Below are 115,343 nucleotides of genomic sequence, written 5' to 3' on the forward strand. Positions count from 1 at the left end.
TAAAACAATCTAATACTGTTTCATTTATTAGAATGAGTTGCAATTATTTGTTCGAGAACATAACTGGCTTTTGACAAGGGGGAAATCTCACTTTTTCACTATGAATATTCCATAGATTTCACAGAATAAAATGTCAAAGCACTTCAACAAGAAGAAGCAACAGATTGTATATCTGTAGCTTCTTCTTGTATGATTTCGCCTATTGCTATTAATGGTTAATTCTTCATTATTTTAAATTCTTTTTTGTCTTTTGCAGTACTTCTCATTCTAATGCATCAGCTTAAATTTCATTTGATGAACAGTATAATTTACCATGTATTTTCTTAATCGTTACTCTTCCTTGCTTGCTGCCATATTCATGCTTGCTTCGACATTCTCCTGGCTGATGGTGAGAAATAAAAGAATCTATATATGGTATATGGATTATTCATTAAACCCAAGTGTTTCTGGGAGAAATAAAATCGATTTCTATTTCTTTCCTAGCTACACTATAGAGTCTTTTTTTCAAGAGCACAGAATTTGGTATTTTAAGTATATAAACATCCTCAATTGTAATTTCTTCTAGAAAATCATCTTTATTGATTAACAAATAATTCAGCAACCTGGCCTTAGGTTCTGTACTGAGGTTTGTTAATCAACGGGGAGCGTGTGTTTGAATTTAGACTTTTTATGAGGTAAATAAGGAAAGGCTTAAGGATTCGACTTCACCTTAAGCCTTTTCTTGCCCTATTTTAAAAACCCATCGATATATATTTTTCTTCTAAATATTCTTCAAGGCCTTGATGGCCGCCTTCCCTCCCCATGCCGCTTTCTTTCATGCCGCCAAATGGGGCTTGTGCAACGGTGGGAATGGCGTCGTTGTAGCCGATGATGCCGAACTCCAGAGCTTCGGATACCCTGACTCCCCTGCTTATATTCTGTGTGTAAAAATAAGCGGCCAGCCCGTACTCTGTATTGTTGGCAAGTTCGATCACCTCTTCTTCTGTATCAAACGGGATGATTGGTGCGACTGGTCCAAATGTTTCCTGGTATGTGATGAGCATATCCTTGTTCACTCCACCCAGTACGGTCGGTTCATAGAATAATCCATCAGCCAATTCCCCTTCAACTCTTTGTCCGCCACAAAGAAGTCTGGCACCTTTTTCCAAGGCATCTTGTACATGTTCCTCTACCTTTTCCAGGCCATCACTGCTGACAAGCGGCCCGACTTCAACGGTTGGATCGATGCTATTTCCGACTTTTAGAGCTTTTACTTTTTCAACAAAAAGTAAAGAGAATTCATCGATGACAGAACGGTGGACATAAATTCGATTTGCGCATACGCACGTTTGTCCGGTGTTCCTGAATTTGCTTGCAACGGCACCAGCTGCTGCAGCTTCCAAATCAGCATCCTCAAAAACGATGAAGGGCGCGTGTCCTCCAAGCTCTAGGGAAAGTCTCTTGAGCTGCGGGGCTGACTTGGTAACCAGCAATTTGCCTACTTCAGTAGATCCGGTAAAAGATATTTTCCTTACTACCGGGTTTTCAAAAATTTCATCCGAGATAGGTCCGGCACTCCCTGTCACGATACTGACCACTCCGGCAGGCACTCCCGCCATTTCTACCAATTTACCAAACGCTAACGCACTAATAGGAGATTGTTTTGCAGGTTTGACAATGACTGTACATCCAGCGGCCATGGCAGGTCCTACTTTCCGCGTCATCATGGCCAACGGGAAGTTCCAAGGGGTAATGGAAGCAACCACTCCAATCGGCTGGCGAATCACCGATAGCCTTTTATTTACGGCAGAAGCAGGGATCGTTTCCCCATAAATCCGGCGGCCCTCTTCAGCAAACCATTCCAAGTAGCTTGCAGCAAAATCCACTTCACCCCGGGCTTCCGTAAAGGGCTTGCCCATTTCCATACTCATGATTTCTGCTAATTCATCTTTATATTCATGCATAAGGTCATGCAATTTCTTTAGATATTTACTGCGTTCCTGTGCTGTCAGTTTTGACCAGGTTTTAAACGCTTCCTCAGCAGCTGTTATTGCCGCATTCGTTTCTTGGCGTCCTCCATTTGGAATCCTTGCCACCACTTTCCCTGTTGATGGATTTGTTACTGGTAAAGTTTCTCCGTTATGTACTGCAGTCCATTCACCGTTTACATACATTTTCAGTTCAGTTAAATTTACCAATCCACTAGTTTTCAGCATAAATATATGTCTCCTTTTTTCGTTGGATTTGCAAAGCCCTTCATTATATACACAAAAAGATTAAAGTCCTGAAACTTTAGTTCCCCCGTCAATGTCCGTGTTAATTGAAATCCTTTCATTTTTAAGAACGAATGTATACCCCACAGCAGCAATTAGGCAAATGACTACAGGTATGATCAGGGCTATATTGAAATTATTGAACTTCGCTATTAAGATCCCTGTTGCTACTGGGGCAATCCAGCCAGCGAGGTTCCCCACGAAGTTTTGCAGCCCTGCAAGCTTTCCTTCCGCACCCTTTGGAGCAACATCAGAAACAGTGGCCCAGAGAATACCCGCAGCCAATCCTTCACCGCCGATTGCTATTGAGATATACGTAAGTGCCATTATGGCACTGTCTGTATAGATAGTCGGTATTATGGCTAATGGAAAAAGCATGCCGATGGCTAAAACAGTTTTTCTTGCTTTGATGGAATTCCAGCCTCTTTTAATTAAGAAATCCGACAACACCCCTCCTAAAATATTTCCCAGAAAGGACATGATCCAAGGTAGCATCGTAAAAAAACCGGCTTTTAAAAGAGTCATTTCCCTTTCGACTACAAGATAAGTGGGAAGCCAAGTCATCATTAAATACGTAAGATAGTTATGGGCGAACAAGCCGTATAACATAGGGTAAACACTTCTGAATTTAAAGAATTTAAATGGTGAGAAGTTTAGTGTCTTCGCTTTTTCGGTTTGAGTTTGCTCCTCTTTGATATAGGCTACTTCGGCCTCGTTTGCAATCTTACTTTGCTCTGGATGGTTTTTGAAAAAGAATAACCAGAATGCCAGCCATACAAAACCGATGGATCCAATTACCACAAAGGATGCTTGCCATCCCCAAGTCTGGATGATCCATGCTAAAATGGGTGTTGTTATGCCAATTCCGATAGCTGTACCAGAATTAAATATCCCGTTTGCAATGCCCCTTTCGTGTGACGGCAGCCAGTCTGAAATAACGCGCGTATTGGTTGGAAACGCTGGAGCCTCTCCGATTCCCATTAAAACGCGGATACCGATCAGTCCTCCAAGCGAACGCCCCATTCCAGTAAACACCGTACAGAGCGACCACCAAACGATGGCAATCGAATACGTTAAGCGTGCCCCCAATTTATCAACGATTACCCCGACCGGGATCTGCATTAGGGCATACGACCAAAAGAACGCTGACCCCAATATCCCGAATTCTACTGCCGAAAGCGAAAGATCCTTCATCATCGAGGGTCCTGCAATACCAAGAATTGCCCTATCCATATAATTGATTGTTGTTGCGACGAAAAGGAGTACCACTACAAGCCATCTTCCATTGGTCTTTTTCATACGTCACCTCATTAGATAATTATATTCAGGTAGAAAAAATGCTGCGGGAAATCCATATGTCCGAAAAAAATCGGGAAGGGAAACTGATTCATATCCCCTAAAATTTCAGGTGATTTTCAAAGGTTTTATACATTCACGGCCGTTTCTGAACTTTTGGCTCTGATTGTATTTCGATTACCATAATTAAAACCTTCAAAGTCCCCCTCATAAGCCTTCTCTATAATCAGTTGGATATCCGATGCCTTCGTCAGCCTTGGATTAACGACCACGTTACCGCTTCGCATGGAATCTTCCACTAATTTCGGCAAAACGTCTATTGAAACTCCAAGCTCTTTAATGTTAAGAGGAATATTCATGCTCCGATTCATTTCGATGATGGTTTCGATTGCTTTCTCGGCTGCTTGCGCATTGGATAAACCGCTTACATCCCTTCCTAAAGCTATTGCAATTTCTCTATACTGATCCTCGCATGCCGGCAGGTTGAATCTCATGACGAATGGCAATAGTGCTGCATTTGCGATACCATGCGGGATATTAAAGACTCCTCCAAATGTATGGGAAATGGCGTGTACATTCCCCAGGCGGGATTGTGAAAAGGCTGCACCAGCTAACAGGGAGGCTACAAGCATATTTTCCCTGCTTTCCATGTCCGTTCCCACAAAGTACGATCGTGTTAAATTTTCACCGATCATCCTAATGGCCTGCATCGCGAAAGCCTTGCTGACAGGGTTGGCAGATTTGGAGGTGTAAGATTCAATAGCATGAGTCAGAGCATCCATACCAGTAGCTGCAGTAATCTCTTGAGGCAAATTTAATGTAAGGGCCGGGTCCAATATAGCTAGCTTCGGAAACAGAAGTGAACTAAGTACACCTAATTTAAAAGAAGTTTCCTTATTCGTTACCACTGTCGAATTAGTAGCTTCACTGCCAGTTCCAGCCGTAGTCGGGATTGCTATGATCGGGAGCGGAGGAATGGAAATCTTTCCAACTCCTTCATAATCCAGGATATGGCCGGGGTTAGTAGCCATTGCCGCAATGCCCTTGGCTGTGTCAATGCTGCTTCCTCCACCTACAGCCAGAACCGCCTCCATCTTTTGTTGCTTAAGATAAACTGTCCCTTGTTGGATTGTTTGAGCTGATGGATTAGGCTCTACCTCATCGTAAATCTCAAAAAAAAGGTTTGCAGAAGCAAGGGATTGTTCAATGCCTTGTAAGAGACCGGCTCCTCTAACCCCTTTATCTGTTACGATCAGCACACTCGATACACCTAAATCCTTAATTAGCTCCCCTGTTTTTCCTGATATTCCGTTACCGCACTCCACCCGTGTCGGCATACTATATGTAAAAGGCATAAGAGACATTTTCATCTTCCTCTCCATTTATATTCTATTAGATGGTGAAAACCTTTCCGCCCCGGTCTGCAGATCCATCATGAATGGTTATGATGCTTAACCTTCCAGGGACACCATTCCTTTACAAGCAATCTATAAAGCTTTTCTAAGTAATTCTTCTAAACTGTGCTGGGTAGGCATTCTTGGGTTATTCCGAATCAGGCGATCGATTTGGAGGGTCTTCTCAGCAATTTCGGGAATATCCTCTTCTTTGATCCCAATCTCCGTCAGCTTTGTAGGCAGTCCAATTTCCCCAAGCAGGGTAAGCACAGCTTTTGAAGCAGCCAAAGCGGCTTCCTTATCGGAGAGGCCATCCGAGTTAACATTGAATGCCTGGGAAATCCTCACCATTTTTTCTGTTTCTACAACTTCATTATATTCCATGACATATGGAAGCAAGAGCCCGGTCACCTCTCCATGCGGCGACTTCACAAGCCCTCCAATTGGGTAAGCCAATGCATGGGCTGCTGCTGTACCTGCATTTGAAAAGGACATTCCAGCAAGCAGGCTGCCCATTAGCATATTGGAACGTGCCTCGAGATTGCTCCCTTGCTGCACCGCAATCGGCAGGTTTTTTGCAATCAATTCAATAGCTCTGTAGGCGAGTGCATCGCTTATGGGGATTGAACCTTGGAATAATATGTTTCCTTCTGCCTGGATATATGCAGAAGGTTTGGCTGTGTATGCCTCTATCGCATGTGACAGAGCATCAATTCCGGAACAAGCTGTTACATAAGCGGGAAGCCCTAACGTTAATTCTGGATCAAGTAGAGCAACGGTTGGCCTTAAGTAGTTATCCGAGATACCAACTTTCAGGTTATTTTCCACATCGGTCAATACCGCCACTGATGTCACTTCTGAACCGGTTCCAGCCGTCGTCGGAATCGCTACAAGAGGGGCGATTGGTCCAGGAACCTGGTTTTCTCCGCCATAATAGTCCAAGGGATGTCCGCCATGGGCGACCAACAAAGCAACAATCTTCGCCATATCAATGCTGCTTCCTCCACCAAGGCCAATTACTGCATCAATATCCATTTGAGATTTAGCAAACTCATAACAGTCTATCGCCGAATCTACCGGAGGCTCCGGTACGACCTGGTCATAGATAACTGTTTCGTAATTTGCATGTTCCAACAACGTTGAAATTCTGTCTACGATTCCTGCATTTTTGATCCCTGGGTCAGTAACGAGCAAGATGTTTTTCGCCTTTAACCTTTGCAGGATTGAATCCAATTGCCCGATCGCCCCGTTTCCAAATACGATTCTTTCGGTAGAATAAAAATCCCATGTATTTCTCATATCCCTTACCTCCGAAGTCTATAGATTGATGACGACAAGTTTTTCGTCTGTCATCTCTTGCATGGCATAATGCGGTCCTTCTTTGCCAATTCCGCTGTCCTTTACGCCGCCATACGGCATGATGTCGGCACGGTATGTAGAAACATCATTGATGATCACACCGCCAAAATGAAGTTCCTGTGTTGCCCGCATGGCTAAAGTGATATCGGATGTAAATAAACCAACTTGTAAGCCGAACTTCGTATCATTTGCCTGACAAAAAGCCTCCTCGATGTTATCGAAAGGAATGATGCTGATCACCGGCGCGAACACTTCCTGGCAGACTACCTTCATTTCCGGTTTCACATCTATTAATATAGTAGGTTCTAGAATCGAATCCCTCCTTTTCCCTCCATATAGCACTTTGGCACCTAGACGCTCAGCCTCCTGAATCCATTCTTCCGCACGCCTTGCTTCCTTCTCGGAAATCATAGGACCAATGTCCGTGGAAGAATCTGCAGGATTTCCGACCTTCAAGCCCTGTGCCACCATGACTGCCTTCTCCACAAACACATCGCAGATATCTCTATGAACGTAGATGCGCTGCACAGAGATGCAGGCTTGCCCTGCATTCACATACCCCCGCGTGACACAGAGCTCAACTGCCCTGTCTAAATCAGGGACATCCTTGTGAATGATATTTGGGGAGTTATTCCCTAATTCCAAGGTAACCTTACGAATTCCCGTACTGCTCTTAATGTGCCGTCCTACGCTGGGACTCCCTGTAAAAGTGAACATCGCAATTCGTTCATCCTCCAAAAGATATTGACCTGTTTCCTGCCCAAACCCGTTGACCACATTCAGAAAACCTGCGGGCAATCCAGCTTCGGAAAAGATTTCTGCTATCTTACATGCAATGAGCGGCGTCATCTCAGCCGGCTTCAACACGATTGTATTTCCCGCTGCCAACGCGGGAGCCACCTTGTGGATGGTGAGATTGAACGGGAAGTTAAACGGGGTGATCGCACCGATAACTCCAACAGGAACCCGGATGGTGAAAGCCATCTTATTGTCGTTTCCAGACTGCCCCAAAGGAACGCCTGTACCGGCAATCCGTTTTGCTTCTTCAGCTGATGCTATCATCGTTTGAATTCCTCTATCGATTTCCCCCCTGGCATCCTTCAATACTTTACCGACTTCCTGAACCAGAATCATCGCCAGCTCTTCTTTTCTTTCTTTCGCGATATCCGCTGCACGCATTAAAATCTCGTAGCGTTGATCGAAATCTAGCTTTCTCGTATTAAAGGTTTCCAATGCATTGGTCACCGCATCAGAAACAATTTCGCGGGATGCCCTGCCAATCCGGGCAATTTCTTCTTTGTCATATTTGTTCATAACAGCGATTGTATGTTGATCGGATATCCATTGCCCATTTATGAAATGGCCATAAAATGCATTTTTTCTACTAAGCGATGTGCTCATTGAAGATTCCTCCTTTGAAAAATAACGATCACATTTTTTCACTTCACAGTTATTTTTGCTAATTCAATAAATTTCAATCAAGAAAACGGCAAGCATAAAGCGCTTCCATTTTAAACGTAAGATTTTGCCTGTCCATCCATACTCTTTAATTGTTGTTTATAGAATCCTGATCAAAAATAGTATGTAATCACTTCCGAAAATATATCATATAATATATTATTTTGTAAATATTTAAAATTAAAAAGATTCTGTTTTCTTGAATAAAACCTTATAAGTAAAGGGTTTGTACCTTTAAATAATATCGACAGATAAAATAATTCATATTAATTTGAATAATTTTATATATTATTTTTACAAAACTTACGAATATAATATATAATTATCAGTAATGAGAATATTTTTTGTAGCTATCCAGCAAACTATAGGTCCCCTTATAAACTCTCTATTCTTGATATCAATATGATTTCGCCTTATCTTATTGATAGAGGCAACAAGAAGAAAGCTACTTCAGTAATAATTTAAGGTGTAACATCTATATGAAATAACACTCGTTCTCATAGAAATTTTTTTAAGTTAGGGGCATTTCGATGATAAAGGAAAAAGAACGCGGGGAGACAACGGAATATGTCTACAATTTATTAAAAGAAAAGATTTTTGAATGGGATTTATCGCCGGGACAAAAAATCAATATCAGTCATTTAACCCGGGAAATCAACATTAGCGCCATACCTCTCAGAGAAGCATTATCTCGTCTGAACTCTGAGAACTTAGTCATCTTAGAACCAAATAAGGGGTATCGGGTCAGTGACATATTAGATACTGAAAATATGGCGAAAATGTTGGAGGCCCGGATATTACTGGAGACGCATGCGGTCCGGAATATTATCCGCTTAAATAATGTAAGCGTGACGGAAGAAATGGCCGCGCTTACAGATGAAATGTTTTCCACAAACACAGGTGCTTCCAACAAAAAAATACTAGATTTTACTCATTTAGATCAACAATTTCATCATGCCATCATGAACGCTGGAGGAAACCCGTTTTTATTTGAAGCATATAAAGGCATGCACTGTCATCTTCATATAGGCCGGTTTTATCACGTCAAAGGTGAGATCGACCAAAAAGACGCCCCATCGGAACATATGGAAATCATTGAGGCCATCCGGACAAGGGATGTATACAGAGCCGAGATTGCGATCTCCAGCCACATACAGGATTCCATAGATCGTTTATTGGAGAGGACAAAAAGATAATACTTGGAAGCTATTGAGGATAATCTTCTTCGGATATCAGTCATCGTAATCGCTTTGATCAAATTTCCGCAATATGCAAGTGGATTTAAACAGACATTACCATCTCAAATGCTTAAAGAAAGTGACAGAAAAACATGTGAAAGATTTATGCACCAAGAAGAAAACAAGTTAATCAAAGGGATGAAACCAAAGGCAAAAGAAAAAAATAACAAAAACCCTATAACTAATTTGTTCCTTATTTGTAGGTCGTGGGTTTTACTTAATGAAAAAACGTCTTTCAAAAAAAGATAGCATAGAGCACCAAAAAAAACGATTTTCCCTTAACGTGGGCAAAATCGTCTTTTCTGGTGCTTAATTTGAATAAGGTAAATGTAGCTCCCAAGACAGGGTGTTCACTTTTCTTAATTCTTCTTCTATGCGTATTTCATCCAGAAGTAAAAAATTACTCCAAAAAGTTAAAAAAGGATTTGATATCTTCCCTTCTTACTCATAGTCCATATCCATAGTTGTAAAATCTATTTTTCCAAATGAAAACAGCCATCTTTATGGCTTAAGGACCACTTTAATACATCCATCTGTCCTTGTATCAAATACTTCATACCCATGCTTTGCTTGGTCAATTGGAAGTACATGGGTTACTACATCGCCAGGATCTACTTTTCCTTCTGATATTAGTTTATAAAGGTAGGGCATATAAGGAATAACAGGAGCCTGTCCGGTTTTTATATCCACGTTTCTTTGGAAAATATCTCCTAGAGGGAATCCATTATAACGGCCGCCATAAACACCTGTTATTTGTATGGTTCCCGCCTTACGCACTGCTTGGGACGCAATTACAATCCCTCCCATGGCTCCCCCGTGTAATTTAAGACCCGAAGCAAGATATTCCATCGGAGTCATTTTGCCACTCATCCCGGAACAGTCAATAACGATATCTGCACCACCTTTAGTGATTTCTTTAAGGTATTCGCCAGTGTTTTCATATTGTGCAAAATTTACGGTTTCGACTTTATTCGTCCTTTTTGCATGCTCTAAACGATAATCGAGATGGTCGACAGCAATCACTCTTTTCGCCCCTTTAAACCAAGCGAATTTTTGAGTAAGCAGACCTACAGGACCACAGCCTAAAACGATAACCGTATCGCCAGATTTAACACCTGCGTGATCTACACTCCAGAATGCTGTGGATGCTGCATCAGCGAGCAACACCAATTTTTCATCTTCTACCTCGCAGTCTTCAGGGATTTTGAAAGGGGTGAAGTTTCCATAAGGAACACGCATATATTCAGCTTGCCCTCCCGCATACCCACCAGTTGTTTCAGAGTATCCAAAAAAACCACCCATTTCCCCATGAGGATTTGAATTATCGCACTGACTTGTAAGGTCGTGGTCGCAATACCAGCAGCTCCCGCAGCTAACGTTAAAGGGGATAATGACCCGGTCTCCCTTCTTTACCTTAGTTACCCCTGGTCCAACTTCCTCAACAACCCCCATCGGCTCATGACCAATCACATAATCTGTAGGCATATTGGGAATTAATTGATGAATCAAGTGCAAATCGGAGCCGCAAATCGCTGAAGTAGTGACTTTTACAATAATATCATCCGAATTTTTGATGTTAGGGTCTTTAACTTCTTTAACCTGTACATTTTTATTGCCCTGGTAAGTTACGGCTTTCATGATGCTTTTCCTCCTTTATTTATTCGGCGTTGCGAACATTCCGAGTCTGTCAGTATCATTCGGGAAAAGATTCATTCCAGCGATACTAACAGCCATATCGGCTGATTTCAAATCTAATTCCACCTGTTTACCTACATCGTTCGGATAAAGCCAGCCCTTCCTGATCATTAAATCGGATAACTCACCATGTAAGTCAATGGATTGCTCCATTTGCTGGTACAATGCTTTTCTCAATGCGGGATTCGCTGTTTCAGATAATGCAATACCATAAGTATGAATCCCACTTTTGATCGAAAGTAGAAAATCTAGCGCGAAAGAGGAATCAGCCATTTCCGGCATATGTTCAGCACCTTGTGGATCTAAAAAATCCATTTCCATTTAAATTTCACCTCATTTTTCATAGTTTGTCCGGGCTTCTGTATAAAAACCCTTTAGCTCGTTTATAGCAGCTATGGATTGTTGTACGTCTTTTTCCATTAATGCTTTTAAGTCATTGTCAAAGCAAATACCTTGCATTAATTTTGATCTCATTAAACCTATTGTTTTTAAATTCAAAATTTCATGCGTTTCCATGGTTTCATGAAATGCCAAGCTTTCATTTTCCATACGCTCACCTCCCTAATCTTTATAACAAAAATACCTTTCCCGATTCATTTGTTTGTTATACGGAATATTGACCGATAGGTAGTTTATTTCCCAAAATACACATTATCTTTGCAAATGATGATGTATAAAAACTTTTGTATTACGAAAGATATTGAAGTGAATTCCCAAAGAAATGGAGTGAAAAAATCATGACAAAAAATTTAGGACTGCATGAGACTTTAGAGGCGCACGAAATTTTAACTTTCAAGAGTCTTTGTCTAACAAAGTCCTCTACAATGAGCAGTTTAGTGCAGGATACAGAACTACAAAATATTCTATTAAAAGACACGAGGACCGGGACACAAGATATTCAAACACTGCAGGAAATTCTGACGAATCGAGGGGAACAGTAATGACAAATTTTTTGCAAAACATGGCAGGTATGGGTGGCATGACTGATCAGGTGATTGCAACGGACTTCTTAATTTCCGCAAAATCTGGAATTAGAAATCTTGCTTTTGCCATTACAGAAACAAAAACACCTGAATTGAAAGCAGCCCTAAGAGAACAGCTTCGTGTCGCTGTAGAAAGACACGGAGAGATAAGTAACTATATGATTTCAAAAGGTTACTATCATCCACATGATTTAAGTGAACAATTACAAGTTGATATAAATACAGCAAATACAGCCCTAAACCTTCCTCAACAATAAAGTCAGATCACACAGGGGTCCGGGCGAATGGAAAAAAGCAATGAATTTCTCGAACTTGAGAAACATTGCTTTTTTTAGGGGTATATTATAGGAAGTGCTTAGCAAAACAAGCTAATAGTGGTAATGTAGAAGATCCAATCTAGATGCTGTTGTTTTAACGAATTTTACTTCTTTCTTACTAGGGTTAAATCGATCGATTTCTTCATGCCACACTCTCTGCATTTACGAATATATATTTAACCGAACTTTCAAACTAAGTTTTACCGCAATTGTCATAGCGACCACTAACGTCAGGATAATCTTCGTGGTCATAAATAATTACCTTCTGGATTTTCAGACAAAGTAAAATCACCTTCACTATTTTATTTGATTATATAAGACAGGAATGCGGAGCAAGCCTGCCTTTGTATAATTTCTAAACTATACCTTGCACATAATCTTTAAACTCTATTATGCCAGCTGGCTTTATTCAATTATTTTCTTCAATCCCTAGAAGCAAACCAAATTCATCTTTTCACAATCCAGTTATCAATATACCGATGCAGTAATAAATAGATAACCTTGAGCCCTGCAATCGTTTACCAATCTGATATTTTGAATTTACTTTTTTGACAATACCTTCCAGTCTTCACTATGTGTTCAAACTAAGCTTTTTCAACTAAACACCTCTCTTGTTCAATAAGAAAAAGGCTGCCTCAGCAACCTCCCTTATTGAAGTAAAGCACCCTATCGTTTAAGTAAAAAAGGATGGAACCAATGCAATCCCATCCTAAAAATCTTTATTGTTGGTGTTTCTTATCCTCTTGTTGTTTATGCTTCTCTTCCTTTTGTTTGTGTTTCTTTTCCTCTTGTTGTTTATGCTTCCCTTCCTTTTGTTTGTGTTTCTTTTCCTCTTGCTGTTTATGATTCTCTTCCTCTTGTTTATGTTTTTTATCCTCTTTATTTTCACCAATTTCAAATGGTTTATCTTTATTATTTTTTGTAACTGGTGGACCTTCTTCAGGATTTGCACCTTTAATGAACAGTTCATTATTCACCTGGTATACATCACTAGGCTGCTGGAATCTGCTTTGGTCTGTTCCAAACGCTTCCAGCATGACCTTAAACATTTGGTGCGAGATTTTAGTTGTATTTCCATCCATATAATTACCTGGACCATTTTTAGTATATCCAGTCCAAACTGCCATAGTGTATTGTGGTGTATAACCAGCGAACCAACTATCATTTACCGAACCGGTTGGATATCCATATTGTGCTCTGGTTTTACTGTCAAAATTGGTTGTGCCAGTTTTTCCAGCCACATCTTGTCCAAGAACATTTGCAGTTTTTCCTGTACCAGATTTTACGACTGTCCGTAACATATCCGTCACCAAATAAGCTGTGTAATCATGCATAACACGTTTTGGCTTTGGAGTAAAATTAACAACTCTGCCATCAGGATAGACAACTTTACGAACAAAATGTGGTGTATTGTATTCACCGTTATTTCCAAAAGCACTATATGCCCCTGCCAACTCTAATGGATTAACCGTATTACTTCCAATCGCATATGATTCGTACACCTTATTATTATTAAAAGTAATACCCAGATTTTCTGCAAAGTTTTGTGCCTTATCCATTCCTACTTCTTGAAGGGTAAGGAGTGCTGGAATATTGTATGACCATTGAAGTGCTGTTCTAATAGACAACATTCCGTGATATTGATGATCCCAGTTAGAAATAGATTGACCATTTGAGTAGGTTATCTCATGATCATTAATTTGGTGTGCTGTAGACCATTTTGAATTTTCAATAGCAGGACCATAATCAAAGACTGGCTTGAAAGTAGATCCTGGTTGACGTTTAATATCAACCGCAAAGTTGTTGCCTCGGAAGGAAGCTTTATATTGGTTTCGACCGCTTCCAATAGCTCGAACTTCTCCTGTTTTTGTATCTAAAAATACGAAGGCTCCTTGAAAATTGTCATTTGGATAAGAAATAATCGTATCGGTGTTCATTATTTTATCCGCAAAGGTCTGAGCTTTTGGATCTAGCGTCGTATAAATAGATAATCCATCCGAACTGATATCAACATTTTTCTGCTTTTTTTCAACTTCTTTTACAACAGCGTCCAAAAACGCCTCGTACGGCATTCCTTGTTGTTTCTTTTTTGGAACAAGTCCTGATGTAACTGGAACCTTCTTTGCATCCTCCAATTGCTTGTTCGTAATATACCCTTGTTTATACATAGCTTTTAAAACATTATTACGACGATTTGTTGCAGCTTTCACATGTTCCGGTTCAGTGGGATCGTAATAACTTGGACTCTGTGGGAGCCCCGCTAACATAGCGGCCTCCGGAAGCGTTAATTTATTTAGATCATCGGCATCGATTCCGTAGTAATTTTTGGCGGCAGCTGCTACACCATATGCCCCGTCTCCAAGGTAGATCTTATTTAAATACATCATTAAGATTTGATGTTTAGAATACTTTTGCTCAAGCTGATAGGACAAGCTCCATTCCTGTACCTTTCGCTTTATTGTTTTCTGAGGTGACAAAAAGGAGTTCTTGATGACCTGCTGTGTAATCGTACTTCCGCCTTGAGATCCGAAATCCCCTTTTAGGTTCTTGAAGATTGCTCTCGAAGTTCCTTTTATATCAATGCCATTGTGTTCATAAAAATGTGCATCCTCCGTGGCAAGGAAAGCATGTTCCAACATTTTTGGAACTTGAGAATACTTAATTTTTGTCCGCTTTTCTTTACCATATTCGTAAAGGAACTTACCGTTTTTATCGTATAATTTGGTAGAAAGCGGATCGACAAGTTTTGAAGCATCTATTTTAGGTGCATCCTTAATCATTGCTGCAACCGTAACTGTCCCTATTCCAATTGAAATAACCCATAAAAGTAAACACCAAAGTAGAACTTTTTTCAAGAAAGACCTTCTTTTAGGGGAGTTTTTACCTTTTGTTTGATCTTGTTTTGTTTTTTCCACTTGTTTTCGTTCCTGTCGTGAACGATACGTTTCTGACATTAATCTTCTCTCCCATATTCAAGTTAATCAACAAAATTGAAGTAAACTATGAAAATAACCTTTTATTTAGTCACTAGTCATTAATATTCAGTATGGTATTAAAAACAGTGCATTTCACTCAAAACCTGAATATAACGTATTAAGGAAGAATTTATCCTATACTCTCCTTGGTCGGTTTTCGCAATAAAGTAATTACTTCGTACTATCTTATCTAATACATCTTTAAGAACGTCTTCCTTCTTTACATCTGGCCCTTTTATTATTTTTTCTCGTTTAATATCATTATCCAAGGTATAACAAACAATAAATTTCTTCAAATTAAATCCCCCTTTCGAGAACAACTTGTGATTTGTCTTAAGTAGGGAAACACGTCTACTTATTTGAAGCGAATAGTCTTAAAATTATCCTGAAAAGAATGCTATTATCGACCAGCTTTGTCTTAAAGACGTTATACATGAAACAAATGCCCCTGTTGATAAAATGATGGATGGCATTCCTACTATTTTCGAAAAATACCTTTGTGTACCAACTATAAATATTTCATGAATACCATAGATACCGCCTAAAAGAAGCAAAGCGTGTATAGAAAATTTCATTTTTTTCAGTCCATTACACAGACCATTTATATTAATTCGAAAGGAATCTTAGTATTAAGGGGGCAAAAATATTTAATCCTCGATTCCCCCCCTCTATATAAAGACCAAATCTGCACTATATTCAATAAAAAAGACACCAATTATGACAGCTGGATTTTGTTCCCGTTTATAAGCCCTTTCTCTTTTTCTATATATTATGTTTGTTTTACGTAATAACCCGGATAACTTACCTATCTATAGACCATAACAAGAATGATCCAAGAGACACCCTAAGGTTCATGGTGTTTGTATGATTCCATCCTTGAAGCTTTTCAGGGATGGATTTTTATTTTTTACTTTTCTTAGCTGAATAATATGTCACAAGAGCGCCTTAAAAGAGAGCTGGATTTTCGACCCGTCTTATTGCATTAACCTGCCCCGTTTGTTCCATAAGAAAAAGCCGCCTTAAAGACAGCTCCGATCTTCAGCTAACGCACCCGTTAGCCAACCATGAAAGCGCAAAAATCAGCGCTTCACCACAGAGAATGAAAATGGTTCAGAACGGTCAATACTGATTCTACGGCTGGGAGAGGAAGGTCGAGGAACTATGGTGCGTTAGAGCCCATCCGTTAGTCTGACTCCAACGACCAAGGTGCACCACTGACTGTCGCTCCCTTACGGGAAGCACACATGGTAGATTAATCCTATTCTGGTTTTTGCACCAGCCTCCAATTGTATTGAGAGCCGTAGAAAGGATGTTTTCAATGGAAGTAGTCATTGAAAGAGCATGTGGTATGGATGTCCATAAGAACAATATTACTGCATGTATTATGACACCAGAAGGAAAGGAGATTCAAACGTTTTCAACAAAAACTGTTTTTCTAATACAGTTAGTGGATTGGATTAAAAAGAATAACTGTACTCATATTGCCATGGAGAGTACCAGTGTATATTGGAAACCTATTGTTAATTTATTAGAAGCTGAAGAGATTGAGTTTTTAGTTGTGAATGCTCAACATATGAAAGCAGTGCCAGGGCGTAAAACAGATGTTAAAGATGCAGAATGGATTGCCAAACTTCTTCGTCATGGACTCCTAAAAGCTAGTTACATACCAGATCGAAATCAACGGGAACTACGTGAACTAGTTCGGTACCGTAGAAGTATCATTGAAGAACGTGCTAGACAACATAATCGAATCCAAAAAGTGTTAGAAGGCGCAAATATTAAGCTAGGCTCTGTCGTTTCAGACGTTATGGGTGTTTCGGCTCGAGACATGCTTAACGCAATTGCCGAAGGTGAAGAAGATCCTGAAAAACTAGCAAACTTTGCTCGACGCACAATGAAAAAGAAGAAAGATGAACTAGAACTCGCCCTTAAAGGTTATATCAATTCGCATCAACGCCTCATGTTAAAAACCATTTTAAAGCATATTGATTTTTTAACAGAACAAATCGAGATGCTCGACCAAGAGGTCGAGGAAAGAGTAAGCTCCTATCAAGAAGATGTGGAACGATTAGACTCTATTCCTGGTATAGCTACAAGAATGGCTGAGCAAATTTTATCTGAAATTGGGACTGATATTAAGAAACAGTTTCCAAGTGCAGCTCATATGTGTTCTTGGGCAGGACTAGTTCCTGGGCATAACGAAAGTGCGGGAAAAAGAAAATCGGCTAAAACAAAAAAAGGAAACAAGTATTTGAGATCAGCATTAACAGAAGCAGCTCATTCTGTAAGAGGATCTAAAAACTACCTCGGTGCACTGTATAGGCGTACAGCATCACGAAAAGGTAAGAAACGAGCAGGAATAGTAGTCGCTCATGCCATGTTACGTATCTCCTATTATCTCTTAACTCGAAAAGAAATGTATGTAGACTTAGGCGAAGACTACTTTGATAAACAGAGACAACAATCAATTTTTCGGCATTCACTAAGAAGACTTGAAAGTTTAGGATACACAGTTACATTACAAGAACCTGAAGCATCTTAATCCAGTCCACTTACCTACAATAAATCAGTAAATTAGGCGCTCTCCCCTTTTAAAAAAAACAATGAGCAGCGTCTTCTTAAGTATTGCCTTTTCCCCTAAATTCCAGAAGTCTATTTTCATGGTAGTTCAACAAGATTTTTTTATTTATGTTCTTTAATTGGCATAAAATTAGAAGGGGTTAATTCTTCAGACTCAATTACAATTGCAGTTAGTCCAGTGGCAGTTGCTGTTTCGTGTCCTTCGCCTTTTTCCCAAAAGACCACATCGTTAGCTTTTATATTTACTTTTAATTCATCATCACCGAACCCATCCTTCCCCATCTACAACAATGAGTAATTGTGGAATAACAGCTTGATGGAAACCTACAATTCCGTTAGCTTCTAAATGGATACAACCAATTCTTGTGGGTTTTTCTGTTTTTACAATTCGAGATATAATGAAATTTGAATTAAAATGAGAAATATTTTTTCCTACTTCCTTGGCAAATCTATAAAATTCCAAAAAGATCCCCCCTTCTTTTTACATTCTACTTTGTAAATACTACGTACTTAATCAATAGTCCGGTTTAAAATTTATTCTTTCACTTACCTGCCCTTTTAGCTGCATAAGAAAAAGCTGCCTTAATGACAGCTCCGATTTTCAGCCTGTTAGTTCTATAAGAAAAGCGAACCTTATTCAAGAATCGCGCCCGAGAACGAATATAAAAACTTGGTGGGCAGGTTTTCCCGAATTTATACATGTCTACTTCTGTGGGCGCAATGCACTGTCACTTTTTATTAATAAAGAAGGTTTCATCTCCATTTGGTGGTTAGAAGTTTCTCGTCTCTATTAAGGAAATTGGGTGATTATCGTGGAATTTCTAAAAGTAATGTTGAAAGGGATTGTTTCCAGGCAATCTCATATCTCTTTCTCAGCAAAGAAAACCACCCCGCGTAGGAAACAAAAGGGTGGTTCCCGATCAATCTTTCTTCACCAAACATGTATCCTATTTTGCATTCTCATCAGCTTGATGAATTCCGAATATATTCCCTTCGGTATCAATATAGTATCCCTTTCCACGCCATTCCAGGCAGTGCATATTTGGACAATGCGACCTTGCCGTCATTTTCAAGAATTTTGGCTTCCGCTTCGTAATAATTATCGACACCCATTGTACAAGCATACTCATTAAGAGCTTGGCCTGCTTCCGGCGGAGGACTTTGACGCTGCATCAAAGCCCCATTAATCCCAGGTTCATTCTCATCGCCATTCACCGCTCCCAAGTAAGGCATTCCTGCGAAATCACTTCAATCTTGAAATGACCATCCAAATACTTCACCATAAAATTTCTTTGCCCGTTCCATGTCATCCACATGAATTTCGAAGTGAACTAATCTTCCCCTTATTACCTCCTGGTTTTGTTCAAAATTTTTCCTCTTACCGTAAGTTGATACTTATGTAGCTTCGTGCCTATGGTGCTTTATTTATACTTTTAAATCTAGGATGAAGCAGGCTTTTCAATTTGAGTTAAGTCACTTCTTTATCATAAGACAGTTGCGGGAATATCTGACAAAAAAGGCAGCTCCCTGATGGGGGATAGCTACCTTCGTTTACGATTACTATGAAAAGGTAGGGGCAGGGAATTCATCAATTCTCATACGAAGTAAACTATATGGTTTTTCCCGGAGGTCTCTTCCATAATGAAATCTCGCCTGCCGATGTAATTGATTCACAATGACATATAAGTATTGATCGGGGCCAATCGAAAAAGTATCCGGCCATAAAATTCTCGGGTCATGTGCGATGGTTTCCATTGCGCCATTCGGCAATATCTTCCGGATACTATTGTTTTCATAGTCTCCCGCATAAATGATTCCTTTTGCGCTGGTGATCATTCCATCAGACGCACCTTTTTCCCCCAAATACTGCACATATTGGGATAAATTCAGATCCTGTATCCTTCTGTCTCTTAGGGCCTCTGTTGAGATCGAGAACAGCTGACGGCTGGTTAGCGGAGCATAAAATAAAACCTTTCCATCAGGAGAAATCGCTAAACTATCGGAAGCCAATCTAAATGGGAAAGTCGAGCCGTCCGGGTTTCGATTCATCAAAATTTCACCTTCTACTTTCGGTAAAAAATAGGGATCAGGTGAAGTTGATATTGCCCCATTTAACCGTCTAAACGCGTTCCCATTTTCTAAATCTACGACGATAATAGCCCCTGGCCCTCTGGAAGAAGAATCCGTTATATATGCATAGCCTGCTCTTCCAACCCGAAAATCCAAACGGACATCATTCAGATAAGTTGTTGGCAAGACAACATCTTCTGTAAAGGTATATACTCTCCTTATTGTATTCGTGCTTAAATCAACAGCAACTAATTTTGCTCCCCCTTGAATAGGTTCAGAAAAATTTGGTGCCCCTGTATCTAGTACCCAAAGTGTTCCTCTTCCATCAGCAACGATACTTTGGACACTGATGAAAGACATCGTAATATTCCCAGTATTAACTAAATTGGTTTCTACACTGGGATAAGGCTGCAATTCACCCTCAACAATTTCTGCCACAGTAAATTGAACGTCGTCTCCCCATTTCGGAAAGCATACAAAAATACGACCAGTTTCGGAAACGCTGACACCTGTAGGCATAGCCCCATAAAAAGCATGCACCAGTTCAAACTGCCCAAAATATTTTTCCATAGGTAACATAGGTTGCATGATATCCTCCTCATCAAATCCGAACGGATATCACCTATATATGATGAAATTTTTTTGTAGTGCCTGGTTCTTGATAAATTTTCGTGATGGATGCTGTTGGTTTATTAGTCCAGGAGAAACCTCCAGCAGCCTGATTAGAAAATAAATCTGTCTCATATAAAGGGGAGTATTTTTAAGTTTAGTGTAACTTTTTCATCCTGAGCATAAGTAAGAATTTTTAGAAGCCTATAAAGTGGGCGGATATTCATTTAATATAGATTATTTAAGAACCTCATTTACTTATGATACGGTTCCCCGTAACGAATCTAAATGAGGTTATAAAACCATGAATATATTTTATTTTCATTTAAAGATCTACTTTACCACTGTCAAAACTAATACCTGTTTCATTTTATTTGCCATTTTTCAACGTTGAAGTCTTTTACTTTTGAGTAAATATTTTGGTGTCTAAAAAAGTTTTAAAAATTCTTTTGCTGCTTTTGATAAATAACTATTCTTCCTCCAAATTACTTTGGGTTCAGATATTAAGGTCAGATCCTTTAGCTGAATGACTCTCAATCCTCCCAATGAATGGAGGGATAATAACGAGAGCGGTAAGATCGTTGCACCAACCCCGATGAAACGAGACCAAGTAACATAATTAAATCCTGACATTCGCACAGTATATTTGGTTCTAAATCTAACCATTGAAATTCATTGACAATTTGTCCATACGCACCTAAACCATAGTTTGGTCGCAGAAGAATCAATGGCAAATCGATGATTTCCTCTAACCTGCATTGTTCTGATCCACTCCACGTCCATTTTTCAGGCAAAACAAGCATATATGGGTCACTTTCCAATGTCATTTGAGAGATACTTTTTTCTGTTATTGGACTATTTGTTATCGCAATCTCAATCTGACGTTTAAATAACATTTTTATGAGATGAATCATTTCACCTTCCCATACTTTGAAAGTAAGACCAGGATTTTTCTCACGAATATCTACCACCTTGGAAAGAATTAAAGATGCACAATAAAGATTGGATCCAACAGATAAAATCCCACGGGCGTCTTTCTTCAATTCTTGAACTTCTACCATTGATTCATCAAGTTTATTTAAAAGTTCTTTTGCTCGAAGAAGTAATCTTACCCCCTCCAAGGTTAAATTAAGACTTTTGTTATCTCAATCAAATAAAATGACGCCTAGCTCTTCTTCCATTTGTTTGAGTTGTCCGCTCAAAGGGGGTTGAGCAATATTTAATTTCTTTGCAGCTGTCGTGACCTTACCTTCTTCTGCTATAGTGACAAAGTATTTTAACTGTCGAATATCCAAGATGAAACCTCCATCATACCTAAAAGATATAGAAAAAAGATAAAACAGATATTTTAAGTATGGTAAGCTTGATTTGTGTTAGAACATCAGTGTGACAAATCCCGACGGAATAAGGCGAACTAAAACCTAACTTCTGTAATTTGGAATGGTTCACCTTCCCAAATGTAACTGCTGACCTTTTCTGTTAAATCCTCACAAAACGATTTGCCCAGATTGTATTATAAGTTAATAGAAGCTTTCTATCCTACTTATTTATTTTATGCTTAATATGAATGTACAAAAAGAGAAAAGGGATATATAAATACACAAAGAAAAAAGCAATATTTGAATACATTTCATTCAATTGCTCTATTTGACTCCTCTCTTTGAGCACATTAGCTATAATAAAGAATAGGACCAGTACAATCAACAGACTTATACGTTGTTTCACATTTATTACTTTCTTAATAGCACGACAACCTGCCCATATTTTCACACTGATATTGGGCAATATGAGAAGTAACCAAAATGAAACAACGATAAATTCGACTCTTTCTATTAGAGGGAATTTCGCAATTTTCATTTGAGTTAATGTTGGCCATATTGTATGGTTTAATTGTCCTTCACTAAAGAAAACAAATGTGATGAGTGCTACTATTAGATAAAGTAAGCTTGAGAACAAAAGTCCAAAATGGGCCCATTTTTGTGATCTGTTTGGATTTTTTATGAATGGGTAGAACATGAATAAGGTCTCAAAGCCAACATACTGAAACAACATAGCTTTAGAGGATGATACGATTTCCTTCAGAGAGTGGTTAAAGACGGGTAATAAATTGTGAAAATTGGCAAATTCCAACGAAAAAAAATTAAGGGGAAACAGGATAAAAAAAGGTATGATAGTTCCCCAGAAACACATTCCAGTAATCACGCGGAATCCACCGGATACAACGTAATAAATGAGGACTAGAAGAATGAGGCTTATTTGCCAGGTCTTCATTAAGGGAAACAGCCAAACTTGAACAACTTCAATATAAACACGGAAAACAATTAGCGCTAATATAAGAAAGTAGAAAATCAAGAAAATGTTGAACAGTCCGCCAATCCATTTTCCAAAGCAAAATTTGTGAACATGTATGACATCATTTTTAGCAATTCCAAGAATACGATAGATCATCCAAACTAGTACATGAATGCTTATACTTGATAAAATGATGGATATCCATGCATCATAACCTGCGTCCTTCGTTATATCTCGTTGAAAACTCATGATTCCTATGCCAATAATATTCGTGTAAATCAGAAAGAAAACGTAAAAGGAAGATACTAAATGTCGTTCGTCTAGTAATGATTTCACGTGGCTCCTCCTCTTATCATGCAGACTTACTCTTCAATACCTGTATTTAGGATGTCAATATTTGTGTGTACAGTGGTTTTCACTTCTGGGTATATGTCCATAAACCGTTGATAGTCCCAATTTCTTGTGTTGGCTCTAACCTTTTCTCCCAACCCAATGGGATCTACATTGTATCCTTGTGCCAGTGAAATTAAATGTTGGACCTCTTCCTTAAAGTGTTCTTTTAAATTTCGTTCCAATTTTACAATATCTTTTTCTTTTTTCAAATCAAACCAGGATGATGCTTTTTCAATCTCTGCATGGATGGTTAAATCGATGAATATACTCGGAATGCCTTCGCTTTTCTCAACCGTATATGTAGTTTTTGCATCCAGGTTTTTCAAGAGAATAAAACCTTCCTTTTTATTTTGCGTGATTTTGGTTTTATATTGTCCATTTTGAGACCCACCAATTAATGTTTTTAGAATTAAGGACTGTCTTAAATTAATATGATTTATGTACTTCCCGTTTTTTAATAAAGCTAACCCGTCAATTTTAATTTGATTTTCCTCTAGGATAAGGTAAGGTAAAATTTGATCCCTCCCTTCTTGATGAAAATTGTTCAAAAACATGTGCAGATTCATTTTTGGAATATTACCCCTTTCAATGTTTTGATTGATTTTTTCACTTAAATGGAATGAAAGATTCACATGTTTACTGGATTGAAGTATATCTTCGGCTGTGTTTTCAGCAATGCCCAACTGCATTCGACTCGCCGTATTTGGATTTCGGGCAAAATTAGTGACAACATCTTCGATCCCTTGTGTGGCATATTCCTTGCCGAACAATATAAAATCTAATTTTCCTGTCTCAATAGGATAGGCTGATTTTGCATTCATTCTCGGGAGTATGTCTTCATATGAATCAGACACCGTTTTATAAATCTTCAATTTGACATTTCCCTGCTCTGCGAAAGTAGGATAAATAGCAATTCCTTTAACTTTGCCTTCTTCCCGATCATATCCTAGAGCTTCAATTATCTGAACTTCATCAATGATCCTCTCATGTATACCACACCCTGATAAAAAGAAAGTTAAGCTAAAAGTTAACAGAAAACATAATTTCATTTAATTCACCTTTATTATCCTTTCCTGATTATTCATCAAAATCACTTTTCTTTTTTTTGTGATTATGTGGGTGGTATCTCCAAATTGATTTAGGACGTAAATAATTTGGCCTTTTGGATGTTTTACTATAAGAGGAACGGATCAGGCTGTCCGTTAAATCCTCAGGCCTAAAAGGATAAAATGGAACGGTATAGGGTGTTCCTAAAGATTCTAACCGTGTAAGGTGAATGAGTAAAAAGGCAATCCCGATAACGATACCTAATCCCCCCCAAATAGATGCGAAGAGAATTAAAGGAAAACGTAAAAAACGTATAGTGTTCGACATTTTATAAATTGGGGTAGTAAACGAAGCTAAGGCAGATAAGGCGACTATAATGAGTAAGACATTACTTGTAAGGGACGCCTCAACTGACGCTTGGCCGATAACAATACCGCCCACTATTCCTAATGTTTGTCCTACCTTTGTAGGTAACCGGACTCCCGCTTCACGTAATAGTTCAATCGTGAATTCCAGAAAAATCACCTCTAATACCGGCGGAAACGGGACATTATAACGAGAAATACTAAGTGAACCAAATAAATCGTTTGGAATCATCTCGTAATGGTAAGTGATAACGGCTATATAAATAGATGTTCCAAAAATGGAGAAAAGGACACTGCATACCCGTATTAAACGAAAAAAAGATCCAAGAATCCATGGGAGAAAGTAATCTTCAGGTGAACTAAAATAATCAATGATCGTAGAAGGACCTGTAATGACATATGGCGACCCACTACTTAAAACAGCTACTTGTCCGTTAATAAGAGCTTGAACCGTCCTATCCACACGTTCAGTTGGAAGAAGCAAAGGAAACGGTGTAAGGGAATTATCTTCTATAAATTGATGCAGCTGAGAAGTATCAAAAATGACATCAAAATCAATATCCTGAAGCCGTTGGGTCATGGTATTAACGTGCTGCTCACTCGTAATCCCATCAATATGAGCAATAATAACTCGAGTATTTGAAGTAGAACCAATGTTTACTTCCTTCGTAATTAGATCAGTTGTATTTATTTGTTGTCTTAATAAATGTATATTTACATCAATATTCTCAAGAAACCCAATTTGTGGCCCCACCACACTAAACTCATTTTCAACATTATTTTGTTCACGCAATCCAGCTTTATCATTAGATAAGAGAATTAAAGCAACCCTTTGATCACTTTCCTTCATTTGAAGTATCGCATACCCTTTAAGTAACTTGGATTCAGCTTCGTTCCGATTATCCGTTATTACAATATCTTCTATTGCGATGATTTTCTTTATGTCATCAATTTTCTCTAGCCTGTCTAGTTCAAAAGGGGTCTCTCGGAAAATCATTAAAATTTTCAGTTGGAGTTGTTGTTGATCGACCAGTGTATTGTAGTAAGAAATGATTAAATGTCCCGATTCATCTGTAAGTGGAAATTGTTTAAAATCACTGGATTTTTTAACCTTAGCAAACAGCTGGCAAATATCTTGTGAATTCTCAGTCACGACCTGTTTGTCTTTATTATTTCTAATCTTTCGTTTTTTGAAGAACATCTAATCACCTCCCTATTACAAAGGAATTCATATCCTTCTATATTATGTAAAGTCATCCCCATATTTATGTAAATCCGTTTTATAATAAGTGAAAACTTTATCCTCCCCAGTTTACATAATATAAATATAGCTTAGAGTAAGCAATGGACCATGATCCTAATAGAAATAAAACCTGTAGGGGTAGGGTATGACAGCAAACACAAATTTACAAAGTTAAAACTTTTTCAAAATAAAAAGAGCCAAAAGGCTCTCTTAAATCATCGAATGGAGTTTAAACTCTAATGCTCCCCTCAATTTTATACCTAATTAGGATACTCATTTAAACCGGTCAGGGAGCTTGACTGCGAGACCTACAAGTCGAGCAGGGACGAAAGTCGGGTTTAGTGATCCGGTGGTTCCGCATGGAAGGGCCATCGCTCAACGGATAAAAGCTACCCCGGGGATAACTGTGTATAGAAGTCTTTTTGTCTGTTATTTGTTTAGATTATTGGATAATTCAGCTCGTAACTTGGATAGCAATAGTATGGTGGTCTAAGTGCTATTTTAGACATTGGCCAAGAATCCTCCATATAGACCATCTTTACTTTTTCATTTGAATGGTTTACTAGCAATAGCTTTACTTCTGGATTAAATTCATATCTCAAAATGGTAACCCCCTTCCATTAGGAATGTGTAGATTCTCCCCCATCAACATGAAGAACTTGACCAGTAACAAAACGAGAATCATCAGAAGCAAGATAGACAAAGGTTGGTGCGAGTTCAAATGGATGGGCAACTCGTTCCATTGGATTAAATGCTCCATATACAGCAACTTGGTCTGACGAGAAACTTGCTGAAATAAGTGGGGTCCAAATTCGGCCGGGAGCGACGGCATTTACTCGGATCCCTTGTTTCACGACATTTTTAGCCAATGCACGTGTCCAACCAACTATTGCACCTTTTGTGGCCGTATAATCAATCATTTGCTGCTCACCTACATACGTCACCACTGAAGAAGTGCCAATGATTGAGCTGCCTGGTTTTAAATGAGGAAGCGCTGCTCTTGTTGTGTAAAAATGAGAGTATATATTAACTTTGAAGGTGTCATCGAATTGCTCATCTGTAATGTCAAGCAGACTTAGTTGTTGGAATTGGATACCAACGTGGTTACAAAGAATATCGAGACGTCCAAACGTATTTACTGTTTGTTCTACAATGGAGATACACTGTTGTTTGTCTCGCAAGTCACCAGGCATTAGAAAACAACGTTGTCCGAGTTGTTCAATCCTCGTTTTTGTTCTATTTGCATCCTCATGTTCATCTAAGTATGAAATAGCAACATCTGCACCTTCTTTAGCAAACGCAATTGCTACTGCTGCACCAATACCACTGTCACCCCCTGTAATAAGTGCTACTTTTCCTGTTAACTTTCCACTCCCTTTATAGTTCGGGTTTTCGATAATTGGAAGGGGTACCATAAATTTTTCCACTCCGGGATGGCGCAGCTGGCGCTGTTCAGGTAAACTTATCGGAATTTCTTCGTAACGTGTGATTTTCCCATAGTTAGGGTACATGGGATAAGGTTGAGTTTTCATGTTCGCTTTAAACATTTGTTGCATTTGCTTTATTTGGTCTAATTGACGACTTTGATCCTTTTGATCCTTTTGATCCATGGAAACCTCCTATAGAAATAATTTTCTTCTATAGAATGTTTATGTTGTTCCCTACAAATAAAGTAAAAAAAGTGTGAAAAAAGTTGTTTACTTTCAACACAGAAGCGTATTCTTCCTCAAAGGAGATTTACTCAACATTCTACCCCTTTAACGGATCAACTTATTTTCACTTAACATTTCTTTAATCCCGGCTACCTCAAGAATAGTACCTAAAAAAACAGGTCAACCAGAAAAAAACGGCTAACCACATAATACGATTTGGCCCTATTTGCTGAATAACAAAAAATACGTTTTGTTGTTCCACAAATTCTTAATATCATGAAGTAATTCTGTAGAGATGTTCAGTTTCATTAACCAATCTCGGCGAGCAACGAGAGTTCTTAAATGTGAGATACTCCTTTTTGACGAGTTTCTTCTATATCTTTCTATATTCATCTCTAATGTTAGTAAAGAAGTCTTATTAGAATCCTCACTATTAATGATAACAGTTAGCTTATATCCCATTGAATCGGTTAGTAAAAAAAATGAATAAACTTTTTCAATTATCCATCATTCTGAGTATAGTTAGAGCAGTAATAATACTGTTTCACCTTTATTAGAATGAGTTGCAATTATTTTTTCAAGAATAGCAACTGGCTTTTGACAAGGGTGAAATCACGCTTTTCCACTATGAATATTCCATAGATTTCACAGAATAAATGTCAAAGCACTTCAACAAAAAGAAGCAACAGATTGTATATCTGTTGCTTCTTCTTGTATGATTTCGCCTATTGCTATTAATGGTTAATTCTTCAATATTTTTGTTATTTAAATTCTTTTTGTTATCTGCAATACTTCTTATTCTAATGCATAAGTTTAAATTTCATTTGATGAACAGTATAATTTACCATGTATTTTCTTAATCGTTACTCTTCCGTGCTTGCTGCCATATTCATGCTCGCTTCGACATTCTCCTGGCTGATGGTGGTGTAATCTTTTTCTTCTTATTGGCGGAGGCTGCCTGCTCTACCGCATAACGGTCGGCATCGGCCTTTTTCTTCACTTCTGAATCATATTGCTTTTCACGGCGAAGGATTTCTTTTTCCTCCAGCTCAATTTGCTTCTGCCGTTCGATGATCCTGATTTGCATTTCCTGTTCGGTTACATCCTGTTTAGACCTGGCCGTTTCAAGATCGTAAGCTTGGTCAGCCCGTGCCTTCGCAATATCCTGCTCACGACGGAATTCCGCAACCTTTAGCTTGTTGATTTTTTCGGCTTCGGCTATTTCAGTTGCCCTTTCAAGTTCGGCTCGCTTGATTCGCGTTTCTTTCTCTGCATCCGCGGTAGCTATATCGGCATCCCTCTTCACCTGTGCAATCCTTGGCTTTCCAAGCGACTCAAGATATCCATTTTTGTCAAATTTAGTTTACCATTTTTTGTACACGATTGTTGTCTACTAAATAACTTTTTTATACCTTATGTACGCGATATATACAATGTGTATTTGAAAAAATACTTTTCAGCGACTGAGAATCGTCCAAGATTTTATTATAGGCTTTGTTAAAAATAAATCCCAATACTCCCTACTCTAGTTCTTTAATAGGCTATTAAAGTTTGAACAAACACAGCATTATATGGAATAAATTATAAAATAGCAACAAAAAAGCCAGCAATCGCTGACTTAGTAACCCTTATGAATAATAAAACGTAAATAGAATCAATACCCTTACCATAATCTCTTCTGCACTACCCTTAAATATCATATCCCTACTTATATTATGAGGAATTCTTATATGTTTATATATAATGTCTTATACAATTTTGTTATTTTCTATTCCTATTTGAAGTGCTTTTTTTGTTAACTCAGATATAGATTCAAAAAACAAGGCTTTACTTATAGAGTCCAACTGAGCATAATCTTTTGGATAATCCTCATCATCCCCTAAATTTAGTTGATATTCAGGAGACTCAGTGAAAGTTCCTATAATTGCTAATTCTAATCTTATGGAATCTAACAGTTCATTGAACTCACTGATACACAAAGTATCTTTAGAGAAGTTCTTCGGAGTCAAATGAATGATACTATAATCCAATAATGATTTAATATCTTCAACAGAAAATTTTATATTTATATTTAATATTTCCTCCAATACTCTATACTCTTCTGATTTTACAATTCTTAATTCTTCTATTAGTTCGCTTAATTGCTTACTTATTATAATATGATAATCAACTAACTTTACAAAACTTTTTAAATTCATAAAAGTATTATGAGCAACTTCGCATCTTATTTGATACAAATCCTTCCATATTGCAACGAAATTGCTTACTGTAATATGCTGTTCAAAAAACTTTTTCCAATTACCTAATAAATCATTTCTAATACTTTGATGCTTTTTTTTAAACTTTTCTTCATTTTCAGTAAAACCCGCCAAAATATCAATTGCTTCTAATAATTTATGAGGGTCTAATTTTGCTTTTCCATCAATTAATTCTGTCAAATCTATGAAGTCAATGCTATACAATTGCATATCTAGCATCCCACTAAAAGTTCTCTCTCTCTCTTTTATTTTAGTTTCTAATTGTGGAGTCTTACTGGTCTCCCACCATTTAGAGCCGAACTTTTTTGTGAAGAATCTTAGAAGATAATCTCTTAAGCCATTTTCTAAGTTTCTAACCATTGGATATGCTACAACACTTATTTCATCTGAAATTTCGTCTTGAACACAATACTTCTTCTTAAATCTCTGGTCGCTCATTAAAGACTTAAGAAATTCAGTTCTGAAATTCTCTATAATAAGGAATTTTCCTTCAAATTGAATTTCCCATATCAAGTTATTATTATCTGAGTATTCGTATTTTATTTTCACCCTAATTTCGCTATTATTCCAATGGACTCTGAAATTATTTTTATCTAAGATTTCAGGGACTGTTTGAAGTTCAATTGAATCAAATATCTTTAAAATTAATTTATTAATAAGATTATTTTCTTCTCCCCTCTCAGTTACAATAATATAAGTAACCTTAAAATCTTTTTCTAAAATTCCTCCAAAGTATTTATCAATCACAGGGTTACCTTTTGTTTTATTTGGGGTAGGAATTTGTTCTTCTTCTGTATCTATATAATTCATACCCATTTTACACACCAATAGCCATTAGTTTATTTTTTTCTAATTCAAGCATTTCTTCACTAAGTTTCATTTTATTTTCAAATGCTATTTCTACGGAATCATCAATACAATCTTCTCTAGTTGCAACTGAAATTATTAAATCTTCATTAATTTTGAAATCCATTTCTAAAGTATCTCCGGTAAACATAAATGGATGAGAATAATTGATAGTTTGTAACAATACATCAATTTCTTTACCTTCTTGATTATAATACTTTTGAACTATATCGATTGGAGCTTTTGTATCTAGGGAAAATGGAATCTCATAGTTAATATTTCTTTGTTTAATATTACTGCCTTTTCTAAAAATTTCATAATAGTTATTATCGTTTTTCAAATAGAAATCATGAGGTACAACAGTTTCATAATTTTGAACAAGGCTATTTACTCCACTAAGTATAGAGGAATATATAGCAGCTCCTCTTGAGACAGAAATGTATACATCGTGACTTACTATTGGTTCAAGCCTAAATGTATCAGTACAAAATTCCTTAATATATGGAATATTTGTAGACCCCCCCACTAATAATACACCAAGTAAATCAGACCACCCCTTAAAGGTATTATTATTACTAGTTGCTTGTGTTAAAACTTCATTTATATTTTCTTGAATTTTTCCCATATACGGTTTTAATAATAATTCAAATTCCTTCCTGCTTATTTCAACTTTAAAAGCCCTTCTCTCATGAGAAAAAAATGTTACAGTTCTTTTATTATTTTGACTAAGGTATTCTTTACAGGCTTCGCAATCTCTAATAAGTTGAGCCATACAATTTTTTAATTCCTCATTACTTTGGTATTTTTCACTATTTTCGTTATATTTTAACATTAAAGATAATTGTTCTGTTTCTTTTGGATATATCTTAATCGCCTTTTTTAAAACATAAACCATCAAATCATTATCAAAATTTATTCCGCCTATATACTTATTTCCTGATGATGTAACTACACTTGTATCAATCTTACCATCTGAATCTATTTTAATGGTTGATAAAGATAAATCAAATGTTCCTCCGCCCAAGTCAAAGACTAGCATATATTTTTCTTCATCTGAAAAGTATTCACTCAGTTCATCTTTTTCATATGTTTGATTTATATAATTTAATATTGCAGCATTTGGTTCAGAAATGAGATGTACCTCAGTAAATCCGGCTATTTTAGCTGCGTCAATAGTAGCTTGTTTTGCAGATGTATCAAAATCAGCGGGAACCGTAATAACTACATTACTAATAGATTCTTCTAAACTAGCCTTCTCTGCAAAGTATTTTAATTCTTTTAAAATACATGCTGAAATAGATTGAGGAGAAAACACTTTTCCACACAAATTAAATTTTTTGTCAGACCCCATATGTCTTTTTACCCATCTAACTGTATTACTTGGGTCAGTTTTAAAATTATCCAAAGCATATCTTCCTACTAAAGGCTTTTCTCCTTCCTCAAAATAAACTACAGAAGGAGTTACAATCTCTCCTAGGGAATTAGTAGGGGTTACTAATTTAAAAAAGTCTTTCGAAGCAATTTCAAGACCATATGAGACAACTGAATTAGTAGTTCCGAGGTCGATTCCCAAATACATAATTTACTCCCCTTTGCTTTCGATAATATTATATTTGATAAAATCTTCTCTTATATCTAACAAAGATTGAACTTTAGAATCAAAATTATCAGACAAAATTTCAACTTTATTATTTAGATTTTCATTTTTATGAATTCTTTTAATAGTTTCTTCATCAATATTTAATTCCGTTAACACATCATCAAATATTGAAAATATGCTTTCCTTTAATGGTATTATTTCATCAAGGTCGATATGCTTTTGTAGGGATATTTTAGACAATCTCAAGTCTTTTTTGAGTTGATTCTTTGCAATCAACACCGCTTTTATCCTTTCATTATCTAAAATTTCTCTATCATGGATTAGTTTTTCTATATCATCGTTTAATTCCTTAATAGTTTCTTTTTGTTTATCTATTATTTGAATATTTTTCTCGTTTTCATCATTTCTATTTAAAGATTTATTTATGAACAATAATTTATTATTAAATTCACGATACATATCATTAATTAAATGATTATTTTTATTTATTGCGTTTAATAACTCTTGATTTTCAATATGGTGAAACAATCCTTTCGGCAATTTTATATTAGTTTCAATATATTCTTCACTATTATGTACTCCGGAGTTTTGAATAGTAATATTACTATTACTATTGATATACTGAAAATTTTCTTCTTCTTTCACAATATTATTAATAGGAAAAGTTGACTTTTTTTCGTAAACTCTCACGTTAGACATTATAAAAATTACTTTCTTATTTATATCTTTTATATCTTTTTCAACAAATGTGATTATTAACCCACCAAATCTTTTTAACATATCAAGCTCTTTATCTCTTGTATAACTTGAAGTAAATTTGTATTTCAATTCACCCAAATTATTATTCGATTTATATAGGTATTCAATTCCACCAACCTCCCTAAGCACTATTGATGAATAAGGTTCTATTATCAAAATGTTTATATCTTCACTAGATGATGTAAGAAAGCCATCATTTTTTTTAGCAAGTAAGTTTTGTAAGTGTTTAATTTCTAGCTGTGGATGTGATTTTTTTTCTTGCCACCGTATGGCTCCTGTGTATGTATCTAAAACCAACGTTTTGTTTATTTCTTGATAAATACTATAAATCATTCATCTCGCCTCATCTCTTTTTTATTAATAGACAGAACACCAGATAATACAGCCACTGAGCTCATATAAGTACCGGGGTAAAATTCTACTAATAAATAAGTATTGTTGTTTTCCATATAATCAATCCATTTATCTTTTTTCTCATCAAATAGTTCTCCTCTATTTAGTATTACGTCCCTCCAATAAGATTTGAAGCGCATATCTTTAACAGCAACACCATCGGCAGCCTTATACTTCCATTTATACATCTCCTCATCATGGAATATTAGACGGCATTCCCAAAAAAACGTTTGATTTATATCATAAAAAGGATTTTCTTCATTTCTTTTATAGAATAATAAATCTTCAATTGTAGGATTTTTTAGAATTCCAACCCACTCGGAATTATTTTGCAATTCTAGAATACTATTACTCGAAATTTTTTCTAGAATTTCAGTTTTCCTCTTATTTGACTTTAAAGGAGGTTCTATCATATAAGGTAAGTAATTTTCTTTGTTCACCTCATAAACGTTATCTCTATTTCCTATTTTCCTTACAATATCTGCTTCAGTTACCGCAAAAATATCCCATGCATATTCATTTTCAATCTTAAATAGCTCTTTAGGTAAAGTAGGTATAATAACCCAAGTATTATTTTCAAGGTTTCTAGCAATAACTGCATAACCTCTATCTTTATCCCTAGTTGTTTCAGCTAAAGATAATACCAATAATTTCGCCAAAATATATCCCCCACATTAAATAACGTTATTTTCAAATAAATTTTTTCATAATATACGAGTGACTTAAAATGTGACTTTTCAAAACTAGCATATCTTACCTTAATTGTAACAATTTCTAAAACATTTCGATAGATATTTCAAAAAATCATTAAATTATTTATTTTAATCTAATCACATAAATAGAAACTATCTACCAAATAGTAATGGGGTGTATGATAATGATAAGTGCATCAACTTTGTTTGACCCTTAGTTCCTGTTACATTAGCCGTGCTTTCTATTTGTGACTTAGAGTATATTTTCTTTTATCTAATTCTTTTTTACTACAGTTAAATGACTTTGAATCTTATATTATAGAAATAATTTTTCTGGGTGTTATATGGTTGCTATCATGGGGGTAATAGCCAAGAGAAAGTAATTCAACTAAAGGCTTCTAAAAAAATCATCTATTGCAACTTAAGCGACAAGGAGAATTTTTCTGAACAATTCAGAGCTGGTAATATGTTTAGTGAATAAGTAAGTATGCAGATAACATACAGGTAAATTACATTAGAGCACAAGATGTTTTAAGGATAAATTTCAATAAGATTCAAGCAATACTAGGTAATGTTGAATTTTTTCAAAGGAGTGTTTATAGCATTGAATATTGAAGCAAAAATGCATTCTCAATTTATTGAAAAAAGGTTACAAGGATTGTCTGGTTTTAGTTTTGAAGAACACGCCAGATTTTTACTAAAACTTATTTATAGACGCTTTATATTTACCAGGCTACGTGGGGATGGTGGTATAGATGGATATTTAAGGACGAACATGGAAGAAAAAAATAGCAAAGTAAAGGTCATTGAAATTTTTTCTACATATGCTAAAGAACCTTCATCTAAACCCGATAAGAAAAAGATTTCAACAGACCTAATACAAGCTACGAAATATGCAGAAGAACGAGGGTTTCAATTTAAAAAGTGGAATCTTGTAATAAACTTTATTTTAGACACTGATTTTCGCTCATCACTTGAAGATATATGTCAAGAACAAGGTATTGAGTTTGAAGAAATAAACCCTACTGTACTTGTAGGAAAAATAAAAGGCAAAGAAAAAATTTTTGAAGCGGCTTGTTACTTTGATGCTATAATTGCACCGAAATCGCCTTATTCGAACTATTCCTACCATGAATTAGCTAAAAAGGCACTTATAGATATATCCAATAGTATGAGCAACTCAACAGATGAAAAGTATCATTTATTAAAGGATATAGTTTCAACAATACTTAAATTCTCTTTTATCGACAAAAAAACTGACTTACCACTTTCTAATTTTTATCTAATTAACACGAACACGAGGATACATCAAGACTTTATTTTTTATTACAAATTTACAGAAGGATTTTTTCTCCCAACAGAACAGAATAAGGCTAGTATAGTTGGTCACTTTACCAAAGATGAAAATGGACATTATATAGTGAATATTCAAAATCTATATCCCATTTATCTTTTATGTACTGTGTTACTAAAACAATTAGATAAGTCAGGGACTTTTCATTTACCAGAAGCATTACAATTTTGCTTTAAACGTGAAAGACTGATAATAAAAAAGGCTACTGGGTCTTAAATCAAACTCAATTAAACGAATTACAAGAATTCACCATCACTCTTGATGGTATGGCTCTAGTTTAGGCTATTCTTTAATATCAAGTGTCTTACTTCTATTAGTGAGGGTTGCTGCGGAATCATATTTCTTACTGAACAAACAGGAACTATAAAAAAATATAGATAGTTGAATAAATGAACTTGGAGATACATTTCCAAGTTCATTTTTTTGTAAAATCCATTGGTGAATTTTTGTAATTCCTATTAGAGAAATTCACCAATTTAAAACGGCTTTGTTCGTACGCCATAATGTATATTTGTTTCCGAGTTCTTTATTTCCAAATGATAAATTAGTCCTTTTAGACTAAACCTAACCGTTTGTATAACTGCTCCGCTTATATTACTTACTTCATGGAATTGGAATAATTAACAAGTCTTTTATTAATTATTCCTGCCGGAAAGAGATATGGCGCTGCTTGTATAAATAATCGTTCAGCCTCCCTTAACAGTTGTTGATTGGCATGGGGAACTAGTGCTAACACTATTACTCCTAAAAAGTCCTTGTCGAAAGCATGCTGAAGTTCTTCACTATAATGCCTACAACTTAATAGAAGGCTTCTATGAGATGCAATTCTTGCCCTCACATTTCGAGTACAACCAATATATACTTTACCATTCTTCTGATTCACTAAAATATAAACACCAGCTTTTTTTGGAAATTCTCCATCATGTGAATATTTTAAAAGTTTACCTTTCATTTTCATTCCATTACACTTCCTTTGCGCTTTTGGAAATTTTACCAAATTGATTTTAGTTAAACAAATTTCTTATAGAAAAAAGAACAAACTTTTATTACAAAAAAAACAAACAAATCAAGTCTCATAAGCATTTACCTACATAAAATATTTTGTGTTAACTGTCTTCAATTAACTGTCATTTTTAATTTAAAGTTAAATTAAATAAAATTCACCTTTTACGGAAATTTAGTTTAAAATTATAAAAATTTATGAGGTGAATGGTAGTGAAAAAAAAATCTAAAAACTTCTCTGTTAAGATAATTCGAGGGTTTGCCTATATTTACTCATGGACTTATAGGAAAAAAAGTTACCGGTCTAGCACTGTTTCACAACGTTATCAATGGAAGTATCGTGGAAGATACGGGTCAAAACGTGTCCAGGATTTTATTAGACAGTTAAATCAAGATGAGCAGGAGGAGTTACGTAAACAGGTGAAAAAAAAAATTAAAGTATACGAAGAAACGCAACTGCAAATAGATATGCTAATTGAACAAGAACCTTTTAAATCAAGATACAATAAGGTAATAAATATTAAAAATAGAGAAGTACGAGAAGATAGCTTAAGGAAATTACGCCGAGAATTAAACCTTATAATTAAAAATAAAAAAAGCATTAAATAAAAAACAGACATTAATAGAAAAAATCATTAAAAGAGAAATATATATCCAAAGAAAAATGAACCTTTAAATTTTTTAAAGGTTCATTTCAATGCGTATTGGAAAATACTAAACGTTACACTCAGTGGATTATATATGCTTTATATCCTCTTTACCCTATAGTATTCTTCTTACTTCTGGGTTTTAAAGATGTTTGCTGCAATAAATAAGTATTAATTTGAATTTTTTGTGAGGTGGTATTTATGACAAAACAAGAAATAAAAGAAGTTATAAATGATACTGGGAACAAAGAAAATCGACATAAAAAGGTATAATTCTTTCGGGGTTATTCCCCAAAAAACAACCTGTAAAAACGAATAACAGAGCTTATCTTCGTGATTCTCGGAACTAAAGAAGTCGCAGAGACACTAAGACTTAGAATTACTGCCTTCTCCTTCTAAGTGAAAGAAGTTAAAGGTGATGGATAGGAATCTAAAGGCGTCAGGAGCAGTATCGAGGAATTAAAAAAGCCAAAGAAAATAGTATAATGGAGTTTTTTATAAATCTATAAAAGAATCCATCCTATGTATAGATGGATTCTTTATTTCTACCTTCTTATAGAATTTAACAACCTGTTTCTTCTAAAACCAAGTTTATCAATAACCAACTCTGTTTCTTCATTTGACAACAAATTATCTTTTATTGCTTGTTCAAATTCCTTTTCCATATGAAATGCTTTTGCGACTTCTAATACTTTTTCTTTTGCCTCCATGTTGATATTTCTAAATGTAGGGACAATTTGAGCTGATACGTGTTTCTTTTCATGAGCAAATCTAAAGGTGCTGTATTCTTTTAGAAGGACCACGCATATTTCTGCTATATAGTCATCATCACTTTCTCTCAAAACATCAACAATTAAATTCGTCAAATGACCTTTATCCAACGCTTGATGATGTTGTCCGCATAGTTTCAATAGCTCCCCTTTATAGTTCTTATTTTTTTCTACATCAGATTTTATTGCCCCGTCAAGCAGGGAAGCAGCACTGCTTTTTTCTAATGACATTAACAGAATTCTGTTAATATCCTTCGCCTCCATTTGCTCCTGGAGTAATTGATGAAGAACATGAAGTTTATCTTTCTCTTTACCAAGTGCTGAGAAAAACTTTCCTGTAGTCATTTGAATTGTGCTTAAATTAAATTGTAGTTTTTCTTCTTCTAAATTAACTGCATTTGTTATTAACTTTATCACTTTATCTACACTAATTGTTCTAAACATTGAATAAAGTTCATTTAAGAAATTCTCCACTTTAAGAGGGAAGTTGTCTAATAAAAAAGTGATATAGGGATTTAGGTTATTATTTTCTTTTGTAATATGTTGGTTACATGATTTCAAAAATTCAAGTGCATCCATTTTAGAGGAGTCTGAATTTGTATGAGTTAATACATAATTAATACATTCTAAAACCCTTGATGTTGGCACATGCTCACCAATATACATAAGCCCCTTAATGGCAAGCTTCGAATGACTATAACTTGTGACTTGATTTAGTAATGTATCGATATAGTTAATTAGGTCCGATTCATCAATTTTGTCGGCAGTCACTGAAAATAATTTCACAAAATCATTCGCCCATGTTAGATAAGATAACCACGAATTATTCATAAATAATGTAATCCCCTGTTGCATAACTTGTTGAATAGATAAATCATTTACTTTATCTTCTCCGAGAATCGCATACAAAGTGTAAATTCTTTCAGATAAATATGCATTATAGGAATTAGCTAGAGCAGGACTATTTATTGTAGAAAATAAAGCAGACCTTTGAGAATCAGTAAACGTTTTATTAAATCTCCTTATCAGCTCATCATAAATAGATGTGTCCAACACATTTCTTAATACATAATTAAATACTTGGTCAAATTGACCAAAATCAACGTTTACTTCCTGCAATACATACTCAATTACATTCATTACTTCTTCCATTGATTCATTCTTCTCTTCAGGAAGATGATTTAAAATAAATTTATCAAGTCGCTCAGCGAAATCATCATTATCTTTCACGTCGAAGCTAATTTGTTGAATAATTTTCATCACTTCGTTAATACTTTCTGGTTCTTTAAAAACATAAGCAGTAAGAGCATCCACAATCTTTACACCAGATTTTTCATTAACACTATTGACGATAGGTAATACCAGTTTTACAACGTCCAACACTTTGTTCTTTGTAGAATAAGTGATTACCGATGGTACTGACAAAATAAATTCGATTGCATATCTTTTTCTAATCATCGGTGCAATAGTAAAGAATGTCTCAAAGTCTTCCTCCAACACTTTGCCCTCGGCATTTTCTATATCGTTTACTAATTGATTGAAAAACGGCAAATTAAAGTAATCCCAAAATAAGCCACTATGTGTATTATAAAGAGATTGAATGTTCTCAAAAGGGAAGAACAGATAATCTTCATCTTCAGCTGCCAGAAATGCTCTTACTTTCTCTCTAACACTGATGGGTAAGTTTTCATGGTCATACAATAAGTTATTCAAAAGTTTAGATATTTGAATAACGAAAGCTTCATTCGTCATTTCTTTCCCTTGTGGATTTTTCCACTTTTCGCTTTTGAAAAAGAGTTCGTCCATTACAAACAAAAGTGCATTCTCAATACCTATTTTGTTTTCAGCTGAATGGTATACATTCAGAATGTATTGGTGCTCTATTTGCCAGAAACGAGTTGTAGCCGCCTCATCAGTTGTTAATTTATAGGAAATTGTATTAGCAAGTTCTTTTTTCCCTTCAGAAACGTGACTGATTAAAGGAATAGCCGCTTTCATCACAGAAGGCAAGTCTTTTCTCGATGAATGCTTTACTTCTTCTATTATGGCAAAAGCAAGATTCCCTGGATTTGTATCTTCATTCATCAAATTGATTATGCCTTTTTCATTGCCACTTAGTAAATTTTTACGAATCGAACGTTGTTTTTCATCTCCAGCTATTAATCCAATAGCATCTTGTGCTAAGTAGATGAATGGAGATAAGTTATCTACAGTAATATGCTGGTTCCTCGAAAGAAAATTTATTAACCCTTCATATTGTTGTTTGATTTTATAGGTAGCGTCCTTATAAATAAAAAGCATCTTAATGGAAGGTTTTATGTCCACAGTTTCTTCATTCTCTGTCTGATAAAATTCCAACAATTCTTCCAAATAAGTAAAATCTTTCGAAAGTTCCATATAGATGTCGTTATAATCTGATTGGATAACAGAAAGTTTTGCCAAAAATAATATACCTTTCTCTCCCGTTAATAATTGCTGTTCCAACTTTCTGCTTTCAGCTTCCCTTGAATTAGCAATGAGCAAATTATTGGCAAATGTGTTCAACAACTTCTTTACTTGTCTAGGTGTACTTACTTCGGCATGTATTAATATGTCAATAATTTTTTCAAAATGACCATTACATAATTTAACAAGACCTTGAGCTTCTTGTTTTGCTATACGTATCGCAAAATCGCTCATATCATTTTCAATGATGGGAGGCAACGATATTCTAAAATGAAATAACTTATCCAGGAACAGCTCACCATCTATATCGTCAGTTTTGTTCAACTTTTCTTTTTCTATCGCGTTTATTAAAATATTTTCATCACAGGTTACGATAAAAATGCATTCATTTATCTCGACAAATGCTTTTATTGCATCAAGAGCAGCTACAACCTTTTTCGTACTTAGTCTGTCTAGGTCGTCCACAATTACCACTAACTTTTTGAATTTGGGATGTGCAGCTTTATATTTGTCAATTTCATCCTTAAATAATTGTTCGTATTCGTCTGCCGTTTCAACAGGTTTAACCAACTTTACATCTGCCATTTTCGTTTGCATAGAAGATTTCAAAAAGTCTTGCAACATTTTGTAAAGTGGTGCAATGATTATAGCTACCCAGATATTCTCTTTGAATGATTTGAATGTATCCTTTGTATTTTCAATAAAAGTGTTTTTAGAAAACAACGCATGAATACCATCCCAAATATACAAGAGGGCAAGAACACCTGCGGAAGATAACAAAAATAGCGATACTAGAACCATCATAAGCGGAATAATAGCTTTAATCGTTTGCCAGGTTGTTAGAGGTTTATCTTTCATAGTAGCTAACATAGTAGTTTCCCTAAAACTATCCGCATAAAGCTTCCATATACTAACATCATCATCTTTATTAAAGGTTTGCCACAAGTTTTTTAGAAAAGCTTTCTTTAACGAATCATTTTCATATTTCCATGCATTTATTTCATGAGTAACTACCTCCTTTTTCCCATGTAATTCTTTCTTAAGTAAATTGATTATAGAGGATTTACCTACACCCCATTTTCCAATTAACGCTATGTTAAAAGGCGGCTCGTGTTCCTCAATGATTTTTTTTAGGTTTTTTACATAGTCTTCATGATGAAAAGCATCATTTGATTTATCCATCAAAGCTGTATCTTTTAAAAAGTAACCATTGTTCAATTTTTCTACCTCCTATGTCAATATATAAAAAAAACGATTCGCTCATTTTTTCAAGGATTAAAAAAGCTAAAATAAGCTTAATGTTTATATCTTAGGTATCCTGATTGCAATAAAAATAGGGGTACCACAAAATGAGTGTAGCGAATATATTAGCAGTTATTATAGCCTTAAACGATAAAGACAAAGAATACATATCAGGTATCTTAAACTATTATTTCAGAATTACTTCTTCTCACCTAGGGACATTAATCACTGATTTTAGAGAGTGAATTTTCCTAATACATGACAAACTATCCTGTTTTATATCAAAAATTTTCATAGAAATGGTAGATTGGAAACTCCATAATCGTTTCTTTTTCTTCATCACTAAGAGAATTAAATATTCTCTGGGCTTTTCCCTTACTTTGTAATAAGACTTCACATGCAAAGCGTAACCTTTGGTTTTTGCCACTCTCTGCTCTTTCTTGTATATCCAAAACATCATCTTTTTCTGCATCGGATAGTTCATAATGTTGCTTGAGTTTAATAAGATAAATATTAACCTTTACGATATCATCTTTTGGAAACTTAGCTGAGTATCGTTGATTTAGGTCAAGAGCAAGTTCTAGATATTTTTCATCATCGAATTTATCATAATAACTTATATATTTTAATGAAACATTAATCGTCAGGTCAGCTTGTATATCATGGTATTCATCGGTAAAAGATAACTTTAATATCTCGAAATCAAAGTTAGTATCTCCCACCATTTCTTCAATTTTTTGAGATGAGTAGATACTTACTTTCTGGTAATAATCCTCCCAATTATCAGGTAACACAACGGGCATATCAGTGTCTGGTCCGAGGTTATTGGCTATATCTGTTTTCGGTATTAGACCACCAATTGTTGTACATGCTTCTTCACTATAAAAATTAATAAACTTCTCATCTGCATACACTAACCTTAGTTTCACATACTCAGAAAGCTCGATATCGAAAATCTTTGTATCTTCCAGTCTTCCTTGATGAATGTTGAGTAAACCATATTGTTTATTTTTGAAAATATCAATTATAGCATTGAAAAGAGAAGGTAAGTCCTCTTCATCATTAAATACATAATTTTCACTTATCCCAATTTGACAGCAAACGTCTATCAGCTCTTTGTACGATTTAATCTCCTCTTCAATTTCTCCAAAATTACCTTTTTCTTCCAACTTACCCCCTAACTGTAAAGAGTGAAATGGGAGCTTATTGTGTTCCATGTAATAATTAATTAATCGCAAACATTTTAGATATGAACCAAGGGTTCTTACTTTCCCTAAATGAAAATTACCAGATTTCTTTGTTTTATCCACATCAAAAGTTAAAGTATTTTCTATAATGAATTTGTATTTTTTTTCTGTCTCAGTTATCTGGTATGTAATATTAATTTCCTCACCGTTCAGACAAACAACTTCAGTTTTTCCCATCCTAAGCTCCTCTACTTTAGCTGCTTCTAAAGGCATCTCAGTATTGTCGGATAAACCATAAATATAGGCTGTTTCTTCAAACAAATTAAAAGAGTCTTTTTTTACGTCAATGAAATTCAATTTGTAATGTGTAAATTCCTTTTCTTTCGACGCTTCGATAAAATGTTTTGGCTGTTTTTCAACCACTTCGATAAATATTTTACACAGGGTCTCTAAATAGCCCTTTTCCAACTTTTTAAAAGGCAAAGAAATAGAATCCTTTCCTCTCGCATCAAGTTGAGATAAGAGACCTTTCAATTCTAATGGTGCTAATATCCGATAATATGCTTGCCTAACGTATGTAATTGGATTAACTGTTACCACAAAATACAATACTCCCTGACCGTATTTGTAATAAACTTCTAAATCTTTCTTTTGTACCTGGTGACTTATTTTATCTTTCCGAAGAATTGTTTTTTGAATAGTAGTTCCTTTAACTTGTATTGGAACCTTATTGATAAAATTTGTTTTCTCTATCTTTTGATGACTATAAACCTCGATGCCACCATCAAAAGAAATACCTTTATCTTTCCATTGGACATCACTAACTAAATGGAATGGTGGTTGAAGTATTATATTGTTTATTTCTAAACACGCTAACTGTTCAATAATTGTTGTATCTATTACAGTAACCTTTTTTGTAACCTTTTTTGTAACCTTTTTTCTCCCCATTAAATTCTCTCCTTATTCATAATTAATATTAAAATTCACAAAAACTCAATCGTATGTAGTATAGCAATAACAAAAAAGTATTCGCATAAAAAAACAATTAAACATTGTTACTACTTTAAACCACTTCTTATTCAACTAAACTGCCTCATTAGTTGAATAAGAGAAACAACAACATTGTTTATAGTGTCCACAATAAAAAACCCGCATGGGCGTACCCACTCCGGGAGGATGCTCTAATTAAGTTAACTGGTCGCCTATGTTTTTCCAAAGAGCCTATACCTCTTTTACCATTAGGCTTAGGACTTAGCAGAAACTCAACTTCGGCGCGAAACACTTTTGATATTTTACATCTAGACTAAAGTATAAAATGGTCACAGACACAAAATGTAGCCTATAGCCCCCCACCACCCCTGTTCCTGTTCCGAAATACCTATATTAATTATACTCAATAGAGGAAAAATTAACCACTATTAAACATCCTGAATTTTTCTTTCCAATCGAGTTATTTGATAAAATCAAACATTAAATGTAGATATTCACTTAAACTAAGCTGCATTGATAGTTCACATTAAAAACATGTTGAGGTTTGAATAAAAAAGTCAGACACAAAATTTTATTGTCTGACTTTTTAAATAGAATATTATCTAAATAATTTTAAGTTTTTATTTTATCTATTTTTCGTTGAGTTAAATATCCTACCACTGTAAATAGCAACATTAGCCATAACGCAAACTCAATCCATCTCCCCTGTAAGTCATTTATTATTGCCCATCCGTTATTAACAACAAACCGTGAGCCCATAAAACCTAATCCCAAAAGAACAAAAACCGAAGTGATAATTGCTACTAATTTCTTTGGAATCCTAAGTGAAAATAGTGTCTTCTCTAATAGCTCTTTTGCAATATGACCTCCGTCCAACGGAGAAATCGGTAACAAATTTAAAACAAATAACAAAAGGTTAACTATGGCAAAACCAATCCAAAATTCGGAAAAAAAGTCAGACATTTTTAGCAACCCCTCGACTTGCCCTTCAAAACTTAGTTCAGGAGAATATATGATTTCTATATTAAAAGACTCTGCTATCTTTAAAACAGTGGTCCAGAGTAGGATAAAAGCGGTTTTAATACCAAATAAAACAGAATGCCCCTTTCCTATTGCTATCATTACTACACCTAAAACATAAAAAAGGTAATTTACTATGAGCCCCCCAGAGAAAAATAACATTTTTTGTCTTCTTTTTAATTGAATAAATTCCTCTTTATCCGCAGGTTTTACATATCCTAAAAAAGGAATTAACTTTAGGGTAAATGTGGTTTCTTTTATTTTTTTCTTAAAGAGTGTTGTTCCCATACCAACAGTAAAGGCTTCTATTTTTAACCCATATCTTTTTCCAAAATAATAATGACCAAATTCATGCATACAGATAATAAAGTTCATGGTAAGATAAGCAATCATTAAATTTAGGATTAGTTGTTTGTTTATTACATTCAAGTAAAAAAAATTAATACAACCACTAATGATAAAAATGTTGATTAAATGATTAAAAATTTTTGTTTGATAATTATCCATCTCTTTAAACCGATTCTCATCATCTTTTACCTTCTTCTTCATGGTTACTGTCAAATCCACCGATGATTTAATTAAACTTAAAAATGTCCACAAAAATAACAATGTTAATAAGACAAGTACAATACTGTTAGCCATATCTTTCACCCCTAGAGACTCTTTTTATTTCCCAGTATATGTACATGTCCGAATATATAGAGATGGATTTATACAAAAAAAAGACAGACCACCAAAAAGCAATTTGGTGGTCTGTCTTTCCAACTTTTTTAAAGTTGATTAAACTTCTTGTAAGTTCACATACGAGCTACTTTAATCCAAAGTAAAACGGGTCAAAAAACATTCAAATGAGCTCTTACATACTTAAAGCAATTATCGTCTTGCATTTATTTCATTGTCTAGCCTTTGAAGTTCAGCTAATAACTTTTGATTCTTTCTTTGTGCATCCTGAAGGTCCATTTCTCTCACTTCTGTTCGTTTCTTTTCTTTTTCTAAAGTTTTTTCTAAGATTTTATTCTTTTTTTGAAACTTATATATTGTTTCGTTTAATTCTTTAATTTGCTTGTGTAGTACATCTAAATCCTTTGAATATTTAGTTTCTAATTTCTTCTCGACTCTAGATTTTTCTACATAGCGCTCTTCCCATAACTTGTAGTTCCAGATTTTCACTGCATGCTCCTTATAAAGAGCAGAGCGTGAGAGCTTTGTTTGTTCCTGAAGCTTCTTAACTGTTATATCTGCATTTTCACCTTCAAAATCTTTAATGCCCTGAATAGCGTCTTTAATAAGTTTAATAGTCTCTTCACGCAATTTTTTTTGGTGTTCTATTAACTTTTCATTATATCTAGCCATTTTTTACATCTCCCCAGACATAACCTTTGTCTCAAGCTCCTTTTTGTATTTTCCTATTCCGCTTTCACAGATTTTAACAATTCTTTCTAGACAATTAACATTCCGCATCGCGTTCTCAAATGTTGCTGCTCGATTTAGTTGTCCTGCCGTTTCCCTTACTATACCCTCCCAGTATTCAAGTTCCTTTTTATAATCTTCGTAATATTCTCCTTTAGGTACGAACCAATTGCATTCATAACATTCAAAATGTATTGAGGTGCCGTCTGGCTTACAACCAGAAATCATACTGCATAACCCAACACCTTTTTTACTATTTGCCTCCCATGTTAAATACATTCTTGGGTCCTTAGAAAGCCGTTCAATAATCTTTTTGTCATCAAGGTTAAAGATACGTGCTTGAAACGAAACTGGTGCATCACTAGGACTAATTAACCCAGTTGATTCCATCCACATCTTTTTATGCATTTCTTTTTGTTGATGAACATATGTGTTTGGCATCGTTGTACCCTTGTCGTTCCTCAATGTCATCAATTGTGCCATTGAAAATCCTCCAATGTATAACCTATCGGTTGATGCATTGTGCCTAAATTGATGGCTTGTAAATTTATATATCTTTCCCTTATCATCCGTGATTTTACACAATAGTGCTATACGGTTTAATATGCTGTTAAATCTATTACCTGTAATAGAAAGGAGAGTGCTGTAAGCATCAGACAATCCTTCGTTTAATCTCCGGGAAATCAAACTAATCCCCATACTATAGCCTGCTTTAGTTAATTCCTTAGATAATTGTTCAAGTGTATGATTAGGAAACATATTCCGTAATTCTAGTAGCTTGCGGGATGCTTCAGAAGGATTGTGTGAGACAATCTTACCGTTTTCAATGTTGAGTATTATTTTGGGACAAAGCATTAGAAAATTTTTATTTATCTTATCTACAGGATAAAGCTCCAGCGACTTCTTAGTCTGCTTTTGAACCCTCTTTATTAAATCGACAATGTACTTGCCATGACCTGAGTTTAGAACAGGTATGGTTTTTATTTCTTCGGTTATATATCCACCATTCTGCTTTGTGGTTGGAATATGAATTACCCACATATTATACAGTGGTTTCAGGCAATCAATCGGCATAGAAGTAACTTCTGTAATTCTATTTGGAAAGGAACGTTGCATCCAATAAGCAAGCCTTAATGAATTAGGAATTGCGTGAGTTTCATCTTTCATAACCTTATCAAATTGTTTCACAACTTCAGTAGGAATGTATTTTGCCGAATTGTCCGCTACCTTAAAAGGGAAGGGGTTTATATTTTTGGTTGGGATATCAGGAGGGAATTCCGGAAACATGCTCATTATCTTTAAAAAGGTTTTTAATGCCCCGTAGCGTTTATTCTTTTCGACATTCGATACAGAAACATTTTCTCTAAGAAAAGCTTCATATTGGGTTACGATTTTACGATTTATCTTTGATAGTGATATGTCAGGAAAGTTACCTCTAAAGAATTCAAAAAAACAATTCACTTGATAAACATTTCTTTTAATGGTCTTAACATTTTTATTCTCCATTAGAGCGTAGTATTTTAATGGTTCTTTAAATTCTTGAGAATACTTGCAGAACTTAATAGTAAACTCGCTTTTTTGTGAAGCCGTCCTATGATAGTTTTTATAATACCATTCATCATTTTCAAACTTAAAATCACCATATTGATGCACTTTTAGCCGCAGCTGTTGTTTAAATGTTTCGATATCAGCAGTAATTGGGGAGAACACTCCTACGTTTTTCATGACATTACTGTCTATACTGCTCAATGGAAATCCCCCTTTGCTTAGCAAAATTCTCTATCTTCTCAATGGTCCTCTTATACACATTGAGCAAGTGAAATTCAGCCTGATAAGAACGATGTTCTATATATTTTTCTTCTCCATTCGCTTTATATTCTTCTTCCACTTCTTTGAGGTATTGCTGCTGCTCATCATATAATTGATACCATTTTGGGAGTTTTTGCGGTCCTGTCACAAGCATCCTACAACCCGCACACTTCTTTTTATGACAGGGTCCGAAGGACACATGCTTTACACAGGTTCCATGACCTTCAGGTGTTTCTCTCGCTCCAAGTTTAACCTCTTTAATTAAAGCCTTTTTCTCTTCATTGCTGTATTGCCCTTTAACTTGTTCATCTAGGGTTTCTTCAAATAATTGCTCAAACATTTCTTTATCCAATTCCGCTAGTTTTTTCATCTGAACCGCTCTATAATGACGTGCCGAAGTTTCTTCGGAGTGTCCTATAAGGTCTGCAACTTTTTTCAAAGAAAGTCCTTGAGACAATAAATCAACAATCACTGTCTTACGACATTGATGATTAGTGTAGTGATAAATTTCATTATTATCGTCTCTGATGTCATGTTTTTGTATTATTTTGTTAATATTCATCGATAAAGTTTTTCCATCTAAAGGAACAACAGCTGAATCGTTCCAAACTATAAACAATTTTTTTGTACTTCCTATGACCCTTAAATTAGCTGTTAACTTCTTTTGCCTTTCCACAGCATCAATTAGCACTTCTGAAGCAGGGATTATGTGGTATTTAGAATTTCCACTTCTTATGCTTTGTTTTTGCACCTTTTGATTTATATACTTTAAAACGGATATTTCTTCGCTTTCGTCCTGGGTTATGCAATCAGATTCAAGCCCTTGAATATCTGAAAAACGCATGCCACTGTTCATCATGATTTCCCAAGCATTTATATATATTTCCGGTAGTTCTTCAAGGAATTGTTCTAACTGTTGCACGACAGTCTCAGGGATAAAATTGGTGGGGTCCTTATATGCCTTTAAATTATGGAAAGAAACAATGCTAAATATATTATCAAATTGCCAATCATACTTTTCTATTATCCAATCTATAAATAATTTGACGTGAAAATATTTCAAGCTAATAGAGTTTAATTGATAATATTGTTTGCCATTTTCATCACGTAATTGTTGGAGATAATCAAGTAGGTGTCGAATATGATGAATATTCATATAGAAAATAGAGTTAACGTCTTTATAAGGTAATTCCATAAATCTAGTATAGATAATTTTAATGCTGTTCAACCGTGACCAAGCATCATGTATAGAAGCACCAGTTTTCGTTAGAGATTCATGAATATACGCTTTTACAAATGGTTTATCTTCTTCTGACAAGAGTGAAAAGTCCAAAATAAGGCTAGTAAAACCTTGTACATTTTTTTCTCGGACTTTCCAAACATCATCCAATATATTATAAGAATTAGGTTTTTTAGCTATAGATTGGTATACATATGTTACTACTTCTTGGATGATTTTTAGTTCCTTAAATGTAGAAAACCTTTGGTCTCTCTTATGTTCCGGTTTAGAAGTCCCCGTTAAGATATACCGAACCAACTCCGACTTAGATAATGCTTTTTCTTCCTCAATCAAAGTTTCGCCGACTCTTCTTATAAAACTTTCAAAATAATTTATGTATTTCTCATTTGCATAAATCTTGTTTAATAATGGAATCTCCCCGAGAGGAGGGAACAGCTTCCTTACAGATTCCATATCATCGTGCTTACAAGCTAATATGAACTCTTCGGACTTGAAATAAAGATATTGTTCAATTGCTCTTCGTGGTATGCCTGTGTCTTCTGAATGATATTGTCCATCCCGAATTTTGTTGTTAAAAGCTATATCTATATTATTGGTAAACATGAATTTAAAAATATTACTCTGGTATATTTTATATCGCTTTAATTCGTCGATAAAATACCAGCAAAGATGTAGGCAATATTGTTCAAACTCTGACGAAAGTAATGTGTCCATACAACGGTATAAACAACCGTTAACGTCTTGACCTTTGTACCTCAACAAAATTGAGCTAATACCTTTGGTATCATTTTGAAGGAGGCACTGCCTTAAATCCCGAAGTATCTCAGGAAGTTCTTCTACTATGAAGCCAACATTCTTATGTATATTAAAATAATGTCCATTAATATTTACTTTCTTGGTTTGGTTATTCATAGTACCTTCTAAAATTTTAACTACAAACATCGGAAGGCTCCTTATTCATCTTTAGTTGATTTCCTGATTTTTCTCTTAGTAATATATTTTGCTGTTTCTTTTCTTTTTCTAGCATCGTAAGACTTAATATACTTATCAAGCGAATCGATACTGCTCCAGCCCATTTCCTCTTTGATGAATCCGTCTGTCACAATTCCTTCTTCCCTCTGCTCCAAAAGAAGCTGAGCCTTCGTACTTCTACCAGCATGAGTGATAATCTCTTTTGGGTCAAATCCAGCTCTTTCAGCAGCTTTTTTGAGTATTTTTAAAAAGTTTCTTTGTTCTAAGGGTGTTCCTGTTGTAGTACCCTGATGATTTAAGAAAAGATAATCAGAGGCATCTACGTCCGCTTCAAACCTGTCTGCTCTTATATAATCAAGAAGGTCACTGTTTAAGGATTCGCTTATATACAGGTCACGTTCTTTCGTTTTAACGGTGGCTTTATTTTCCACGTTCGGACTCTTTATTACTCGAAGGGTACCTTCGTGAAAATCATGATGATTAATATGGAGCCCTAAGCATTCCCCAATTCTCATACCCGTCTCTACCAAAATCCTGTATACTAGTTTGTCTCTTCTAGTCCGAAGCGAAGCAAGGATTTTTTCAACTTGAGCATCACTATACCACCTTAAATGACTTCGTTTTTCCTGGTATTTGAGACTACTTGTGATATTATCAGTATTTATTTCGAAATCATAAATTTGTCCATAAAGAAATTTTTTCTTTAAATGTTGCTTACCTTTTTTTTTATTTATCTTAACACCATAACCAATTGGGTTTCGAATTTGCTCCTCGTTTTCTAACCATTCATAAAAATTCTTTAAAACACTAACATATCCTTGAATAGAGTTTAACGAACGATTCCCCTCTAGTTTCACCATGACCTTATCACCGTAAAGTAAATATTTAATGAAATCTCTAATGATTTCATTGTTTTCAACTTCCCTGTAATGTGTATGGTACTTTACTTTCAGGAACCTTAAGTAAATTAAAAACTTATTAGCATAGCTACCTCCAGTCTTATAACTGTTTACACTAACATCCTCTATCCATCTATTAACTTCATAAAGTGGGATGTCATCCTCAGTAATATAATATTGGATTACTTCTTCCCCAAGATTAGGAATGTATTTAAGCCCTTGTTCAACTTTCAAACCATATTTCTCTCGGTTTTTCCTACCAGCCATTTAGGTTAACTCCCTTTTTTTTAGAAGGTTCTTTTCATGATGATAATATCTTATGTAGGTAAGTAGGTCCTTTATGTATGGTCCTCGAACTATCGTTCTGCGGAAACGCCTCCCGCTGTGGGCTACGTCCTCTTTTAAATACAATTATTATAAATTAATCCTATAAATTCCATTTATTACATAATGGTATATTATCAAATTATCTATTTTTTGTAAAGTGTACACCTCTTAAACTTGTACACTCATCGTATACTGCTAAGATAATAAAAATACCCTATGTACACTATTGTAAGTAGCGTGCACATAAGGTATAAAAAAGTCACGAACATCTTTAATCGTGAAACGATACGATAATGAGTCCCATTTTAACTAAGTCCTGCGAGGCAACCCTCTGTACTTCCTGGGAAAACTTTTCACGGTTTTTATAAATTTCCTCGACGGTCATCGAACCAAGGATGGAACGAAGATGCCCCTCCATGAAAAAACACCATTTAAAAGTCGTTTGACAAACTTGCGACTTTTAAATGGTGTTTTTCTTATTTTTATCAACTCATATTGATCTCATATTGACTCTAAATAAAGATATTTGCTTTGCAATCTTACTTAAGGAATCATCCAGGATAACACCCCATTCTGCAAATATGTCATGATTCCAACAATAATCACCAGTATAATACTATGCTTTATAGTGAATCGAAACAAATCAGATTCTTTCCCTGCTAGGCCTACTGCAGCGCAAGCTACTGCAATTGATTGAGGCGAAATCATCTTTCCGGTAACTCCGCCTGAAGAGTTCGCTGCCACTGCGAGCACCGGATCCATGCCTATTGAAGTAGCTGTAACTTTTTGCATGTTACCGAATAGTAAGTTGGCTGAAGTATCAGAACCAGTAATGAACACTCCTAGCCAGCCTAGTATAGGAGAGAAGAAAGGGAATAAAAATCCTGTTTTCGCCAATACCATCCCCATAGATGTGCTCATTCCTGAAGAGTTTGTTACATAAGCGTATCCTACAACAGAAGCGATTGTGATAATGGGAAATTTAAGTTCGTTTAGTGTTTCACCGAATGTAACTATCCAACCCTTCCAAGAAATTTTTACAATATATTTCGTAATGATTGCTGCAATCAGAACCGCTGTACCAGCAGCACCTAGCAATTCCAGCTTGTAAAAGGCAGGTATCGCTTCTCCCGCAGCGTTTATAATCTTATTATTTAATAATGGAACGTTAGGTATAAACGAAAATGCATGCCCTATAGAATTAATCATTGATAAAACAACATTTGTTCCTTCATAGTGTCCTGTTAGTGCCTGCTTTATGGTTGGAATTCCCCAAAGGGAGATTACTCCCGTTAAAACCAGGAATGGTGACCACGCTTTAAAAATTTGTCCGCCGGTATAAGTTAGCTTGTGTCCAGAAGGTTCATTTACAGCAAGTGTTGCAGCCATTTCTTGTTCGGCTGAAAAACGGAAGATGGTTTTCGGTTTCCAAAATTTAAGGAAAACTGCTAAAGCAAGTAATGAAACAAGAGCCGATAAAATATCCGGAAGTTCTGGTCCAAGGAAGTTAGAGCTTAAGAATTGTGTTACAGCAAAAGTAATACCAGTTACTAAAATTGCAGGCATGACTTCGAAGGCTTTTTTAAAGCCTGCCATAATCACGATTAAATAAAATGGTATGACTACAGATAAAAACGGTAATTGGCGACCAACCATTTTTGAAATCTCCATCGCAGAAATTCCGGTAGGTCCCTCAAGCGCAATAATTGGTGCTCCTATTGCACCAAATGCAACCGGTGCTGTATTGGCAATTAAACACAAGCCAGCTGCATATAAAGGATTGAATCCAAGACCAACAAGAAGTGCAGCAGAAATGGCAACAGGCGCACCGAAACCAGCGGCTCCTTCAAGAAATGCCCCAAATGAGAACGCTACCAATAGTGCCTGAAGTCGACGGTCTTCCGTAAGTGAAACAACTGAATTACGAATAATATCAAATTGTCCTGTTTTTACGGTTAATTTATAAAGGAAAACTGAACTGATAATGATCCAACCAATAGGCAAAACCCCGTATACTGCCCCGTGTGTAGCAGACATAATCGCCATTTGTGTTGGCATTCCAAATGCAATAACCGCCAACATCAAAGCAATTAATAGCGTCGTGAGCCCTGCCAGATACCCTTTCATTCTCTTCACTGCCAATGCCCAGAAGAAATAAAGTATTGGAATTACTGCCACGATAGCGGATAAAGCGAGGCTATCTCCTACCACTGTAAAGTTTTGTGTATATGTCATATTGTACCCTCCAATTTATAGTCCCTAAAAGTAACCGCTTACATATTTTTATTAAAATATGCTACCATTTCTTCTGCTCTAATTTACAAGAAAGTGAAAAAAATTTGAATCCACTGAAAATATTCAATTTTTTCGTGTTGTAAAGTCCGGATGTTTGTGATTTTATCTGGTTGCGTAATGATAAAATCATAATAGTGCTTGTCCGGTAAAGGGACTATAAAGTACTTTAAACCTTTAGTTACTAAAGGTTTATTGCGACTAAGGTGAGATATACAAAAAGAAATACGCTAGCAAATCTGCTGTCTTCTCTACATAATATTTCCCTTAACACTTTCTATCGGCATGATAACACTCTATAAGACAATTCCTCCTTTCTGTTTCGTATTAAGAAACAATGTTTCTGTAAGTTTGCGAAAAAACACTATTGTTTAATAACTATATAAGTAGTTGTTATATAACAAACACTAATCCTATTTTAATTATACAAATTATTGGTAAAATTTTAAAACCAATATCAAAATTTGCCCGATTATTTTGAAAAAAAGATATATCGGGCAAATTTTCTTTGAAAAAAAATTCTAAAAATATATTGGAAAGTAATTCCACTTTAAAATCCAAGCCTTGTTGGACCAGATATGATGACAGCAGCAATGACTTTCCCCGAATAAACGAAAATAGGAACGGCAATACAAGTAATTCCATATTCATTTTCTTCTAGATCCAATGCATAGCCTTTAATTCTAACCTGAATGAGTTCTTGAAGGAAATCATCTTTATTCGTAATCGTTTTGTCAGTATGCATTGGCATTCCCTTTTGCTCAAGAATGTTAAGCACGACATTAGATGGCAAATAAGCAAGAATTGCTTTGCCGACTGAAGTACAATGCATGGGTTCTCGTTTTCCAACTTTAGAGTGCATTCGCAGAGTTTCGTTTCCTTCTAGCTTTTCAATATACACCACTTCACCTTGGTCATAAACAACTAGATGGATAACCTTATTTGTGGTATTCTCCAGTTCTTGCAAGTATCGCCTTGCTTCCGATCTCAAATCAATTGATTCCAGCAATTTGGAACTAACCTCTAAAAATTTTTAACCGTACCTAATACGCTCTTGCACCTTCTTTAGCCGTAACAAATGTATTTCGAAGATTTCCAATTTCCTTTATTTCACATTCTATAACGTCGCCTGCGCCGACCAATTCTGCTCCAACAGGACTACCTGTTAAAATTACATCTCCCGGTTTAAGTGTCATAACTTTTGTCAGATAGGAAACCATTCTGCGAATTGGAATAATCATCAGTTCAGTTGCACTGTTTTGTTTTTCAACATCGTTCAGTTTTGCTTTGACCTTTACATTAAAAGGATCAAGTACGGTTTCAATAACAGGACCTAATGGAGTGAACGTGTCAAATGATTTACCAATTGTCCAGTGGCCATCCTGGTGGAAAAACTGAGGTGCTGTTACGTCATTTCCAACTGTGTATCCAAAAACATAATCCAGTACGTCGGATTCAGGCACATTTTTTGCCTCTTTACCAATGACAATCGCTAATTCGGATTCAAACTTTACTTCCTTGATCCCCTCTGGAATGATAATTTCATCCTCAGGTCCAATCACTGATGAAGTTGGCTTAAAGAAGAATACTGGAATTTCCGGGAGCTGTTCCGGAAGATCATCCACATTTGAAACGAAGTTTGCACCGATTCCAATGATTTGATTTGGTTCTAGGGGTGCAATAGACTTAACTTCACCCTGAGAAAATGTTTGGCCTGTATACTCCCAAGCACCAAAAATATCGCCCTTAATTACTCTTATTATACCTTTTTCTTTAACACCTGTATGAATGGAAGAATTAGCTATAAACCTAGTAAACTTCATTGTTTTATTGCTCCTCTCAGACTTCTATTTCGTTTTTTTTCTCGCAACACCAGACTGTATTGCTGCCTCTGCTACAGCATTGGCGACAGATTCTACTACTCGGTTGTCGAAAGCATTTGGTATTACATAATCATGTGTCAGTTCTTGCGGCTGAATTAAGTTTGCAATTGCATAAACCGCTGCCACTTTCATTTACTCATTAATTTCAGAAGCGAACACCTGAAGTGCCCCTTTAAAAATCCCTGGAAATTTCTACAGCTACTTTACATTTACATTTATTTTCCCTTTAGTACTCATATGAAGGTCTAGTGCTTTTTCCCGAAGGTCTTTCATAGCTTCAACTCCCCCAATCTGTTATCACTATTTAATAATGAAAGTTAGTTGTTGAAACTGCAGTACTTCAATTAAATTAGCAATATACTCTTTACATTGTAAATCGTGACGTTGTAAAAAATAGAATGTCCCCTAGTTGTTTATTGTTTTATAGCAAACTTTGCTTTAGCTTCAATGCGGCGACGATGCAATATTGGCTCAGTGTAGCCACTTGGCTGATTATAACCTTCAAAAATCAGGTCACATGCAGCTTGAAATGCCACCGAATCGTCAAAATTCGCAGACATTGAGCGATATGCAGCGTCTCCAGCATTTTGTTCGTCTACTACTTTAGCCATACGCTGAAGCGTCTCTAGCACTTGTTCCTTTGTTATGATACCGTGGTGTAGCCAGTTCGCCATGTGTTGGCTGGATATACGTAAGGTCGCACGATCTTCCATTAGTCCCACGTCGTTGATATCAGGTACTTTCGAGCAACCAACTCCCTGGTCCACCCAGCGAACAACATAACCTAGCATAGTTTGAGCATTGTTATCAATCTCTTCCTGTATTTCCTCCGGGCTCCAATTAGAATGTTTCGCAACTGGGAATTGTAAAATTTCATCCCTCAAGTCTCTAGATTCACTGATCTTTTCATTTTGGACCTTCGTTACATCAACTTGATGGTAGTGCAGTGCATGCAATGTAGCTGCAGTAGGTGATGGAACCCACGCCGTAGTTGCACCTGTTTTTACATGTCCAATCTTTTGTTTTAACATTTCATCCATCAAGTCCGGCATAGCCCACATACCCTTTCCAATCTGGGCACGCCCCTGGAAGCCGCTTACAAGGCCTGTATTAACATTCGATTTTTCATAGGCTTGCAACCAAGTGGATGATTTCATTTCACTTTTTCGAATCATTGCTCCCGCTTCCATAGAGGTATGGATTTCATCACCAGTACGGTCTAAAAATCCGGTATTTATGAATACTACCCGTTCCTTAACTTCGCTTATGCAAGCTTTTAAGTTTAAAGATGTGCGGCGCTCCTCATCCATAACACCAATTTTTAGAGTATTCCGTTTTAGACCGAGCAATTCCTCTACTTGATCAAATAGATGGTTGGCAAAAGCGACCTCTTTTGATCCATGCATTTTAGGTTTAACGATGTAAATGGATCCTTCGGATGTGTTTTGGTATGGGCCGTTTCCTAAAAGAGTATGTTTTCCAAGAAGACTAGTGATGATTGCATCTAAAATTCCCTCTTGGATTTCCTCCCCATTTTGATCTAAGATTGCATTATTCGTCATTAAATGACCTACATTACGAACAAACAAAAGTGAACGACCTGACAAAGACAATTCTTCTCCCGTCGGGGTCAAATAAATGCGATTAGGATTAAGAGTTCTTGTCGTTGATTTATTGCCTTTTATGAAGGTAGCAGATAAATCTCCTTTCATTAATCCTAACCAGTTACGGTAAATTAGAACTTTATCCTCGGCATCTACCGCAGTTACTGAATCTTCACAGTCCATAATCGTCGTTACTGCTGCTTCTAATAGAATATCTTTAACGCCAGCCTCGTCAGTTTTTCCGATTGGATGACTGAAATTGAATTGAATTTCAAAGTGCAGGCCATTATTTTTCAAAAGTACAGCACTTGGATTTTGTGGTTGTCCTTGATAGCCAGTTAATTTCGATTCGTCCTCAAGTCCTGTCGTTTCTCCATTTCGGAGTGCAACATTCAGCTTTCCAGACTCAATTGTGTATTTTACAGCATCTTTATGAGAAGCTTCCCTTAATGGAGCTGCTTGGTCAAGAAACTCTCTTCCAAACTCAATAACCTTCGCACCACGAACTGGGTTGTAGCCACCTTCTCGATGTGCACCATCTTCTTCACTGATTGCATCTGTACCATAAAGTGCGTCATAAAGGCTTCCCCAGCGGGCGTTGGCGGCATTGATTGCATAACGAGCATTATTAACTGGAACAACCAGTTGCGGTCCAGCTTGGATAGCTACTTCGGCATCCACACCTTCAGTGGTGATCTTGAAGTCTTCAGCCTCTGGTTCAAGATATCCAATTTCTTTTAAAAATGATTTATACTCTTCAAAATCAAAATCATTATTATTTTTTCGATACCAAGCATTTATTTGATTTTGAATCTCTTCACGATGTGCCAATAATTCCTTATTTTTAGGAGTTAATTCATTTATCAAATTTTCTAAACCAGACCAAAACTGATCACGATCCACTTCACTACCTGGTAGAGCTTCTGAATTAATAAATTCAAATAATTCCGTTGCAACTTGAAGATTCCCTGATTTAATATATTTTGTCACTATGAGTTCCTCCTTGTAAATCAAGATTTTATTTTAGATAATTCTTCTCTGGAAAAAAGTAATTTGTTCACTCTAGGATGTAATTATCCTAATTGCTCTGTTTGTTTGTTATTACAAAACCATGTTTCTTTATCTGTGTATAAAAACGATGGCACGATACCTGATATGGATTCGAATATTTCATAATATTATAATAATTTATATTTATCTCTAAACTTTAGCAAAAGGACTTTGCCACGAAATGAATTGGCTTCATCCGTTTTATGGACTGCGCCTTACTAGACAAACATATTTAAGATATAGCAGCTGCTTCTTTTTCTTTTAAATCTCTTTTTATCTCAACACAGCGTCCCGGCATCGGGAATAATTTCCCTGCATTTAAAAGGTTATGAGGATTGAATACTTCTCGAATATCTGTTTGTGCAATAATCTCTTCGTCAGAAAAGACGAAACGCATTTCCTCTATTTTTTCAATCCCCACTCCGTGTTCACCTGTAATCGTCCCCCCAACATCAGCACATGCTTTTAAGCAGGCACTACCAGCTGCCAGGGCCTTTTCGCTTTCCCCAGGGATTCTGGCATCGAAAAGAACAAGTGGATGTAAATTCCCATCACCCGCGTGGAAAATATTAGCGATTCGCAAACCATATTCTTCGCTGATTCGATTGATTTTGTTTAATACCTCGGGCAATTTGCTTCGTGGAATAACACCGTCCTGTACTAAATAGTCCGGTGAAATGGCTCCCATGGCACCAAATCCTGTTTTACGATTGGCCCACCATCTACCTCTTTCGAGTTCATCCTGTGCTACCTTCACTTCAAGTACATTTCTGTACTTACACACTTCCAAAATGTGATTAATTTGCTCTTCAATACCTACTGAGATTCCATCCACTTCAATGAGTAGGACAGCCTCAATATCACTTGGATGACCTACTGGAAAAGCAGCCGCCTCCACTCCTTCAATGGCTGTTTTATCCATCATTTCAAGGGCTGCCGGTACGATTCCTGCTGAAATTATATCAGATACGGCCTGACTTCCGTCCTCCACTTTATCAAAATAAGCAAGAACAGTTTGTTTCGCTTCCGGATTTTTCAATATACGAACAGTGATTTTCGTTACAATGCCTAATGTTCCTTCAGACCCTGTCAACAGACCGAGCAAATCATATCCAGGAGAATCAGGAATTCCATTTCCACCCATTTCTATAATTTCCCCGTTAGGAAGTACTACTTCCAGCCCTAGAATGTGATTCGTGGTTACTCCATACTTAAGACAGTGAGCCCCTCCAGCATTCTCTGCGACATTTCCGCCAATTGTACAACAATATTGGCTAGAAGGATCCGGAGCATAGTAATATCCTTTATCAGAGATAGAGTTCGTGAGTTTAAGATTGATAAAACCAGGCTGTACAACAGCACGCCTATTTTCGAGATCAACGCTTAATAGCTTCTTCATCCTGACCAGACTGATAATGACTTCTTCATTTAAAGGTATAGCACCGCCGCTTAATCCAGTTCCAGCGCCACGGGCTAGGAACGGCAGTTTATTTTCGGAACAATATTTAACTAGTTTGGCTACTTCCTGAGTATCTTTTGGAAACACAACCGCTTTAGGTAAGTGTCTATGAAGCGTAAATCCATCGCTATCATAGGCAAGCAGATCCTCTTTGTGAAATAGAATTGAATTGGCGTCGCCAACAATAGCTTCTAAATTCTTTATATGTCGATCATTCGATTTTATTTTTTTCGGTGCCATTTACTGTCCCCCCTTTAGATCATCCTCTTTTTGATAAGCCCAATCCAGAAGCTGAATTGTATGGACGACTTTTTGATTTCTACCATATTTCTGTACCCCCATTGCCATCTGAAGCATACATCCTGGGTTACCCATTGAAATCATCTCAACATCGCCTGGCACATTTTGCATTTTGCTTTCTAGCACGGCACCGGCCATTTCCGGATTAGTGATGTTATATATACCTGCACTTCCACAGCAGCGATCAGCGTTTGGCATATGTACCATTTCAACTCCTGGAATACTAACAAGAAGGTCTCTCGGTTCCTGGCGAATTCCTTGACCATGTGCTAAATGGCATGCGTCATGATATGTGATACGAGTGTTCAATTCAGCTTTTGGTATTTCATAGCCTGTTTCATGAATATATTTAGAGATGTCCTCGACCTTAGCGGAAAATTTTTCAGCTTTATCATGCCATTCAGGCTCTTCCCGAAACAATTCAGCGTATTCCTGAAGCATACAGCCGCATCCTGCTGCGTTAACGATGACTTTATCAGCATCCTTAAACGCTTCGATATTCTGTTTCGCCAGCTTTCTTCCAGTTTCACGGTCACCGGCATGAACATGTAAGGCTCCACAGCAAGTTTGGTTTTGCGGAATTGTCACATCATTTCCGTTTCGTGTTAAAACATTAATCGTGGACTGATTAATATCACTGAACATAACGTCCATCACGCAACCTGTCATAAACGCCACTTCTGCTTTAGTTTTTCCTAATGCTTTGATCACTTTTTCATTTTTGTATTTTTTGCGTACAGGCTCTTTAATTTCAGGCATAATTGCTTCCATCTCAATTAAATGCTGTGGCATAATATTCATTAACCCTATTTTGCGAACCACTTTCTGCAATCCGCTCTTCTGATAGAACTTTAATAAACTCCCCACTGTATTCAGTCTGTTTTGATGTGGGAACATTCCTTCAAGTACTAATCTACTTACTTTTCCTTTCACTCCTGTCAATGGAATCGCCTGTCGAATTTGTCCGCGAGCCTCTTCAATTAATCCTCCGACATCTACATTCGCTGGACAAGCAGTTGTACATGCACGACAGTCAAGACAAGCAAAAACAGGATCCATGAATTGCTCGTTCACCTCAAGCTTTCCTTCTGCTACTGATTTGATAAGATGAACACGCCCACGGGGAGAATGCTGTTCCTGGCCTGTTAGCTCATATGTTGGGCAGGATTCCAAACACATACCACAATGTACGCAATCTGCCCATTTGTTTTCATCAGGCTTATCACTCCATAGATAGTTGCTTAAGCTATTAGATGTACATGATGGATCTTGCTTTATATCAACTTCTCTCAGACTCACTATTAAATCCCTCCCACGAATCTTTTATTATTAAGTACTCTATTAGGATCGATCTTTGTTTTAATTCCTTCTAACAAGAAGAAATGTGATGGTTTTTCACCCCATACATCTATTTGCTGACGGAGCGTTAAAGGCAGATGCTTCGCAATCACATAACCACCCAATGCTTCGACGGATTTTCTGAGCTTTAATATTATCTGTGTTAATTCTTCATCTTCAGTTCCCTTTAGGTTAACCTGGCATATTCCATGACCTAGTCCACCATGTGCTTCTACTGTAAGAGTACTAGAGTGATGTAAAATGTGGCTTTCTTTAATGACCTTCAAAACATCTAGGTTAACAACGCCTATTTTCAATGCCGCTTCTATCTGATTTCCACTAGCAAGTGTTGCCCCATTTGGAGAAATCGAATAAAATTTTTCCCAAAAAGCTTGTGCCTGATTTTGTGAAAGCACTGTCATTTTTGCGGTAGAAGGTTGGATGTTTTTTACAAAATCCTCCTGGTAATGAACAGAGCTCTCCACATCTTCAAATGAAATTGCTAAGGTATAAACGTTTTGACCCGTTAACCTTTCCGATAAAGCAGGATTTATCAGTTCCAAAGCGATTGGTTCCATCACTGAATCCAACAACTTAACTGCTAGTGACCGAACTTCTTCGAGATTTCCATTGGGAAACACTAACAGTCCAAGGCTTTCGTACTTTGGTATTGGTCTAAGCTTCAAAGTCACTTCAGATAAAATACCAAGTGTACCCATCGATCCTATAAAAAGTTTGTTCATATCGTACCCAGCAACATTCTTTACTACATTTCCCCCAGCTCTTATGATACTGCCATCCGGGTAAATCAAGCGAAGTCCTATTACCACATCTCTGGAAGAACCATAACCCAATCTTTTGGGACCGCTTTCATTTGAAGCAATGATTCCGCCAATTGTCGCATCTTCAGGCCATACAGGGTCCAGCGAAACCTTCTGATTATGTTGTGCCAAATATTCTTGCAATTCTTTAAATGAAGTACCCGCTTTAACCGTTAATGTCATATCTCCTACAGTATGTTTGACAATTCCTTTATATTTCGATAATGAGAGTAAGATATCAGCTGTTTCAATCAATCCTCCAAAACCTCTCTTGGTTCCGCCTCCTACCACCGTTATTTTTTTCCCTTTATCGTTTGCATACTTTAAAATACTTGCTATTTCTCCCTCTGTTTTCGGGTAAACAGATACCTGACCACCATTCCCAAGTGGATGTCTTTGGTTTTTCCCATCAACTATTTGCACATCAGGTAAAAATGACTTTAAATCTGATAGAAGATCCGCTACGATCAAAACCCACGCCTCCTTTTTGTTTCGTAATAACTAACATCGTTCCTATATTGTTGCAAAAAAAAACATTTTAAACTTCATACCTTTTGTAAAATATTGTTTTGCAAAATTTCTTCAACATATTGTAAGTGGCTAATCATCGACTGATTAGCTTTTATAGGGTTCCCCATCTTTATTGATTCATAGATTTTATCATGTTGTTCATCCATCGTTTTTACGATGTTCTCATTCTCTTGAATATACCTGTGAAAATCAATCATTGCCTTCTTCATGGTGGTTGAAATGGTTTGCACTAATTGGATCAGGCTTTTGTTTCCTGTCGCATTAGCAATCGCCATATGAAAGTGGTAGTCCCCTTCCCAGCCATTGATACAGAGGTTTAAAAGGATTTCTTCCATACGTACCAAATCTTGTACCGACCGATTGGAAGCAGCCATTTCCGCAATACCTGTCTCCAATATTTTCCTGACTTGAAATAAGTCTTTTATGTCTTCACAGCTGGGGATTAACATATGGTTGGTAAACAATTTTGCGGAATCAAATTCGCAAATGTATGTACCTTCCCCTTGTTTCACGTAAACAGTACCTTTTCCTTTAAGTGTTGTGATTGCATCTCGGACAGCGGAACGTCCAACACCGAATAAATCACATAATTCCCTAACGGAAGGTAGCTTTTCACCTGACTGGAATTTGCCAGACTCAATCATCTTCTCTATTTCTTCTTCGACTGTTTCCGATACTTTCTTGGTGAATATTTTCCCCATATTTACACACCCATCCTCTATCCTTTCAGACATCACATATCCGATAAGTTATATTCTTACATTTATTAAAACACCTTCCAATATATATTTCAACAAATAATTCAGAATTTAACAAATAATTAAAAAATATTTATTATAGATTATTGGAGACATACACGATAGCCAGTCCGAGCTTTACTGTTTCTTAATGCACTAAACGTTGTTTCACCAGCACACATAAGTGGTGCTGCTTCTAATACAGATAATTCATTCGCCTTTAGACGGAATCTGTATAGCTTTCATAATTTCCATCACATATTAGCTCCTACAGTTTAGTAATGGAATTTTTGAAAATAAGATAAAAAATAAAATAGTTAATTGTTTAATAGAATGTTAAGTTACCTTTATTAAGGTCTGTTTTTTTAGATTAGTGATTTCAAAAACTGCCTGATCAGCTGCCAGGAGTGCACCTTCAATATGTCCACCATATTGTGAATATTATATTGCTGATAGTGTCATTTACGATGATGAATCTTATTTTGTCGATAAAATGTATGATTTTGCATTCAACAAAGCATCCTACCTAGCAAAAACAAAACGAGATTTCTCTGCATATGTTGATTTAAATACGTTGACTAAGTAGGTTTAAAGAAAAGACTTGTCTTTAAATACGTTACTAAGTTTAAGTATTAAGTACATCCAAATATCGGTTTCAAACATTAAGTAATAGCGAAAACTAAAAACGAATTTAGGCTTTATTAAAAAGCAAAAAATAAACAACCAATCATCCTTGGTTGTTTATTCTCTATAAGTAAGTCCAATAACCTATCTGTATTGGTAATACATCAGGTTAAATTTCATTCGATGAACAGTATGATTTACCTTTTATTTTTTTCTCTGTTACTCTTCCTTGCCTGCTGCCATATTCATGCTCGCTTCGACATTCTCCTGGCTGATGGTGGTGAATGGTAAATTTCGTTTTCCTGAGAAATTCTCAAGCAAGTCTTTGACATCAATTCCCGAAGATGCTTTTAATGACTCCTGTAAGGATGCCATTAAATCCGTTGCATATCCAGTAACTTTATTAGCCCCGCCATTCGCACCGCTTCCGCCTGTGTCCACTACAGTGATCTTGTCGATATTACTAAGCGGGCTAGCCACTTGTTTTGCATATTCCGGCAGCATTTTCAAAATCATGTCCATTACAGCGGCTTGCCCGAACTGTTCAAAAGCTTCAGCTATTTTCTGCTTGGCTTCTGCTTCTGCTACCCCTTTTAACCTGATGATTTCCGCTTCTGTGGTACCTTGTGCCCTTTGGGCGTCCGCTTTAGCAAGACCGTCCATACGAACGCGTTCCGCTTCCGCTTTCGCCATGGCTTCAATTTTATACTTATCGGCATCCGCTTCTGTAATCTGTTTCATCTTGTTGGCGGAGGCTGCCTGCTCTACCGCATAACGGTCGGCATCGGCCTTTTTCTTCACTTCTGAATCATATTGCTTTTCACGGCGGAGGATTTCTTTTTCCTCCAGCTCAATTTGCTTCTGCCGTTCGATGATCCTGATTTGCATTTCCTGTTCGGTTACATCCTGCTTAGATCTGGCCGTTTCAAGATCGTACGCTTGGTCAGCCCGTGCCTTGGCAATATCCTGCTCACGACGGAATTCCGCAACCTTTAGCTTGTTAATTTTTTCGGCTTCGGCTATTTCAGTTGCCCTTTCAAGTTCGGCACGCTGCGCTTCCTTCGAAGCTTCGGCTCGCTTGATTCGCGTTTCTTTCTCTGCATCGGCGGTAGCTATATCGGCATCCCTCTTCACCTGTGCAATCCTAGGCTTTCCGAGCGATTCAAGATATCCATTTTTATCCCGAACATCTTTAATCGTGAACGATACGATGATGAGTCCCATTTTAGCTAAGTCCTGCGAGGCTACCCTCTGAACTTCCTGGGAAAACTTTTCACGGTTTTTATAAATTTCCTCGACTGTCATCGAACCAAGGATGGAGCGAAGATGTCCTTCCAATACTTCCCGCGCTTCCTGTTCACGGTCATCTTTCGATTTACCAAGGAATTGCTCTGCAGCTGTGGCTATATCGGTGATTGAACCGCCAATCTTGATGATCGATACACCATCTGCCATGACCGGAACTCCCTGTTCTGTATATACTTCGGGAGTGGAGACCTCAAGCTTGCTTGACAATAAGCTTAGTGGTTCCGCTTGCTGGAAAACCGGGAGAACGAAAGCTCCCCCGCCTCGGACGATTTTAATTTTATTTCCTGATTCATCAATGTGAACATTTTTGCTTCCTAAGTAGCTTCCGGTCACGATTAATGCCTCATCAGGACCAGCCGTGCGATATTTCGTAACAAAGACAGCAATAAGTGCGATAAATAAAACTGCAACTATGGCGACAACTATCCAAATCAAATCAAACATACCTTACCTCCTACACTTTTTTAATCCTGGTGGGGCATAACATAGATAACCCCATTTTTAACTTCGATGATCAAGACCTTTGTATCCGAAACAATTCCTTCATTCTTATAGCTGGCCGCAGTTTTGGCGATGCTTCCACTGATGCTTTCTATCAGGACTTCCCCAAACCCGTCAACGGGGATTGATGTGAGAACCCTGCCGACCCTTCCTCTCAGGTCATTATCATGAAATGTCAAACTTTCTTCCGCTGATGAGATGGGAATCAAAACAAATACATTCAGTAAAGTGACGATGGTAAATGAAATGATGAGGGAAATGCCGGCACATAATCCAGCATTAAGCCCTGAAAGCGATTCAAGTAAAAAACCACTCGCAAAAAACACGGTCAAAAAGCAAAAAATGAGCGTAGGATTAAATATATCCGGTAATTCAAGGCCGGAAAATATATCATTAAACAAGATAAATAAGAATGTTAACCCCCCGAATATAATTAATCCATATAAATAGACTGTTTCTAATGGAACTCCAAATAACTCCATCTCTTTCATCCTTTAAATTCGATTTTTCCAAGCCGCATACTACTTTAATGGCCTAGGATAAGCGTTTTACCAACATTAATAATCTATGGTTATAATCCCCTCCATTTAGTTCGCTTACCATTCATACGATTGATGGATTCAAAAAGTTTCATTTATTTTCCAAGTTTTGAATTTCATCCTTGTAAAACCCTGTATTCTCTAGGACCATTATTGAAATAAAATGCATAATACCATTGACAGTGTTTACTTAACATATTAAAATTCTTTATATGTTAACTCGTTACATATCCAGGTTTACATTAGGAGGAAACACGATGAAGGAGCGTCATGAGAAGTTAAGAATGATGATGGTTACAGCATTATTTGCAGCACTTATAGGAATACTTGCCCAAATTACAATTCCACTGCCCTTAGTTCCGATTACAGGACAGACTTTAGCTGTTGGACTGGCAGCAACAATACTGGGTTCACGTTATGGAACCTCTTCCGTTTTATTATACTTGTTCATAGGGGCAGCGGGAGTACCGGTTTTCGCTGAAATGTCTGGGGGACTAGCTAAAATATTCGGTCCGACTGGCGGTTATTTATTATCCTATATCCCGACAGTATATATAACGGGTCTGATATTGGAAAAAACCCGTTTCTCCGTTGCAATGGCTTTCGTTGCAAATACAATCGGGATGATAATTACTTTGGTAATCGGTACGGTTTGGTTAAAATATATGAGTTCATTATCTTGGCCAGTAGCATTTGCCAGCGGTTTTGCACCATTTATAATCGTAGGCGTTTTAAAGGCATTCCTTGCATCTTGGCTTGGCATTACAATCCGTTCAAGGTTAGCGTCGGCTAATATGCTGCCAAAAAAAAATGCACCAATATCCCAATGATGGGTAAATCAAGAGAGGATACCGCTTATGGCATCCTCTCTTTTCTTCTATATTCAACTTCCAGAATACTGCAAAAAAAAAGACTCTTAAAAAAGAATCTTTTTTGCAAGTGTTTATTGCGGTCCTATCCCCATAAGTCCGAATATGAATAGCAAATGTATATTATCCCCTTTGCTAACCGTAATCATTTTACTATAGGAACAGTAATTTGACAACTATTGAAGGCACACAGAAACATGCAGAATATCGTTACGGATTTTAGTTACATATTACTCACTTTATATTCTTTTTTCGTACCATCATCGAAAACGACCTCTAAATCAAATTCTTGATAGCCATCCTTCAAATTAAAAGCTTTTGTCACTTCTTGAATGACTTCCTCATCTGTTGAATCTTTAGTGAATGTCAATTTTTCTAGAATCGGGGTCAGCTCTTTCATTGCTTCATCACCGTGAACTTCGTGTTTGTTAAGCTTATCCTCGATTGAAGCTTCTGTTTGGGCTCCCATTGTATCATATTCAGCTTCGTATTCGTTATCATTGCCGGTATAATCCACTTCTAATTGAAAATCCTTATATGTGAAAGGCAGTTTTTCATTATTATCCTTGCCTGTTTCAGGATTATTTTCAGCTTGATTTTTATTTTCCTGAACCGGGGGGTTTTTCACTTCATCTTTTTCTTCGCCGCATCCAGCCAAAACAAGCATAGCGGCAAACGGCACTGATAATATTTTGATTGATCTCCCCATTAGTTTTTTCCTCCTTTAGTTTGTATACCTTACTTATTTCCTAATGGGGGTCATTTAAAACCTCAACCAATCTCTCAAATACATCAAATCGGCCAAGTTATCATTGTGGAAGGATATAAAACAATACCGCAAAAAAGTGTGTGGCAGTTCCCCCAAGCACGAATACATGCCAAACCGCGTGATGGAACGGAAAACCCCGCCAAACATAAAAGATGGCTCCGAACGTATAAAGCAATCCCCCTGCAATCAGTAGCTGGATACCCGCTGCAGGCATCGTAGCTGTAAGTGGTCCCCAAACGATAACGATCATCCACCCCATGGCAATATAAAGGATCGTCGAAAGGAAGAGGAATTTTTTCACATAGAAAGCTTTGAAGACGACGCCAATGATTGCAACTCCCCAAATGATACCTAGCAGTGTCCAGCCCAGTGACCCTTTGATCACAAGAAGCATGATTGGCGTGTATGTTCCTGCAATGAATATATATATGGCTGAATGATCAAAGATTTCAAAAATATCCTTTGTTTTACCTTCTGGAAAACTATGCACTAAAGTGGAAGAGACGTATAAAAGAAGCATGGAAACACCATATATGACCGAAATGACTACATTCCAAGGCGATCCTGTTTGGGCTGAGAATATGATTAAAAACACAAGTGCGGCAATACTCAACAAAACGCCGACACCGTGGGTTATCGCATTGACCACCTCTTCTTTTCTTGTATAAACATGAGTATTGGCCATGTTACAGCTCCTTAATTCCGGATTAATTTTTTTAGTATTCCCCTAAAGTATACATCAGATCTTCCAAGCAATATAGAAAAGTGAATAGTAACTTGATTAACTGCCACTAATTAGATTATTATCTAATTAGATGTTAATCTAATTATGAGGGGGGATAAAGTGCAATTAGAAAAATTGGTCGCTTTCCACAAGACGATTGGTGATGTGACAAGGATCAGGATAATATCCATCCTGGCAAACGGTCCACAACACGGACAGGCACTTGCAGGTATACTAAAATTGACGGCTCCGACCATCTCACACCATTTATCGAAATTGAAAGACATTAATTTAGTGAAGGACCGGAGGGAAAAAAATACGGTCTATTATTTTTTGAATGAAGATGTCCTGCAGCATTATTCGTCAGCATTGCCTAAAATGGTTTCAACTAAGGGGGACTCCAGTAAAATGGAAAATCAAAAGCTGATTTTAGAACATAAAAAGATCCTTGAAAACTTTTATACTCCAGATGGTCGACTAAAAACTATACCAGCACAAAGAAAAAAGAAAATGATCGTTCTTCATCATATTGGAAGCCTTCTGGAAAAGGGACGTAAATATCCAGAAAAAGAACTGAATGAATTCATCCAGTCTTTCCATGATGATTATGCAACGATAAGACGTGAACTCATTATCGGAAGCATCATGTACCGCGAAAACAGCATTTATGAGCTGAATCCCCGCGAAATGTGGGCTGATATCATTTAACGGTTTTCTAAAAAAAAGAACCGGTCTCCCATTTGGAAAACCGGTTCTTAAGATGCAGTTTAGATGGCAAAATGGTGCCCGCCGATAATTTTTATTACCTCTAATTGTTTCATCCATTCGCTGTCCGAAATACTTGGATTCCAAAAATACAAGGCATCATTTGTGTAGCCATGAATAGCCAATGCTTCATTGACAGCTCTCTTGGCATCCTTTCCTGCCGGTTTGTTTATACTGCCATCACCAACAGGCGAGAATTGGTTTTTTTGATAAATCACTTCCCGGACCGTATCAGGGAATTCATTGCTATCAAGGCGATTCAAAACAACTCCCGCCACCTCGACCTTTCCTCTGTATGGTTCCCCTTTGGCTTCTGCATGCACAAGCCTTGCTAATAATTCTTTATCTTTATCATTCATTACATGTGGAATAATCAATGTTTTACCAGGTTCGGCAACATTATTTACGTTATGATTGACTTCTTTTAACTTACCGATTGGAACACCGTGCTGCTTTGCAATATCCCAAATCGATTCACCTTGTTTAATGACATGTTTAGTTGCCCCATCAGAAGCTTTAGTTGTCGTTCCCTTAGGAAAAGCTATACCAAGTACGATGACACTTAGAGTCATTATCACGGATATTAATACTGATAATTTCATCCTGTTACCTCCTCGTTAAGCACCTTCCTAGGATAACAGACCATATTGGAGAAAACAGTGCTAAATTTTTTCCAAGGAAATGCAGGAAATATTTTCACGTTTCAATTTACCTTTGAAATTTTAATGATTCCCACTCTTCCCGCAGTATTCCCATTCTGATTGAATCATAATAATAACCATCATGATAGCGGCATTTTCTCATTCTTCCCTCTACTTGCATTCCTACCTTTTTCCCAACTGCGATCATACGTTCATTACCTGACCAAGTTGTAAGTCCAACCCGCTCAATCTCCAGGTTTTCGAATAAATACCCACTGAACATCATTAATGCTTCTGTCCCATGACCGCCATTCCAATACTGGGGATCAAAAATAGTAATTCCGATTTCAAGCCAGCGTGAAGGTTCATGTTCCCAGTAATATACAACAGATCCTATAATTTGATCGTTTTTTTCCATTAATAGCTCGGAGTAAGTCCCGATTTTTTCATCATAGGTTTTATGCTTCGTTTCTTTTTCGATAAACGTATGGAAATCAATGAGTTCAAGAGGGAGATAAGGTGCATCCCACTTTTTCCATTCCGGATCGGTTTCGCCATATTTCAGGCTCCATAAACGTTTTAAATCGGCTTGTTTTACATTCCTCAATATGACTTTGCTACCTTCAATCCGAACATCGTCCACTCCGCTTCCTCCCACTTCATCCATGCTGAACCTTCCATTTTACTGGTCGACACATAATTTAATAAAATATTGCCTTTCTCTTGGACCATCGAATTCACAAAAATACACACCCTGCCAAGTACCAAGGACTAAGCTCCCTTTATGGATGATCACCTGTTGTGAAGAACCAACCGTACTTGATTTCAAATGGGCAGCCGTGTTTCCTTCCATATGTAAATCCAATGTATGATTCCATGGGTGCTGCTCATCCAATCTTCTTAATATATCCTTTTTGACATCGGGGTCAGCATTTTCATTGATCGTGATCCCTGCAGTCGTATGTGGACAATATATAAGAGCTACACCCTCTTGAATCCCCTTTTCCTTGATGAATGCCTGTACTTCTGACGTAACATCAATCATATCATCCCTTTTCACCGTTTTTAAGGTATTTTTCTTCAGCATGTACATTCACTCCTTTTATTCATTTTAATACTCCTTTACCCATAAACATAAATATTAATGCTTTCTTAAACCATGCACGACAAAACATAAGGAAATCTTATCGATGACAATCAAAAAAAGCATCCTTATTGATCTTTTTATTTTAAAATTGGATATATAAGGAATTGGGAGGAGTAGCAAAATGAACTTCCTTTTTAAGTCAATCGACCATTACCAATTAGCATCTCCTAATACCGAGGACCAATCAAGGAAGTTTTTCACTGAGATACTAATGTTCCGGGAAGTGAAAAAGCCCCTGTCATTAAGTTCCAATGGCGGGTTATGGTTCGAATCGGGATCGATTAAGATTCATGTCGGAACGGAGGATCATTTCATTACGCAAGAAAAGCGCTCCAGCACTTGAAGTTAAAAATCTCAACGAATTTAAACAACATTTTAATGACTAAGCATATTTCTTTTACAGTAGATGGGAGGTTGCCCGGTGCGAACCGTATATATTTAACCGATCCCTTCGGCGGGATCGAAATATTGGAATGGAAGTAATAAAAAGCGGGTCCATTTATCTCGGACCCGCTTTTGTAGTATATTTATTATTGTTTCTTTTTCCAGATTCCCAATATTAAAGCGGTAATGAGGGCTCCTATTAAAATCGCCAGCAAATAGCGGAAAGGATGGTTGACTAGGGGGATGACGAATATACCCCCATGCGGCGCTGGCAATGTTACTCTAAAAGCCATTGACAGCGCTCCTGCCGTCGCTGACCCAATAACACTGCTGACAATAACCCGCAATGGATCCGCCGCCGCAAAAGGAATGGCTCCCTCTGTAATGAACGAAGCACCCATGAAGTAATTAGTGAAGCCGGATTTCCTTTCCATTTCACTGAATTTACTTTTAAAGAATGTAGTTGCAAGTGCGATTCCAAGAGGAGGAACCATTCCACCAGCCATAACTGCAGCATGCGGTCCGAAACTTGATGCTTCAATGGCTGCAATCCCAAAAGTGAATGCCGCTTTATTTAAGGGGCCTCCCATATCCACAGCCATCATGCCCCCAAGAATTAAGCCGAGGAATATTGCGTTCGTGCCGGATAAGCCCTGCAGCCAATTGGTCAGGCCCGTGTTAATTGCTGTTACTGGTTCATTTACGAGAAATATCATGATAAACCCTGTAATTAACATTCCGAATACAGGATAGAGTAAAACCGGTTTAATGCCGTCAAGTGTTTGCGGTAACTTGGAAAACAATTTTCTTAATAGTAAGACGACATAACCTGCAAGGAAACCGGCGATCAGTCCGCCAAGAAAACCGGCATTAGCCTGTGCTGCCAATAATCCACCTACCATACCAGGGGCAAAACCTGGACGGTCGGCTATACTTGAAGCAATGAATCCAGCGAGTACTGGGATAAGCAAGAAGAAGGCACCATTTCCCCCGCCAATATCACTTAGTGCTTTGGCAATGGGATTATAATCCGAATTTGCCGGATCGGCTGCCTCGATTCCAAAAAAGAAAGAAAGCGCAATCAAGATTCCGCCCCCGACGACAAATGGAAGCATATTACTTACACCATTCATTAAGTGCTTGTAAATCCCCAATCCTCCCTTAGCTGAATCACCTTCATCACTTTTACCATTTCCAGTTCCTTTGTAAACAGGTGCATCCTGATTCATGGCTCTGGTTAACAGTTCCTCGGTCTTCCGGATCCCCTGGGCAACAGGGACAATAATGACATGTTTTCCATTAAAACGATCCATTTCCACCTGCTTATCAGCCGCAACAATAATGGCATCCGCCTCTTCAATTTCTGCGGCGGTTAAACCATTTTTAATACCTGTGGAACCATTTGTTTCTACTTTGAAATCGATTCCCATTTCCTTCGCTTTAGCCTTTAACGCATCGGCAGCCATATAAGTATGGGCAATTCCTGTTGGACAAGCTGTAACGGCAAGGATTTTACCTCCTTTATCGTTACTGCTGGAGCCATTACTCAATTGCTTTTCTTCACTTTCTTCTTCATAAGCTTCCATTTCTTTTTGATTGATTATCTCCAACACTTCCTCACCAGAAGAAGCAGAAATCAATCGGGCCCTGAATTTATCATCCATCAGTAACGAAGAAAGCCTGGAAAGAGTTTCCAAGTGATCTGCATTCGCTCCTTCACTGGCAGCAATCATAAAGAACAAATGGGCCGGCTGTCCATCAAGCGATTCATAATCCACACCACTGACCGATTTGCCGAAACAGATGGCAGGTATCTTTACAGCATTTGTTTTTGCATGCGGTATGGCTATCCCTTCACCAATCCCGGTTGTGCTTTGTTCTTCACGTTTTAAGATGGCAGCTTTGAAACCATCCACATCATTTAACCTGTCTGCCTCGGCTAACTTTCCTGATAGTTCATCAATGACTTCTTGCTTTGTAACACTTTGCAGATTGATTATGATTGTATCCAATTTTAACAAGTCTGTAATTTTCATAGAGTCAGCCTCCTGTTAGTTGATTGATAGCAATTTGCGGTAATAACTCTTCAATTTTATCCAATGTACCGAGATCGGATGAAAAGGCTGTAGCACTTCCTGCCGCAAGACTGAAGCGGAAAGCAGATAGAATATCCCCTGTCCTTTCATATGTCCCGATGAAACCTGCGACCATGGAATCACCGGCACCCACTGAGTTGATGACGTTCCCTTTTGGAACATTTGCGGAATATGATTCTCCACCCGAGCAAAGCACGGCACCCTGTCCCGCCATTGAGACAATAACGTTTTGTGCTCCTGCTTCAACCAATTTAGCACCATATTCCCTAGCATCTTCAATGTTACTTATTTCGGTGGAAAAAAGCTCACCCAGTTCATGATGATTGGGCTTTATTAAAAATGGCCGGTGTGGAAGGACATTCAGTAATTCCTTGCCACTCGTATCCACCACCACTTTAATGCCATTATGGGTACAAGACCTTGCCATGGCTTCGTAAACATCCGAAGGAACGCTTGGAGGGATGCTTCCTGACAAAATGAGGATATCATTATTGTTCAACTGTTCAATCTGACTAAATAATTGTTGATAATTCCCTTTTGAAATGACTGGCCCTTGGCTATTTATTTCGGTCTCAAGCCCTGTTTTCAATTTAATGTTAATTCTTGTATCTCCAGCTATTTCTGTAAAGTCCGTGAAAATCTCTTCCTGTCTTAAAAACCTTTTTACAAATTCACCTGTTTGTCCACCGATGAATCCTAACGCTGTTGTACTATTTCCCAGCCTTTTTAGCACACGGGAAACATTGATCCCTTTCCCTCCAGGGAATTTTGCATCATAACTGGTTCGATTCACCTTGCCCATTTGAAAGCTCTCCACTTCGACCAGGTAATCGATGGATGGATTAAGTGTCACTGTATAAATCATTAAATGGTCACGACCTTTACCTTTGGATTTTTTTGAAGGTGAGCAACAGCCTCTTCATCATTGCTGTCAGTAAGGATAATGGCATCGCTTACATCTGCCACCTTGGCGAAAGTAGCTTCATTAAGTTTTGAACTGTCAGCAAGCACGTAGGTCTCGTTAGAGAGACGTAATGCCATCTTCTTCAGCAGGGCTTCCTCAGGGTCTGGTGTTGTGAAACCCAATTCTTGATGGATGCCGTTCATTCCCAAGAAACATTTATCAAAACGGTATTCATTCAAAAACTGTACAGCATTACTTCCTATAATTGCATTTGTCGAAAACTTTATCATTCCGCCAACTAACACTGTTTTGATTTCCAATTCGATGAGTTTTGGAATATGCATAAGACCATTTGTCAGCACCGTTATATTTTTATCTTTTAAATAAGGAATCATTTCGGCAGTTGTCGTGCCTGCATCAAGATATATACAATCATTTTTCTCTATGAATGAAGCCGCCAGCTTTGCTATAAGTTGTTTTTCAGCTCTTGCTTTGTATTGCTTTTCCATAGTTGTTGGCTCAAGGCCTTTTCTTTGCAGTAAAGAGGCCCCGCCATGCACGCGTTTCAAGAGCTTCATTTCTTCGAGTTGCACTAAATCTCTCCGAATGGTCGACTCCGAGGCTTGTAACTGATCTACAAGCTCCTGCAGCTTTACCGTTCCTTGTTCTTTAAGGATCGATAAGATGAACTGGTGCCTTTCAGTTGTCAACAATTCGCCCACCTCACTTTAATATCATCATCATATATGAAAATGAAAGAATAATCAATCATAAACGTTTAAAAATAATCAAATTCATCCAAAAATACATTCAAAAACATTCATTTTTATTAGAGATGAACTTTCTTGAATTTCATTATCTTTTTTTCTATGAAAATATCCTTTCTTGTTCAACAAAAAAACCCCCATGTCAAGATGACAGGGGGGTAGTATTATTTTATTAGCCTTGAAGTAAAAGTTGTTCTGGATCTTCAAGCATATCTTTGATGGCCACCAAGAAACCAACAGCTTCTTTTCCGTCTACGATACGGTGATCATAAGATAATGCAAGGTACATCATTGGTCTGTTTTCGATTTGGTCTCCAACAGCGATTGGACGAGTCTTGATTGTATGCATGCCCAAAATCCCAACTTGAGGGGCATTCAATATTGGTGTTGATAATAGGGAACCGAAAGTCCCTCCGTTAGTGATGGTAAAAGTACCACCTGATAAATCTGAAAGTCCCAGTTTGTTGTTACGCGCTTTAACAGCTAAATCCGAAATGTTCTTCTCGATTTCAGCAAAGCTTTTGCGGTCAGCATCCCTTACAACCGGAACGACAAGACCTTCATCAGTGGATACTGCTACACCGATATCATAAAAGTTCTTTTTCAGGATATGGTCGCCTTGGATTTCAGCATTCAATAACGGATATTTTTTCAATGCGCCAATGACCGCTTTAGTGAAGAATGACATGAAACCAAGTTTAACATCATTTGTTTTCACGAAAGAATCCTTATGGCGGTTACGCAATTCCATGACTGCAGAAAGATCGACTTCGTTAAAAGTTGTAAGCATGGCTGCTTCTGATTGTACTTGAACTAGACGTTTGGCAATGGTTTGACGACGGCGTGTCATTTTAACCACTTCAATGCGGTCATCATTCACTTCAACAGGAGCTGCTGCTTGTTTAGCTGCAGGAGCTTGTTTTGGAGCTGCCGCAGGTGCTGCCGGAGCTGCAGGTGCATTACTTGCTGCTTCTACGTCTTGTACACGTACACGACCTAGTGGATCTGCTACAGGCACCTGAGTCAAGTCAATTCCTTTTTCACGAGCCAATTTCCTTGCAGCTGGTGATGCAATAACTTGTTGAGTGGATGATGATTCTTTCGCTTCTGCTTTAGGAGCCTCTTTAGCAGGAGCCGCTTGTTCAGCCTTAACTGGTTCTGCTTTAGCTTCTTCAACCTTAGGAGCTTCCGCTTTTGGAGCTGCTGCAGCTGATCCATTTTCATCAACGATGGCGATAGCCTGTCCGACTTGGACAGTATCGCCTTCTTCTGCTAAATGTTCAGAAAGTGTACCAGTATAATCTGAAATGATTTCAACGTTCACTTTATCCGTTTCAAGTTCAAGGACATATTCTCCTTTTTCAACGTGATCACCGGGTTGTTTTAACCATTGCGCAATAGATCCTTCAGAAATTGATTCTGCTAATTCAGGTACTTTTACTTCAGCCATTTTATTTCTCCCCCTCATTATTGCGTGTAATTGCTTGAGTCATAATCCGTTGTTGTTCATTTTTATGGACAAGTGGATCTCCCTCAGCCGGGCTTGATCTGCGCTTCCTTCCTATATATGTTACTGAAAGATTGCCAGGAGCCGCTGCATTTAGGCGAGGTTCAACAAATGTCCAAGCACCCATGTTTTTAGGTTCTTCTTGAGCCCAGAAGATTTCTTTAAGATTTGTATATTTTTTCAGGGCTTCTTGAACTCCAGTGAATGGGAATGGATAAATTTCTTCGATACTGATGATTTGCAACCAATCCGTATTTTTTTCAGTTGCCGCTTTTTCACGAAGTTCAACCGCCAATTTACCTGTTGCAAAAACAATGCGTTCAACCGATTTAGGTTTTTTGCCCAAAGTTTTGGTTTCTACAAATGATTCAAACGCGCCTTCACTGAATTCTTCTGTTGTAGAAGCCATCACCTGATTACGAAGCATACTCTTCGGTGTCATGATGACAAGCGGACGTACTTGTTCTTGATCCAAAATCTTAGCTTGTCTTCTAAGGATATGGAAGTATTGAGCTGCCGAACTTAAGTTAGCAACTGTCCAGTTGTTTTCAGCTGCTAATTGAAGGAAGCGTTCCAGTCGTGCACTTGAGTGCTCTGGCCCTTGTCCTTCATAACCGTGTGGAAGCAGCATGACAAGACCTGATTTTTGACCCCATTTTGCACGGCCAGCAGCGATGAATTGGTCAAAGATCACTTGTGCTGTATTAGCGAAGTCACCGAATTGGCCTTCCCATAATACAAGTGTCTCAGGTGCAAAAACGTTATACCCATATTCATAAGCCAGAACTGCCGTTTCCGTAAGCGGGCTGTTATGAACAGCGAATGAAGCTTTGGCAGTTTCAAGTGTGTGAAGTGGTGAATATGTTTTTCCATTAACACTATCATGTAACATGATATTACGTTGTGCAAATGTTCCACGCTCTGAATCTTGTCCTGTCAAACGGATTGGCGTGCCGTCACTTAAAATCGATGCAAAAGCCAATGTCTCGGCATGTGCCCAATCGATTTTTCCGTCAGGACCAAAGGAATCCAAGCGACGTGATAGGATCTTTCCTAATTTTTTATTAGGGGTGAATCCTTCCGGCCATTTAACAAGCTCTTCGTTAATTGTAACAAGTTCTTGTTTCGGAACTGCCGTTTCAATGGCTGGAAGTCCTTTTTCAATAATCCCAGGAGGATTACACTCTTTGGAAGCTTCCGGTTTATTTCCGGAAATTTTCGCATATGCATCTGCAAGCCTTGTATCCACTTGCTCAGCAATCGCTTTAACTTCAGCTTCAGTGAACTCGCCGGATTCAATAAGTTTTTTCCCATAAAGCTCTTTTACGGTTGGATGCTTATGGATTAATGCATACATTTCAGGTTGAGTCACCAATGGCTCATCCATTTCGTTATGGCCGAAACGTCTGTAACCGATCAGATCGATCAAGAAATCCTTGTTGTATTTTTCACGATATAGGTTAGCAAGGTTCACAGCAGCCATACATGCTTCTGGATCATCTGCATTTACATGCACGATCGGCACTTCGAAGCCTTTTGCCAAATCACTAGCATATAAGGTTGAACGTGAATCTTCACTTTCCGTTGTAAAACCGATCATGTTATTGGCGATGATATGGATTGCGCCGCCAACTTGATAACCGCGTAAACGGCTTAAGTTAAACGTTTCAGGTACAATTCCTTCACCTGGGAATGCAGCATCACCATGAATCAGGATTGCAAGAGATTTGGAAATGTCTTGCACAGGGAATCCTTTTTCTGTACGGTCTTCTTGAGCCGCACGAGAATACCCTTCCACGATTGGACCGACTACTTCCAAGTGACTTGGGTTATTGGCAAGTGTAATCCTTGCTTTTTGTATATTAGCTTTTGTAATCTGTTTATCCAGACCTAAATGGTATTTAACATCACCTGTCCATCCATTGTTAATGCCTGTTGAACCCTCGGAAGGAACCAAATCTTTATTCGGTGAATGTTGGAATTCAGAGAAAATGACCTCATAAGGCTTTCCTAATACATGTGCAAGCACATTCAAACGTCCACGGTGAGCCATGGCAATATTCACATTACCCGTTCCGTTTTGGACAGTTTGTGAAATCATTTCATCTAAAATCGGAACCATAGCATCCAGTCCCTCAATTGAGAAACGTTTTTGCCCTACATATGTGCGGTGAAGGAATTTCTCGAAACCTTCTACTTCATTCAATCGTTTAAGTAATAGTTCTTTTTTCTCTTTTCCCACTTCCGGGAACATGCTTCCAGATTCGACCATATCAGTAAGCCATTGCTTTTCATCCAAGTCATTAACATGATGAAATTCAAAGGCTATCGTTTTTGTATAGAGTTGTTTTAGGTATTGTACGGCTTCGTATCCGTCTTTCACGTCTTCAGGTGATTCCGGACAAATAAAGTCAGCCGGTATTTTCCTTAAATCATCTGCTGTCAAGCCATATTTTTCAAAGTGAATTTGTTCAGTGTCCAGAGCTTCTTCTTTTAAAGGATAAATATTTGCAGCAAGATGCCCGTATGCACGGATATTTTCAGCTAACTTCACTGCAGACATAATTTTCTTCATTGGAAGAACTTCTCCAGTTTGTACAGTTGATGCACTTACAGTCGTTGTTTCTGCCGATACATCGAATGAAGGAGGACCTGCTACTTCAAAAAAGTTTTTCAGTTCCGGATCCACTTCTTCCGGGTTGGCTAGAAATAAATCGTATTGCTCCATGACATACCCAAGGTTTGGACCCGAAAAAGCTTTCCAGTGGTCTAATACCTTAGAATCATTGATGGTCATTTTGTAAACCCCCAAATTTTTCTCATAATTTTTTTCATTCCGTTTTATCCATCCCCAAATTTCTTTCTTCTAATTTTCCCCAAATATAGGATATATATAAGATATATAATAAATAACTTTGGTTATTGAATAATAAAATTTTAAAGGATAAAACGTTTTCAGATGTTATATTAACATGTTTTTGTCGAAATATCCAAAGGTTAAACCACTTTATACAACCTTTTTTCAACTATATTTCTGCTTAATTCGTCAAAAATCGCTTTTAACTGTCTTTTTTGCTCATTTAAGTCTTTTTTTCGCTAAAAAAAGATTTTTGTATTTTTGTATAATGATTATTTTTCAGGTAAATTTAACTAGTTTGAAAGCCCTTTCACCTCACTCAAACTTCCAAGCTGTTAAACTTAGATTGCCATATTGAAAGCTTCTGTGCAGAAGAGCCGCTTTTTTATTGTCATCCCCTGAGCCCATTGCGATGACCAATGGAATGAAATGCTCTTTGGAGGGCACAGCCTCTGTACTGTAAGGGGCGATATTTTCATAATTGAACAAAGATTGCAAATCCCATTTCATGATTTTTTCTTCGACCCAGTTCTCAAACTCGATTGCCCATCCCTCTGCAACATGCATATCTTCCTGAATATGTGTGAAATTATGGACAATTCCACCGCTTCCTATGATCAGGACATTATTTTCCTTTAATTCCCTCAATGCTTTCCCAATTTCATACTGCTTGTCCAATGGCAGCGAAGGACTAATGGACATAGATACGGTCGGGATATCAGCTTCTGGGTACATGATATGCAAAAGCCCCCATGCTCCATGATCCAGGGGGCGCCTTTCATCAAGTTCCCCCAATACATCTATCCTGGACAATAAGGTTAAAATTCGATCTGACAGCTCCAGGCATCCCCTCGCAGGATATGTTATCTGAAATACTTCTTCAGGAAATCCAGCAAAATCGTAAATGACTTCATGCTTCCCCACTGCAGAAATCATTTGATCTTCATTTTCCCAATGTGCTGACAAAATAACGATGGCAGCAGGTTTCTTCATTGTTTGCATATACTCCTTCAAAAAAAGAGTATAGCTATTCTTTTCCAAAGCTAATAGCGGTGTTCCATGTGATAAAAACAATGATGGCATCATAGAGACGATAAATCCTTTCGCATTGTAATCTCAATATCCTATACCTTAATTTACTATAGTTAAACAATGTGTTCATCAATTAAATTGCATTTTCGGCGTAGTCTCATCAATAGTATCAAAGGTATATCCTTCTTTTTTAAGGAATTCAATTATATCAGGCAATGCTTTCACTGTATTTTTCATACTATTGATATCATGCAATAAGATATTAACATGCTTTTGATTTTTCGTCCCTTTTTGTACAGCAGAAATGATTTGTTGTTCACTTATTGACGGACTGAAGCCATCTGTCGAGTCAATGGACCAATCAAAATAAATATACCCTTTTTCCTTTAGTTGTTGAAGGATTCCATTGATGATTGGTTTCGTTGACGCCTGATGCCGCAGCCGATTATTCGAGCCGCCAGGAAGGCGCACAATACGGCTTTTTATCCCATACTCCTCTTGCAGCATGGTTTCAAGCCTATTCAAATCTTGAAAGAAACTCTCAGTCGACCGATAAACGATGGAATAATCATGTGTATAAGAATGAAGGGCGATCGAATGACCGCGGGATATCATTTCCTGATAACAACTCTTTGCGTATGGTTCTTCGTTACCTTTAACGAAAAATGTGGCCTTAACATGATAGCGTTCCAAAATATTCAATATCTCCATGGTATTCAAGGATGGTCCGTCATCGAAGGTCAAATAGGCGATTTTCTGATTCGCCTTACTTTTTAGCAACGGTGTCATCTCTTCGGGAATAACTGCATGTACTTGAATGTTTTGCACATCCACATCAGACAAAATAATAATGAGAGAACTCGCCATGGCAAGAATTAATTTTAGCATCTTCTTCATAGGTGCTGCATCCCCTTCCTTTTGACCATTAAGGTGTACCAGTTAAGGGGTTTCATGCGCAATAAGGCAGCGGTAAAAAATACCGCTGCCTTTATTAAATGAAGTTATCGATCGACATTAAAGTAACGGGCTTCAGGATGTGCAAAAACAATGGCTGAAACGGAAGCCTCTGGTTCCATCATGCATCCTTCAGTCAATTCCACGCCAATATCTTGAGGTTGCAACAGGCGGAATAGCTTCTCCTGGTCTTCCAGATTAGGACAAGCAGGATAACCAAATGAAAACCTTTGCCCGGTGTACTTAGCTGCAAACCGCTCTTTCATGGACATATCAATCGGATCGCTTATACCTAAATCATCCCGCATTAATTGATGGATTCTTTCCGCGAACCCTTCAGCTGTTTCAAGAGCAAGTGATTGAAGGGCGTGATTTTTCAAGAAATCACCTTCAAGTTTCAGTTTTTCTGCCCATTTTCTGATTCCTTTTCCGGCAGTGACCAGGAAGAAACCAACATAATCCATTTGCCCGGAGGAAATCGTTTTTGCGAAGTCCGCTAAACAAAGATGCGGATTCGTATCTTGCCGGGGGAATTCGAAAGTTTCCAAAACCTCATGATGATTGTCCGGGTTGTATATAAATAGTTTATCTCCTTCGCTTTGAGCAGGGAAAAATTGATAAACTGCATTCAAACCATAATCCGGTTCCGTCTTTAGGAATTCGATCAATTCGTCAACGAGATCATTGAGCTGCACTGCTTTTTCATTCCCTTGCTTAAGCAATTCGGTAACTTTGCCTTTTAACCCCAAATGATGACCAATCAGCATTTGCCTATTTATATATGGCTGGACGACATCCAATGGATAGTTTTTCAGGACGTGTCGTTTGATGTCACGCGGTGTTTGAACAGGAACATCGCTTAAAGGAGCCGCTGTGGACTGCTTACGAACAGGTTTTTCCAATGTGGCAGCAATGGCGGCATTCGCTTTCGATCTTTCTCGTTTCTCGACCAACTCTTCCAAGTACACCACTTTTTTGTCGGCGTCATGTAAAATATTCGTTACCGCCAAACCATCCATCGCATCTTTGGAATATAAAACCGGCCCTTCATATTCAGGTGAAATTTTAAAATCGGTGAATTTACGGGATAATGCTGCCCCTCCAACTAAAATTGGGGTATCTATTCCCGCTTGCCTTAAATCCTGCGCGGTTAAAACCATTTGCTGTGCAGATTTGACAAGTAGCCCAGATAGGCCAATGATGGTTGGCTCATGTTTTCGAACCTCTTCAATTATTTGTTGCGGTGCGACCTTTATTCCCAAATCAATGACTTCATAGCCGTTATTGGAAAGTATGATATCCACTAGGTTTTTCCCGATATCATGCACATCTCCCTTGACGGTCGCCAACAGGATTTTCCCTTTCTTAGCACTATCTTCAGCGTTTTCCATAAGTGGTTCAAGGTGAGCTACAGCCGCCTTCATCGCTTCTGCACTTTGAAGCACCTCTGCGACAATAAGTTGGTTGTCATTGAACAGCCGCCCCACTTCACTCATCCCATCCATCAATGGTCCATTGATGATTTCCAGAGGGGTATCACCGCGCTCTATCGCTTCATTTAAATCATCAATCAATCCTTCTTTCGTTCCTTCGATAATATAGTTACCAAGACGTTCGTCCAATGGCAGGATCACACCATCATCCTTCTTCTCCGCTTTTTTTCCACGATAAAATTCGGTAAAAATCGCTAAAGTTTCAGTTGATGTTTCAAACAGGAGTGCCTCCGCCAATTTCACTTCCTCTTCCGGTATCAAGGCGAAACGTTCAAGTTTTTCTGTATTCACGATAGCATAATCGAGACCCGCTTTTGTACAATGGTAAAGGAAAACGGCATTTAATATTTCCCTTCCCCTCGCCGGCAGACCGAAAGAAACGTTGGAAATTCCAAGTATCGTTAGGCATTCAGGAAACTTTTCTTTAATCGCCTTTATTCCATTCACCGTCTCCAATGCAGATCCAATATATTGTTCATCCCCAGTGCCTACAGGAAATACCAGCGGATCAAAAATGATGTCATTTTTGTTTAGACCGTACTTATTGACGAGCAAATCCACAGACCGCGTAGCCACTTCCAATTTTCGTTCAGCATCGACGGCCATCCCAATTTCATCAATGGTTCCTACGACAACGGCAGCACCATATTGATGGACTAAGGGTACTATTTTTTCAAAGCGCTCTTCACCATCTTCAAGGTTTATGGAATTTATGATCGATTTTCCTTGTGAATGTTTTAATGCTTGTTCAAGTACGACTTCATCCGTAGTGTCGATGACCAATGGGACTTTCACTTTTTTGACGACCTCTTCTACAAATTCCTTCATGTCGCCAAGCTCATCCCCATCAGGATCGGCAAGACAGATATCAATGACATGGGCGCCTTTCTTTACCTGGTTACGTGCAATTTCGGCAGCTGGCTCGTAATGCTTTCCACGTATCAGCTCCTTGAATTTTCGGGAACCGATAACATTCGTTCTCTCCCCTACGAATAAAGGACGCATTGAATCATCATAAATTAGCGGCTCTATCCCTGATACGGCATGACCATGGGCAGCTTCCATAATTGTACGGGGCTTCATGCCTTCGAGTACCCTGGAAAGTTCTTTAATATGTTCTGGTGTCGTGCCACAACATCCGCCAATGATATTGACCCATCCCTTTTCGGCAAATTGCTTCATTTTCTCTGCCAGGGATGTAGGTGATTCATGATAGTGGCCTTCTTCATCAGGGAGCCCGGCATTCGGATAACAGCTGATGGCGCTATTTGATATATCTGCAAGTGTCCTGATATGGTCTATCATGAATTCCGGCCCTGTTGCACAATTAAGGCCGACAGCTACGGGCTTCATATGTTCAACCGATAAATAAAAAGCTTCTATGGACTGGCCGGCAAGTGTCGTGCCCATCGGTTCGATTGTTCCTGATATGATGACAGGCACATCTTTTCCCGTTTTAGCGAATGCTGCTTTGATTCCAGAAAAGGCAGCCTTGACATTAAGCATATCCTGACAGGTTTCCACCAACAGCAAGTCTACCCCCCCATCCAAGAGACCCAGTGCCTGCTCTTCATAAGAATCTGTTAAAACATCAAAAGTCGTTCCGCCCGTTACAGATAGCGTTTTTGTAGTGGGGCCCATCGAGCCAGCTACATATCTTGGCCATTCATCATTGGAATACTTTTCACAAGCTTTAACGGCAAGCTCAGCTGAAATTTTATTTAGCTTGTAGGCAATCGTACTTATTTGGTATTCCTCAAGGACGATGCTGGTCGCTCCAAAGGTATTTGTTTCTATGATATCTGCGCCCGCTGCTAAATATTTTTCATGAATCGATTGGATGATTTCCGGTTGCGTCAGTGATAAATATTCATTGCAGCCCTCGAATTGTTCCCCGCCAAAATCGTCTGCTGTCAAATTCTCCGCTTGAAGCATCGTTCCCATCGCCCCATCAAGTAGGAGAATCTTAGAATTTAACTGATCTTGAATCGCTTTTTTATTCATGTACTGCCACCTCTGATGTCTGTTTACTATCGACTTTTCTAATATATTTCGTTAGTTCCGCCGTCATTTCATAGCGAAGGAATGGAGTGATTAAATATATGCCCTTGAATTTTTCCCTAGCCGCGTCCACCAGTTCCCGCGCGATATTCACCCCTTCAATCCTTGACTTTACAGGGTCATCCCCCGCTAGAGCCATGGCCCTTCTAACATTATCAGGCAATTTGATGCCCGGGATCTCATTATGGATGAATTCGGCGTTCCGGGTGCTTGTTAAGGGCATGATACCGATGAAAATCGGGGTTTCCAGATGTTTTGTCGCTTCATATACTTCTTCGATTTGCTCTACGGAATAAATTGGCTGTGTCAAAAAGGATTGAGCACCGCAGGCAATCTTCTTTTCCATTCTCAGTACGGCTTTATCCAGATATTTCACATTGGGATTAAAAGCTGCCGCAATTTTAAAATTTGCCCGTTGACCCAAACTTTGACCGGAATAGGAAAGACCTTCATTAAATTGTTTGACCATACTTATCAGGTCAAATGAAGATAAATCGTAAACCGAAGTGGCACCCGGGAAGTCCCCAATTTTTGAAGGGTCTCCGGTGATGATCAATATTTCGTTCAGCCCTACCGTCTGCAGACCCATTAAATGTGACTGCAGGCCAATCAAATTTCGATCACGGCATGTTATATGCACCATCGGATTTATATTCAATTGGTTCTTCAGTAAATTAGCCAGTGCATCATTCGATATCCTTGGTGAGGCAAGTGAATTATCCGCTAATGTAATGGAATCGACCCCTGCTTTTTTCAAAACCTCAGCACCAGTCATGAAACTCTCTATCCCTAGCTTTTTCGGTGGATCAAGCTCAACGAGAATCGTCCGTTCCGTTTTGGCCTTTTCGTAAAGGGGAAGTTCCAATTCCCTATCGTTCACCTCAATTACTTCTATTTCACGGGATTTCGTAAATTTCTCTTTCACGGGAGCCAAACTTCCAATTGCATGCTTTACAGCTTGAATATGCAGTGGAGTCGTTCCACAGCACCCTCCTATGATCGCGGCGCCTTGCTCACGAAGTTCCAGGGCACTAGAACCGAAATATTCCGGGACAGCTTTATAAACGAGCCTCCCATCGACATAATCCGGCAGGCTGGCGTTAGGGTAAATGGCAATCGATGCTTGCTTTGGCAAACTCACTTCTTCCAAGGCCCGAATCATATGATGTGGTCCAAGGCGGCAATTCACACCAACCACATCGGCACCCAATTGCTCGAGTTTTTGAAAGGCTTCATTTAAATGGATTCCATTTTGAAGATTACCCAGTTCATGCATCGAGACATTTGCGATAATCGGCAGTCCGGTTTCATTTTTAACGATTTGCAGGACGGTTTCCAGTTCTTCCAGGTCATAAAATGTTTCCAGAAGAATCCCATCAGGATTTTCCATCAACAGACTGTATAGCTGTTCACGAAAAGCCCGTTTTATCTCTTCCATGCTTAAATCCGATTTCCTGATACTCCGCTGTGCCCCTATGGTGCCGAAGACGTATGCCTTTCCTTTTGCCGCTTTTTTAGCAAGAATGACTCCCTGGCGATTGATTCTGCTCACTTCATCTTCAAGTCCATACCGCTTCAATTTATTGAAATTGGCTCCGTATGTATTCGATTGAAGGATATCTGCACCAGCTTCCAGATAGGCTCGATGGATGGACTCTATTTGATCTGGGTTCGTGCAGTTTAATTCCTCATAACATTGATCAATGCCATTAGAGTAAAGCAAGGTCCCCATTGCCCCTTCCCCAACCAGCATTCTTTCTTTTAATTCTTTACGAAAATTCATCATTACACCCTCTCTCAAAAACAATCCTGTTTTTGTCGTATTCTATGAGTATGAGAGAAAAGGAAAAAAACCTTCTCAAAGAAGAAGGTTTTTGAAACATTCTCCTCATCTATCAAGCTCTGCTTGCTGGATTTAGCACCTTTGCGTAAGCTGGTTGCTGAGGTTTCTTCGGGCCAGTCCCTCCACCTCTCTCGATAAGATCCATTTATATAATTTTCATAAGATTTCAAAATTTGATTATATTTAATTTACATTAATAGTCTGTCAATTTCAATACCTGATCGACATTTTTTTCACTTTTGCAAAAATCATTCAATCTTTTGCTGCTTGAACCCTCTTCAAGATCCTTTGTTTCCAGTCTTCCGCTAACGAGTCTAGTGTTAGTAAAGCCTTAGCACCTTCAAGCCCATCCCGTTTATGAAGGATGACCTCTGCTGCGTAATGGACAGAAATTTTTTCTTGTAGACGATCTATCAGCACAATCTCGTTTTGTTTATTTATCGTTCCTTCTTGAAGTACTCTTGCAAAATAACCAGTGAAACTCGTTTTCAGCACGAGTTCCAAAAACTTAGGTTCTTGATTGAAGAGGGAAATGGTCGAACAAGGTATCCTCCCTTGGTTAATTTGAACAATCACATCGCCTATTTGATAAATATCGCCGATATATGTTGTTTCTTCCTTCATCCCCGCAATAGTTAAATTTTCACCGAATGCAGGGATATCCAGCTCTTTAGAGAATTTTTCATTCCATAATGAATAATGCTCAAATGGGTAAAAGCACAAAGCCCGATCAGGACCTCCATGGAACTTTACATTACCGACACCATCACCGATTATGCCAGCTTTAGTCACTTTCAAATTATCCTGTGCTTGTTTATCCATGGCTGAAAAGATATCGATATTCGAAAAAATTTCTTGTTTCGGCTTCCCCGCATGTAGTGATTTGATTTTCCCATTTTCCATTTTGCATCTTCCATTCATATTAAATTTATATCGTTCTATATGTATAAATTATACTAAAAATCCATTTTATTCAGTACCTTTTTATATGTATATGAAATGAAAAAGCCATATGCGGCGGAAATGGGCGAAATATCATTGATTTCCAGAAAAATTCATAGGTTAGTTTCAGTAATTTAGTTGCTATTTCAGAATTAAATATGGTAGAATATGAACACAATATATAGTCGAAAACTACAACCGTTCGCCTATATGTTGATTTTCACGATTGAATTCCTCATTGTCGCTCTTTAGGGAGCGAATTTTTTTTGCTTTCGTCAATATCCACTAATTTCCTGTAATTCCATTCAGTTTCTTGCATCGTGATCGACTCACCTGTTTGTACCTTCCTTCCCTCTTTATCAAGACCTTTTCATCTTATTAGAAGCCTGATTCCTTGCAAAAACAAGCAGAAAGCCGAGCGACATCATCCGTCTTCCGCTCAGCTTCCTGTTTACGCTTGTTTCTTTTTTTTCGGTGCCGCTTTCTTTCGGGTCGTCTTTTTCTTTTCCGGTTCATCATGTTTTGTACGGTCTATGGATGCTTGTAGTGCCTCCATTAAATCAGTTACATTGTTGGAAACTGGTTCTTTTGTTTTCGCTGTAATCGTCGTCTGACCCGTTTTCTTCGATTCAATCAATTCTAGTAACGCGGTTCGATAGTCATCGGTGTATTTTGTCGGATCGAAAGTAGTCGTTAATTGATCTATCAATAATACGGCAGTATCGATTTCTTTTTTTACAATGGTATCATTGGCCGGGATATTCGGAACATCCGCTGTGGAGCGGACTTCATCCGGATAATGAATCGTTTCCATAACCAAGGTATTATCAACGACTCGGATTACCGCCATTTGTTCTTTGGAGCGAATGATGATTTTTGCCAACCCAACCTTATTCGATTCCTTGAGGGCCTGCCTCAAAAGGGAATAAGCTTTTATCCCCCCGTCATTTGGGGACATGTAATAACTCCGGTTAAAATAAATAGGATCTATTTCTTCAATTTTAACGAAATCCACGATTTCCACGGCTTTTTCTTCGTTTTGTTTTTTCAGTTGTTCTAGTTCATTGTCTTCCAATACAACAAACTTTCCCTTTGTATACTCAAAAGCGCGGACTATATCATCCTTCCCCACTTCTTTCTCGCATACTGGACAAACCTTTTCGTATTTAATCGGTGTATGACATTCCTTATGCAACGTCCTTAAAGATATATCCTTATCCTCCGTTGCAGCATGAAGTTTGATCGGAATGTTCACCAAACCGAATGATATGCTCCCCTTCCACATCGTATGCATATTCGTCACCTCATAACTTATTTTTGATGAGAAGAACAATTTTATTATTCCCCTTTGTTCAAAAAAAACCGAAAAAACAATTGCCAACTTTAACACTTCGTTTTTTTGGCAAAATAATGTTATCAATTATTTGCGGAGGTAAATACAAAAATGAAACCGATGCTGCCAACATATTACCCTGAGGCCCCCAACTCCAAGGATTGGCGTTATGAAGTCAAATATGACGGCTTTAGGGCTATTTTAACGATAGACTCCGATACCATAAGCATTTCGAGTCGAAATGAAAAGGAATTATCACCTCAATTCCCAGAAATCATTACTTTCATCAAAGACCTGGACCTGGAAGATTATCTCCCGCTTCAGTTAGATGGAGAATTGGTCTGGCTTACGAATCAGGCGAAAGCGGACTTTTTTCAAATACAGTGGCGAGGACGCCTTGGGAAACAATCCTTAATTTCAGAAAATGCCCGTTTTTCCCCATGTCGGTTTATAGCGTTTGACCTGCTTCGCATCAGCGGAAAAGACATAGCAGATAAACCTATGTTGGAACGAAGGGAATTGATGTTGAATATGGGGGGAAAACTCGGTCTTCCTATGCCTCCTGATCCCAATGATAAGGCTTTGATACAATTAATAGAGAGTTTTGACGTTTTGGATATTGCCTTGAATAAGGTCACCTTGTTAGATGGCGAAGGGATTGTCGCTAAGGAAATTCGGGGTGCTTGGCAAGAAGGAAGACGTACTACATCTTGGATTAAGGTGAAAAATTGGAAGACCGTTTCTTGTTTCATCACAGCATTGCACAAAGAAAATGGCTACGTTTCCCTTGCAGTATTCAAAGAAGGTGCCGTAACGAAAATCGGAAGTGTCAAAAATGGACTGAGTGCTAGAGATAAAAGTATATTGCATCAATTAATCAAGCAAAATGCATCAGACGAAGACGCACAATTTTTTTATATCCATCCATCCATTTGCATTGAAGTTCAATTCTTGCACGTTTATGAGGAAAATGAATTGCGTGAACCTCAGTTTTCCCAGTGGCTTTTACAAACTTCTCCCGACGAATGTACCTGGGAGAAATTCGTGCTAGGCCAATATACATTTCCAGATACTGTACAAATAACTTCCAGGGATAAACCGCTTTGGAAAACAGAAGGAAAACAGGTGGTAAAAGTAGAATATCTTCATTATTTACGGGAGGTTTCAGCTTTCTTCTTACCCTTCTTGAAGGATAAGCTTCTTACCACGATCCGCTATCCTCATGGAACTTTGGATAAAGAAAGATTTTTCCAAAAAAACAAACCTGATTATGCGCCGGACTTTATAAAAACGTTCATGGATGAGGATATCGAGTATATGCTGTGTAACGACATTGAAACTCTCCTTTGGTTTGGTAATCAACTTGCATTGGAATTTCATGCCCCATTTCAGAAAGCCGGTAAAACAAGACCCGACGAAATCGTCCTGGACTTGGATCCTCCTTCCATCGAATATTTCTCTCTTGCGGTAAAGGCTGCACAGGAAATAAAAAAGGTGATGGAATCATTAAGGATTAAAGCTTTTGTAAAAACTTCAGGTAACAAAGGACTGCAAATTCACATCCCTCTGCCTGAAGACAGATTTACTTATCAGGAGACACGCATATTCACTGACTTTCTGGGTGATTATTTAACAAGTTCCAATCCGAATGATTTTACAACGGAAAGAATGAAAATAAATCGGCATAATCGACTTTACTTGGACTTTGTGCAGCATAGTGAAGGAAAAACCATCATTCTTCCTTATTCCCCACGGGGAAATTCTTTCGCTGGTGTGGCTACACCTTTGTTTTGGGAGGAAGTGAACGAAAGTCTCCAGTTAAAGGACTTTACGATTGAAACCATACCAAACAGAATAAAAAGGGACGGGTGTGCGTTTATGGATTACCGACTGGTGGATAATGGACCAGCCTTTTTGGAAGTATTGTCGTTCCTTAAACAGAAAAAGACCAATAACTAATTGGTAAGATGGAAAGTTGCTCTAGAAACGCGCTTTCCGCGGGCGGTCCGCCCTCGGCGCTCTTTAGCCGAGGAGACTTGGCAGACAGTCGGCGGAAAGCGAACGGATCTCTGAAATCAACTGCAACTTTTTTAAAATAAGAAAACTGCAGGAAAACTCGTTTTTTTCGAGTTCGCCTGCAGTTTAAAAATTTCATAATAATTTTGTTCTCAAATAACTTTGCACTTCATCCTGCAGCTTGGCATATAAGCTTGTTTCCAATTCAAAATCCTCTTTTTCAAGCATTTCAAATTTTTCAGGCTGATCTAAGTCCATTTCAATCGATACTTTGAATTCATAGGTTGCATTCCCGATTAAATCAATTGAATACGTTTGGCTTTCTACATCATGGTGGACCACGCATTTTACTTTTCCGCCGTTATTGTAGACAGATATTTCACTTTCCAACGCGTTTAACCCAACAGAGCATGTTACTAGGCTAGAAGCCGACATCGCCGTTCCACATGCATTCGTGAAGCCTACTCCACGTTCGAATGTCCGCACATAAATGCTCCCTGGTTCCAACTCTTTCACAAAGCTGACATTGACACCATCAGGGAAAAGCTCATTCGGTTGATTGACCTTTGTTGAAAGTTCTTCCTGCAAATCACTTTGTAAAACATCACTATCGACAAGTGTGATCAAATGTGGATTTGGAACCGCCAATGCCGAAAATAAAAGGGTATCATGCAGTTCCGGCAATGTTTCGTTTTGCAGCTGTTCTTTAGCCAATACAAGAGGTAGATCCTTCACATTAAAACTTACCGGTGAAATTTCCACCTTGAAAGTCGGAATGCCCTCATAAATATCTTCCGTTTTTTCGACTAGTAAATTTGCCTTCATGGTTTCCACGATCATTTTATCTAGCCCCAGAACGTCGTTCGCGTAACGTGCAACACAGCGAAGTCCGTTGCCGCACATCGAGGCTTCCGATCCATCCGCATTAAAGACACGCATCCGGCAATCAGCATGTTCACTTTTCATTACGAACAAAATACCATCCGCTCCGAGCCTCTCCCGATTGCATAGGGCCTTCGCGAAATTTTTCCGCTCTTCTTCCGTAAACGTCAGGGTCGTAGTCAATTCATCAATTATCAAGAAATCATTTCCTGAACCATGGCTTTTTAAACCTTCAATAATCATCCTGTCACATCCTCTAATATGCTGCTTGTCATTTATCATTTTTTTAATATTCTATATCATAGCATTTTGAAGATGGATGTGTCATCGCGTAAATCACATTAAATCCATTTTTTTCGACGAAAAAACCAATAAGAAGAGCGGTTGGAATAAGAATTAACTCATTCCAACCGCTCTTTTGAATTTTAACCGATCATACCAATGATGAAATAGACGATAAACATTCCGGCACTCACATACATCGGGGCTGACACTTCTCTCGCTTTTCCGGTTACAAGCTTCAAGAATGGGTACAGGATGAAACCGAATGCCATTCCATCGGCAATACTGTATGTGAAAGGAATGATCGTGATGATCATGATTGCAGGTATGCTCTCGGTTAAATCACTGAAATTCAGCTTTTTTATGTTTCCGAGCATCAAAATGCCAATGATAATCAAGATGGGGGCAATGGCGCTATCAGGGATTACTTTAATCACCGGTATAAATAACAGTGATAGGATGAATAGCACGCCCGTCACCACTGAAGTAAGACCAGTCCTGCCTCCTGATGCGATTCCAGCTGCCGTTTCTACTGTTGCGACGGTAGGACTCGAACCGAATAAGCCTGATAATAGAACGGACACACTTGTCGCCTGCAGCGACTTTTTATAGGCATCCTGGCGGTTGATACTGTCTACATGCCCGTGTACAAGACCAATATTTTCAAAAACAAGAACCATCGTCATCGCAAATACACTTATCCAGAATTCAATCCGGTTCGCTTCCAAGAACGATAATGAAAAGAAGAGATCGCCGTAGGAAGCTGTGTTAATGCCTGAAAAATGGATTTCCGATAGTTGAACCGTCCCGAACCAATAGGCAATGAGGCTGCCTGCCAGGATGGTTATCATGAAATTACCGGGGATATTCTTGATGAACAGCGTGATTGCCAGTAAAAAGGTCAACACCGTTGCAAACACCGCTGGATCGCTTAAATCTCCCAGTGCGACGATTGATGATGAACCTCTTGTGATGATCCCGCCCTTTTCAAGTCCGATCAGCATCAAGAATAGGCCAAGACCAACAGATATGGCTTCTTTTATCGAACTTGGAATCGAATCACTGATGATTTTGGAGTATTTTGTAAAAGCGATGATTACAAAAATTACCCCTGAGATAAACACAGCACCAAGAGCCGATTGCCATGATAGACCCATTCCTTGAACCATGGTATAAGCAAATAGGGCATTGACGCCCATTCCTGGAACGAGAAGGATTGGGACATTCGCCCAAAGTCCTATCATGACACAGCTTAAAGCAGATAAAAGAATCGTGGCAATCACTGCACCATTAATCGGTATACCCGCTTCCGATAAAATCAGGGAATTCACGATGAGAATATAGACTATCGTAAAATAGCCGACCACTCCAGCAAGGATTTCACGTTTTCCATTCGTTCCATAGTCGGAAAAATGAAAAAACGTTTCCAAGTTTAATTTCTTCATGTTGTATCCTTATCAAATTTATCCCTCGCCCACCCGTTTGTATTAGTGACAAACTACACTTGGCGATTTTAACAAAAAAAAGGATAAAAATAAATAGCAATGATAAAAAATTTGAAAAAAACTGTCGGAAATGCTCCCGACAGCCTCGATGAATATATTATTTTTGTTCTTGCGAATAACCATCTACTACCAATTCCAGCTTCCCTGTATCAGGCGAAATGATTAGACCATGCACAGGAATATTTTTAGGAATCAATGGATGTCCTTTAATCACTTCGACGCTGTTCTTACAACTTTCATAAACATCATCAAATCCGCGAAGCCAACTGCGGATATCGATTCCTGCAGCTCCCAGTGTATCGATGGTGCTCTTTGGTATATCACGTTCGATCATCTTGTCCATGACAGAATCGGCATCGACTGATGCCATCCCGCAGTCATGGTGAGGTATGACCAATACTTCATCTGCCTTTAGTTCATAAATAGCAACAAGGATACTCCGCATGACACTTCCGAATGGGTGGGAGACGATTGCCCCGGCAGTCTTCAGGATTTTGACATCACCATTTTTGACATTCAAGGATTTTGGCAATAGTTCGACGAGCCGAGTGTCCATACAGCTTATGATGACCATACGTTTCTCAGGAAACTTATCCGTCCTATACTTAACATATTCACCTTTTTCTACAAACTGTTCATTATAATCCAGAATCTCATTAAGTAAACTCATATTTACCACCTTTTTATTATTTATTTAATCTATGTATCTCCTATTATTATATCAGGTATTTAAAAGATTTGCTAAAGGGGAACCGTAGTCAATTTGAACGATGATTCAGCGTGGCTGCACAGAACCCAAAGACAATGATTTTAGGACTTTCAGCAACATTTGATGAAAAAGAAAGTATGGGTGTATTAGTCTTGAATCGTTTCCCCCACTCCAAAGGCATCCAGCCTTCTTGGTATGAAGCGATCTTTTCCCCGTCTTTTGTGGCAATCTCGAAAGAATTTACACTTCCCGGAGTTTCAATCGGCATCCATTCCGTACCATCTTCCTTATAGATCATTCCATTTACCTTCACGAATGAACGATTTTCTTGATACGATCCAATAATGCCGCCCTGATCATCCAGGATCGTCATTTTATTGAAAAGCCCCCTTTTGATATGGTACTTAGCCAGCAAACGCCCCTCATGGTCCACCAGTTCATATCGCTTGGCCATTAGCATCGACAAGAAATTGGGAATCATCCACATGAACCACTTCATATTCAAATCACGTACCTCGCCCATTAGTGACCCATCGGGCGCAAAGAGAAGCAGTCGCAAAGTCGGTGCTGGCATAAAAGTCAATAAAACATGTTCATTTTTTAATAACCCGGCATTCGTCCCGATATGTTCTTCAGGCAATTCCTTCATTCTATTTTCATATATACGATGACTGACAAATTGAGCAATGCTAAAGAAAATAAAAGGAGAAGTTATCAATAATATATTGCCCGGAATCATCGCAAAAATATGGCAAATGAAAAAAACAACGGCCAAAACAAGAGATACCCAAGATGCATGAAAATTTGAATTGCTCGTTTTCTGATAATATTCACGTATATTCATATCCCGCTCTTCTCCTCACTCCTTACCAGAAAGATTACCGCCTTTAATGCGGCCATTGATTAGCAATCCACAATCCGCCCGGATCCGCTTCCTAAATGTGCAGGGAAGCAGTTATCATAATACTTTATTCGCTTTAATGTGATCTATTCCCTTTTTAATGAAGGACAATTCCCAACATGGTCCAAATAAAAAAGGTCCGCATCGAACGGAATCCTAAATTAGACAAAATTGGGGCCTATCCAATTTTAAAACAAGATTAGATTTTTCTTAATGTCTTTTTACTGTTTTCCTTATTGGATTGAAGAAATTTGCGACACTCCTGCCGAATTACTGGCTAGCCGAGACACCGCAGCCCGCTAGGCGAGGAGGCTTGGCAGGCAGTCGGCGGAAAGAGAGCGGATTTCTGAAATCCACTGGATCCTTTTTCATAAAACTGCAGGCTAACTCCCTTTTTCTCGAGTCTCAAAGGACTCCCATCGAACGGAATCCTATTGTAGACAAAATGGGGGCCTATCCAATTTTAAAACAAGACTAGATTTTTTCTTAATGTCTTTTTACTGTTTTCCTTATTGGATTGAAGAAACTTGCGACACTCCTGCCGAATTACTGGCTAGCCGAGACACCGCAGCCGCTAGGCGAGGAGGCTTGGCAGGCAGTCGGCGGAAAGGGAGCGGATTTCTGAAATCCACTGGAACGTTTTTCAAAAAAAACTGCAGGCAAACTCGCTTTTCTTCGAGTTTGCCTGCAGTCTAAAAGGACTCCGAATGAACGGAATTCTTTTACATCATTCTATAATATCCTGAAGATTAACGGGAATCGATAATCCGTTCCTTCGTAAGCCCTAACAGCAGCAATGATGGTGAATACGACTAAAGCTATCCCGATTACCGGCAATAGCAAGAATCCAACCAATACTATAGTGAGTATCCCTGCGACTATTGAATACACGGTGTAGGAAATGAAAAAATTCAAATATTCCCTTCCGTGGTAATCCACAAATTGTGACGAGTCCTTCTTCAATAACCAAATCACCAAAGGACCGATAAATGCTGTAAAAAAGCTGATCACATAAATAAGGGCAGCAAACACTCTTTCATCTTTACTAGGCATAGTGTCTTCTCCTCCTTTCTCATATAAATATTTACGAATCAAATGAAAAATAGTTTCATTTTTCCTCTCATTATATTCGAAAGAAGGTAAATCTGGACTGCCTTTTCTTGAAATCACCAATAAAATCCGGACATGTTCATCCGTCTTGTGCATACAGTTTAAATAATGGATTGTCCTATACCTTCTAGAATGGAGTGATGTTTTTTTGCTGAATGAATTTCAAGCCTTCATCCTTGGGATCATTCAAGGCTTGACTGAGTTTTTACCTATTTCAAGCACTGGACATTTATATTTAGGTCGGCATATTTTCCACCTTGACGAGGCGGGCATTTTTCTGGATACCATGCTCCACATCGGAACCTTGCTGGCATTATTGGTCGTTTATAAGAAGGACATAATTGCCATTTTGAAAAATCCTTTCTCCAAAATGACTCTGCTTCTCATTGCTGGGACGATTCCTGCCGTGATTGTTGGCATTTTACTTGGTGATTGGTTTGACGGCCTTTCAAAAACAGGTGTGACCATAGGCTGGGAATTTTTAGCGACCGGTCTGATTTTATGGGTAGCCGACGGTGTAAGAAAAGGCGGCAAATCCCTTAATGAAATTTCGATTAAAGACGCGCTGATCATCGGTACTTTCCAAGCTGCTGCCATCATGCCCGCTCTTTCGCGCTCCGGCTTAACGATAGCAGCTGGCCTCTTCTGCAGGCTGGATAGGGCCACTGCAGCCTATTTTTCCTTTTTGCTTTCCATTCCTGCCATTACGGGGGGCATCGTATTTCAGATGAAACCGATTTTTACAGGAGAAGTTGAACGGCTTCCACTCACTGCGCTTTTCGTCGGGACCCTGTCAGCAGCAATCTTTGGTTATATAGCTGTAGTATGGATGATCGATTTCTTAAAAAAGCGTTCACTCAAAATATTCTCCATCTATGTATGGGCCCTTGGCGCAATCATTTTATTCATGCAATTTACAGGTAAATTTTAAAGAAAAAAACGGGCGAAACAATCAGTTTTTCATGGAAGAATGCAGACGTTTGCCTAAAGATTTCACCCTTCAAGAAAAAGTTGAAATTTGACGAAAAAAAAAGGCAAAAAACCTATTCCCAAACCGTTTTTTTTTTAGTATTATACCTTCGTAAGGTTCTTTAGATTTGCATACTTTCTGACAATAAAAATAGGGAAGGCAAATGGTGCGCCACCGGTTTCCGGTTCTAGTGGGTTCGATTCCCACCCCGAAATTTTTTGATGAACGACTTAAAAAATTTCGAGGGTGGGCAGCGACTACGCATAAGAACTGCCCTCAAACGGAGGGACGGAAATGTTAAAAAAGAGAGATTTCACAGATTGTTTTTCTCTTTATGAACAAATGACGCATCCAGATGTCTTCCCTTTCGTGCGCCATAAGGTAGATTCATATGAAGAATATGTTTTCATTACTAAGCAAACGATCGAAGCCGAAGATGCTGGGCAACTCATTTCACGAACAATCTTGGATGAATGGGAAAATCCCATCGGTTGTATTTCCTTATACGATATTGAAAATGGTGCAGGTTTCTTAGGCACATGGCTTGGCAAGCCTTATCATGGAAAAGGGTATAATGCCATCGCAAAAGACGCTTTCTTCAAAGAGCTTTTTTTCGAGCTCGGTTTGGAAACGGTCTTCATGCGAATTCGCAAAAAAAATATCCGCTCCATAAAAGCCGCAGAAAAGCTTCCCTATGCCGTCATTGCCAACGAAACAAGAAAATCCCTTTATGATCAGATCAATCATGAAGGAGATATCTACGATCTGTATGAAATCCCTAAAGATTTATACACCTTTCATATCCTTAGACAGCATGATGATGACGAACAGCAGTTACTTGAAGCATAGAGCGAAGAACATTTCAATTATGCTTTGTTTATCCTTTCATATAATGGCCGGAGCTTCCATACCTGGAAAGCTCTTTTTTCCAGTTTCACAGGATGTTAAACATAGATTGCTGCAAATCCCTATTCTTTTTAGGGATATTTTTTTATAATGAATACAATTGACCAATTCAATAATATATTCAAAGCGTCATTGAAAGGACTTAATCATGAAAAAAATATTTGCTTTTATCGTGCAGCTTATCTTCCTGCTCTTCATTTGCAAGCTTGGCTATTATTTAGCCAATTTACTTCACTTACCTATACCAGGCAACGTCATCGGCATGATTCTGTTATTCGGTTTATTACAGACGAAGGTCATAAAAGTCGAATGGATTGAACTTACATCAGGATTTTTGGTAAAGCACCTAGCCTTTTTCTTCATTCCCATTTCAATCAGCTTAATGACCATGGGATGGCTTTTCATTGAATTCGGTTTGCCTTTGGCACTTACCTTAGGTATAAGCCTGATATTTGGATTCATCGTTTCAGCATGGACCGTTCAGAAGCTATCCAATAGAGGAGAGGTTAAACAGCATGACAGCGTTCATCACAACATATAGCATCTTGATAACCATCCTTGCCTATTTCATCGGAAGGAAAATATATGCTAAACACCCATCCCCTTTTACGACGCCTGTATTTTTCAGTACGGTTACAATTATTCTCGTACTGCTGATCAGCGGTTTGGACTTCGAGGATTATTCACCTGGAAAAGACATCATTACCTATTTCCTGGGACCAGCTACCGTTGCTTTGGCCGTACCACTTTATAAAAACAGAAAAATAATCGTTAAATATGCAATGCCGGCTATTAGCGGGATGATTTTTGGTCTCCTTGTCACATTGATCATTGCCTTCGCCATCGCTAAAGCATTTTCACTTCCACCATTCATATTCCAAGGATTGGCGGTTAAATCCATTACAGTGCCAATCGCGGTTGAAATCACGGAACTTTATGGCGGGAATTCCAATATATCAGCTGCCTTCGTCATTTTGACAGGGGTGCTGGGTACGATGATCGCTCCAAAAATGATGGATAAACTAAACATTACAATGCCCTTCGCACGTGGTATCGCCTATGGTACGATCGCTCATGGACTTGGAACGGCTCAAGCTGCCCAGGAAAGTGAGTTTACCGGGGCTGTCGCAGGTGCGGCAATGGCTATCGCAGGTATCCTCATTTCCTGTTTCTTTCCTTTTATAAGTAATTTCCTATAAAAAGAACCGCAACGTCAACGCGTTGCGGTTCTTTTTATGATTATTTTTTTTGCAGATCCTCGTATAAACGCCTTAGAATATAAGTCTTATAAAGCTCCAGCTTTCTTTTTTCAATTGGATGATAGCTAATCCCTGCGGCTTTTAGCTGCTGAATGAACCATCCTTTGGAATACTCATAAGCCATTCTACCCCCTCCTCTGTTCGAAAAAGATATGCTGCACAGAGGGGAATGATACTTATTTTTTTGCAGCCATTACTTTAAGCAGTAATTCATACATTTCAGCTGCCGTTTTGAATGGGCGTTTTTGACGCATCTTCTCTTGATATTCATCCGATTTTTTCAATAAATCCGCTAATGTAGCATTAAAAACCCGATCATTCAGCTCTTCTTCTTGGAGGACTTTACAAAAACCCTGTTTTTCAAAACTTGACGCATTCAGGATTTGATCTCCCCGGGATGCATTGGCACTTAGAGGGATAAGCAGCATCGGCTTTTGCAAACCAAGGAATTCAAAGATAGAATTTGAACCAGCCCTTGACACAACGACATCGGCAGCCGCCAAAAGATCGAATAATTCTTCGTGCACGAATTCAAAAGGAGCATATCCCCTTTGTTTCAATTCGGTTTTCACATTTCCCTTCCCGCAAATGTGTATAATCTGATAATCCTTTAATAAGGCATCAAGGTTATCTGTAATTAAATTATTGATTTTAACGGCCCCAAGGCTTCCGCCCATAACGAGTAACACCGGTTTGTTTTTCGTGAATCCACAAAATGCTTTACCAGCAGAAGCGTTTCCCGTAAATATGCCATCGCGTAATACAGCGCCAAGATACATGGCCTTCTCTTTCGGAAGTTCTTTTTCCGTTTCTTGGAAGGTAGTGAAAATTTTCGATGCAAGTGGCATCGCGATCTTATTAGCCAGACCAGGCGTATAATCCGATTCATGTATGGCAATCGGAATCCTAAGCATCCTGCCTGCCAAAACGACTGGAACCGAAACGAAACCACCTTTAGAAAAAATGAAATCAGGCTTGGTCTTTTTTAATATTTTTCGTGCATCAAAAATCCCTTTTATGACCCGGAAAGGATCTTTCATATTTTCAACAGATAGGTAACGCCGGAATTTCCCAACGGAAATCGTTTCATAACGGACCTCGGGAAATTCCGTTTCGATGATATTTTTTTCAATGCCTTTTTTTGAACCAATATAAGTAACATCCCAATCATGCTTTAAAAATTCCGGGATGATTGCTGCATTAACAGATACATGACCGGCAGAACCGCCTCCGGTAAATACTATTTTCTTAGTCAATATTTCCACCTTCCAAACTTAAAAAATCACTTTGCATCCATATTACCATATATCCTTGCCATTAATAACTTGAAAAAGTATTCAGTGAACCGAAATCCCCCATGATGTATGTAATCATCGATTATTTTTCCTTTTTCAGCATGAATATATTATAATCTTAGTATTCTACAATACTACAAGATACAATGGAGGAGTAATACATTGCAAGAAGTTTCTGAATCACTCAATCAATTTGATGGAATCGAAGCCTGGACCAAATTAGGAATTTCCATAGGCATTTTCCTAATCTTCCTTTTGCTTCGGAAAGTATTTACTACATATATATTCAAGTTCTTTCTACGGATTGCAGAAAAACGTAAAGTTGAATTTGCCGCCAACTTAATGCTCGCAATAGAACAGCCAGTAAGATGGCTTATCGTTTTGATTGGGGTTATCATTTCACTGCACTACTTTCCAATCGACTCACCTTCGATTGAACTCAGATCGAAAATATACAGATCGTTTTTTGTCTTCTTATTCTTTTGGACGATTTTCAACATCAGTTCGATCTTAACCATTTTATTTCCGAAATTAGTAAGTAAATTCGGACTTGAAGTCGATCAAATCGTCATGCCGTTCTTTACGAAAATCACTAACATAATCATCATTGCTTTTGGTGCCTCCATCATCGCGGAAGAATGGGGATTCAATGTCGATGGATTTGTTGCTGGGCTTGGTTTGGGTGGATTGGCTTTCGCACTTGCCGCTAAAGATACCGTCAGCAATTTCTTCGGGGGTATCGTCATCGTTACCGAAAAACCTTTTACCATAGGAGATTGGGTCAAAACTCCAAGCGTGGAGGGAACCATTGAAGACATCACATTCCGAAGCACTAAAGTTCGGACTTTTGCCCAAGCTTTAGTTACAGTCCCAAATGCGACCCTTTCGAATGAACCGATCATCAACTGGTCCAAGATGGGAAAAAGACAGATCGCCTTCCATTTGGGTGTTAATGTCACAACACCAAAAGAAAAATTGGAAAATGTCATTAAAGACATTGAAAGAATGCTTATTGATCATCCTGAAGTACATCCGGAAACGATTTTGGTTAAATTTGATGAGTTCAGTCATTCCGGTTTCAACCTTTACCTATATTTCTTCACGAAAGCCACGGACTTTGGAGGATATTTATCAATCAAAGAAGATGTGAACTTTAAAATAATGGAGATATTGGAACAGGAAGGAGTACAAATTGCCATTCCTTCACAGGCATTCATTCTTCAAAAAGACTCAGATACGGAAGCCATGAATGATTTTGAATCCATGCGTGACTGACAAAAGGGGTTCCATCTGAATTTTTAAACAAAGTTGATTGGAGCGGGTGTTCGAGACTCCTGCGGGAACGCCTGCGGAAAGCGAGTGCCTGTAGTGGAAATCAACGTTCATATTTTATACTGCCTAAAAAAATGTAGGCAATCTTAATTAAATATCGGATTTATCTACAAACTGAGACTTGCCCTAAACGGCAAGTCTTTTTTGCATCAAATAAAAATTCTTAAAATATCACATGCTTATGTGATATAATTCTTTCATTGTGTTGAAAATTCCAAATATTGATATTGAGGTACTTTGATGAATCAGACTTATACTAAATCACAAAAGATCCGCCTGTTATTTTATATATTGATACCTATCCTGATCACCCAAATCAGCATGTATGCCATGACTTTTTTTGATGTGATGATGTCGGGGCAATACAGCACCCAGGACGTTGCTGGCGTCTCCATCGGCAGTTCGCTATGGACACCCGTGTACACGGGGCTGAGTGGGATATTGATTGCCTTAACACCGGTGGTTTCACAGCTGGTCGGTTCCAGGCAGTCCAAATCCGTTTCTTATTCCGTGATGCAGGCCATTTATTTAGCTGTGGCTTTAGCCTTGATCATTTTAATCATTGGAGCATTTTCTTTGAACCCCGTATTGAATGCCATGGACCTTGAAGATAGTGTCCACATGGTGGCTCATGATTATTTGATCGCCCTTTCACTCGGTATTATTCCTTTATTCATTTATAATGCGTTGAGGGCTTTCATCGATGCTCTGGGGCAAACCAGGATTTCCATGATCATTACCTTATGTGCGCTCCCGGTAAACGTCCTTTTTAATTACTTGTTAATATACGGGAAGTTTGGATTCCCTGAACTTGGCGGTGTCGGTTCCGGGTACGCCACTGCCATTACCTATTGGTTAATTGCCCTGGTGGCCATACTGGTCGTGATAAAAATAAACCCATTTTCGACATATCAGGTTTTCACTGAATTTTTCCGGGTTTCATGGAAAGAATGGAAGGCCTTATTATTGATTGGGGTACCCATCGGGCTCGCTATTTTCTTTGAAACAAGCATTTTTTCGGCTGTCACCCTTTTGATGAGTAAGTATGATACCGTTACGATTGCGTCACACCAGATTGCCATGAATTTTGCGTCACTGCTTTATATGATACCGCTAAGTATTTCCATGGCATTGACGATCGTCATTGGATTTGAAATCGGGGCAGCCCGTTATAAAGATGCCAAAGAGTATAGCTGGATTGGCATTTCGCTGGCCTTGACGATGTCACTCGTTTTGTCGACCATCCTCTTCCTCTTCCGTGAACCTGTGGCCTTTTTATACACTAAAGATCACGAAGTAATGATGCTGACATCACATTTTTTAATATATGCCATCTTCTTTCAGATATCGGACGCCCTGCAGGCACCTATTCAGGGCATTTTGCGTGGATATAAAGATGTAAATGTTACATTTGCCATGTCACTGGTCTCCTACTGGATTCTCGGGCTACCAATTGGCTATTTTTTTGCAAAGTTTACGGATATGGGAGCCTTTGGGTATTGGATCGGCCTAATTTCCGGCTTGGCTCTTGGGGCTATAGGCTTGGCTGCTCGCTTACGGTTCATTCAGCAAGTAAAATATAAAAAAATAGCATAAAAAAAGTGGGGCTGGGTTACACCGGCCTCACTTTTTTTCATTCTGAATTCAAATTCTAAATCACTAGGCTTTATATATTTTCCCAAGAACATCCTTACCGCCTGTTACCGGTATGATGCTCCCGGTAATGAAATCCGATTTTTCATCACAAAGGAACGTGATGACCCTCGCTATATCTTCCCCCGTCCCCGGTCTGCCGACTGGAACCGTATCATCCTTTTCTGCTCTCGCGATCCTTATTTCCTTCTCTTTCCAATCCCCTATGATATCACCAGGACAAACCATATTCACGGTGATTCCATGAGTAGCTTCTTCCGCAGCCAAGGTTCTTGTCAAGGAGGTCAAGCCGCTCTTTGCAGCGGCAAAAGCAGAACGATAAATCCAACCTGGTGCAGTTTCACACCGTTCAAACCCTAAGGTAATGACTCTGCCCCAGTTTCTGCTGCGCATTTGGGGAATAAGTTCCTTCGCAAAATAGAAAAAACCATTTAAATTCCCGTCCATGATGTACTTCCATTCATCGCCGCCATATTCAGTCATCGGTTTACGATCATGCATATATGGCCCTGCGTTATGAATGAAGATATCAACATGGCCAAATGTCTCCGAAATCTTTTGCAATATATTCCGGCAGTCTTCCTCACTTGACGAGTCACCTTGAATCGCAATTGCCTTAACATGGTACATTTCCTGTAATTCATCCACTAATGCTAAAGCTGCCTTTTTACTTTTTCGATAAGTAATGATAATGGACATTCCATTATCCGCGAGTGAAAATGCCATCCTTTTGCCGATACCCGTTGCTCCACCAGTAATAAAAGCTACTTTTTCATCCACAGGCTTACCCTCTTTATCTAATGGATTTTACTTAATTATACATAAGTTTATTCCATTTTCTATAATTTAGTAATTATAAAAAAGAACCTCTGGGCTTTAGCTGCATAAAATATAACAAATAAACCTGTCAGACCATAAACAGGAGAGAGGAATTCAATATGTTTCCCTGGAATTCACTTTTTTCTTTTAAGAATAACCCTAACCAAAAGGAATTCATGAAAAATATGCAGCAAAGTGATGTTCAATCGTTCATTGAAAAGGTATTTTCACAAGTGATCCCTGACAATATGCAAGGTATGATGAACCAAAATGATGGCGGCTCACAAAAAGTAAATGCCAGATCTGAACATCCTTTACATGCCGAAGTATTTGAAACCCACTTATATGTCTTCGTAAGAATTCCAATACAAGATGAATCTTGGCTAAAGAAAATGAAACTATACCATACATCTAACCAATCCATCATCGAGGGGATTCCCGAAGAGTCAGATCGTCATGTCATAACACTCCCCGCACCTGTAAAGAAAAAAGGAGCATCAGCCCAATATAAAGAATCAACATTGGAAATACGGCTTCAAAAAAGTTTCAATACACAGTATTCAGAAATCGATGTATCGGAAATTTAAGTGGCTTCACGGGACCTCACTGATGTTAAGGTGCGGTTCCAGTTATTTCTTGGTTCAATTTTTTTAGATTTGGGTACATTATAGAGAGCTAATAAATGGTACAATTGATTTTTTCCCATGGAATGGAACCATTCTCGCAAAAAAAAAGCGCACCCCATGTTAATGGGATGCACTTTTCTATTAATCTATTATTTTCCGATGAATTGTTGAGTCCAGTAGTTACCAGATTCTACGTAACCTACTCCAATATGAGTAAAGCTAGGGTTCATGATGTTTTCACGGTGTCCTTGGCTATTCATCCAAGCTTGTACCACTTCTTCTGGTGTTTGTTGACCTTGTGCGATGTTTTCGCCAGCTGTTTTATAGCTGATTCCGAATTGTTTCATCATATCGAAAGGTGAGCCGTAAGTCGGGCTATTGTGGTCAAAATAGTTTTTATCTTTCATGTCTTGAGACTTGATACGTGCAACTTTGCTCAACTCATTGTCGATTTTAAGAGCTGCCAAACCTTGTTTTTCACGTTCTGCATTCGTTAATTTAACAACTTCTTGTTCAAAAGCACTTAATTCAGAGCTTGTCTCTGGTTTTTTATCAGTTGATTTATCAGGTGTTACTTCTGGTGCTGCAGGTTTTGCTGCTGGTTTTGATTGGTTCGTTGTTCCAACTTCTTGTTGAGCTGGTTGTTGAACTGGTTGTTGAACTGGTTTTTGAACTGGTTGTTGAACTGGTTTTTGTTGTGCCTGCGCTGCAGGAATAGTGATATTGTATTTAGCTAGGTATTGGTTAAGGACTTTTTGCATATCCTCTTTATTCGTAGTTTTATAAGTTACTTGTTTCACTGTATCACAGTTGGCTGCTTCAGCTTGGTTAGCTCCTACTCCTGTGAATATAATAGCTGCAGCCGCTGCTGCTGACATAATCATTTTCTTTTTCATTCGTATTTCCTCCTGTGATGTTCATTTTTTGTTGTGCTTTGCTTCTGGAATTATCATAACATGCACTTTTTGTAATAAAGGCACCATCAATTTCCATCAAATTCACAGGATGCGAATGAAAATATACTTATAATCCAAGTTTCAGAGAAAACAAGCAGAAATCCTTTAACTATCTATGTTTCTGCCAATAGTATTAATACTCATATTTTTCCAGTAATTATTTGTCAATGGTAGTTACATAGAACCATTTCCATGGAATACTAATAACTTTTAGTTGACATATCGTTACTAACCGAATTATTATGACTTTCTTTACTTTTATGTTACAAATTTTTCGGTTTCACTTCGACATTTCCTCATTTTCCCCCTATCGTCTTGAACCGTTTTCCAAATAAAAAAACAATCCGGATTTAAGCCCGAATTGTTTTGATTTTGATGGTACATTCATCATTTCAGTTCTTCATCATTCATCTCGTCCATTTCTTTTTTTCCGCCATTTTGTTCGGGAGTGCTTGGTTTGCCTATGACGAATTCTTTCTTTGGCATGTTGTGCATGTCCCTTGCCGTTACGTGGGCATATACATAATAGGTACCTTCTTCATCAAAAGCCTTTTCCAGTTCATATATACCGTTCCCTTTATGTTTTACTGCTATCTTGTCATGGTCATCGCTATTCGCAAGCCAAATTTCAAAACTGACATCATCCGCATCTGTCACGACTTCGTCCCCATATGTTACTTTTGCCTGAAATTTCACAGGCTCATTCACTTTACCCTGAGTTGGATCGACAGCTAAATCGACATTTAACATTTTTGGAATCTCCTCTTTCTTGCCGCATCCAGCCAAAAAAATTAACGCCATGCAAAATAACATGATTTTTTTCATTTTTGAACGTATCCCCTTTTTATTAATTCCATTCTTCTTTTATATTCGGCAGGATGACCCTGACTGTTGTTCCCCTTTTTTCCTTGCTTTCTATTTCAATTTTACCATTTTGTAATTCCACCAATTTTTTGACAATGGACAGTCCAAGCCCTGAACCGCCATCAAAACGGCTGCGTGCTTTGTTCACACGGTAAAAACGATTCATGATATACGGCAGATCCGCTTCCGGAATCCCGTTGCCCGTGTCAGTTACCAGCAGTTCGCAATCATCTTTATGCTGAATTAGGGTAATATGAATCGCCCCTCCGGAATCCGTATACTGAATGGCATTATCAAAAATGTTATGTAGAATCTGTTCCATCCTTCCTTCATCCCCAAAAATAATCGGGTCTGGATCCAGGTCTAGCTTCAGGTCCAATTGTTTTTCCTTTATTATCGGTTCATATTTCACAAGTACGTCTTCAATGAATTGCGCATAGGCAATCGGGGTTTTATTTAACAAGAATGGAGCACTTTCCATTTTTGATAAGTCCATAAGATCTCCCACAAGCCGCTGCAGCCTAAGAGCCTCCCTTGAAATGAGGTGAAGGTATTTCCGTTGCTCTTCATCATTTTTCACGACACCATCCAATATGGCCTGCGTATATCCCTTTACGTAACTAAGCGGGGTTCTGAGCTCATGTGCAACATTTTCTAGAAATTCTTTTTTTCTTTCTTCTTCCAAATGAATGGAATTGGCCATATCATTAAAGGCTATTGCCAGTTTACCTATCTCATCATGACTCCTTACCTCGACCTGTATGTCATAATCCCCCTCTGAGACACGATGGGCCGCAGTCTCGATTTCCTTAATCGGACTGACTAGCTTTTTCAACCATTTAGTAGTAAACAAAATCGCGACAATCAAAAATAATAGAACCGCCGCCAACCATTTTGCAGCAAATTCCTTAAATAAGACCGTAATGGAATCTACAGGAATATATGTATAGATGATACCTTCGAGGCGATTTTCGTCAATCAGAGGTATGATGGCCGCTACGATGTTCTTTTCAAACCTTTTCTCATATCCTTCTTTTTCTACGGCTTTCCCATCTAAAAGCATTTGCCGTTCTTCTTCAGAAATAAGGGTATCGTAATTGATTTCAAAAGGCAGACAAGCACTCAATTCCCTGGGATTATTGACGACAAAGACTTCGCTGTCGTTCTTACTGTTAAACCATTCAACTTTTTGCTTAAAGTCCTCGCTGATTTCACCGCCGGAATAATCCGCCCCTAGCAATGATGCTTCATTGACTAAATCCGTTTTAAGCTTCTCCACATATAGATTCTTATAATAATATTGAGAAAGGGAGTAAGCGAACAGCACGGATAGGATGATGGAGGAGATAATGGTGAGCCATAATTTAAAAGAAAGGGTTCGCCATTCATAGATCATTTCTTTTCCTCTATCTTATAACCGATTCCCCAGACGGTTTGAATGTAATCGGCCGCTCTTAATTTCATTCGTAACGTTTTAATATGGGTATCCACAGTACGCAAAGATCCTCCATACTCACCGCTCCATACATTTTCAAGCAGTTGTTCACGGCTGAGTGCCTGGCTTTTATGGCGCATGAGGAATAAAAGCAATTCGAATTCTTTCAAGGTTAAATTGATTGGCTTCCCTTCCACTAAAACCGTTCTAGATTGTAAGTTCAAGCTAATTTTACCGAATCGGACATGGTTTTGATTCTCTTCATTCAATGATAATTTCCCTGTCCTTCGCAATACCGCTTCGACCCTTGCGACCAATTCTCCTGGATTGAAAGGTTTGACGATATAATCGTCGCCGCCAAGCTTCAGCCCTTTCACCTTATCCCATTCTTCACCTTTCGCACTGACGAATATCACAGGGATCTCCCCAATTTCACGAATTTCTTCACAAACGGAGAAACCGTCCATACCTGGCATCATGATATCCAATAGGATTAAATCCACTTCCTCTGTTTCAACCATACTTATAGCTTCTTTTCCATTCGCAGCTTGAAGGCATCGATAACCTGAGTTCAGCAAATACATTTCAACTAGATTACGCATATCTTCTTCATCATCCACGACTAAAATGGTGTAAACATGCATGTCATCTACTCCTCAACATCAATTGGAATGGACCTTCGCCGACTTTGATTGTTTTTTTAACATCGACTGTTTCAGCATCCATTACATACACTTCATCACTATCATATCCCGCTACGACCACATCTTCATTAAAGTTCGCCATTTCAAAGGGGTTGACGCCGACCACTTTGCTTTTGACTTCCTCATATTGATCATTCAATTTATATAAGGAGCTAGTCCCATGACTAAGGACAAATATCCCTTCCTCATTTTCCAGGAACTTTATCGGCATGGTTGGGGCCTTAAGCTTTTTCTTCAACTCTCCCGTTTTTGCCGAATAAATATAAAGATCTTCTTCCACTTGATCCCCATCACCGTGTCCTCCAATCCATATTTCATCCTTTTCTTCCCTTAATAATGTGCCTGTGCTGGCACTATGTACGGGAAATTCGAAATCGACCTTTTTCGTTTCAAGATTTATCACTGAACATTTGGTATCACCAAAATTAATAACATACAATCGATTCGCTTGCTCTCCTTGAAGAACGGTCAAGGGGCTTTTACCAACCTTGACAATATCCTGTTCCTCCCCATCAGCATTTAAAAAATAAATGGAGTGATTCGATTGATTGACCGCCACGATGCTTTTTCCATCACGTAACAACTGCATATTGACGATACCTTTTCCAATTTCCCAACTGTTTATCAGTTTTCCTGCAGATAAAGAGTACACTTGGACTTTCTCCATCTCTTTTCCATAAATCAGGATAGTATCTTTGTCTGCCAGGAGCAGGGCTCCGGTAAATGGTTCTGAAATATCCCATTTTGCAAAAGCATGATAGTTTTCGTCTATGAAAGTCAGTGAGGTATCCTTGATATTGACAGTTGCCAGGAAAGATTGACTTTTATTGATTTTAGTAAATGCATTACCGCTATTACACCCCGTAAGCAGTACGATGGCAAGAAAAAGCCCGCCCCACTTCATAATTTTAAGCTCCTTATTCATTAAATATCTATTTTTTAAAAATTTTAACAATGATTTGTGAAAAAAGTATGAAGCATAAAAGAATATTTGCTAACAAGCATCCGTACACACTCAAAAAATCATAATCTTTCCAATTCAGTGATATAGGCCATTACAATCTCATTTTTCATTTCTTCCGAAAGCGAAGATTCCATCACGCGTTTAATAGAAAGGTAAAATTTCTCCAATACTGGTTTTCGGGCGCGGGGATGCGCATTTTCATCCAAAAGCTCTCGTCTGATGAGTTCCGGCAACACTTCCCTTCCCCCTCCATCGTTCACCTTACGATTGTTCCATATGCTTAAATAAGCCACCAGTAATTCTTCTTGCCTGACATTTTCTTTCATAGTATCCCTTCCATCCATTACTAATTTATACATATTAATGTTCAAGTTTGTAAAGACTATCTTAATAATAAGATATCATGCTTTTTAAAATCCAAAAAAGGAGTGAGTACAATGTCTCAAGTATACCGCTGTCCGAATTGCCGGACAAATAAATCTCGCTTCAATCTCATTCAGCAAGTAGCAACACCCATTAAAAAGGATCCCCAATCCGGTGAGATTGTTGAACAATATTCGAACGACTCCCTTCTGCCATTCCATCTAGCATATAATGGTCCTGAAGTTCGGGTTCAGTGCGCTGCCTGCGGATTGATAGAAGACGAAAAGACATTTGCCGCCTTTGGAATGCAACAATAAAAATGGTCAGACCCCTATGTGGGTCTGACCATTTTCTTAATCATTTCCTACTGACATCTTAGCCCGGTCTATGGCAATTGGAATGGCTTTTCCATCCTCATATCCTTCATCCAATAAAGCATTCGCGATTTCTATAGCCTTTTCCCTGACATCTTTATCTAGATTCTTCATCGAATTTGGGTAATCGTTCTTATTCCATGGCACTGATACCGCCTCCTTAATAAGAAAGTCTTCTTTTCACGTTTCCCTTCTTTAATGGGCGGTAAACGTTTATCGGGCCGCTTTCGCTTCCAAAGCTTTCAACTGACCGATCAACATTTCCTTATCCAACTTTTCCCCGATCATGACGATATTCAATGGCATTTTCATCATTTCATTCATATACATCGGCATTCCGTAGGAGTATTGGAATAAATGCGGGTATTGTGAATGTGTAAAGGAAATATATCCTTTCATTCGATAGACCGTTTCCGGCAGTGCTCTAAGCCACTCTTCAAAATCGGTTTGTGCCACAGCACCTTCAAATGTATGAACGATTGCAGTTAAGTGCAAATGGTCATGTACATCAAGCTTTTGATGTCCATTATGCCTTTTTCTTTGCATTTGCTGCAATGATGCCAATGAAACGGCTGCATACTCCGTCAATAAACATACAGCATCCGTATTCAGCGCCTGTATCGTATATATTAGCTGTGCGGCCTCCATCTCACTTACCATATCCGCTTTATTCAATAAAATGAAATCGGCATGATGGATTTGCTCTGCAAGCAACTGTCGAAGCTGCGGAGACAGTTTCTCCCGATCGCGCCACCTTAATAAATCGACGACCGTGATGATCCCTTTATACTCCAGCTTTTTGGCGAAAATCGGCGACATTATGCCATCCAATACTTCAACTGGATGAGCTGCACCCGTCGTTTCAATATAAACCGCATCCAGTTCATTTTCGGTTAGTAACTCATGAAGCTGAACCTCCAGTTTATCTTGAATTGTGCAGCAAATGCACCCGTCAAACAACTCCTTCAGAGGCACTCCATCACCAATGAGTCCGCTGTCAACCGATACACTGCCGAGCTCATTTAAAAGCACTGCCACTTTTCTGCCCGCTTCACTTTCCTGTTTTAAAATATTTCGAAGAAGCGTCGTTTTCCCGCTGCCGAGAAAGCCGCCCAATATGTACACTTCGGTCGTTTTCATTCTTATCTGCTCCTATAATCCGGTTAAATTCGATTCCGTTAAATTTTATCATAACTAGCTTACTAAAGCACTTGCCGGATTCACATAAAAAAACCAGCCCGTAAGCTGGTTTTAGACTAGACATTTTCGAAGAAAAGCGAGTTCGACTGCAGTTTTTTATTTAAAAACATCCAGTCGATTTCAGAAATCCTCTCCCTTTCCGCCGACTGTCCCCCGAGCCTCCTCGGCGCAAGCGCCTGTGGGTTCTCGGCTAGCCAGTTATTTGGCAGGAGTGTAGCAAGTTTCTTCAATCTTGCGAGATTTCTTTCCTATAAAATAGAAAAAACACAAAGGGATTAATGTTTTTTAAAAAAATCAAGATTAGGTGAGACCATTCCGACTTCCCTTTTTTCTACAAATAGAAACCATCCCGTAGACTGGCTTTTCAACATTGATTCATGCTTGAACTTCGTCTTTTTCGTAAATCGGCACCCATCCTGCAGCTGTTACGAAAATCCGGACAGCAACAGTTTTCCTATCTTCCGCGAGCGTGAAATAATGTCTTGTTGATTCTGGTACACTAATAAGATCTCCTGGATTAAGCCGTACATCAAACCACTGTTTATCATTGCCTTCAATGGCAAAGATACTCGTTCCGCCTGCTATGAAACGCACTTCATCATCTTCGTGATGGTGTTCCTGCTTAAAGTTTTCAAGCATTTGATCCAAGTTCGGATTTGCATCGGATAATGTGATGATATCATGGGCTTTATAGCCTCTTCTTTCAGAGATTTCCGCTATCTCTGATTGGAATGTTACAAGGATTTCCTCCTTGTCAGCATCTGATAGATCGTATTTTTCTACAAGATGTGCAGGTAATTTAGAAATGTCCCATTGCTCATAAATAACCCCTTGTGTTTCTAAAAAACCTTTTACCTGTTCACCGTTTTCAATAACCTCGTTTGTTTCATGGAATCTGATCGTCGCCATCATTCATTCCTCCTCTATGAGTATTTATCTTATAGAACCTGCAAACGCCTTTTGTTGATTAAGTAACAGTTGATATTGAAATAAAAATTCGCAGGCTTCAAGTATTCTTTTTGCCTCGAATCCGCTTTTGCCCCAAACCGTAATGCCATGATTGCGTATCAGCACAGCGCCAGAGTCTTCTTCGACATGCGGCTTGAACTTATCGGATAGCAGCGGTATGTCAGCGTGATTATATATGATTGGAATCCGAAGCTCCGAATCTTCATCCCACCGACCGGTCGCTTTAATGATTTCATGATTACGAAAGGAAACTTGGCCTTCATCTCCGTACAATTCCGATATCACATTATTTTCAACTGTATGGACATGGAGTACACAGTTCGCATTGGTTTTTCGGTAAATGTCTGTATGAAGTAACATTTCGGCCGATGGTCTTAGGTTCGTATCTTCAACTGGTTTTCCTTTTAAATCCACCAGTAAAAAGTCCGAATCCGATTGCTTCCTTTTATCCTTACCACTTGCGGTAATATAAAAGAAAGGGCTCTTAGGTTCGCGGATGGACAAATTCCCGCTTGTTCCCATAAACCAATCCCTTTCGGCCAGTTCAGCTTTAATATCTGCCAACTCAAGCAATTCTTTAGAATGAGTGTTCACGCTTTAACCACCTCCTGCTGCTTTATAATGTCAATTACATCAAAAAATGTTTCGAATCCTTGATGTGGAATTCCTTCCCTACCGCATTTTTCAAGCAATATGTCACGGGCTATGACAAAATCGGCCTGTTTTGCCGCTTCAAAATCCGTAACTGAATCTCCAATAACGAGTTTAAAATCTTCCGGACCCGCAATTTCCCTCATAATGGATGGCTTGCAGCAACCGCAATCATTACTACATTGCTCATCACAAGCATGTGGCCACTCAATATAAATCTTTTCCTTATCAAAAAATGCATGGTTGCAATAAACGGACTCTGTTGGCAAGATATCATTCAAAAGGGGTGAAATGAAAAAATCCATGCCCCCGCTTACAATATATAAAGGGATATTGGCTTGTTTCGTATACTCAACGAATTCATAAAACCCTGGACGAATGCCGGCCGTTTTTCTTACATATTGGATTATGTCATCCTTCAAGCCACTATCAAGCAGGGAAAACATATCCCCAACTCCTGAAGATATACTGATTTTTTGCTGAAGGACACCGTCTTTCAACGCTTCCCATTCCGGAGGCGCAAATTTCTTCATAATTGAAATGATATTATCTGTGTTGGTGATCGTTCCGTCAAAATCACAAAAGATGATCGGTTTCATTATTTCTTATAGGCCTCCCCACAACACAAGAGCTTTTTTTAGGGTTTCTTCCTCAGCCGCCGCTTCAGAAAGTTCCTTTCCTGCCAGAACGGCTTCCACCGCAGAACGGAAAGCCTTGGCACCGCCCTCTGCTCCGTCAGGGTGCCCGTGAATTCCGCCTCCGGCATTAATCACACTATCAAGCCCGAAATCCTTGATTAGGTCCGGAACCATGCCCGGATGAATGCCTGCAGAAGGAACAGGGAAGGCTTTTTTCCATGAAAGTTCATCTTTTGTCAGAGCTTCAGCAATCGCTAAGGTCTCCGTTTTTTCAAGTGCGACATTTCCATAAGGGGAAGGGAACAAGGATAAATCCGCACCTGATAATCTTACTAATTTACCAAGCAATAATGGATAGCCGATACCATAAAATGATGAAGATGCCAATGCCCCGCTATATGCGGGGTGCGCCATGATCGGCAGCTTTATACGATCATGTTCACTCAAGGCCTGCAATACATCCAAACCATATGTATGAACGTTGAACAATAAAGCATCTGCCCCTGCTTCAGCCGCTTGCTCTGCCTTATCCAATAATTCAAAAGTTTTCCCAGATAGATTGACAGCATATAAAGTACGGTGGCCAGTGGTTTCATAGACTTCATTCAATATTCTTTTTCCCGTTTTTATTCTATCGAAAAATGGAGTCAGTTCCTGGTCGAAGAGGATCTCATCATCCTTAACTAGGTCGACACCTCCCAATGCTTGTTGCTTCAGTTGCTCATTATGAAATGTTAGGTCTCTTCCCAATACGCCTTTAAAGATGCTCATCACCAAGGGCCGGTTAAATACGCCAAGCTTTTCC

At 38.1% G+C, this 115,343-nt stretch carries 95 protein-coding genes, 5 pseudogenes, 1 riboswitch and 1 other annotated feature (2 of these 102 cut by a window edge); of the genes and pseudogenes, 19 read left to right on the plus strand and 81 right to left on the minus strand.

What is annotated here, in order from left to right:
• The 6 genes from ACJ9PY_RS14490 to ACJ9PY_RS14515 form a co-directional block, all read right to left on the minus strand.
• Window positions 1–43: the beginning of a DNA methyltransferase gene (locus tag ACJ9PY_RS14490; RefSeq protein ID WP_411738414.1), read on the minus strand. Its footprint begins 116 nt before the window's first position; only the first 43 of its 159 coding nucleotides appear in the window; it begins with the start codon at window positions 41–43; its stop codon lies beyond the left edge, outside the window.
• Window positions 44–731: 688 nt separating this feature from the next.
• Window positions 732–2,195, minus strand: coding sequence for an NAD-dependent succinate-semialdehyde dehydrogenase (locus ACJ9PY_RS14495; protein WP_411738416.1), 1,464 nt, complete (start codon window positions 2,193–2,195; stop codon window positions 732–734).
• 60 nt (window positions 2,196–2,255) lie between these two features.
• Window positions 2,256–3,551 carry an MFS transporter gene (locus tag ACJ9PY_RS14500; protein ID WP_191930419.1) on the minus strand — a complete coding sequence of 432 codons (1,296 nt, stop codon included), beginning with the start codon at window positions 3,549–3,551 and terminating at the stop codon, window positions 2,256–2,258.
• A 125-nt stretch (window positions 3,552–3,676) separates the two neighbouring features.
• Window positions 3,677–4,918 (minus strand): iron-containing alcohol dehydrogenase, encoded by a 1,242-nt coding sequence (locus tag ACJ9PY_RS14505; protein ID WP_411738417.1) that lies wholly within the window; start codon window positions 4,916–4,918, stop codon window positions 3,677–3,679.
• 117 nt (window positions 4,919–5,035) lie between these two features.
• Complete coding sequence (locus ACJ9PY_RS14510; protein WP_411738418.1) at window positions 5,036–6,241, minus strand: hydroxyacid-oxoacid transhydrogenase; 1,206 nt, start codon at window positions 6,239–6,241, stop codon at window positions 5,036–5,038.
• A gap of 18 nt (window positions 6,242–6,259) precedes the next feature.
• Window positions 6,260–7,702: an aldehyde dehydrogenase family protein gene (locus ACJ9PY_RS14515; RefSeq protein WP_411738419.1), complete on the minus strand. Its 1,443-nt coding sequence runs from the start codon at window positions 7,700–7,702 to the stop codon at window positions 6,260–6,262.
• A gap of 587 nt (window positions 7,703–8,289) precedes the next feature.
• Here ACJ9PY_RS14515 and ACJ9PY_RS14520 point away from each other — a divergent pair.
• On the plus strand, window positions 8,290–8,955 hold the full coding sequence (locus tag ACJ9PY_RS14520; RefSeq protein ID WP_057215460.1) for a GntR family transcriptional regulator: 666 nt from the start codon (window positions 8,290–8,292) through the stop codon (window positions 8,953–8,955).
• A 543-nt stretch (window positions 8,956–9,498) separates the two neighbouring features.
• Here ACJ9PY_RS14520 and ACJ9PY_RS14525 read toward each other — a convergent pair.
• From ACJ9PY_RS14525 to ACJ9PY_RS14535, 3 genes are read right to left on the minus strand one after another with little or no spacing between them, the layout of a single operon-like run.
• Window positions 9,499–10,635, minus strand: a complete 1,137-nt coding sequence (locus tag ACJ9PY_RS14525) for a zinc-dependent alcohol dehydrogenase (RefSeq protein ID WP_063575945.1) — start codon at window positions 10,633–10,635, stop codon at window positions 9,499–9,501.
• Between the two features lie 15 nt (window positions 10,636–10,650).
• The gene (locus ACJ9PY_RS14530; RefSeq protein WP_048682441.1) at window positions 10,651–11,013 is read right to left on the minus strand and encodes a spore coat protein; all 363 of its coding nucleotides are present in this window, start codon (window positions 11,011–11,013) and stop codon (window positions 10,651–10,653) included.
• A 12-nt stretch (window positions 11,014–11,025) separates the two neighbouring features.
• On the minus strand, window positions 11,026–11,241 hold the full coding sequence (locus ACJ9PY_RS14535) for a hypothetical protein (RefSeq protein ID WP_061463532.1): 216 nt from the start codon (window positions 11,239–11,241) through the stop codon (window positions 11,026–11,028).
• 188 nt (window positions 11,242–11,429) lie between these two features.
• Here ACJ9PY_RS14535 and ACJ9PY_RS14540 point away from each other — a divergent pair, with 188 nt between their 5' ends.
• Window positions 11,430–11,633: a hypothetical protein gene (locus tag ACJ9PY_RS14540; protein WP_098866628.1), complete on the plus strand. Its 204-nt coding sequence runs from the start codon at window positions 11,430–11,432 to the stop codon at window positions 11,631–11,633.
• Window positions 11,633–11,932, plus strand: a complete 300-nt coding sequence (locus tag ACJ9PY_RS14545) for a spore coat protein (RefSeq protein ID WP_063575942.1) — start codon at window positions 11,633–11,635, stop codon at window positions 11,930–11,932. Before ACJ9PY_RS14540 ends, ACJ9PY_RS14545 begins: the two co-directional genes overlap by 1 nt.
• Before the next feature lie 779 nt (window positions 11,933–12,711).
• Here ACJ9PY_RS14545 and ACJ9PY_RS14550 read toward each other — a convergent pair.
• Window positions 12,712–14,907 (minus strand): transglycosylase domain-containing protein, encoded by a 2,196-nt coding sequence (locus tag ACJ9PY_RS14550; protein WP_411738420.1) that lies wholly within the window; start codon window positions 14,905–14,907, stop codon window positions 12,712–12,714.
• Window positions 14,908–15,044: 137 nt separating this feature from the next.
• Window positions 15,045–15,263 carry a hypothetical protein gene (locus ACJ9PY_RS14555; protein WP_057277386.1) on the minus strand — a complete coding sequence of 73 codons (219 nt, stop codon included), beginning with the start codon at window positions 15,261–15,263 and terminating at the stop codon, window positions 15,045–15,047.
• 1,022 nt (window positions 15,264–16,285) lie between these two features.
• Here ACJ9PY_RS14555 and ACJ9PY_RS14560 point away from each other — a divergent pair.
• On the plus strand, window positions 16,286–17,509 hold the full coding sequence (locus ACJ9PY_RS14560; RefSeq protein WP_411738421.1) for an IS110 family transposase: 1,224 nt from the start codon (window positions 16,286–16,288) through the stop codon (window positions 17,507–17,509).
• 140 nt (window positions 17,510–17,649) lie between these two features.
• On the opposite strand, the pseudogene ACJ9PY_RS14565 reads toward ACJ9PY_RS14560, so the two are convergent.
• From ACJ9PY_RS14565 to ACJ9PY_RS14630, 14 genes and pseudogenes are all read right to left on the minus strand, one after another.
• Window positions 17,650–18,010 (minus strand): annotated as a pseudogene (locus tag ACJ9PY_RS14565) (cupin).
• Window positions 18,011–18,494: 484 nt separating this feature from the next.
• Window positions 18,495–18,852, minus strand: a pseudogene (locus ACJ9PY_RS14570) (VOC family protein).
• 255 nt (window positions 18,853–19,107) lie between these two features.
• On the minus strand, window positions 19,108–20,205 hold the full coding sequence (locus ACJ9PY_RS14575; protein ID WP_411738422.1) for an L-dopachrome tautomerase-related protein: 1,098 nt from the start codon (window positions 20,203–20,205) through the stop codon (window positions 19,108–19,110).
• 554 nt (window positions 20,206–20,759) lie between these two features.
• A complete protein-coding gene (locus ACJ9PY_RS14580; protein ID WP_411738423.1) occupies window positions 20,760–21,287 on the minus strand; it encodes a LysR family transcriptional regulator substrate-binding protein in 528 nt (175 codons plus the stop codon).
• An 84-nt stretch (window positions 21,288–21,371) separates the two neighbouring features.
• Entirely contained in the window at window positions 21,372–21,521 is a 150-nt protein-coding gene (locus ACJ9PY_RS14585; RefSeq protein WP_411738424.1) for a LysR family transcriptional regulator, read from the minus strand.
• 244 nt (window positions 21,522–21,765) lie between these two features.
• Window positions 21,766–22,854 carry a GerAB/ArcD/ProY family transporter gene (locus ACJ9PY_RS14590; RefSeq protein ID WP_411738425.1) on the minus strand — a complete coding sequence of 363 codons (1,089 nt, stop codon included), beginning with the start codon at window positions 22,852–22,854 and terminating at the stop codon, window positions 21,766–21,768.
• Window positions 22,855–22,880: 26 nt separating this feature from the next.
• Window positions 22,881–23,960 carry a Ger(x)C family spore germination protein gene (locus ACJ9PY_RS14595; RefSeq protein WP_411738426.1) on the minus strand — a complete coding sequence of 360 codons (1,080 nt, stop codon included), beginning with the start codon at window positions 23,958–23,960 and terminating at the stop codon, window positions 22,881–22,883.
• Between the two features lie 28 nt (window positions 23,961–23,988).
• The gene (locus ACJ9PY_RS14600; RefSeq protein ID WP_411738427.1) at window positions 23,989–25,524 is read right to left on the minus strand and encodes a spore germination protein; all 1,536 of its coding nucleotides are present in this window, start codon (window positions 25,522–25,524) and stop codon (window positions 23,989–23,991) included.
• 276 nt (window positions 25,525–25,800) lie between these two features.
• Window positions 25,801–25,945 (plus strand) — a sequence feature (23S ribosomal RNA rRNA prediction is too short).
• Window positions 25,946–26,186: 241 nt separating this feature from the next.
• Window positions 26,187–27,122: an SDR family oxidoreductase gene (locus tag ACJ9PY_RS14605; RefSeq protein WP_411740285.1), complete on the minus strand. Its 936-nt coding sequence runs from the start codon at window positions 27,120–27,122 to the stop codon at window positions 26,187–26,189.
• A 985-nt stretch (window positions 27,123–28,107) separates the two neighbouring features.
• Window positions 28,108–28,524, minus strand: coding sequence for a hypothetical protein (locus ACJ9PY_RS14610; RefSeq protein ID WP_411738428.1), 417 nt, complete (start codon window positions 28,522–28,524; stop codon window positions 28,108–28,110).
• Window positions 28,525–28,966: 442 nt separating this feature from the next.
• A complete protein-coding gene (locus ACJ9PY_RS14615) occupies window positions 28,967–30,292 on the minus strand; it encodes a hypothetical protein (RefSeq protein ID WP_411738429.1) in 1,326 nt (441 codons plus the stop codon).
• A 1-nt stretch (window position 30,293) separates the two neighbouring features.
• Entirely contained in the window at window positions 30,294–31,901 is a 1,608-nt protein-coding gene (locus ACJ9PY_RS14620; RefSeq protein WP_411738430.1) for an Hsp70 family protein, read from the minus strand.
• Between the two features lie 3 nt (window positions 31,902–31,904).
• Window positions 31,905–33,014, minus strand: coding sequence for a hypothetical protein (locus tag ACJ9PY_RS14625; protein WP_411738431.1), 1,110 nt, complete (start codon window positions 33,012–33,014; stop codon window positions 31,905–31,907).
• Window positions 33,011–33,733, minus strand: a complete 723-nt coding sequence (locus ACJ9PY_RS14630) for a hypothetical protein (RefSeq protein ID WP_411738432.1) — start codon at window positions 33,731–33,733, stop codon at window positions 33,011–33,013. The genes ACJ9PY_RS14625 and ACJ9PY_RS14630 overlap by 4 nt, the downstream gene beginning before the upstream one ends.
• A gap of 637 nt (window positions 33,734–34,370) precedes the next feature.
• Between ACJ9PY_RS14630 and ACJ9PY_RS14635 the strand changes: the two genes are divergently transcribed.
• Complete coding sequence (locus tag ACJ9PY_RS14635; RefSeq protein ID WP_411738433.1) at window positions 34,371–35,336, plus strand: hypothetical protein; 966 nt, start codon at window positions 34,371–34,373, stop codon at window positions 35,334–35,336.
• 382 nt (window positions 35,337–35,718) lie between these two features.
• On the opposite strand, the gene ACJ9PY_RS14640 is transcribed toward ACJ9PY_RS14635, so the two are convergent.
• On the minus strand, window positions 35,719–36,078 hold the full coding sequence (locus tag ACJ9PY_RS14640) for a GIY-YIG nuclease family protein (protein WP_411738434.1): 360 nt from the start codon (window positions 36,076–36,078) through the stop codon (window positions 35,719–35,721).
• 257 nt (window positions 36,079–36,335) lie between these two features.
• Here ACJ9PY_RS14640 and ACJ9PY_RS14645 point away from each other — a divergent pair, with 257 nt between their 5' ends.
• Window positions 36,336–36,731 (plus strand): hypothetical protein, encoded by a 396-nt coding sequence (locus tag ACJ9PY_RS14645; protein WP_411738435.1) that lies wholly within the window; start codon window positions 36,336–36,338, stop codon window positions 36,729–36,731.
• 583 nt (window positions 36,732–37,314) lie between these two features.
• Here the strand turns inward: ACJ9PY_RS14645 and ACJ9PY_RS14650 are convergent.
• Complete coding sequence (locus ACJ9PY_RS14650; protein ID WP_411738436.1) at window positions 37,315–41,202, minus strand: P-loop NTPase fold protein; 3,888 nt, start codon at window positions 41,200–41,202, stop codon at window positions 37,315–37,317.
• 131 nt (window positions 41,203–41,333) lie between these two features.
• Between ACJ9PY_RS14650 and ACJ9PY_RS14655 the strand changes: the two genes are divergently transcribed.
• A complete protein-coding gene (locus ACJ9PY_RS14655) occupies window positions 41,334–41,471 on the plus strand; it encodes a hypothetical protein (protein ID WP_411738437.1) in 138 nt (45 codons plus the stop codon).
• Window positions 41,472–41,507: 36 nt separating this feature from the next.
• On the opposite strand, the gene ACJ9PY_RS14660 is transcribed toward ACJ9PY_RS14655, so the two are convergent.
• The 18 genes and pseudogenes from ACJ9PY_RS14660 to ACJ9PY_RS14745 all read right to left on the minus strand — a co-directional run bounded on the left by ACJ9PY_RS14660 (window position 41,508) and on the right by ACJ9PY_RS14745 (window position 66,010).
• On the minus strand, window positions 41,508–43,361 hold the full coding sequence (locus ACJ9PY_RS14660) for a DUF4365 domain-containing protein (RefSeq protein WP_411738438.1): 1,854 nt from the start codon (window positions 43,359–43,361) through the stop codon (window positions 41,508–41,510).
• A gap of 654 nt (window positions 43,362–44,015) precedes the next feature.
• Window positions 44,016–45,065: a site-2 protease family protein gene (locus ACJ9PY_RS14665; RefSeq protein ID WP_411738439.1), complete on the minus strand. Its 1,050-nt coding sequence runs from the start codon at window positions 45,063–45,065 to the stop codon at window positions 44,016–44,018.
• Between the two features lie 231 nt (window positions 45,066–45,296).
• Window positions 45,297–45,776, minus strand: a complete 480-nt coding sequence (locus tag ACJ9PY_RS14670) for a DUF6262 family protein (protein WP_411738440.1) — start codon at window positions 45,774–45,776, stop codon at window positions 45,297–45,299.
• A 3-nt stretch (window positions 45,777–45,779) separates the two neighbouring features.
• Entirely contained in the window at window positions 45,780–47,582 is a 1,803-nt protein-coding gene (locus tag ACJ9PY_RS14675; RefSeq protein ID WP_411738441.1) for an integrase, read from the minus strand.
• A complete protein-coding gene (locus tag ACJ9PY_RS14680; RefSeq protein WP_411738442.1) occupies window positions 47,563–49,824 on the minus strand; it encodes a tyrosine-type recombinase/integrase in 2,262 nt (753 codons plus the stop codon). Before ACJ9PY_RS14680 ends, ACJ9PY_RS14675 begins: the two co-directional genes overlap by 20 nt.
• Window positions 49,825–49,835: 11 nt before the next feature.
• Entirely contained in the window at window positions 49,836–51,020 is a 1,185-nt protein-coding gene (locus ACJ9PY_RS14685) for a tyrosine-type recombinase/integrase (protein ID WP_411738443.1), read from the minus strand.
• Window positions 51,021–51,338: 318 nt separating this feature from the next.
• Window positions 51,339–51,498, minus strand: a pseudogene (locus ACJ9PY_RS14690) (flotillin family protein); the annotation flags it as partial.
• A 125-nt stretch (window positions 51,499–51,623) separates the two neighbouring features.
• Window positions 51,624–53,315, minus strand: coding sequence for a lactate permease LctP family transporter (locus ACJ9PY_RS14695; protein ID WP_328138409.1), 1,692 nt, complete (start codon window positions 53,313–53,315; stop codon window positions 51,624–51,626).
• A 622-nt stretch (window positions 53,316–53,937) separates the two neighbouring features.
• Window positions 53,938–54,405: pseudogene (locus tag ACJ9PY_RS14700) on the minus strand (IclR family transcriptional regulator); the annotation flags it as partial.
• 10 nt (window positions 54,406–54,415) lie between these two features.
• Window positions 54,416–55,195, minus strand: coding sequence for a fumarylacetoacetate hydrolase family protein (locus ACJ9PY_RS14705; RefSeq protein WP_411738444.1), 780 nt, complete (start codon window positions 55,193–55,195; stop codon window positions 54,416–54,418).
• Between the two features lie 24 nt (window positions 55,196–55,219).
• Window positions 55,220–55,444, minus strand: a pseudogene (locus ACJ9PY_RS14710) (NAD-dependent malic enzyme); the annotation flags it as partial.
• Window positions 55,445–55,668: 224 nt separating this feature from the next.
• Window positions 55,669–57,849 (minus strand): malate synthase G, encoded by a 2,181-nt coding sequence (locus ACJ9PY_RS14715; RefSeq protein ID WP_411738445.1) that lies wholly within the window; start codon window positions 57,847–57,849, stop codon window positions 55,669–55,671.
• Between the two features lie 292 nt (window positions 57,850–58,141).
• Complete coding sequence (locus ACJ9PY_RS14720) at window positions 58,142–59,608, minus strand: FAD-linked oxidase C-terminal domain-containing protein (RefSeq protein WP_098186943.1); 1,467 nt, start codon at window positions 59,606–59,608, stop codon at window positions 58,142–58,144.
• Window positions 59,609–60,967 (minus strand): (Fe-S)-binding protein, encoded by a 1,359-nt coding sequence (locus ACJ9PY_RS14725; protein WP_048679958.1) that lies wholly within the window; start codon window positions 60,965–60,967, stop codon window positions 59,609–59,611.
• 2 nt (window positions 60,968–60,969) lie between these two features.
• Complete coding sequence (locus tag ACJ9PY_RS14730; RefSeq protein ID WP_411738446.1) at window positions 60,970–62,298, minus strand: FAD-binding oxidoreductase; 1,329 nt, start codon at window positions 62,296–62,298, stop codon at window positions 60,970–60,972.
• Window positions 62,299–62,372: 74 nt separating this feature from the next.
• Window positions 62,373–63,059 (minus strand): FadR/GntR family transcriptional regulator, encoded by a 687-nt coding sequence (locus ACJ9PY_RS14735; protein ID WP_411738447.1) that lies wholly within the window; start codon window positions 63,057–63,059, stop codon window positions 62,373–62,375.
• A gap of 879 nt (window positions 63,060–63,938) precedes the next feature.
• Window positions 63,939–65,471 carry a flotillin family protein gene (locus ACJ9PY_RS14740; RefSeq protein ID WP_098186946.1) on the minus strand — a complete coding sequence of 511 codons (1,533 nt, stop codon included), beginning with the start codon at window positions 65,469–65,471 and terminating at the stop codon, window positions 63,939–63,941.
• A gap of 20 nt (window positions 65,472–65,491) precedes the next feature.
• On the minus strand, window positions 65,492–66,010 hold the full coding sequence (locus ACJ9PY_RS14745; protein ID WP_057277378.1) for an NfeD family protein: 519 nt from the start codon (window positions 66,008–66,010) through the stop codon (window positions 65,492–65,494).
• 314 nt (window positions 66,011–66,324) lie between these two features.
• Between ACJ9PY_RS14745 and ACJ9PY_RS14750 the strand changes: the two genes are divergently transcribed.
• Complete coding sequence (locus tag ACJ9PY_RS14750; RefSeq protein WP_048679976.1) at window positions 66,325–66,897, plus strand: biotin transporter BioY; 573 nt, start codon at window positions 66,325–66,327, stop codon at window positions 66,895–66,897.
• A 262-nt stretch (window positions 66,898–67,159) separates the two neighbouring features.
• Here the strand turns inward: ACJ9PY_RS14750 and ACJ9PY_RS14755 are convergent, their stop codons facing one another.
• Together ACJ9PY_RS14755 and trhA are read right to left on the minus strand one after the other, a co-directional pair.
• Complete coding sequence (locus tag ACJ9PY_RS14755; protein WP_411738448.1) at window positions 67,160–67,645, minus strand: YusW family protein; 486 nt, start codon at window positions 67,643–67,645, stop codon at window positions 67,160–67,162.
• Window positions 67,646–67,745: 100 nt separating this feature from the next.
• Window positions 67,746–68,390, minus strand: a complete 645-nt coding sequence (trhA, locus tag ACJ9PY_RS14760) for a PAQR family membrane homeostasis protein TrhA (RefSeq protein ID WP_063575916.1) — start codon at window positions 68,388–68,390, stop codon at window positions 67,746–67,748.
• Window positions 68,391–68,549: 159 nt separating this feature from the next.
• Here trhA and ACJ9PY_RS14765 point away from each other — a divergent pair, with 159 nt between their 5' ends.
• Window positions 68,550–69,137 (plus strand): metalloregulator ArsR/SmtB family transcription factor, encoded by a 588-nt coding sequence (locus ACJ9PY_RS14765; RefSeq protein WP_411738449.1) that lies wholly within the window; start codon window positions 68,550–68,552, stop codon window positions 69,135–69,137.
• Between the two features lie 59 nt (window positions 69,138–69,196).
• On the opposite strand, the gene ACJ9PY_RS14770 is transcribed toward ACJ9PY_RS14765, so the two are convergent.
• The 3 genes from ACJ9PY_RS14770 to ACJ9PY_RS14780 form a co-directional block, all read right to left on the minus strand.
• On the minus strand, window positions 69,197–69,796 hold the full coding sequence (locus ACJ9PY_RS14770; RefSeq protein WP_057277373.1) for a cell wall hydrolase: 600 nt from the start codon (window positions 69,794–69,796) through the stop codon (window positions 69,197–69,199).
• 106 nt (window positions 69,797–69,902) lie between these two features.
• Window positions 69,903–70,478 (minus strand): GNAT family N-acetyltransferase, encoded by a 576-nt coding sequence (locus tag ACJ9PY_RS14775; protein ID WP_098866637.1) that lies wholly within the window; start codon window positions 70,476–70,478, stop codon window positions 69,903–69,905.
• A 39-nt stretch (window positions 70,479–70,517) separates the two neighbouring features.
• The gene (locus tag ACJ9PY_RS14780) at window positions 70,518–70,922 is read right to left on the minus strand and encodes a secondary thiamine-phosphate synthase enzyme YjbQ (protein WP_411738450.1); all 405 of its coding nucleotides are present in this window, start codon (window positions 70,920–70,922) and stop codon (window positions 70,518–70,520) included.
• A gap of 181 nt (window positions 70,923–71,103) precedes the next feature.
• On the opposite strand from ACJ9PY_RS14780, the gene ACJ9PY_RS14785 reads away from it, so the two are divergent.
• Entirely contained in the window at window positions 71,104–71,325 is a 222-nt protein-coding gene (locus tag ACJ9PY_RS14785) for a hypothetical protein (RefSeq protein ID WP_364284265.1), read from the plus strand.
• A 187-nt stretch (window positions 71,326–71,512) separates the two neighbouring features.
• Here ACJ9PY_RS14785 and ACJ9PY_RS14790 read toward each other — a convergent pair whose 3' ends face one another.
• The 11 genes from ACJ9PY_RS14790 to ACJ9PY_RS14840 form a co-directional block, all read right to left on the minus strand.
• Window positions 71,513–73,402 carry a fructose-specific PTS transporter subunit EIIC gene (locus ACJ9PY_RS14790; protein ID WP_411738451.1) on the minus strand — a complete coding sequence of 630 codons (1,890 nt, stop codon included), beginning with the start codon at window positions 73,400–73,402 and terminating at the stop codon, window positions 71,513–71,515.
• Window positions 73,403–73,406: 4 nt separating this feature from the next.
• The gene (gene pfkB / locus ACJ9PY_RS14795) at window positions 73,407–74,327 is read right to left on the minus strand and encodes a 1-phosphofructokinase (RefSeq protein ID WP_411738452.1); all 921 of its coding nucleotides are present in this window, start codon (window positions 74,325–74,327) and stop codon (window positions 73,407–73,409) included.
• Window positions 74,327–75,079, minus strand: a complete 753-nt coding sequence (locus tag ACJ9PY_RS14800) for a DeoR/GlpR family DNA-binding transcription regulator (protein WP_057277370.1) — start codon at window positions 75,077–75,079, stop codon at window positions 74,327–74,329. The genes pfkB and ACJ9PY_RS14800 overlap by 1 nt, the downstream gene beginning before the upstream one ends.
• A gap of 226 nt (window positions 75,080–75,305) precedes the next feature.
• Window positions 75,306–76,583: a 2-oxoglutarate dehydrogenase complex dihydrolipoyllysine-residue succinyltransferase gene (odhB, locus tag ACJ9PY_RS14805; RefSeq protein ID WP_057277368.1), complete on the minus strand. Its 1,278-nt coding sequence runs from the start codon at window positions 76,581–76,583 to the stop codon at window positions 75,306–75,308.
• A gap of 1 nt (window position 76,584) precedes the next feature.
• On the minus strand, window positions 76,585–79,437 hold the full coding sequence (locus ACJ9PY_RS14810) for a 2-oxoglutarate dehydrogenase E1 component (protein ID WP_063575910.1): 2,853 nt from the start codon (window positions 79,435–79,437) through the stop codon (window positions 76,585–76,587).
• A gap of 375 nt (window positions 79,438–79,812) precedes the next feature.
• Window positions 79,813–80,583 carry a dioxygenase gene (locus tag ACJ9PY_RS14815; protein ID WP_268936243.1) on the minus strand — a complete coding sequence of 257 codons (771 nt, stop codon included), beginning with the start codon at window positions 80,581–80,583 and terminating at the stop codon, window positions 79,813–79,815.
• A 75-nt stretch (window positions 80,584–80,658) separates the two neighbouring features.
• Window positions 80,659–81,426: a polysaccharide deacetylase family protein gene (locus tag ACJ9PY_RS14820; RefSeq protein ID WP_411738453.1), complete on the minus strand. Its 768-nt coding sequence runs from the start codon at window positions 81,424–81,426 to the stop codon at window positions 80,659–80,661.
• 104 nt (window positions 81,427–81,530) lie between these two features.
• On the minus strand, window positions 81,531–84,980 hold the full coding sequence (metH, locus tag ACJ9PY_RS14825; protein WP_411738454.1) for a methionine synthase: 3,450 nt from the start codon (window positions 84,978–84,980) through the stop codon (window positions 81,531–81,533).
• The gene (locus ACJ9PY_RS14830) at window positions 84,973–86,820 is read right to left on the minus strand and encodes a bifunctional homocysteine S-methyltransferase/methylenetetrahydrofolate reductase (protein ID WP_063575906.1); all 1,848 of its coding nucleotides are present in this window, start codon (window positions 86,818–86,820) and stop codon (window positions 84,973–84,975) included. The genes metH and ACJ9PY_RS14830 overlap by 8 nt, the downstream gene beginning before the upstream one ends.
• A gap of 102 nt (window positions 86,821–86,922) precedes the next feature.
• A riboswitch (SAM riboswitch) is annotated at window positions 86,923–87,021 on the minus strand.
• A 111-nt stretch (window positions 87,022–87,132) separates the two neighbouring features.
• Window positions 87,133–87,783, minus strand: a complete 651-nt coding sequence (locus ACJ9PY_RS14835; protein WP_176548681.1) for an MOSC domain-containing protein — start codon at window positions 87,781–87,783, stop codon at window positions 87,133–87,135.
• A gap of 490 nt (window positions 87,784–88,273) precedes the next feature.
• Window positions 88,274–89,116, minus strand: coding sequence for a Ku protein (locus ACJ9PY_RS14840; protein WP_048687774.1), 843 nt, complete (start codon window positions 89,114–89,116; stop codon window positions 88,274–88,276).
• Between the two features lie 150 nt (window positions 89,117–89,266).
• Between ACJ9PY_RS14840 and ACJ9PY_RS14845 the strand changes: the two genes are divergently transcribed.
• On the plus strand, window positions 89,267–91,114 hold the full coding sequence (locus ACJ9PY_RS14845; RefSeq protein WP_411738455.1) for a DNA ligase D: 1,848 nt from the start codon (window positions 89,267–89,269) through the stop codon (window positions 91,112–91,114).
• Window positions 91,115–91,306: 192 nt separating this feature from the next.
• Here the strand turns inward: ACJ9PY_RS14845 and dapF are convergent, their stop codons facing one another.
• From dapF to ACJ9PY_RS14870, 5 genes are all read right to left on the minus strand, one after another.
• On the minus strand, window positions 91,307–92,296 hold the full coding sequence (dapF, locus tag ACJ9PY_RS14850; RefSeq protein ID WP_057277361.1) for a diaminopimelate epimerase: 990 nt from the start codon (window positions 92,294–92,296) through the stop codon (window positions 91,307–91,309).
• A 182-nt stretch (window positions 92,297–92,478) separates the two neighbouring features.
• Complete coding sequence (locus tag ACJ9PY_RS14855) at window positions 92,479–93,780, minus strand: NCS2 family permease (protein ID WP_098866595.1); 1,302 nt, start codon at window positions 93,778–93,780, stop codon at window positions 92,479–92,481.
• A gap of 157 nt (window positions 93,781–93,937) precedes the next feature.
• A complete protein-coding gene (locus ACJ9PY_RS14860) occupies window positions 93,938–94,510 on the minus strand; it encodes a beta-class carbonic anhydrase (RefSeq protein WP_063575901.1) in 573 nt (190 codons plus the stop codon).
• Window positions 94,511–94,598: 88 nt separating this feature from the next.
• Window positions 94,599–95,393 (minus strand): hypothetical protein, encoded by a 795-nt coding sequence (locus ACJ9PY_RS14865; protein ID WP_063575900.1) that lies wholly within the window; start codon window positions 95,391–95,393, stop codon window positions 94,599–94,601.
• 789 nt (window positions 95,394–96,182) lie between these two features.
• Window positions 96,183–96,503 carry a DUF4870 domain-containing protein gene (locus ACJ9PY_RS14870; RefSeq protein WP_057277906.1) on the minus strand — a complete coding sequence of 107 codons (321 nt, stop codon included), beginning with the start codon at window positions 96,501–96,503 and terminating at the stop codon, window positions 96,183–96,185.
• Between the two features lie 208 nt (window positions 96,504–96,711).
• On the opposite strand from ACJ9PY_RS14870, the gene ACJ9PY_RS14875 reads away from it, so the two are divergent.
• The 4 genes from ACJ9PY_RS14875 (at window position 96,712) to ACJ9PY_RS14890 (ending at window position 99,635) form a co-directional block, all read left to right on the plus strand.
• Window positions 96,712–97,491, plus strand: coding sequence for an undecaprenyl-diphosphate phosphatase (locus ACJ9PY_RS14875; protein WP_063577700.1), 780 nt, complete (start codon window positions 96,712–96,714; stop codon window positions 97,489–97,491).
• Window positions 97,492–97,824: 333 nt separating this feature from the next.
• Entirely contained in the window at window positions 97,825–98,379 is a 555-nt protein-coding gene (locus ACJ9PY_RS14880) for a GNAT family N-acetyltransferase (protein ID WP_057277357.1), read from the plus strand.
• 205 nt (window positions 98,380–98,584) lie between these two features.
• Complete coding sequence (locus ACJ9PY_RS14885; protein ID WP_411738456.1) at window positions 98,585–98,977, plus strand: CidA/LrgA family protein; 393 nt, start codon at window positions 98,585–98,587, stop codon at window positions 98,975–98,977.
• On the plus strand, window positions 98,952–99,635 hold the full coding sequence (locus ACJ9PY_RS14890; protein ID WP_063575899.1) for an LrgB family protein: 684 nt from the start codon (window positions 98,952–98,954) through the stop codon (window positions 99,633–99,635). The genes ACJ9PY_RS14885 and ACJ9PY_RS14890 overlap by 26 nt, the downstream gene beginning before the upstream one ends.
• Window positions 99,636–99,675: 40 nt before the next feature.
• On the opposite strand, the gene ACJ9PY_RS14895 is transcribed toward ACJ9PY_RS14890, so the two are convergent.
• Both ACJ9PY_RS14895 and ACJ9PY_RS14900 read right to left on the minus strand, forming a co-directional pair.
• Window positions 99,676–99,819: a DUF2639 domain-containing protein gene (locus ACJ9PY_RS14895; RefSeq protein WP_082609322.1), complete on the minus strand. Its 144-nt coding sequence runs from the start codon at window positions 99,817–99,819 to the stop codon at window positions 99,676–99,678.
• A gap of 52 nt (window positions 99,820–99,871) precedes the next feature.
• Window positions 99,872–100,960 carry an undecaprenyldiphospho-muramoylpentapeptide beta-N-acetylglucosaminyltransferase gene (locus ACJ9PY_RS14900; RefSeq protein WP_306804678.1) on the minus strand — a complete coding sequence of 363 codons (1,089 nt, stop codon included), beginning with the start codon at window positions 100,958–100,960 and terminating at the stop codon, window positions 99,872–99,874.
• Window positions 100,961–101,152: 192 nt separating this feature from the next.
• On the opposite strand from ACJ9PY_RS14900, the gene ACJ9PY_RS14905 reads away from it, so the two are divergent.
• Together ACJ9PY_RS14905 and ACJ9PY_RS14910 are read left to right on the plus strand one after the other, a co-directional pair.
• A complete protein-coding gene (locus tag ACJ9PY_RS14905; RefSeq protein ID WP_194719478.1) occupies window positions 101,153–102,265 on the plus strand; it encodes a mechanosensitive ion channel family protein in 1,113 nt (370 codons plus the stop codon).
• Window positions 102,266–102,562: 297 nt separating this feature from the next.
• A complete protein-coding gene (locus tag ACJ9PY_RS14910; RefSeq protein WP_063575898.1) occupies window positions 102,563–103,918 on the plus strand; it encodes an MATE family efflux transporter in 1,356 nt (451 codons plus the stop codon).
• A 63-nt stretch (window positions 103,919–103,981) separates the two neighbouring features.
• On the opposite strand, the gene ACJ9PY_RS14915 is transcribed toward ACJ9PY_RS14910, so the two are convergent.
• On the minus strand, window positions 103,982–104,755 hold the full coding sequence (locus ACJ9PY_RS14915) for an SDR family oxidoreductase (protein WP_082609320.1): 774 nt from the start codon (window positions 104,753–104,755) through the stop codon (window positions 103,982–103,984).
• 158 nt (window positions 104,756–104,913) lie between these two features.
• Here ACJ9PY_RS14915 and ACJ9PY_RS14920 point away from each other — a divergent pair, with 158 nt between their 5' ends.
• Window positions 104,914–105,381, plus strand: a complete 468-nt coding sequence (locus tag ACJ9PY_RS14920) for a hypothetical protein (RefSeq protein ID WP_034307462.1) — start codon at window positions 104,914–104,916, stop codon at window positions 105,379–105,381.
• A 188-nt stretch (window positions 105,382–105,569) separates the two neighbouring features.
• Here the strand turns inward: ACJ9PY_RS14920 and ACJ9PY_RS14925 are convergent, their stop codons facing one another.
• The 6 genes from ACJ9PY_RS14925 to ACJ9PY_RS14950 form a co-directional block, all read right to left on the minus strand.
• Window positions 105,570–106,316, minus strand: coding sequence for a CAP domain-containing protein (locus ACJ9PY_RS14925; protein ID WP_411738457.1), 747 nt, complete (start codon window positions 106,314–106,316; stop codon window positions 105,570–105,572).
• 447 nt (window positions 106,317–106,763) lie between these two features.
• Entirely contained in the window at window positions 106,764–107,201 is a 438-nt protein-coding gene (locus tag ACJ9PY_RS14930) for a FixH family protein (protein WP_057277352.1), read from the minus strand.
• A gap of 22 nt (window positions 107,202–107,223) precedes the next feature.
• The gene (locus ACJ9PY_RS14935) at window positions 107,224–108,636 is read right to left on the minus strand and encodes a sensor histidine kinase (protein WP_411738458.1); all 1,413 of its coding nucleotides are present in this window, start codon (window positions 108,634–108,636) and stop codon (window positions 107,224–107,226) included.
• Window positions 108,633–109,319, minus strand: coding sequence for a response regulator transcription factor (locus ACJ9PY_RS14940; protein ID WP_034307471.1), 687 nt, complete (start codon window positions 109,317–109,319; stop codon window positions 108,633–108,635). The genes ACJ9PY_RS14935 and ACJ9PY_RS14940 overlap by 4 nt, the downstream gene beginning before the upstream one ends.
• A gap of 1 nt (window position 109,320) precedes the next feature.
• On the minus strand, window positions 109,321–110,283 hold the full coding sequence (locus tag ACJ9PY_RS14945; protein WP_411738459.1) for a WD40 repeat domain-containing protein: 963 nt from the start codon (window positions 110,281–110,283) through the stop codon (window positions 109,321–109,323).
• A 119-nt stretch (window positions 110,284–110,402) separates the two neighbouring features.
• Window positions 110,403–110,669 (minus strand): hypothetical protein, encoded by a 267-nt coding sequence (locus tag ACJ9PY_RS14950; RefSeq protein WP_106027689.1) that lies wholly within the window; start codon window positions 110,667–110,669, stop codon window positions 110,403–110,405.
• A 111-nt stretch (window positions 110,670–110,780) separates the two neighbouring features.
• On the opposite strand from ACJ9PY_RS14950, the gene ACJ9PY_RS14955 reads away from it, so the two are divergent.
• Complete coding sequence (locus tag ACJ9PY_RS14955; protein ID WP_034307479.1) at window positions 110,781–111,023, plus strand: hypothetical protein; 243 nt, start codon at window positions 110,781–110,783, stop codon at window positions 111,021–111,023.
• Window positions 111,024–111,059: 36 nt separating this feature from the next.
• Here the strand turns inward: ACJ9PY_RS14955 and ACJ9PY_RS14960 are convergent, their stop codons facing one another.
• From ACJ9PY_RS14960 to mtnW, 6 genes are all read right to left on the minus strand, one after another.
• On the minus strand, window positions 111,060–111,227 hold the full coding sequence (locus tag ACJ9PY_RS14960) for a hypothetical protein (RefSeq protein WP_153246173.1): 168 nt from the start codon (window positions 111,225–111,227) through the stop codon (window positions 111,060–111,062).
• A 66-nt stretch (window positions 111,228–111,293) separates the two neighbouring features.
• Window positions 111,294–112,220, minus strand: a complete 927-nt coding sequence (locus ACJ9PY_RS14965; RefSeq protein WP_411738460.1) for a CobW family GTP-binding protein — start codon at window positions 112,218–112,220, stop codon at window positions 111,294–111,296.
• Between the two features lie 435 nt (window positions 112,221–112,655).
• On the minus strand, window positions 112,656–113,189 hold the full coding sequence (locus tag ACJ9PY_RS14970; protein ID WP_057277348.1) for a cupin domain-containing protein: 534 nt from the start codon (window positions 113,187–113,189) through the stop codon (window positions 112,656–112,658).
• Between the two features lie 24 nt (window positions 113,190–113,213).
• Window positions 113,214–113,843 (minus strand): methylthioribulose 1-phosphate dehydratase, encoded by a 630-nt coding sequence (locus tag ACJ9PY_RS14975; protein ID WP_411738461.1) that lies wholly within the window; start codon window positions 113,841–113,843, stop codon window positions 113,214–113,216.
• The gene (locus ACJ9PY_RS14980; protein ID WP_063590849.1) at window positions 113,840–114,499 is read right to left on the minus strand and encodes a 2-hydroxy-3-keto-5-methylthiopentenyl-1-phosphate phosphatase; all 660 of its coding nucleotides are present in this window, start codon (window positions 114,497–114,499) and stop codon (window positions 113,840–113,842) included. Before ACJ9PY_RS14980 ends, ACJ9PY_RS14975 begins: the two co-directional genes overlap by 4 nt.
• Before the next feature lie 6 nt (window positions 114,500–114,505).
• A protein-coding gene (mtnW, locus tag ACJ9PY_RS14985) for a 2,3-diketo-5-methylthiopentyl-1-phosphate enolase (RefSeq protein WP_411738462.1) crosses the window boundary here: on the minus strand, window positions 114,506–115,343 show its 3' portion. 395 nt of this gene lie beyond the right edge of the window; 838 of the gene's 1,233 nt are visible here — the last part of the coding sequence; its start codon lies off the right edge, out of view; its stop codon occupies window positions 114,506–114,508.

It is taken from the genome of Peribacillus sp. S4 (assembly GCF_046715815.1).
In the GTDB taxonomy this organism is placed as follows: domain Bacteria; phylum Bacillota; class Bacilli; order Bacillales; family DSM-1321; genus Peribacillus; species Peribacillus frigoritolerans.

Coding starts and splice junctions, on each gene's coding strand:
- ACJ9PY_RS14495 (WP_411738416.1), bottom strand. CDS start 2,195: ATGCTGAAAACTAGTGGATTGGTAAATTTAACTGAACTGAAAATGTAT.
- ACJ9PY_RS14500 (WP_191930419.1), bottom strand. CDS start 3,551: ATGAAAAAGACCAATGGAAGATGGCTTGTAGTGGTACTCCTTTTCGTC.
- ACJ9PY_RS14505 (WP_411738417.1), bottom strand. CDS start 4,918: ATGAAAATGTCTCTTATGCCTTTTACATATAGTATGCCGACACGGGTG.
- ACJ9PY_RS14510 (WP_411738418.1), bottom strand. CDS start 6,241: ATGAGAAATACATGGGATTTTTATTCTACCGAAAGAATCGTATTTGGA.
- ACJ9PY_RS14515 (WP_411738419.1), bottom strand. CDS start 7,702: ATGAGCACATCGCTTAGTAGAAAAAATGCATTTTATGGCCATTTCATA.
- ACJ9PY_RS14520 (WP_057215460.1), top strand. CDS start 8,290: ATGATAAAGGAAAAAGAACGCGGGGAGACAACGGAATATGTCTACAAT.
- ACJ9PY_RS14525 (WP_063575945.1), bottom strand. CDS start 10,635: ATGAAAGCCGTAACTTACCAGGGCAATAAAAATGTACAGGTTAAAGAA.
- ACJ9PY_RS14530 (WP_048682441.1), bottom strand. CDS start 11,013: ATGGAAATGGATTTTTTAGATCCACAAGGTGCTGAACATATGCCGGAA.
- ACJ9PY_RS14535 (WP_061463532.1), bottom strand. CDS start 11,241: ATGGAAAATGAAAGCTTGGCATTTCATGAAACCATGGAAACGCATGAA.
- ACJ9PY_RS14540 (WP_098866628.1), top strand. CDS start 11,430: ATGACAAAAAATTTAGGACTGCATGAGACTTTAGAGGCGCACGAAATT.
- ACJ9PY_RS14545 (WP_063575942.1), top strand. CDS start 11,633: ATGACAAATTTTTTGCAAAACATGGCAGGTATGGGTGGCATGACTGAT.
- ACJ9PY_RS14560 (WP_411738421.1), top strand. CDS start 16,286: ATGGAAGTAGTCATTGAAAGAGCATGTGGTATGGATGTCCATAAGAAC.
- ACJ9PY_RS14575 (WP_411738422.1), bottom strand. CDS start 20,205: ATGCAACCTATGTTACCTATGGAAAAATATTTTGGGCAGTTTGAACTG.
- ACJ9PY_RS14580 (WP_411738423.1), bottom strand. CDS start 21,287: ATGGTAGAAGTTCAAGAATTGAAGAAAGACGCCCGTGGGATTTTATCT.
- ACJ9PY_RS14595 (WP_411738426.1), bottom strand. CDS start 23,960: ATGAAATTATGTTTTCTGTTAACTTTTAGCTTAACTTTCTTTTTATCA.
- ACJ9PY_RS14600 (WP_411738427.1), bottom strand. CDS start 25,524: ATGTTCTTCAAAAAACGAAAGATTAGAAATAATAAAGACAAACAGGTC.
- ACJ9PY_RS14605 (WP_411740285.1), bottom strand. CDS start 27,122: ATGCAACAAATGTTTAAAGCGAACATGAAAACTCAACCTTATCCCATG.
- ACJ9PY_RS14615 (WP_411738429.1), bottom strand. CDS start 30,292: ATGGGTATGAATTATATAGATACAGAAGAAGAACAAATTCCTACCCCA.
- ACJ9PY_RS14620 (WP_411738430.1), bottom strand. CDS start 31,901: ATGTATTTGGGAATCGACCTCGGAACTACTAATTCAGTTGTCTCATAT.
- ACJ9PY_RS14625 (WP_411738431.1), bottom strand. CDS start 33,014: ATGATTTATAGTATTTATCAAGAAATAAACAAAACGTTGGTTTTAGAT.
- ACJ9PY_RS14640 (WP_411738434.1), bottom strand. CDS start 36,078: ATGAAAATGAAAGGTAAACTTTTAAAATATTCACATGATGGAGAATTT.
- ACJ9PY_RS14655 (WP_411738437.1), top strand. CDS start 41,334: ATGAGTGTAGCGAATATATTAGCAGTTATTATAGCCTTAAACGATAAA.
- ACJ9PY_RS14660 (WP_411738438.1), bottom strand. CDS start 43,361: ATGGGGAGAAAAAAGGTTACAAAAAAGGTTACAAAAAAGGTTACTGTA.
- ACJ9PY_RS14665 (WP_411738439.1), bottom strand. CDS start 45,065: ATGGCTAACAGTATTGTACTTGTCTTATTAACATTGTTATTTTTGTGG.
- ACJ9PY_RS14670 (WP_411738440.1), bottom strand. CDS start 45,776: ATGGCTAGATATAATGAAAAGTTAATAGAACACCAAAAAAAATTGCGT.
- ACJ9PY_RS14680 (WP_411738442.1), bottom strand. CDS start 49,824: ATGTTTGTAGTTAAAATTTTAGAAGGTACTATGAATAACCAAACCAAG.
- ACJ9PY_RS14685 (WP_411738443.1), bottom strand. CDS start 51,020: ATGGCTGGTAGGAAAAACCGAGAGAAATATGGTTTGAAAGTTGAACAA.
- ACJ9PY_RS14695 (WP_328138409.1), bottom strand. CDS start 53,315: ATGACATATACACAAAACTTTACAGTGGTAGGAGATAGCCTCGCTTTA.
- ACJ9PY_RS14705 (WP_411738444.1), bottom strand. CDS start 55,195: ATGAAGTTTACTAGGTTTATAGCTAATTCTTCCATTCATACAGGTGTT.
- ACJ9PY_RS14720 (WP_098186943.1), bottom strand. CDS start 59,608: ATGGCACCGAAAAAAATAAAATCGAATGATCGACATATAAAGAATTTA.
- ACJ9PY_RS14735 (WP_411738447.1), bottom strand. CDS start 63,059: ATGGGGAAAATATTCACCAAGAAAGTATCGGAAACAGTCGAAGAAGAA.
- ACJ9PY_RS14740 (WP_098186946.1), bottom strand. CDS start 65,471: ATGTTTGATTTGATTTGGATAGTTGTCGCCATAGTTGCAGTTTTATTT.
- ACJ9PY_RS14745 (WP_057277378.1), bottom strand. CDS start 66,010: ATGGAGTTATTTGGAGTTCCATTAGAAACAGTCTATTTATATGGATTA.
- ACJ9PY_RS14750 (WP_048679976.1), top strand. CDS start 66,325: ATGAAGGAGCGTCATGAGAAGTTAAGAATGATGATGGTTACAGCATTA.
- ACJ9PY_RS14755 (WP_411738448.1), bottom strand. CDS start 67,645: ATGGGGAGATCAATCAAAATATTATCAGTGCCGTTTGCCGCTATGCTT.
- trhA (WP_063575916.1), bottom strand. CDS start 68,390: ATGGCCAATACTCATGTTTATACAAGAAAAGAAGAGGTGGTCAATGCG.
- ACJ9PY_RS14770 (WP_057277373.1), bottom strand. CDS start 69,796: ATGAAATTATCAGTATTAATATCCGTGATAATGACTCTAAGTGTCATC.
- ACJ9PY_RS14780 (WP_411738450.1), bottom strand. CDS start 70,922: ATGCTGAAGAAAAATACCTTAAAAACGGTGAAAAGGGATGATATGATT.
- ACJ9PY_RS14785 (WP_364284265.1), top strand. CDS start 71,104: ATGAACTTCCTTTTTAAGTCAATCGACCATTACCAATTAGCATCTCCT.
- ACJ9PY_RS14790 (WP_411738451.1), bottom strand. CDS start 73,402: ATGAAAATTACAGACTTGTTAAAATTGGATACAATCATAATCAATCTG.
- pfkB (WP_411738452.1), bottom strand. CDS start 74,327: ATGATTTATACAGTGACACTTAATCCATCCATCGATTACCTGGTCGAA.
- odhB (WP_057277368.1), bottom strand. CDS start 76,583: ATGGCTGAAGTAAAAGTACCTGAATTAGCAGAATCAATTTCTGAAGGA.
- ACJ9PY_RS14810 (WP_063575910.1), bottom strand. CDS start 79,437: ATGACCATCAATGATTCTAAGGTATTAGACCACTGGAAAGCTTTTTCG.
- ACJ9PY_RS14815 (WP_268936243.1), bottom strand. CDS start 80,583: ATGATGCCATCATTGTTTTTATCACATGGAACACCGCTATTAGCTTTG.
- ACJ9PY_RS14820 (WP_411738453.1), bottom strand. CDS start 81,426: ATGAAGAAGATGCTAAAATTAATTCTTGCCATGGCGAGTTCTCTCATT.
- metH (WP_411738454.1), bottom strand. CDS start 84,980: ATGAATAAAAAAGCGATTCAAGATCAGTTAAATTCTAAGATTCTCCTA.
- ACJ9PY_RS14830 (WP_063575906.1), bottom strand. CDS start 86,820: ATGAATTTTCGTAAAGAATTAAAAGAAAGAATGCTGGTTGGGGAAGGG.
- ACJ9PY_RS14835 (WP_176548681.1), bottom strand. CDS start 87,783: ATGGAAAATGGGAAAATCAAATCACTACATGCGGGGAAGCCGAAACAA.
- ACJ9PY_RS14840 (WP_048687774.1), bottom strand. CDS start 89,116: ATGCATACGATGTGGAAGGGGAGCATATCATTCGGTTTGGTGAACATT.
- ACJ9PY_RS14845 (WP_411738455.1), top strand. CDS start 89,267: ATGAAACCGATGCTGCCAACATATTACCCTGAGGCCCCCAACTCCAAG.
- dapF (WP_057277361.1), bottom strand. CDS start 92,296: ATGATTATTGAAGGTTTAAAAAGCCATGGTTCAGGAAATGATTTCTTG.
- ACJ9PY_RS14855 (WP_098866595.1), bottom strand. CDS start 93,780: ATGAAGAAATTAAACTTGGAAACGTTTTTTCATTTTTCCGACTATGGA.
- ACJ9PY_RS14860 (WP_063575901.1), bottom strand. CDS start 94,510: ATGAGTTTACTTAATGAGATTCTGGATTATAATGAACAGTTTGTAGAA.
- ACJ9PY_RS14865 (WP_063575900.1), bottom strand. CDS start 95,393: ATGAATATACGTGAATATTATCAGAAAACGAGCAATTCAAATTTTCAT.
- ACJ9PY_RS14870 (WP_057277906.1), bottom strand. CDS start 96,503: ATGCCTAGTAAAGATGAAAGAGTGTTTGCTGCCCTTATTTATGTGATC.
- ACJ9PY_RS14880 (WP_057277357.1), top strand. CDS start 97,825: ATGTTAAAAAAGAGAGATTTCACAGATTGTTTTTCTCTTTATGAACAA.
- ACJ9PY_RS14885 (WP_411738456.1), top strand. CDS start 98,585: ATGAAAAAAATATTTGCTTTTATCGTGCAGCTTATCTTCCTGCTCTTC.
- ACJ9PY_RS14890 (WP_063575899.1), top strand. CDS start 98,952: ATGACAGCGTTCATCACAACATATAGCATCTTGATAACCATCCTTGCC.
- ACJ9PY_RS14895 (WP_082609322.1), bottom strand. CDS start 99,819: ATGGCTTATGAGTATTCCAAAGGATGGTTCATTCAGCAGCTAAAAGCC.
- ACJ9PY_RS14910 (WP_063575898.1), top strand. CDS start 102,563: ATGAATCAGACTTATACTAAATCACAAAAGATCCGCCTGTTATTTTAT.
- ACJ9PY_RS14920 (WP_034307462.1), top strand. CDS start 104,914: ATGTTTCCCTGGAATTCACTTTTTTCTTTTAAGAATAACCCTAACCAA.
- ACJ9PY_RS14925 (WP_411738457.1), bottom strand. CDS start 106,316: ATGAAAAAGAAAATGATTATGTCAGCAGCAGCGGCTGCAGCTATTATA.
- ACJ9PY_RS14930 (WP_057277352.1), bottom strand. CDS start 107,201: ATGAAAAAAATCATGTTATTTTGCATGGCGTTAATTTTTTTGGCTGGA.
- ACJ9PY_RS14935 (WP_411738458.1), bottom strand. CDS start 108,636: ATGATCTATGAATGGCGAACCCTTTCTTTTAAATTATGGCTCACCATT.
- ACJ9PY_RS14940 (WP_034307471.1), bottom strand. CDS start 109,319: ATGCATGTTTACACCATTTTAGTCGTGGATGATGAAGAAGATATGCGT.
- ACJ9PY_RS14945 (WP_411738459.1), bottom strand. CDS start 110,283: ATGAAGTGGGGCGGGCTTTTTCTTGCCATCGTACTGCTTACGGGGTGT.
- ACJ9PY_RS14950 (WP_106027689.1), bottom strand. CDS start 110,669: ATGAAAGAAAATGTCAGGCAAGAAGAATTACTGGTGGCTTATTTAAGC.
- ACJ9PY_RS14955 (WP_034307479.1), top strand. CDS start 110,781: ATGTCTCAAGTATACCGCTGTCCGAATTGCCGGACAAATAAATCTCGC.
- ACJ9PY_RS14965 (WP_411738460.1), bottom strand. CDS start 112,220: ATGAAAACGACCGAAGTGTACATATTGGGCGGCTTTCTCGGCAGCGGG.
- ACJ9PY_RS14970 (WP_057277348.1), bottom strand. CDS start 113,189: ATGGCGACGATCAGATTCCATGAAACAAACGAGGTTATTGAAAACGGT.
- ACJ9PY_RS14980 (WP_063590849.1), bottom strand. CDS start 114,499: ATGAAACCGATCATCTTTTGTGATTTTGACGGAACGATCACCAACACA.